The sequence below is a fragment of the Paenibacillus macerans genome, from assembly GCF_050565405.1.
GTDB lineage: Bacteria > Bacillota > Bacilli > Paenibacillales > Paenibacillaceae > Fontibacillus > Fontibacillus macerans_B.
Map to the genome: position 1 here is coordinate 1 of NZ_JBNYYG010000005.1, position 114,848 is coordinate 114,848.

Below are 114,848 nucleotides of genomic sequence, written 5' to 3' on the forward strand. Positions count from 1 at the left end.
CAGAACGGTCCGAGATCATGAGACGAGCTTAGCCAAAGAAGCAGGTTGGGGGTTAGCATGACGATGCAGGCGTTACCGCAGGCGGCGGAAGGGGTTGCCAAATCACGGTCTTTTCGTTTCCACCGCGCCTTGTCTTTGATCTCCCGTCCGGTCTGCTTGCTTCACTTCTCCTAGCCCCGACCCTGGCTCCCTTAACGAAAGGGATAATGGTGCAAAGCGGCAATGCAGAGACTACAAGACACGAACCCTGCTCTGATATCGGTTTTGACTCGCCTTTTCTTTAGCTAAAACGCGACGAATTTGCCGCTGCCGAGCAACGCGTCCAGCGCGATCAGGCGGATGGCGGTATCGGACCCGGTGAGGACGTACACGGGTGCCGGCGTTCGTTGATCGTTCGGCTCGCCGCGATCCGTCCAGGTTTGGAAGCCGTAGACCGGCAATGGAAAGGAATAAGTGCGTTCGGGCCCGGAGGCCGCGTAGACGAGCTGCTTGCTCGCTTTGAGCTTGTCGATAAAAGTATCGGGCTGGATGGTCAGCGGATTGCCGGTCATCCATAACAAATTGTCGTACGGATCGAAGCGGTCCGACGTGTACACGATCCGGCCGGGGGTGAGCGGGTCGCGGCTGCCCGCCGCGAGCCGGGGCGCGGCGTACCCGGCCGCCTGCTTGTCCCAGCTGCCCGCGGTTTCGGGCAGCCATTCGCCGTCGGCGGCATGGACGAATCGCGGTTCGCCGCCCTCCGGCAGGCGAACCATCCACTCGGCCAATGCCGGGCCGGCGTAAAGCGGGACGGCGGTCACCCCGCCCGCCGTCTCCGCCGCGCCGAGGCCGCTGCTTCGCAGCGCGGCCTCGAGCAAGGCCCGATCGAATACGGAATAGGCGCCCATTCCGTATTCGACCAGCTTGTAATCTCCGCTCTCCGTCGCGGAGATGATCAGGTAGCCGCGCTGCGCCGAGGCTGGCAGCGGCGAGGCCCCGTCGCGGCCGGTTGCGCTGGCGGCGGCGACGGTCACGAGCCAGCTGTGCGTGCCCGGCCCCAGCGGCTCGATGGCGGTGGCGGCGCCGGCCCAGGCGGTGAACGGCTCGGCCTGCGCCAGCTGGCCGATAGCGTCCGCGGCGAACCGGCGCACCGCCTCGGGAGTGGGCTCGCCCGCTTGCAGGCCGGCGAGCCCGGCGGCCGTCGCCGTCGCCGTCGCCGCCGCGGCTTCGGCGGCCGAGGCACCCGGCCAGCCGGCCGGTCCCGGCAGCGGCAGGCCTGCCGTATATACAGTGCATGCGCACAAGAGAATCTTGAAAGCTAAGGACAGCTTCGTTCCGGATTTTTTCATTAGTGGCGTCATCGTTGGCATCATCGTCTCCCCTTTGCGAATGGTTTTCAGCATTTCGTCCGGTTTAGCGGATGCTTGTCCATTGTACCGAAGCCGGCTCGAAAAGGATGTTGCAACCTGTCGCGCGGCTAGTTTGCGAACGGCTTCTATTTTTGCGGTCTTTTAGCGAGATCGGTCTATTCCTGGTCAACGCGGCGAACGCAGATGAAAGATGCCGCAGCCCAAGGCCGATACGACAATTCTCGGCTCGTACTGCCAGCGGATTTCTCCCCGCCTCGCTTCGTATTGCTCCCGGGCCCCCTGAGCCCGCTCTTGGTCGGGATCCTTCAGCAGGTCCTTGTAATAGGCATCGATCAAGGCCAGCTCGTCGTTCAGCCGTTCGCGGGCGCCCGCCGACCAGCTGTTATCGTAAGCTTCGATCCGGTCGGCGAGTTTGGCTTCCAGAGCTGCGCGGCCATCGTCCAGCGAAAGCCGGGTCGGCTCGATATGGATGTTCTCCGGCAGGCGGGGCGCGAGGTTCGTCGCCGCGAGCCGCGTCCGGAACGATTCGTCGATGTTTCCCGTGAGCAAGGAAACGCCGTAAAAATGCAGTTCCTCGCGCTTCATATCGCAGCAGAACTCCACTTTAAAGCAGGCGCCGAGCCACGGCTCGTAGGCGGCGGGCAGCAGGGCCATGCGCTGGCGCGGCCCTGGCTCCTCAAACAGATACATGTAGCGGCCGCCCCGTTTGGCCGCTTCGAAAATCTGTTTGAGTCTGGGGTGCCCGAACGCCAGCTCCTCGCGTTGGATCCGCCCCGGTCCGAGGATCGGGAGCGGGCGAACCGCGCCGAAATAGCGGCCGAGGAGGGCATCCTCCTGCGGCGGCTGGCCCCCCGGCGCCCTAGGCGCTCCCGCCCCGGGGGCATCGCTCTGCTTGGCCGCCCGCGCGTCCTCGGCGGCCTGGTGCTTCTCGGAGTCGAAGATGAACGAAAACGACATCGTTTCCGGTTCGGTCCCGGTCCGTTCGATGAATCCCCAATAATACGGACGGTTCGTTAAGTCCTTGTCGGCCCGCGGAGATAATTTCACCGTCACGTGGTGGGGCGATTTTTCGAGGATTTGGCAATCGGTCGTCTCCAAATACGTCATGACGAAATCGCGAATCTGCTCGCTGGTCATGGACACGGCTTGATCAACCTCCTAACAGCTGCTGCAGGTCGCCGCCGCCGTCCGCTTCGGTCGACTCCGCATCCAGCTCGGTTTTGATGGTATGGAACGTGCGTCCCAACGTCTCGACGCGGCTGGCGATTTCTTCGTCACTGCCGGATTCGAGCAAAATTTTGTAGATGCTTTTCTCCAGCGAATGCTGCTTCTCGAAACGCTCCAAAATAACGTCGAGCTGGCCGATGACCATTTCGAACATATTGATCTTCTCGTGCAGCAGGTTCAGAATATGCTCCTCGATCGTCCCTTTGGTAGACAGGTTGTAGATTTTGACGTCGTTCGTTTGCCCCAGCCGATGCACCCGGCCGATCCGCTGCTCTACCCGCATCGGGTTCCAGGGCAGGTCGAAGTTGATCATCTGGTGGCAGAACTGCAGATTGATGCCTTCGCCGCCCGCTTCGGTCGCGATCATGACCTGGGCTTTGCCGCGGAACAGGTCCATCATCCAGTCCTTTTTGCCGCGGTTCATCCCGCCCCGGTAAGGGACGGCCGTCATGCCGCGGTCGCGGAAATATTTCAGCAAGTATTCCTGCGTGGCCCGGTATTCGGTAAACAGGATCACCTTGTCGTTCATGTCATGGATCAGTTCCATCGCTTTCTCCGCTTTGCTGTTGGCCTGAATCGCCTTGATCAAGTGGACGAGCTCCCAGATTTTGTCCCGGATGGGGGAATCGGGGGCCAGCTTCTTCGATAAATTGACGAGCGTCACGAACACGGCGTCGCGGCTGCTGCATACCTCGCGCTGCAGCGTGACGAGCGACAGCATGCTGTTCAGGTCGCCGCCGGCAGCCTGGTACTGATCCTTCACGAAGGAGGTCACGCCGCCGTACAGATTTTTCTCCTCCTCCGAAAGCTCCACGTGGATATTCCGGACGATCCGTTTGGTGAACTCCAGTTCGCCGTCCCCGCGGCGGTTGCGGATCATCACCTTGGCCAGCTCGCCCTTGAGCTGCCCTTCGTTCTTCGGCTGGCGTTTGTCGACGACGAAATTGGCCGCAAACTCGCTTTGACCGCCGAGTTGCCCGGGCTTCAGCAGCGTGATCAGGTTGAACAGCTCGCCCAGGTCGTTTTGCACCGGGGTGGCGGTGAGGAGCAGGCAATATTTTTTCCGCAGCTGCACCATGAACTGGTAGTTGGTCGTTTTCTTGTTCTTGAGCTTGTGGGCTTCGTCCACGATGACCATATCGTATTCATTGTCGAGCAATATTTGTTTGTGCGGATCGCGTTTGGCGGTATCCATGGAGGCGACGACGACGTCGTTTTGCCAGGAGTACTCTTTCTTCTGGGCCACGGCGGGAATCGCGAATTTCTGGTTCAGCTCCCGCACCCATTGGAGCACCAGAGAAGCGGGCACCAGGATCAGCACCTTCCGGACGAGCCCGCGCACGATGTATTCTTTTAAAATCAAGCCGGCTTCGATCGTTTTGCCAAGTCCCACTTCGTCCGCGAGTATGGCGCGTCCCCGCATTTCGAACAGCACCTTGCGCGCGGTTTCGGTCTGGTGCGGCAGCGGCGTGACGCCTTGCAGATGCTTCAGGCATTGCATTTCCTCAAAGCTCGTGACCAGCGAAGCGGTTTCGGCCTTAAGGGCAAGGTTAAACAGCTTCCAATCGTCCCAGGGGCCGCCTTTCTCCTGCCGGGCGTGAAGTTCGCTGAACCAGCTCCGGTCGAACTCGACGGGAACCCGGTCGTGCAGGGCCGGCTCCGCCAACATGCTTGGGGAATGGCTGAGGGGCTGAGGATTCATGATGTAAAACCTCCCTTATCTTGCGTGTTCGCCTATACGAAAGATGATTTTCAGTGAAAAACGAAGTTTCCGGACATGCCGGATGGCTGCTTCTTGCAGACGTAGGTGTAGTATGGACGAAAAAGAAGAAGTTCATAACTTCGCGGGTTCGGCGTCCGTGAGGAGCAAGGTTTGTACTTCACGGGAGGGTCCGGCGAATAGGGGGAATGGAAACGGATGCAGAGCATTTTCATAGGGGCCGTCTGAAAAATAGAGAGAATCGGAGCAAACGGGTGCTTGGACGAGCCGAATTCGGATAAAAGCCTATAATTTCATCCTGGCCTGCTGTGACAACGAGATATTGTATAGTATAATGGTATTCGCACACAATATGTTGTGATACATACATATGATGATAACGTTCGTAGGGTGTGCGCAGCGGTTTGCGGCAGGCGATTGCCGGCCTAAAACGGCTATTTTTTCGATTTTTTCGCGTTATTTCGACTTTAGGGACCGACGCGGATGACCGATATAATGTAGGATGCTTTTCGAAGGAAGCGGGTGCTTTCGTAGTCGGCTTTGAGCGTGCGGACTGTACGTGAAAGCAGCGCTTTTACAAAACTTTTGGGAGGGTGTTTTCTTTGAAAACCGTGCAAAAACAGCGCCTTGAGGGGCTTAGCGAAAAAATCTTCTTGGATCGGTACGCCTGGAAAAATCCTGACCCCAGCCATGCCCAAGTCGGCGATGTGGTCCTCGTATTGACCAAAGACGATCCGAAATTTCCGACCAAGGAAGTCGGGGAAATCGTCGCCCGCGAAGGACGTACGGTTACGGTCAAAACACGGCGGGGTGAGCTGGTGGAATCCGATGTGGAGAAACTGACCCTCAATATCGAGAAAACTCCGGAAGAAATGTGGGATCGGCTTGCCGGGGCGATGGCTTCCGTGGAAGAAACGCCGGAACTGCAGGAAGAGTGGGCCGAGAAGTTCAGATCTATCCTTGACGACTGGAAGCTGGTACCGGGCGGGCGAATCGCGGCCGGCGCCGGCGCCAGCGACGAGTTGACTTTGTTTAACTGCTACGTCATTCCTTCGCCGAAAGACAGCCGCGGCGGCATCATGGAAACTCTGTCGGAGATGACCGAGATCATGGCTCGCGGCGGCGGCGTGGGCATTAACCTCAGCTCTTTGCGTCCGCGCCGCGCGGTCGTCAAAGGCGTCAACGGCTCTTCGAGCGGTGCCGTCTCCTGGGGCGGGCTGTTCAGCTACACGACCGGCCTGATCGAGCAAGGCGGCAGCCGCCGCGGCGCGCTGATGCTCATGATCAACGACTGGCATCCGGACGTGCTCGACTTCATCACCGTCAAGCAAACGATGGGTCAAGTCACGAATGCGAACCTGTCGGTTTGCGTGAGCAACGCTTTTATGAAAGCCGTGAAGGAAGACCTCGATTGGGAATTGGTGTTCCCGGATACGACATATGAAGATTACAACGAAGTGTGGGACGGCGACCTCGATAAATGGAAAGCCGACGGACGCAACGTGATCCACTACCGTACCGTCAAAGCGCGCGACATCTGGCATACGATCATCGAATCGGCCTGGAAATCCGCCGAGCCGGGCGTGGTATTTATGGAATACTACAATCAAATGTCCAACAGCTGGTATTTCAACCCGATCATCTGCACGAATCCGTGCGGCGAGCAAGGTCTGCCGGGGTGGGGCGTTTGCAACCTGTCGGCGATGAACCTGTCCAAGTTCTACGATGAAGCGAACCACGACGTGGCTTGGGACGAACTGGCGACGACGACGCGTTATTCGGTCCGTTTCCTGGACAACGTCATCAACAAAACGCCTTATCATTTTGAAGAAAACGAGCAAAACCAGAAGAACGAGCGCCGCGTCGGCCTCGGTACGATGGGTCTGGCCGAACTGATGATCAAGCTGAACATCCGTTACGGCAGCCCGGAATCGCTGGAATTCCTCGATAAATTGTACGGCTTCATCGCCAAGGAAGCTTACCTGGCCTCCGCGGACATCGCGGAAGAGAAAGGTTCGTTCCCGGCCTTCGAAGCGGACAAATATTTGCAAAGCGGATTTATGAAGGTCATGACCGAGGTTTATCCGGAAGTCGGGGAAGCGGTTCGCGAAAAAGGCGTCCGCAACGTCACGATCATTACCCAGGCGCCGACCGGCAGTACGGGGACGATGGTGGGCACATCCACCGGGATCGAGCCGTACTTTGCCTTCAAATATTATCGTCAAAGCCGTCTGGGCTTCGACGAGCAGTTCGTGCCGATCGCGCAGGAATGGATGGATGCGCATCCGGGCGAAGAACTGCCGGATTACTTCGTGACCGCCATGAACCTGTCGGCCGAAGATCATATCCGCGTGCAGGCCGCCATTCAGCGCTGGGTGGACAGCTCGATTTCCAAAACGGCGAACTGCCCGTCCGACTTCACGGTCGAAGAGACGAAGCGCCTGTATGAATTGGCCTTCGATCTGGGCTGCAAAGGCGTAACGATTTACCGCGACGGCAGCCGCGACGTGCAGGTCCTGCAAACGGAGAAAAAAGAAGACAAGAAGGAAGAGGTTGCGACACCGGCTGCGGTGGAATCCGCGGCACAGGACAGTGCGGCTTCCGCAACCGACAACAAATACAAGAGACGTCCGCAAGTGCTGCACGGGGCGACTTATAAAATCAACACGCCGTTCGGCATGGCTTATATCACGATCAACGATTTGAACGGCATTCCGGGGGAAATCTTCCTGAACGTCGGCAAGGCCGGCTCCGACGTATTCGCCATGGCTGAAGCGCTCGGCCGCGTGTGCTCGTTGTTCCTGCGTTACGGCGACCACGGCGAGAAGGTCGAGCTGCTGATCAAGCACCTCAAAGGCATCGGCGGCACCGGCGCCATCGGCTTCGGACCCAACCGCGTCGAATCGATCGCGGACGCCGTCGCCAAAGCGCTGGAAACCCATGTGCAAAACGGTCCTTATGGCGACCACGACCCGGCACCGGTAGCGGCGACGATCGCGCATCATGACGATCACGGTATTTCCGTCGGTTCGCATGGCGACCATGGCCACGGCAGTGCGCCGGCCACGTCCCGCGACCTGTGCCCATCCTGCGGCTCGGCCTCGCTGATCAACGTCGAGGGCTGCAAAACGTGCAGCAATTGCGGGTATAGCAAGTGCTCGTAAGAGAGTACTCAATGGGGTAAAAGAAAAAAAATCGCCTTATCTTGCCCTCTTGGCCAGGATATTGGCGATCTTTTTTTATGTTCTGGCATATCACGGCCAGGTGCACCTGTTGCATCATCCGTTTCCATTGACTCTGCGGTACTCGAGGTTGTTTTCCATGACGAGGGCTGCGGTGCCGATAAAAAACGCGTTTCCAGGGAACTTTGAGCGTGAGATTTGTACCTTACGGCGGTTGCCCGCGGCGATCATGCGGGTGTTGACCTCCTGCTCAAAATGCTGAAACAGTTCGTCTTTTGCAAACCACAGGTCGCCTCCGATAAAAATACACTCCGGGTCATATAGATTCACAATGTTGATCAGGCCGCTCACAAGATATCGGTTCATCCGTTCCAACGCAGAGGAGCAGACTGCATCACCGGCTTCTGCCTTTATCAGCAGTTGCATCCAGTCCATATCGTGCGGCGCGCCGTTCTTATGAGCCCAATTGAGGGTAGCGCGTACACTGCTCATTGCCTCCAAGCAACCGCGCTGTCCACATGCGCATAGCTCACCATCGGTCAGCACAATCATATGGCCGATAATCGAAGCCAGCCCATTCGTGCCGGTGTACAAGCGTTGATTGATGATGACTCCCCCGCCGATCCCGGCTGTTACGCCCACATACACAAAATTGTTATACGGCTTCCCGCCTCCGTAATACATCTCTGCCAGAGCAGATACGGCCATGTCATTCTCGATATAAACGGGAAGGTTCCAACGCTCCTTAAGCCGGGGAACAATATGGATCATGTCGATGTTAAAATCAGGAGGATCAATGATCACGCCTTCCGCCATATTGATCGGGCCAATACTGGCAATACCGATGCCCCAGACCTTCTGGATGGGGACATTTTGGAGAATGATTTCGCACATGGCCAGCAAGCCGCTTATAAAGCTGTCCTCGGTAGTAAATTGCCCGATCGGAACCTGGTTATGAAGAACAATGGCACCGGTCAGGTTGATGATTCCAACCTGCAAATAGTCCCGCCCTACGCTAATGCCCAGGGTCAGCAAACTGTCGGGGACCACTTCCAATAAGGTCGGGCGCCGTCCGGCGATTGATGCGGTAGTGCCGCATTCGCGTACGATACCGTCCTGCAAAAAATCAGCAATCAGCGAAGTGATGGTCATTTTGCTCAGCTGTGTTTGTTTGCTCAGCTCGATTCTGGATATTGGGCCGCATGTTGCGATGGTCTTTAAGATGAGAAACTTATTGGTTTCGATCATATTCTGATGATTAACGCCCCGCATTGATGCCATCTCCATATGTATTCATAATATTTACCCACTCACATCTTGAAAGTATATGATTCGTATTATATCACACATTAACGCGCAATTGGTAAAAATGCGTTTCTATCAACAGTATAATAGCATTTATTGTATCCGGAATCATTAATAGTAAATGTTAATTATTAATTATAATTTTATCCATGAAAAGCAGTAGATGAAGAGAAAAATATTATGTTTAAAACAATTGGGATTATATTGACATATGGATGTAAGCGGTTTTATAATCCCAATAGTAAGAGATAATTACTATTTGCTATTCCCGTATGGAATCGCAGCCTCCTTACGGTTTCGGATCAAAAAATAGGTCAAGCGATCTGAGATGAACTTACGGGGATTCGAAGGGAGTGATGGATTTTGCTATGCGGATAGGAGTAGATGTTGGCGGCACTAAGGTATCGTGTGCGCTGATCGGAGAGGATAAGACCATTCTTTCAAAAGTAAGCTTTGATACAGGGGGGGGACGGCCATATACGGATGTGCTGCGTGATGTCGCGGATTCGGTTTATTCCGTTCTGGACAAAGCCGGATGCCGGCTCGATGATGTGGAAGCGGTTGGCCTTGGCTGCCCGGGAATATTGGATCAGCAAAAGGGTGAAGTGATTTACTCCAACAATATTGCCTGGGAGAATGTACCGCTTGTAAAAACGCTGCAGAAATATGTGCCAAAGGAAATCTATGTGGACAACGACGCCAATTGCGCGGCATTGGGAGAATATCTCTGCGGAGCGTCCCAAAGGACAAGTTCATCGGTTACAGTTACGCTGGGCACCGGCGTTGGCGGGGGGGTTATACTCGGGGGACGTATTCATAGCGGATTTAACTCGGCGGCAAATGCAATCGGACATATGGTCATTGTGTCCGGGGGGGTGCGATGCACCTGTGGGCGAGAAGGATGCTGGGAGTCCTACGCCTCCATCACTGCGCTGGTTCGTATGGCTGAGGAGATGGCTGAGCAATTTCCGGATTCCCTTCTGGCCGAGGTGAAGAGGCACTCCGGCCAATTCAACGGAAAGAACATTTTTGATACCGCCAGGCAAAATGATGCGACTGCCTTAAAGCTGCTGGACAAATACTACTATTTTGTGTCGGAGGGGATCATCGACATCATTAATGTTTTTCAGCCCCAGATGATTGTGATTGGCGGTGGAATCAGCAGCGAAGGCGACTATCTGTTATTGCCCATCATTGCCAATGTAAAAAAGGGGGTGTACTGCAAGCAGGTTCCGCTGCCGCAAATTACGATCGCCAAACTGAACAATGATGCCGGAATCATTGGCGCAGCTTACCTGAAAGGATATCAGGCAACTGCTGTGAAGCAAGGAATATAACGCTGATCGAATATGTGTTTCACGAGGAGGATAATTCTATGTCTGGCAAAAAAATTCTGTCCCTAATTCTTGCCGTTTTCCTTATGACGGGTATCCTTGCAGCATGCGGTGGAGGGAACACCTCCGGAAACACCGAAAATTCTGCTAAAACGGAGAATACACCTACCCAGACCAGCGGAAAAGTGGAGTTTTGGCTGGATAAAATGGGCGATGCGGAAAAGGCGGCTCGCTTGTCCGAAGCCTGGCAGAAGGATTCGGGGGTCGAGGTCGTGTTCACCAATTACCCTGATGTAGCGGCCTATCAGACCTCCATCCAGCAAACGATTGACGACCCCGGCGCTCCGGGCCTGTTTACCTGGTGGAGCGGCCCCCAATTGGAAACTCTGGCCCAAAACGGCAAGCTGGCTGATCTGTCTGCGGAATGGGATAACTACATCGCCGACGGTGTTTCCGCTGATGTCAAGGAAGCTTTCACGGTGGACGGAAAGGTCTACGCCGCTCCTTACAGTCTCCGATATGCGTCCGTGCTTTATAATGTGAAAGTGTTTGAGGCTGCTGGCGTGGCTGTTCCCACCACATTCGACGAGTTTCTGGAGGCTTGCGAGAAGATCAAGGCCAGCGGCGTCACCCCCATCGGCTTGAAAAACGATTCATGGGCCAGTTTCATCTGGTTCCAGCAGTTGATTGCAGCCTATGATCCCCAACTGTATTTGGATCTCTGCGATGGCACCAAACCCTACACCGACGATGCGGTGAAGGAAGTTATGTCGATCTGGAGAGAGATGTTTGATAAAGGTTATTTTGGGGAACCCATTATCTACAGCGACCTCCATAAAGAGTTTGCTACCGGCGTCGTCGCCATGATGTTGGAGGACAGCCCTACCGTAACCGGATTACAGAGCGATTACGGCATGGAGCCCGGAACCCATATCGACGCCTTTATCCTGCCCAGCATGAATGGCGGGAAGGGCACCATCTTCTTTGAAGCCTCGCCGATTGTCGTCACCGAGGCTAGCGCCTCCAAGGAGCAGGCTCTCGCCGCTCTGCGCAGCTTCTACAAACCCGAAACCCAAACCGTGATGGTCAACGACCACGGCATTGCCAACATAAGTGCGATATCCGTGGAAAACCAGACCATTCAGCATATTTTGGATATGACTGGAGATTCTGCCCATTACCAGCTCATGCTTCGCTTTTATGAAAATACTCCCGAGGATTTACGCAATACTGCCCTCGATGAGCTCTCTCGCTTTATGTACAGCGGCGCGGATATTGACGGTGTGCTGAATAACATCCAGGCCAAGGCGGACGAAGTATTCGGCTGAATGGGGGGGTTCCTTTGAAGAAGAGCAACTTCGTTTGGACTAATTATCTTTATCTGCTGCCGGCGGTTCTGTTGGTTGCCGTCTTCTTTGTCACATCCATTGTGTATACCGTACGTCTCAGCTTCTATGAATACGACGGATTTTCAGCCATGCGGTTTGTGGGAGTGGAGAACTACCGTTATCTGTTTCAGGATGCAAACTTCAAAATATCATTAATGAACACCGTCATCTGGGTCGTGTTTTCCCTTTTGTTCACACTGGCGCTACCGCTGCTGTTGGCCATTTTGATTACTAACAGCTCCTGGGTCGGTGGGTTTAAGAACATTTTTTACTATCCCACGGCTCTGTCTGGCACTATAGGAGGCATTATCATGGTGGCTATTCTCTCTAAATACGGCATTCCCCAGTTGTTTGGCCTGCTGGGATTTGAGAGTATGGTTCGGGATTGGCTGGCCATCCCTTATGTAAATACATTTATCATGATTTTGATGGGAACATGGCAAGGCGTAGGCTTGAACACCATTCTATTCATCACCGGGCTGGCCACCATTCCCGATTCCCCTATTGAGGCTGCCAAGATTGAAGGTGCGCGGACGATTCAGCTTTACAACAAGGTCATTCTGCCGCTTCTCAAGCCGACCACGGTGGTTGTGTTGCTGATGTCGCTTGTGAACAGTTTTAAGGTGTTCGACTCGATCTGGGTAATGACGAAGGGCGGCCCTTACCGAACCTCCGAAACCTTGGCGTTGACGATGTACCAGGAGTCCTTTATCCACGGCAAGTTTGGTGTGGGTGCGGCAGTGGCTGTGGTACTCACCATGATCATCCTGCTCGTCTCCTATTTCAATATCCGCAACACCTTCGGAGACACCGACCGGACTGCCTGAGCGAAGCGCGAAAGGAGAGCCCTCAATATGAAAAAAGTAAGCAATGGAAGAATAGTCGTGAATGCAGTGCTGATTATTCTGTCTATTCTATGGATATTCCCGGCGATATTCGCCCTCTTCGGGATGCTAAAGAAAAAACAGGAATATAACCTGGGAAACTTCTGGGATCTGCCACAGGGAATAAGCCTTGTTGAAAATTTAAAGGGACTCGCCGGCCCCTTCGGCATCGTCAAGGGAATGTTCAACAGCTTGCTGTATGCCACTGCCTCGGCCGGGGCGGCAGTCATCATCGCTACCCTGGCAGCCTATGCCATCGCCCATCTCAAGATCAAACGGCCGATGCTCTGGTTCCTATTTATCTACAGCGGGACCATCTTCCCGTTCCAGGTCTATTTGATTCCGGTTTACAAAGGATTGACGGCCACGAACCTCTACGATACCCACTTGGGGATGATTTTGTTCTATACCGCCATCTGCGTGCCCTTCTGCATGTTTGTACTGCGAAATTATTATCTCGGCATATCCAAGGAAATCTGCGAATCGGCAAGGATCGACGGCTGCAACAGCTTGCAAATTTTGGGGCACATCTTTGTCCCTATGTCGATCGCCCCGCTGTCCGTTGTGTTCCTTACCCAGTTCAACTGGGTGTGGAACGAGCTCATGTTTGGACTGACCTTCACAAAATCCCGGGAAATCCGTCCGGTAATGGCTGCGATTACGCTTATGGACAAAGCGAATGTGCCGGTTATTCTTCTGGCCTGCGTGGCAGCATCTATCCCGACACTGCTGCTGTTTTTCCTGCTGAACAAACACTTTGAAGCCGGGTATGCTTACCAGAGCAAGTAATTTTTAAGGAACGGAGTCGATTGTTATGAAGCTGTCGAAAAAATGGAAGGTATTCCTCATCCACCACTCCCACACCGATATTGGCTACACCGAGCGGCAGGACAAAATTATCCATTATCATTGCGATTTTATAAAGCAGGCGGTGGATATTCTGCGGGAGATTGATCGCACCGGCAATGAGGATCGCAAAGGCTTTGTTTGGCAGTGTGAAAATCACTGGCAGGTCAAAAACTTTTATGACCATGCGCCTTCGGATTATATTACGGACTTTGAAAAATATGTACGGGCAGGACGGATTGGACTTTCAGGAAATTATTTGAATTTAACCGAACTTGTCAGCCGAAATGTCCTATACGATTGTACGATTCAAGCCAAGGTGTACGGCGAGCAGATTGGTTTTCCAGTCCGCAGCGGCATGAGCGCCGATATCAACGGGTTTGCCTGGGGATATGCCGATGTACTGCGGGAGTGCGGCGTGGAGCGCCTGTTTTCCTGCCTGCATCCCCATCACGGAATGTTCCCCCTAAATAAAAAGCAGACTCCTTTTTACTGGGAGGGGCCATCCGGAAGGAAGGTGCTGGTATGGAACGGTGAGCACTACCACTTTGGCAACGAGCTTTGTTTTTCGCCCCATGCGGCTTCTACTTATATGATTCACGATGAAGTAGGCAAGAAGCTCAGAGGAAACCAGATCTTGACCACCAGCCCCGAGGATACGGATCAAGTCGAGTTGGCCATCCTCGATGAACGGCTGGAGCGCTATCTGCAGAATCTGGAGGAGGAGGGGTACCCTGGCGATATTGTGCCCTTCATGATTTCGGGCGCGATTACCGACAACGCCCCGCCAAGCGTAGGGATCGCCGATCGGGTCGCCTTGCTGAACCGGAAGTACGCCGGAACGCTGGAAGTACAAATGGCCACGCTGGACCAGTTTTTCGATCATCTGGAAGCGACGTGGAAGGACATTCCGGTTTACCAGGGGGATTGGAACGACTGGTGGGCAGACGGAGTTGGCTCCACACCGGCGGTGGTCAAGGTATTTCGGGACGGCCAGCGAAAGTACAACCTCTGCAAAAAGCTGGATCCGGATTCCGCCCTTGGGGATGCCGGCTTAATGCAGAAAGCGGCGGAAAATCTGATCCTCTACAGCGAGCACACCTGGGGTTATTCCTCCTCCGTATCGGAACCTTGGGAAACCTTGGTTGGGGAGCTGGAGCAAAAAAAATCAGCATACGCTATCAATGGCAACACCGAGGCAGCGGACAACCTGGACAGGATTTTAGCGAATAAAGGTGAGGTGGCCATCCGGCAAGACCGGCCGCAGCACTTTCGGATCATGAATCCACACGACATTCCGGTGGAGACTACCGCCAAAATCTATATTGAGTTTTGGGAGTATGTCGGTGGGTTGGACTATAGCCTTGATGTTCCAATCGAAGTGTTTGATTTGGCCACCGATGAGGTAATGAAGCACCAGGTAAAAAGAATCGCCCGAGCCTATGAAATCGAAATCCCGCTCAACATGGGGCCGAAAGAGGAACGTTGCGTCGGGGTGCGCGCGACTGGCCGGTATAATAATCAAACCTCCCAGAGCCATGCGCATATTGGCGCGGAGGGGATTGCCGATGTACTGCAGCCCGGGGTGCTGCGGGAAGATGTTGCCTGCGTGGAGACTGCGCACTACCGGGTGGAGTTTGATCAAAAGCGGGGGATTACCTCGATCATAGACCGTACGAGCGGGAAGAATCTAGTCCGGCAGGATGCCGTTTACGCCCCCTTTACCGGAATCTACGAGGTTACCGATATCCGCACCACCCCGACGGAGGAACGTCGGCGAATGGGACGCAACCGCAAGTCCCCGGCAACCAGACGGTATGAAGCTCGCCTGACCGATATCCAGATTGTCGAGAGCGGGCCTTTGTTTGTCTCTTTGCAGCTCGACTACAGCCTGGAGGGCACGCGGTTCTACATGGTGTTCCTCAAGCTGTACCGGGAAATCAATAAAATCGAGGCCATGGTGCGCGTCCACAAGGATAGTGTGTGGGAGCCGGAAAACCTTTATGTGTCGCTGCCGTTCACTGCGGGCGACGATGAGGTGAAGTATGTGGACAAAACCGGTTGCCTCATTCGCCCGGGAATTGATCAACTGCCGGGAAGCAATATGGAATTCTACCTGATCCAAAACGGACTGGTGATGCAAGCTGGTGAACGGCAGGTAGTGGTATCCGTCAAAGACACGCCTTTGCTTACGTTTGGCCCCCTTGAAGCAAAACCGATCCGGCTATGTGACGGCAACAATTGGGAACTGAACCGAGGGGAAACCTTTGCCTGGGCCATGAACAACTATTGGGAGACAAACTTCAAGGTGGACCTGGGCGGCTTCTATGAATTTGCTTTTACGCTTTCCACCGGGGAAAAGCAGACAACCGAAGCTGCTATGGGCATTTGCGAGGCTTATAACGAGGGCTTGCTCGCATTCTATATTTAACCGATGAGGAGCACTTTAGATATGAAACACGGGAAATACCATAACTATGACTTGGAGCCGGTACTGGACATCGAAGGCTGGGACAACCATGCTTTTTCGGGGTGGGAAGCAGTCCGGAAAGAGTTGGGGCGGCATATGGATCAATGTCGGGTATTTGTTTTTGATTTTTATCCAGGAACAGACAAGGAGGAAGTAGCTAAGGAGTTGGCGCTTTTGTCTCCGGCGCTGATGTTGGACTGTGAAACCTGCCTGTTCCCGCCGCAGCAGCTGGAACAGAGGCTTGCCCCCAGCCTTCCGCAAGACCCGGTTTTCGGTGTCATGTTTTATGGCAGGTTGGAAAGCTGCTTTGACCCCGCCTCCCTGGATGCTTTGCGGACAGAAATTGAACGATCCGATGGCCCGATATTTCTCTATGGAACAGGCGCGTCACTCGTAACCAAAGGTGATATGCTGGTATACCTCGATTTGCCCCGTTGGGAAATCCAGTTGCGCTATCGCCGGGGAATGACGAACTGGCTGGCCGACAATCCCGATGCGCCAATCCTGGAAAAATACAAACGCGGTTTCTTTGTAGAGTGGCGCATTGCGGACCGGCATAAAACCGAGTTGCTGGGGAGCTTGGATTATCTGATCGAAACCACCTCGCCGGGCCGTCCAAACATGGTTTCCGGGAACGCCTTTCGCTCCGCTCTCAAAGCGGCGGCTTCACGGCCATTCCGTCTGAAGCCTTATTTTGATCCGGGTGTATGGGGCGGGCAGTGGATGAAGGAGAATTTCGGGTTGCCCGAGGGACCGCCGAACTATGCCTGGAGTTTTGACGGTTTACCGGAAGAGAACAGCCTCCAGTTGCGTTTCGGACAGGTTACCTTGGAGATTCCAGCGATTGACCTGGTACTTTTCTGCCCCCGCCATTTGCTAGGCGAGCGGGTTCACGCCCGGTTCGGGGCGGAATTCCCGATTCGGTTTGATTTGCTGGACACGATGGGGGGCGGGAATTTGTCCCTCCAGGTGCATCCGCTGACCGAATACATCCAACAGACCTTTGGTATGCACTATACCCAGGATGAGAGCTACTATATCTTGGACGCAGCTGAAAACGGAGATGCTTACGTTTATCTGGGACTAAAAGAAAATGTGGACAGCAAACGCATGGCGAGCGACCTGTACCGCGCGAAAAGCGGTGAGGCACCCTTCCCGGCAGAGGAGTACGTAAACAAAATCCCGGTCAAAAAGCATGATCATGTGCTTATTCCTGCAGGCACCATCCACTGCTCAGGCAAGGATACCATGGTGCTGGAGATTAGCGCGACCCCTTATATATTTACTTTTAAACTTTGGGATTGGGGCCGCATGGGCTTGGATGGTCTACCTCGCCCCACCCATCTGGAGCACGGGCTAAAGAATATACAATGGGATCGGGACACATCTTGGATAAAGGAGAATCTCATTCATCAGAGGGAGGTGCTGGAAGAATCAGAACACCGTAAGGTGGAGCGAACCGGCCTGCATCCCCGGCAATTCATCGAGACTTTCCGCTACACCTTTTCGGCGCCGGTAGAGATGGCCTGCAAGGACAGCGTACAGATGCTGAACCTTGTGGAAGGCGGGCAGATTACGATTTACAGCAAAAGCGGCGCATTTCCTCCTTTTGACGTACACTATGCCGAAACCGCCGTTATCCCGGCGGCGGTGGATGCTTACTCGGTCCGGCCCTCGGGAATTTCAGAAGGGAAGACGGTCATGATCATCGTTGCGTCGGTCCGCTAAGTTCGCTATAACGAGCGAGTAAAGAACAAAAAGAGGGTGTTCAAAAGTTTGCTTTTGAGACGCCCTCTTTTTGTTCTTTGGATTTAGAAAAATATGTATATATTGAATATACTCATTATGGATTGTGGTTGATCATTTGCTAACTGCGTCGATTTAGGAATTTTTCTTATAGCATATTGAATATATTCATTTATATAGAATATTTATAAGCATATAAATGAAACCGCTTGCAAGAGAGGGGGGAGCCGCGATGCTGCCGGTTTATAGATGGACTATTCTATAGAAGCGATCCGATGAAGATCCAGGAGGTGATCGGAGAATGGGACCCAATAGATGGAGTAAAATATGGCATTTCAGGCATATCTATTTATTTTTGCTTCCCGCTATCCTTTGGTTTCTGGTTTTTGCTTACTATCCGATGTATGGCATTTTGATAGCATTCAAAGATTTCAAATACAATCTGGGCATCTTGGGGAGTCCTTGGGCAGGGTTTAAATATTTCGAACAGTTCTTAAACGATTCCAGTTTCTACGATGTACTCCGCAATACGTTGTCCATTAGCGCGCTAAAACTGATATTCGGATTTCCCGCTCCATTGATCCTTGCCTTAATGCTGAATGCCGTCATGCACAAAAAAATCAAAAGAGTGTTTCAAACGATTTCCTATCTGCCGCACTTCGTTTCGTGGGTCGTTGTCGTGACCTTACTTCAAAAAATACTGTCTCCGAACGTGGGGCTGATCAACGACATTCGCTTTCAAATGGGTTTGGATCCGATCTTTTTTATGGGGAAGCCGGAGTTATTCTATCCTTTGGTCATCATTTCCGACGTCTGGAAAGGGGTAGGCTGGGGTTCGATCATTTATTTGGCCGCGTTAACGAATATCGATCCGCACTTGTATGAAGCTGCGGAAATCGACGGGGCTGGAAGGTGGAGCAAACTATTTAAAATTACGCTGCCGTGCCTAACGCCGACGATTGCCATCCTGCTGATCTTTTCCCTCAGCGGAATCCTGAACGCGGGTTTTGACCAAATTTGGCTGATGCAAACCCCGGCGACCTTAGGCGTTTCGGAGATATTGGACACGTATGTGTTAAAAACAGGACTCCAACAAGGGCAATTAGCTTATTCCACGGCCATCGGTTTGTTCAAATCCGCAATCTCTTTGCTTCTCATTGTTGTAGTCAATCATATTTCAAGGCGTGTGAGCGACGTATCGCTATGGTAATAGGCCAACGTCGAGCATGAGGAGGTGTGTGCATGGGTGCGAAAAGGCTGACGCCGGCGGATCGAATCTATATGGCGCTTAACTACTCGGTGTTATTGATCTTTTGCGCCACGGCGCTATATCCATTTATTTATTTCTTAGCCCTTTCTTTCAATGACGGCTACGATGCGATGAAGGGCGGAATCTATTTTTTTCCTAGAGTGTTTACATTAGAAAACTATGCCAAGGCGTTTACCAACCCGTTGATCTTAAATTCGTTTTATGTTTCGGTTGCTCGAACCGTTGTGGTCACGGTGGGATCCGTATTTCTGACGGCTTTGTTGGCCTATGCTCTTTCGCGGAAAGGCTTGCCCGGAAGAAAGTACATCGTTTTTTTCTTTTTCTTTACCACTTTGTTCAGCGGGGGACTTATTCCGACCTTTATCCTTTTCCGGCAGTTACACATTCTCGATACGTTTTGGGTATTGGTTTTGCCCTCCCTTTATAGCTTTTTCAATGCGATTATTATGAAAACCTTCTTCGACGGGATTCCCGAAGCTCTATCGGAGTCGGCCCGAATCGACGGCGCCAGAGAGCTATCAGTATTCGCAAGAATCATATTGCCTCTTTCGATGCCGGTGCTGGCTACCATTGCCCTGTTTGTCGGGGTAGGCGTGTGGAATGACTGGTTCACCGGGCAGTTTTTCATCCAGAATGAGAAGCTGCAGCCTGCAGCAACATTCCTGAACAAAATGATCAGTGAAGCGTCTTTCCAATCGATGACGTCGTCGTCGGGTAATAGCGGATCTGCGATTCAAAACATGACCGAATCCCAGAGGGAGCTGCGAGGGGTCACCCCGGAAGCCCTGAGGATGACTTTCGTCATTATCATCACGACACCGATCATTTGTGTGTATCCGTTTCTGCAGAAGTATTTCGTGAAAGGCGTATTGGTAGGTTCCCTGAAGGAGTAGTTGGTATAAGAGGCCAAGCCTTTTATATAAAAAAATGTCCAAATGAGAGGGGAGTGTGCAGTATGAGAAAGAACAGGTCAAGGGGGATCCTTGGCATCCCGCTGATCGCTTTACTGCTATTCGTAACCATGACGGCATGTACGGGAACAGGGGGGAAAGAGGAAGCGGGCACGGGTAACACGGGTTCGAATGAGGCGGGTACCGTGAAGGAGTCGGGTACGGAAGAAATGAAGCAGGTAACCTTGACTTTCCTCAGTGCTTGGAACGGAGGAGGAGCCGGTTTCCCGCAGGATCAGGAGAATAATCCCGTAGCTAGGCAAATCCGGGAAAAAACGGGAGTGACCTTAAAACTGGAATCCATCACGACAAGCGAAGTCGAAAAACTGAACACCATCTTTGCTTCCGGGACGGTTCCGGATATCGTGAACGCCCCTTTCTGGTCGACCACAGGAGGGGAAGGGCAAGTCATCAAGAAGGCGGCGATGGAAGGACAGCTTCTGGATTTAACCCCTTATCTCGATAAATACCCGAATGTGAAAAGACTTGTGACGACCGGGATTGCGAAGGATTTTAACGAGTTCGATCTCAATGGCCCGGATTTCGAAGGGATAACCTATCTCATTCCTACGGAAACCCCGGACGGAACTCCGGAGAGCATTCATAATTGGAATTACGGCCTTTTTGCCCGGGGAGATATTCTCAAGGCGTTAAATGTGAAAGCAGAAGATATCGATACACAAGAGGAACTGTATGACTTATTGGTCAAGATCAGAGACGGCGGGTTCAAGGATATTGCCGGCAAGCCGGTGATCCCGGCCGGAACGATGTGGAATGGATGGGACTATGGTCAATTCCTTGCCGGTTGGACGGACTACAATATTTCGGACTACCGCGAGGTAGACGGAAAGCTGATTCACTGGACGCAATCCAAGGATCATGAAGATCGACTGTTGTATATGAGGAAGTTATTAACGGAAGGTTTGTTTGATCTCGAAGCTTTCAGCAATACGAGCACAACCGCGAACGAAAAGCTTACTACAGGCAAGCTTGCCGTATTCGGAGCTCAACCCATGTTGCCTGAATTATCCAAAACGCTGTATAAGACGAATCCGGAAATGCAATACGAGCTGCTTGGACCGATGAAGAATAAGAGCGGAGAAATTCGGACGCAAGTGGAAAAACCCGGCCGATCCGGTTTCCCGGTCCTTTTCTTAAGCGCGAAAATCAAAGATCCCGATGCGGCCTTACGGTACATTGATTATGTCAACAGTGAGGAAGGCCGGTTGCTTTCGTACTTCGGGATTGAAGGAACGCACTACACCCTGGAGAACGGGATCCCTCAATGGATTTCGGATGTGAAGAAACAATTCGATGAGAATCCGGATTTGAAACGAGATGCAGGGCTCAATTATCTTCCGGGAAGGTTCATTGGCGCATTCTCCGATACCGTCACTTGGCCTACGCCAGAAGATCAGAAAACGCAGTGGCAAAAGCTGGAGGAGAGCTTCTCGGCCAAATTGCCGATCAAAATCATCGATAAAGTCAGCGCCAGCTACCTGGCGAGAGAATGGCCCCAATATCAGGAATTTATCGATAAAACCAGCAGTTTGAATTTCGATGAGGAATTTAAAAAGACACTGTTTGCCGCGTCAGACGAAGAAGCTTTAACGATGCTCCATAAAGTTCAAGACAAATTTAGAGCTGCCGGCGTGGAAGAAATGGCGGAGTTTGTGGCTCAGAAAGCGGCGGAACGAGATGATGTAGGGTTCTAACCTTGCTCATCCTCAAGACGAAGGAGGGAACATGATATGTTGAACGTTGCAATGTTAAGTAAATGGCATGTGCATGCGGAGGATTACGCAAGAAGGTTGCAATCCCATGGGAAGGTGAAGATCACGGCGGTTTGGGACGAAGAACCCGAACGCGGGAGGGAATGGGCTGCCCAATTGGGCGCGGATTTTGAGGCGGATTTGGATACTCTTCTGGGGCGCGAAGACATCGATGGCGTCGTGGTGGATGCCCCTACAAGCATGCACGCGGACGTTATGGTAGCGGCCGCTCAGGCCGGTAAACATATTTTCACCGAGAAAGCGATGGCCCTTACCACGGAGGAATGCGATCGAATATCTGCGGCGGTACGCCAAGCGGGTGTCAAGTTTGGCATTTCATTTCCTGCCCGCACGAGACCCCACGAATTGTTCGCGAAGCAACTGATCGATGACCGGATCTTAGGAGATGTTACGCTTCTACGCATTCGTAATGGTCACGATGGGGCTTTGAATCATTGGCTCCCGGAGTACTGGTATGATGAGAAGCAAGCCGGGGGCGGAGCCATGATGGACTTAGGCTGTCACCCGATGTACCTTGCCAGCTGGTATTTGGGTAAGCCGAAGCGAATCACCTCCATGTTTCATTACTTCACGCATCGTGCCGTGGAAGATAATGCGCAGTGCTCCATTGAGTTCGCCAACAACGCGATCGCCCTGGTCGAAACCAGCCTGGTTACGTACAGAACTCCTTCTGCTCTTGAGATTTACGGCACCGAGGGGACTTTGATCGTCTCGGATCATACCGTTAAAGTCACTTCAAAAAATCTTGATTTACCCTTTGGCGGATGGATTTCGCCTCATCAACTCCCAGCAGAGCAGCCGCTTCCGATCCTCCAATGGGTGGATGCCGTGCTTGATGATAAGCCAATGCCCTTCGGGTTGGAGGAGGGGACGAAATTAACGGAGCTCTTGGAAGCGGCATACATTGCACATAGGGAAAACCGAACGGTGGAGTTCAAATAACGCGGGGGAGGGTGAGTCTATGAGAACGGTAAAAGTAGGGATCATCGGTTGCGGATTGATTGCGAATGACAAACATATGCCGAGTTTAGCGAAGTTGGACAATGTACAGATGGTGGGCTTCTGCGACTTGATCCCGGAAAGAGCCGAGGAAGCCGCGAAAAAATACGGCACGCCGGAAGCCAAGGTGTTCACGAATTACAAAGATCTGCTAGCGATCGAAGAGATCGAAGTCGTCCATGTGTTAACCCCGAACAGTTCTCACGCCTCGATATCCATCGATGCGCTCGAAAGCGGCAAGCATGTCATGTGCGAGAAGCCCATGGCCGTCACCGGTGCGGAGGCGAAAGCGATGTACGAAGCCCACTTGCGAACAGGCAAGAAGCTAACCGTCGGGTACCAGAGCCGTTCCAGCGCCAAAAGCCAACTGCTAAAAAAGATGATCACTGATGGGGAGCTTGGAGACATCTATTTCGCCAAAGCAGTCGCGACCCGAAGAAGAGGCGTACCTACCTGGGGCGTGTTTTTGGATAAAGAGAAGCAGGGGGGCGGTCCTATGATCGATATTGGAACCCATTCCCTTGATCTCATCCTATGGTTGATGGATAACTATGAACCGGAAAGCGTCGTCGGCAGCGTCTTCCATAAACTGAAACATACCGAGAATGCCGCGAACGAATGGGGATCCTGGGATCCAAATGAATTCGAGGTCGAGGATTCCGCGTTCGGATACGTGAAATTCAAAAATGGAGCAACGGTCATCATTGAAACCAGTTGGGCCCTAAACATTGCGGACGGTGGCGGCAACCTGCTGTGCGGAACGAAGGGGGGCGCGGATTTCAATCACAATAAGCTCCGGATTAATGGGGAGAGGGACGGAAGTTTGTTTTTGAACCAGATCGATGTGGACCCGAATGCAAGAGAACTTTTCCGGGGGGAAGTACTAACCGATTTCGAGTATGAAGCCAAACAATGGATTCACAGCATCGTGAACGATACCGAACCTTTGGTTAAACCGAGGGAAGCGATGATCGTTTCTCAAATCTTGGAAGCGGTATATCAATCCGCCGAAACGGGGAAAATCGTTTATTTTGATCAGGAATAAAAACGTGAAATAAGCAATATCACATTCAGTCCGTGAAGCGACAGCTTCGCGGACTTTTTTTGATGTGCCGGTTATGCTGATTCAATGAATAGGCGTGCATTTTTTGAGGCTCCTTCCATCCGAAAGAAAGGACAATACCAATTACTTGATCTATTCCTCGAGTCATGCATGAGCTGTGTTACGCGACCAGTCCTTTTCCGACGAAAGGCTTCGTTTACCAGGGGGTGATCGTCAGTAACAACGATCTTCATATCGATGCCTATAAACCGGCAGACAAGCCGATGTATTACGATGGCAATAACCATGACAGCATCGAAGACAAATCATTACATATATATTATAATACAATTATATAAATATACGTTTTGAAAACTCGTGATCCTTTTGGAGGAGAAAACGGATGGATACCTTGGATACGATGGCCGAGACCTTTAAATTGTTAGGAGATAAATCAAGACTTACCATCCTTGGACTGCTGAAAGAACGGGAATTATGCGTTTGTAACATCGTGGATATGCTCCAAATGTCGCAGCCAAGCATAAGCCAGCATTTACGCAAAATGAAGGCAGGCGGTTTAGTCAGCGAAATCCGCAGAGGGAAGTGGACTTATTACTCTTTGACGATTGAAGATAAGCCTTACGTCAAAGAAGTTTTGAAGCATCTCCCTTCTCAAGCGGCAAGAATCGATTGGCTGGACCGGCAAACAACGGCTACGGCTTGTGATTAATCCCGGGTTGGTATGAACGTCTGGAGCTACCGATGCTCCGGACGTTTATTCTTATGGAAATCGCAAATTACATAAACATATTATTATTTACTTATATAATGATAAGTGTATAATTAGATTGTAGTAAGGGTTTCTTAAAGGAGAGATACTTGAAATGAGTCAAGGCGCAACAAAAAGATTGTCCTTTCTCGACCGGTACTTGACGTTCTGGATATTCGGCGCGATGGGTGCGGGATTGATCCTCGGAACCTTGATTCCTAGTTTTGCGGACGTGTTGTCGCGGATGCAAGTGGGAACCACCTCGATTCCGATTGCGGTCGGTCTGATCGTCATGATGTATCCGCCGCTCGCCAAAGTCAAATACGAGAAGCTGGGACGGGTATTCAAAGATTGGAAGGTATTGCTGCTCTCGTTGGTGCAAAACTGGATTATCGGCCCGATCTTAATGTTCTTCCTGGCGATCCTGTTTCTGAGCGATTTGCCGGAATACATGATTGGGCTCATTATGATCGGCTTGGCCCGCTGCATCGCCATGGTTCTGGTCTGGAGCGATTTGGCTAAGGGAGATCCGGAATACACCGCGGGGCTGGTGGCCTTTAACTCCATCTTTCAAATTCTGTTTTATTCCGTGTTCAGTTATGTGTTTATCACGGTTTTGCCCGGCTGGTTTGGTGTCCAAGGCGCGGAAGTGAATATTTCCATGGGGCAAATTGCCGAAAGCGTCCTGATTTATTTGGGCATTCCGTTTCTGGCCGGATTATTGACGCGCGTGATCGGGATCCGGTTAAAAGGCTCGGAGTGGTATGAACAAGTGTTGCTTCCCAAAATCGGCCCGCTCGCCTTGATCGCTTTATTATTCACGATTATTCTTATGTTCTCATTAAAAGCCGACCTGATCGTAACGCTGCCTCTGGATGTCGTACGCATTGCGATTCCGATGATCATTTATTTTGTGGTGATGTTCGTAGTGTCCTTTTTCTTTTCCAAAAAATCAGGGACATCTTATCCCGTTGCTACGTCGTTGTCATTTACGGCAGCCAGCAACAATTTCGAGCTTGCCATAGCGGTGGCGATCGGCGTGTTTGGCCTTGATTCGGGCGTAGCCTTCGCGGCCGTGATCGGGCCGCTGGTGGAAGTCCCCGTGTTGATCGCATTAGTGAATGTGGCTTTACGCTTCAAACGCAAGTATTTTGATGCCGAACTAACTCAGACCCTAAAGGAGAAATGAATCATGGCTAAGAAAACAATCTATTTCTTGTGCACAGGGAACTCTTGCCGCAGTCAAATGGCTGAAGGATGGGCCAAAACATATTTGGGCGATCCATGGAACGTATACAGCGCCGGCATTGAAGCGCATGGACTCAACCCTAATGCGGTCAAAGCGATGCAGGAGGTTGGCATCGACATCTCCGCACAAACGTCGGATATCATAGATATGGAATTGCTTAACCATGCCGATATGGTCGTCACTTTGTGCGGCGACGCTGCCGATCGCTGCCCCATGACTCCACCGCACGTAAAACGCGAGCATTGGGGATTTGACGACCCGGCAAAAGCGCATGGCACGGATGAAGAGAAATGGGCCGTATTCCAAAGAGTACGCGATGAAATTGGCGCTCGTATCAAGCAATTTGCCGAAACGGGCGAGTAAAGAACAAAAATAGCCGAGAGGAATCTCGGCTTTCTTGACAGCATGAAGACAGCATGAACTCATCTTCATGCTGTCTTTTTATGCTGTCCGATTTAATTACGTCATGCCCTTTAAGAAGCCTGCTCGAATTGGCTGTTGTACAGCTCGGCGTAGAAGCCGTTTTTGGCAAGCAGCTCGCTGTGGCTTCCGCTCTCCAGGATGTCGCCGTCCTTCAGCACCAGAATGACATCGGCATTCTTTTGCTTGTCCGTCAGAATCGTCTGGGTCTCAATCTTCGACAGCTCCAGCACGTTCGTGGCCAGCGAGGCGAGCCGGGCGGATTCTTCAATAACGATATCGAGGTACTCGTCCCGTTCTTCTTTGGAGAAATCATCATATTTCAGCATTTCGGCAAAACCTCTGATCGAGACAATGGGTGTTTTGAACTCGTGTGAGAAATTGTTCACGAAGTCGGTGCGCAAAATTTCGATGCCGCCGAGCTCCTCGGCCATCCGGTTAAAGTTCTCGGACAAAATCCGGTATTCGGGAGGACTCTTCAAGTGCAGTCGCGTGGAAAAGTCGCCGGCCGCCAGCCGCCTGATCGCGTCGATGAACTCTCGGACGGACTTGACCATTCGGCGGCTGACAAAACCGGATATCGTGGTTCCGATAAGAATGCAGGAGATCAGAATAATAATGGACAGGGCGGTTCCGCCTTGGGTGATATTCTCATTTAATAATCCCAGAAAATTCGCCAGAAAGAACAGGATGCCGGTAATCACGACGGGAATCAGGAAAATAATGAAGACAATAAGTGAAAATACGAACGACAGGGTAATTTTTTCTTTAACCCATTTCCCCAATCTGTTCATGGATGCCGCACCGCCTTATAGCCGAGACCGCGGACGGACACAAGCTCGAACTCGGGATACCCTTCGAATCGCTTCCGCAGGCGATTAATATGCACGTTGACCGTAGTATCCGTGCTTTCGCTTTGCATCCCTCAGATTTCGTCCATCAGCTGGATACGGGTAAAGATGCGGTCCGGGTAAGACAGCAGCTTGTACAGCAGGTAAAATTCTTTTTGCGGAAGAGTCTGCTTCTCCTCGCCGCGCGAAACCGTCAAAGCATCGTAATCCAGTACTACCTGGCCAACAACCAGCTTGCGGGCGCTGGCGATCTGGGAACGGCGGAGCAGGGCCTGAATCCGGAGCAGCATCTCTTCGGTATCAATCGGCTTGGTCATATAATCGTCGGTCCCAAGCCGGAAACCCTTCTTCTTATCCTCGGGCAGATGCTTGGCGGTAACCATCAGAATGGGAATCTGGATGCCGGCATCCCGGAGTTCCTTGGCGAACTCGTACCCGTCCATGTTCGGCATCATAATATCAAGGAGGATAAGATCGATATGCTGCTCTTCGAACACGCCCATGGCCAGAACTCCGTCTTCGGCGGTAGACACCAGGTAACCTTCGCGTTTCAGTACGGCTTCAAGCAGTCTTCTGGCATGGCGGTCATCTTCCACAACTAGAATATGGATCAGATGAAGAATTTGGTCATTGGTCTTGCACCAATACTTTGAATGCAGGGTAGTTGTGGATGGCGATTCCGCCAAACCCGGAATGGTCCGCATAATACTGGATGACCGTACTCAATTGCTGATTCATATAATCTTTGCCTTTGTTATAGTAGGTAATTTCATAAGGAATGGTGTAACCGTTGGGAGGGTTGGTTTCTGCGCCGACGTAAATTTTCTTGCCTAAACTCGCCGCGTAATCGGCTTCCGCCAGCGATGCGCGAATCTGCCGTTCGCCCGTGTCGCGATACGCCATGATGGATACGGTGTCCACGATGTCCAACACAAAATAACTAAGCGGTTTTCGCTCCCCGCCGGTTTCAACGATAACCGCATTTTCCCCCGTGGCATACCAGCACGGAATGGCTGCATTAAACTCCAGATGATCGCCGCTGGCGGCAATCTCATTCGCTATTCTCTTCAGAACCTGGATATATTGATAGCTGACAGAGCCCCTTTGGCTTACATATTCGGGCAACGTGTGCGGTTCAATGTCATATTGGATCCCGTCAAATTTACTGGCAGGGCGGGCTGCATTAAAAGCAAGTACTTCGCGAAGCTCCGTAAGCGCTTCGCGATGATGGCCTTCCAGAGCCCAGTTGGCCCTTCCGGCAAGAGCAAACACGCGTATCCCGTCTTCATGCGCTCTACGGATCAATTCCTCATAAGTTGTGGGTTGATCCGGCAATGTCTTCCTTGTTCCGATGAACAACAAGTTAACGTCCTGCTCATTCAAAAACTGCAGCAACTGCGTTATCTTGTTCGAATCGGAAGCGGCTTCGTAAAAATCCCAAACCCATAGTGCTTTCGCGAGCCCGTTCTCCGCATGGGCCGGGGAGGGGACGATGTTCATGAACATCAAACAAACCGCCAGTCCTAAAGTGGTTAACCTCTTCTTCACTCGTTTCTCTACTCCCATCTTTTAAAATTCCTTAAGAAGCCAAGCACACTCAAGAACGAGATTATCATAAAAAGGGAACCCGCCGAATGATCTGTTTGAACTAATATGCAGAAATTCAAATCAGGATTTACTAATCTCACCGGTGTTAACCGCTCCGGATGCTTTGCACGATTATCCCGTTTGATCAGATGGCAGAGAAACAGACAATCTCGGGAGAAGAAAATATGTTGTGGCGAAGCAGATAGGTTCGAGATCATTAGACGGGCATAGGAGAAGAAAGCACGTTTAAAAGAAGGAAACAGGTTTAGGAGAAAGTGAAGCAGGCCGGACGGGAGCTGAAGGGCAGGACGCGGGGAACGAAAAGATCGTGAATTGCTGCATCCTGAACCCTCCCGTATGCGGCACCGCTCGCACCGTTCATGCTAACCCACACCCCTCAAGTTGAACCAGTTGATCCGAATCAAGCTAATAATCCTCACCGTTCAAGCGCCTCGATCAGGCGGCAGCCGCAAGCGGCTGATTCGGTTGGCGCGCGATCAATTGGCGATAGGTAATCGCCGGAATTGCCACACACATGCGCAGCAACGTCTGCCGCATCGTTTCTTCCGCTCCGGGCAGGCGCAGCCGGCGGCGTACGGTGTATTCGTTCAGGTATGCCTGCAGATGCTTCAGTCCCAAGGCTACATACGTACTCTTCAGCGATTCCCACGCCTCTCTCACCACTTTTCGCAGGGGCAAATACAGCCGAAAGGCTAGAGGGAACGACTGCACCACTGATGTACGGACATCCACATACCCGTTGATGAACGCGGCGAGTTCGTGACGACTTACCCTTTTTCCGTCTCCCCTCTTATGCGGCAACAGGTGGATTTTAACTTGCTCCGGCTCGCCCGACTCCTCTACCGTGCAGCCGGCTACGAGCGCCGAGGCATACGGATGGAGTAACTGACACCGGGATGGATCCTGCCCATACAGATCGCTGTTCACCTTCACATCTCCGCAGAGCAGCTCCCGGGCATCAAACTCCCCGACGGCATGGCGTATTTTGTGCAGCATTAACCAGGCGGTCTTGTAGGTAACCCGGATCACCTGGCTCAGCCGCATCGCCGAGATGCCATCGGGAAGCAAGAACAACTCTAGCGCCCGGAACCACTTCAACAGGGGCAGATGCGTCCGTTCAAAAATCGTACCGGCCAAAGCCGACGTTTGATGCCCGCACCTTGCGCACTCGAACAAGGGGATGCGCCGGGAGGTGAGGCGGCTGCACCGGGTGTGAGCGCAGCGCGGGCAGACAAAGCCGTTAGGCCACTTCATCGCGATCAGCGCCTCCAAGCAGGCCTGCTCGCTGTGATAACGACTGCTGAAGGGTTGAAGATCCGTACCCGCATTGACTTCCATGTCCGCTCACCCCGAATCAAGAATCCACGTACGTATGTTCGTTTTATTTCATTATACCAAACATACGTTCTCTTGACAAGTCGAAAATCCCACCTGAATCGCCTCGTTTTTTTTATGACTCACCCTCACCTATCAACTCCCTAACTCTTGTCACTGAATGAAAGGGATAATCGTGCAAAGGAGCATGCAGGGACATCAAGACACGAACCCTAAGGACAACTACCTCATCCTCGCCAAGCGATCTTGCCAGCGGAGAGGGGATTTCTTATCTTTTTAGCCGCATACCCGAAAAAGAAGACACCGATACGAAATCTGGAGCATTACTCCGGGAACGGAACGCAAGTACAATAAGAGCAAGAGATGAAAATGCTTACAATCTCAGACTAGAACAGCTTGGAGGTCAGAGGGGATGGAGATGCAACCGTCAACACAGCCCACAGCCATGCTACAAACAGAAACGCCGCCACCGGGAAGGCGGAAATGGCTGAAGAAACTTTACTCGCAAAGACATATTCAAATTATGGCTTTGCTCGGCATTGCGTGGATGATTATTTTCAACTATATTCCAATGTACGGCGTCATCATCGCGTTCAAAGACTATGACATTATCCGGACGATAGCCGAAGCCCCATGGGCGGGACTTACGCACTTCAAGGAATTTTTGGCGGATGAAAATTTCGGCTACGTCATGAAGAATACGCTCGGCATCAGTTTGCTCAAGCTGCTAACCTTTCCGCTGCCGATCATCTTTGCACTCTTCCTGAACGAAGTGCGGTCGCTGCGGTATAAGAAAGCGATCCAAACGATTTCATACTTGCCTCACTTCCTTTCCTGGGTAGTGCTTGGCGGCATTCTTGCTACCTGGTTGGCGGATGTGGGCATCATCAACGATATTTTTATGGCTTTGCATATTATCGACCAGCCGATTTCCTTTCTAGCCGAGCCGAAATATTTCTGGACCATCGTCATCGCTTCGGATGTTTGGAAGGAGCTGGGCTGGTCCGCGATCATTTATTTGGCGGCCATTACCAGCATTTCGCCCGAAATGTATGAAGCGGCGACCATTGACGGCGCCGGACGATTCCAGCAAATGTGGTATGTCACGCTTCCGGCTATCAAGGCCACGATCAGCATTTTGTTCATCCTGGCCGTCAGCGGCGTGCTGAACTCCAACTTTGACCAGATCCTGGTATTGCGCAACTCGCTGAATGACAGCGCAAGTAACGTTATCGATTACTACGTCTACTATACGGGGATTTCCTCGGGCCGTTACTCGTATTCTGCGGCGATCGGATTGTTCAAGTCCGTGATTGCGCTCATTCTGCTGCTGATTGCGAACCAAGTATCCAAAAAACTCAACGACACTTCGTTGTTTTAGGCCAAGGAGGAACTGCACATGTTTTCATTAAGCCGCAGAACGAAAGGCGAAGTCGTCTTCGATTGGGTTAATAATCTGGGCATGGTTCTGATCTGCTTCGTCACGCTGTACCCGATCTGGTACGTACTGATCAATGCCTTCAACGACGGGAAGGACGCGATGCTTGGCGGCATTTACTGGTGGCCGCGGATGTTCAGCCTTGAGAACTTTAAGGCGGTATTCGACAATCCCGGCATTATGACCGCGATGGGGCTTACCGTCGCCAAAACCGTTATTGGCGTAGTAGCGCACGTCTTCTTCACCGCGATGGTCGCCTATGCTTTTTCCCGCAGAGACCTGATTGCCGGAAGGTTCTACATTTTCATGGGAACCATCACGATGATTTTCTCAGGGGGGCTCATTCCGACTTTCCTGCTCATCCGTGATTTGCATATGCTCGATAAATTCATTGTTTATATTATTCCGGTACTGTTCAGCTTTTTTGATCTTATCATCTTTATGACCTTCTTCCGGGAAATCCCCGATGGACTGGAGGAGGCGGCCCGGATTGATGGCGCCAACGACTGGACGGTCTTTCTGAGGGTCGTGCTTCCGGTATCCATGCCTGTTATCGCAACCATCGCTTTGTTCCACGGGGTATATCAATGGAATGATTATTTTACGGGGATTATTTACGTCAATAACGAGAACCTGCAGCCGGTCCAGACCTTTCTATACCGGGTTGTGGCTCAGTCCAGTTCCAATATCATGACCACAGCCGTGCAGGGCAGCGCAGTGACCAAAACGGTGACCTCGCAATCGATCAAGCTGGCGACGATGGTCGTCACCACACTTCCGATCGTGTTTGCGTATCCGTTCCTGCAGCGCTATTTCGTCAAAGGGATGATGATCGGCTCCATCAAGGGCTGAGCGGGCAGCGCGAAGCCGGCATTACTTGATTGCAGTAACTCCTCCAAGCCGCTTTACGGCGGCTTTGGAGTTGCACATAAAAGGATTCATACAAATTCGGAAAAGGGGTAAAAAGCATGGGCATGAAAAGCAAGACCAAAAAAATGTGGATGCTTCTGATGGCAGTCATCATGGTTCTGTCCCTGGCTGCTTGCGGCGGCAACGGAAATGGCAACGCCAATAAAGAAAGCGCTAACAACACCGCGGCCAACACGACTACGGAGGAAGCTACCGAGCCGGCAGCGACTCCATCGGCGGACGAACCGGGATGGAAATCCGACACGTCTCCAATCACGTTTGACTGGTATCTGAACTTTGCTTGGTTCCCTAATAAATGGGGCGTAGACCCGACTTCCCAATATGTAACCAAGAAGACGGGCGTTGATATCAACTTCATCGTACCTGCCGGTAACGAGAACGAGAAGCTGAACACGCTGATCGCTTCCGGCAAACTGCCGGATTTCATTACGCTCGGCTGGTGGGAAGACGGCGTGAAGAAAATGATCGAAGGAGACCTGGTTCTGCCGCTGAACAAACTGGCGGAAGAATACGACCCGTACTTCTTCAAAGTATCCGACCCGGACAAAATGGGATGGTATACGCAACCTGACGGCAATGTGTACGGCTATCCGAACTCTTCTTCGTCTCCGAAAGACTATGAAAAATACGGCGATACTTATGTATCCAACCAAACGTTCGTTGTACGCAAGGATATTTATGAAGCGATCGGTAGCCCTGACATGCGCACGCCGGAAGGCTTCCTGGCCGCTCTGAAGGCTGCCAAAGAGAAATTCCCCGAAATCGACGGCCAGCCGCTGATTCCGCTCGGTCTGCATGAATTCACGGCAACCGGCAACGATTCCCTGGAAGGTTACATTCAAAACTTCCTGGCCATCCCGAGAGAAAAAGACGGCAAGCTGTACAACCGCGAAACGGATCCGGAATATGTAGCCTGGTTGAAGACGCTGCGCCAAGCGAACCAAGACGGCTTGCTGGCGAAGGATATCTTTATCGATAAGCGCGCTCAAATGGAAGAAAAAATCGCGCAAGGACGTTACTTCGCAATGCTGTATCAACGCACCGACTTTGCAGCACAACTTGGAACACTGTACCAGCAAGATCCGAACAAAATCTACATCGCGGTTGACGGTCCGGCCAACTCCAAACTGGATGCGCCTAATCTGAACGGTCCTTCCATCTCCGGCTGGACGGTAACCCTGATCTCCAAGGACGTCAAGGACAAGGCGCGCGCGATTAAATTCTTGAGCTACCTGAATAGTGAAGAAGGACAAAAAGACCTGTACCTTGGTGAAGAAGGTGTGAGCTATGATACAATTGACGGTAAGGATCAATTCCTGCCTGAAGCATTCGATCTCATGAATAAAGACCGCTCCGCTTTTGACAAACAATATGGTTCTTCCTTCACCTTCTGGATGATGCAAAATACCAACATCAGCCAGCAGTGGGCGCCGGAATCGGTTGAACCTTACAAGCAATTGGAAGACTGGACTCGCGGAAAAACAGTCAGTGTCTCCGAATTTGACCTGATTGATCCGCTAGCTAACTCCGATGAAGGCATCATTCTTAGCAAAATCAAAGATTTGCGCGGTAAAACGCTGCCTAAGCTGCTGATGGCTCCATCCGAAGCCGAATTCGATAAGGTTTGGGCGGATTACATCAAGAAGCAAGAAGATCTGGGGCTCGCCAAAGTGCAAGCATTCCAACAAACTAAATATGAAGAGAACAAGAAAAAACTAGGCATGTAATCATTGCTTTGCCCAAAACGCCCGCTGACCGCGGGCTTTTGGGTTTATAAAAAGGAGTCATTGTTTTATGAATAGTGGGAAGCGCTGGACAGCGTTAAGGGATTCGTTTATGTATTGGTTCGGGCGCCGTTCGTTGCAAAGCCGCCTGATCGCTTCCTATATTTTTATCATTTTGGGACCCAGTTTGATGGTGTCCTTTTATTCATATGAAGCGATTAATAACATGTATGTGCGCGATGCCGAGGACAAGAATGTCTCATTGCTTGAAATGGAACAGCAGCATATCCATACCCAGATTGAATCGATGGTTCGGGCGGTGCAAGTCGCCTATGACGATATTGATGTGAGGGATTACCTGGCCAATACCGCCGAGCCCGGCCCCGAGGAACTGGTGGAGTTCAGCAACAACAGTTTCAAAAATCTGACGCGTATTCAATATTACAACCCGAATGTGGAGCACCTTCGCCTGTTCTCCAGCAGCAATGTCACGGAAATCTGGCCGATCTTCTTCCGCGAAAGCCGTGTGGCCAATGAGGCGTGGTATAAAAAGGCGGAGCGGATGAAGGGCATGGAGTCCTGGTCTTTCCTGTACAATGACCCGGACGTGATCGAACGGTTTAAGGGGCAAACCCCTGCGCCAACCCCCAAGGTGTCCCTGCTGCGCGAAATGAGTATCCCGGCCGACCATCACGTCGGCATGGTTCAGGTGGATATGCTTCTGGATAAATTCAGCCCGAGAACCTACTCGGCCGGCCAGGACAGCGAATCGCAAATGCTGCTTGTGGACAGCGAAGCACAGATTTTTACCCGTCAGGAGAACTCGTTTTTTAGGGCAAACCCGGATTTGGGAAAGGTGATCCGGGAGCGCCTTCAGCGCTACAAAGAAACGGGAGACTGGGGTATTCATTACACGGAGAACGGAAAATCATTTCTGCTGCTGCACAAGCCGATTGAGCGGATCAACGCGGATCTGCTGAATATCGTGTCCATGGACGGTGTGCTTAAGGAAATTTCACATACTCGCAATCTTCTGATTGGAGCCAATATCGGATTTATTACGCTGGTCGCGGTTATTGCCTATATACTCAATGCATTCATCCTGAAAAATCTCCGCTTGCTGACGGAAGAGATGAAGAAGGTGCGGCGGGGAGAGGCTTACAGTGGGATTGCGATCCGCGGCGGAGGCGAGGTCGGAGAGCTGGCGCATCACTTCTCCAAACTGATGAACACGATCAATACGCTGGTAGCTCAGGCCGTATACAAAGAAGCACTCAAGAAAGAAGCGGAATTGCGTACGCTTCACAATCAAATCGATGCCCACTTTTTGTATAATACACTGGAAAATATCAAAATGCTGGCCGAAATCGAGAATCAAAGACAGATTTCCGATGCGCTGACTTCCCTCGGGGGAATGATGAGATACAACTTCAAATGGTCCGGGGAATATGTGAAGCTGCGCGATGAAATTCGGCATATCGAAAATTACGTAGAGGTCATGAATATCCGTTTTGATGAGCCTATTGAGCTACGGCTTGATATTCTCGGCGATGATCTCGATATGGAGATGCTCAAGATGTCGCTTCAGCCGGTTGTCGAGAACGCGGTCAAGCATGCCTGGATCGGGGAGGAGGAGGGGCCGAGGAATATCTCGATTCAAGTTGACGAATTGCGGCAGAATGATGTGCGGATTATGGTGACGGACAATGGGAGAGGGATTGACGAAGAATCTCTGCTCGCACTGAACCAAGGACTGGAGAAGGTGGGCCTGACAAATAAGGTTCCTAGCGGTTTCGGACCGGAGTCGAACCCATACGGCATTGGCCTTCGCAATGTTCAAGAGCGCATTCGGCTTTACTATGGAAAGGAATACGGCCTGAAAGTATTCAGCGAGCAAGGACGGTTTACCCGGGTTGTCATGATATTGCCGAAGGTGCTATTAACAGGGAGAGGTGGCTCGGATGACAAAACTATTGATCGTCGATGATGAGAAGAATATCCGTTTCGGTCTGAAGACCATGATTCAACGCGAATTCCCGGGCCAGTATGAATTGTTCACGGCAGCTCAAGGAGCCGAGGCGCTCGATTTGTACCGGTCAGCAGGCGCGGAAATCATCCTTACGGATATCCGTATGCCCGTGATGGACGGCATTTCCTTGATTGAGAAGATCTCGGAGGAACCGCCTCCGACCTTGCAGAGCGGGCGGCCGCTGATCATTATTTTAAGCGGATACGAGGACTTTCAATATGCCAAGGCTGCGATCCGGTACCAGGCCGTCGACTATCTGCTTAAACCGATCCGCAGGGATGAGCTGTTTGCCGCGCTGCGCAAATGCCTGGACAATTTGGCGAAGCGCTCTCAAATGGCCGAGCAGTTGGCCGTGACGGAGAGCTACCGGCAGCAAGTCCAATCGGTGCGTCTGCAGGAGCTCCTGATGCAGCAGGATTTGACGGAGGATGAGGCCAGGGGATGGAGCGCCGAAATAGGTTTCGACCAATATGTACGGCCCTTTTCCGTCGCTGTACTGACTTACAAATACGAGGACGGCACCCGCATGAAGAAGGAGGACTTGAAGTCGCTCGCTCAGCATATGTTCGAAAGCGTGGACGGCGTACTTAGCGCTTCCTTGCTGGACCGGGAGGGGCGAGTGATTCTTGTCGGGGGGCCGCAACGAAAGTTTGCGGAAATGTCGCTCTTGGCGGCGGAACGAGAGCTTGACGGGATGTTGATCGGCGTCAGTGAAGAGGGAAGCCGGCTGGAGGATCTGGTGGAAGGCTACCGCCAGGCCAGCGAAGCGCTGAAGTATACCTTTATTTATCCGAAGACCCGGCTGATCTGGTATAAAGAAATGCCTTTGAAGCTGCTGTCTTGCCCCGTACCGAAGGAAGGAATCCGCAAGCTCGGCAATATCTTGGGCACGAATCGGGTGAAGGAGATTGGGCCGCTGCTGCAAGAAATTTTCCGGATTGAACATTTGCCCGAGATCGATATCGCGTATCTGGAGGCGGTCAGCCGGCATATGAATGAACAGGTGCTGGATGAAGTATTCCGGGTTTACGGAGAAGCCTCCGTGGAAGTGCTTAAGCTTTTCCGCAAAGTAGGGGATATGTCGAACTTTCGCCATTTTCACGATTATTTCAGATCGCTGGAACAGTTGCTGTCGGATCTGGATGAGTATATCAAAGAAATCCGGTCCGCTCACAGTGAACACGGAGATATGAAAGAAGCGGTGGCGTATATCGAGAAACAGTACCATCGTCCGCTTAATATGGCAATGGTGAGCAACCATGTATCGCTCAATTATTCCTATTTCAGCGAGGCGTTCAAGGCTTATACCGGCGAAAGCTTTGTAACCTACCTGAAAAAAGTGAGAATCCGCAAGGCGAAGGAGCTGATCGTAAAGGGCTCGCTCAAATTGTCGGAAATCAGCGCCGCGGTCGGATTTGAGAATACCCGCCATTTTTCTCGGGTATTCAAAGAGCTCGAAGGCGTGTCTCCACTGGAGTATCGAGACAAACAGGCTGCAAAACAAAGATCATAATATAGAATCCGGTTAAAGAGTCTACCGCTCGGCGGCAGACTCTTGTTTGTTTTCATAGGCTTCCTTCGGTAAACGTCATTTTTTCGTCTTGACTTCCAGTTTCGTGCCAGGATTTTGGTGCAAAATTCTCACCAACTGCTCCTGCATGTACGAGGGGGAATGGGCAAAACCGCTTTCGATCCAGTGAAAGATCAGTCCGAGCAGCGCATGGAGCGAATAGATGACCAGAAGCTCTTGGTCGACGTCGTTGACCTCGAAGATCAGATCATCCATGATGATCCGTTTGAGCGAGACGAAGATGTTCTCGCGAAGTACGGGAAGCACTTCGCTTTTTGTGAGCACGGTATAGAAATCGGCGTTCCGGGCAATATGATCGAAGATCATGACCGAATGGGCATGGAGTTCAAGCGGGTAGAACACGTTGACTTTCTCATATGGAGCTCTGAAACATTGAAGCAGATCCTGGATCTTATCGGCGATCATATCGTCAAGGAGATCCTCTTTCGTGCCGTAATTGGCATAGAACGTGCCCCGGTTATATTTGGCTTGTTTGACGATATCCGTGATCGTGATGGCGTTAAACGGTTTCTGTGCCATCAGCTTCAGCAAAGCGTCGCGCAGCGCCGATTTGCTGCGCAGGATTCTCGGATCCGTTTTTGACTCGGTCTGGTGCATAACGTTTCCTCTTTCGTGAAGTAGTAGACAGAATCGTCCAGATTTGTCGGTTAGTCAACATTTCATTGTTTTTTGCTGATTGCGGGCGTCTATTGTGACTTTTATACTTGAAATACAGATGTTGATTAACCAACATACGTACATTTTATCATATAAACGGAGGTTTGAGCGCATGAAGTTGAACGGAAAAGTAGCGGTTGTGACCGGTGCAGCGTCGGGAATGGGGAAAGCGATTGCAGAGTTGTTCGCGGCGGAGGGAGCCAAGGTTATCGTTTCGGACTTAAACCTGGAGCAAGCCCGGCAAGTTGCTGCCGGCATTGAAGCCAAAGGCGGAGAAGCGGTCGCTCTCGGAACCAACGTGGCGGCGGAGGAAGACGTTCAGCGGCTCATCGACGATACGGTGAACCGTTTCGGAACGGTAGACATTTTGGTCAACAACGCTGGCATCATGGACAATTTCGTCCCGGCCGGCGACCTTACGGATGCGTTATGGGAAAAAGTGTTCGCCGTGAACACGACGGGTCCCATGCGGACGATCCGCAAGGTGCTGCCGATCTTTACGGAGAAAAAAGCGGGGGTCATCGTGAACATCGCTTCGGCCGGCGGTTTGTTCGGTTCCCGTGCCGGAGCTGCGTATACCGCCTCCAAACATGCGGTGGTCGGCCTCACGAAAAACGTCGGTTTCCAATACGCCACGCTTGGCATCCGCTGCAATGCCATCGCGCCGGGGGCGGTGGAAACGAACATCGGCACTACCCTCACGGCGGTGAATCCGTTCGGAATGGAACGCGCGCAAGTCGGGATGGGAATCAATCCGGGTTTGGGCAAGCCCGAAGATATCGCGAAGGTGGCCTTGTTTCTGGCCTCCGATGATTCGAGCTTCGTCAACGGCACTACGGTTACGGCGGACGCCGGCTGGACGGCTTACTAATCAAAAGGGCTTGCGCGATCCGTCGAACGGTAAGGACGTTATCGCTATTGCGTACACCATTGCTGCATAAAAACGGTCCAGGGACCGTATCCTAATGCTTATACATCCCGTAAAGCAAAGGAGTGTGCGACCGTCCATGGCCAAGGATTCGAAGCACCCGGAGGAAAAACCGGCGCAAACCCCGAAATCGAAGCATGCCGTCAAGCGGGCCAAGGATACGGAGTTTGCCGATGAACTCACGAAAAGCGATATCCAATCGGCTTTTAAAAATCCGGTGACCGGCGAGGAGCGTTTGTATTAATCCGAACGGGTGCCGAACTCAATTAGGAAAGACAGGTCTCGGATGCAGAGGCCTGTTTTTTTGCTATAAGAAAGAATAAGTAACGGAGCTTCAGCTTCCCAAGGTCGCAAGAAAAACCTGCTACTAAACGCGTCGGCTTTGGCCTTGACAATTTCTTCCGAAATGCATACATTTGTATACATGTTGCGGGAATTCCCCGCCGAAGCGCCCGGCAAGGCTGAACATGACCACGACCGTGAAGGGGAGAATGAGAGTGATGACCATGCTTGAAGCGATGACCACCCGAAGAAACATCAAAGCGTTTAAGCCTGACCCGATCAGTGAGCAGGTTTTGTTGGCCTGGCTCGAAGCCGCCAGTTACGCGCCGAATCACCGCTGCAACGAACCTTGGGAGATTCGGCGGATCGGTCCGGTAACGAGAGCGAAGCTGAAGCACAAAACGGACTTCGGCGGCGCTCCCGTCGTGATCGCGCTGTTGTCCAAACCCGGCGCTACGCCGGTGGAACGCGACGAGAACGTGATGGCCGCGGCTTGCTTCGCGCAAAATTTCCTGCTCGCCGCCCATGAAGCGGGCGTAGGCACGTTCTGGTCGTCGCTCGGCGGTTTGCCCCATAACCGGGAGATTCTCGGCGTTCCCGAAAACTACGATGTAATCGGGGTGTTCGGGATCGGTTATCCGGCGGAGGTTCCTCCGGTCAAACCCAGAACACCGATCTCTGCCAAAATCACCGATTTGCCTTAGGCGGTTTCACCGCGCTAAGCAGAAATTTTCCCCGTCTTCGGCAGACGGGGATTTTTTCGGTTATAATGAAGCCATAATCATAGCGATCATAGTTAGAGGTGCTTGTCCATTGGCAGAAGAAATATTATCCAAAGAACTGATTCTCGATACGGCCGAAGCCGTGCTGCGCAAGTTCGGCCCGGCCAAAACGAATATGTCCGATATCGCCCGGGCGCTTGGCGTGACGCACGCCGCGTTGTACCGGCTGTATGACAATAAGGCCGCGTTGAAGGAGGCCGTCGTCGAACGTTGGTTGGAGCGCTCACTTCCTCCGTTGCAGGCGGTAGTCGAGGAAGCGGCGCCCGCCGGCGAAAGGCTGTATCGCTGGCTCGATACGCTCCGCAAATTTAAACGGAACCGCGCCAGCCAGGATCCGGAGTTGTTCGAAATGTACTCGGCGCTCGTCAAGGAAGCGCCCGGAGCGATCCAAGTACACCGCGATCATTTGCTGGACCAATTAGCAGCCATGATCGAAGACGGCATGAAGGAAGGGATGATCGCGGTACAGGATGCGAGGACGGCCGCGGTAGCCGTGTTTATCGCCACGACATCCTTTCACCATGTCGCCCATGCCGCGGAATGGGAACTGTCCGATTGGGACAACAGGTTCGAAACCGTCTGGCACTTGATTTCCGTTGGATTGTTTACCGCGCCTCCGACCGTTGAACCGGTCTAAGATGCTTGCAATACAACGTAATGAAACTCCTTTTGGCTCGACCGAAGGAGTTATTTTTTTATCTTCAAGTTACAAAATAATTATTTTGTATATTGAAATATGTAAATTAATGTGATGGGATAAACACATTAAAGCGAGGAGGCGATACGCATGTACGTTATCATGGGAGCGACGGGTCAAGTAGGGGGATCGATTTCGAGCGTGAAGGTACTGAGCTTATTTCCGGGAATATTACGTTGAAAGATACGTTAAGTAAATGGGTGTGAGGCAATAGAGGAGGATATCAACGGGAGGAAGCGACCCCTGTGGTTCGCATCTCCCGTTTTGCTATTGAAAAGCCGCCGCAGCAGGATAACCTAAGAAAGCCCCGCCAACTTGGCCGCGGATTGCGGAGTTGGCGAGGCTTTCTTGGGTTACGCGCTATTGATAAACAAAAAGAAGCGTGCTATATTGAAATAGCATGCGTTTGTGTAGTTCGCGTGAATTTATAATTACCCTAATTTTATTCTACACCACTTATTTGATTCAGTCAACCCCCATTTTCGAAAAGGAGCGCTGAGCATGGACAACGAGCTTCGTCAGGAACAGGAGCGATTGGACCGCGTTATGGAGATCCTCGCCGAGCAAATCGGCAAGCTGGAGGAGGATGCCTCGCGTCAGAGGAAAGAAGTCGTCGATATCCGCAAGCATTTTTGGGAAGACGTTACGGTTAACCAGGATAACTTCGACGATTTTCTCGAGACCATTATCAGTTTGCGGCAGCAGGCGGAAGTGCTGTCATTGAGTCAAAGCAGCCACCGGCAGAGCTCTAAGCGCTTGTCTTCATTGCGCCGTATGCAGGAGACGCCTTATTTCGGGCGAATCGATTTCGCCGAGGACGGGGAGCCGGAGACGGAGCGGATATACATCGGCGTCTCCTCCCTCATGGATCCTAGCGGAGAGAGGTTTCTGATCTACGATTGGCGGGCCCCGGTTTCAAGCATATATTACGATTGCACGCCGGGACCGGCCGAATACGCTACGCCTGGTGGGACGATTCAGGGGCTATTGGAGCGAAAATGGCAGTACTTTATACGCGAAGGCAAGATCGAATCGATGTTCGATACGGCGCTTACGATCGGAGACGAGGTATTGCAGCAGGTCTTGGGCCAATCCGCGAGCAAGCAAATGCGCAGTATCGTAGCAACCATCCAGCAGGAGCAAAACCGGATTATCCGGCATGACCGCAGCCGGCTGCTTCTCGTTCATGGCGCTGCGGGCAGCGGTAAAACTTCGGCGGCTTTGCAGCGCATCGCCTACTTGCTGTACAAATACCGGGATAGGCTGAAGGCGGACCAAATTATTTTTTTTTCCCCTAACGCGATGTTTAAGAGCTATGTCTCCAATGTGCTGCCCGAGCTGGGCGAGGAAAATATGCAGCAGGTGACTTTTCAGGAGTATCTGAACCACCGGCTGAGCAGCGCCTTTGAGGTGGAGGATGCTTACGAGCAGCTGGAATATGCGCTGACGGCAGCGGATGACGCGGACTATCTGGCGCGGGTGACGGGCATTCGGTTTAAGGCCTCGACGGCTTTTTTCGATACGTTAATGGCTTACCGGCTGTCGCTGGAAAGCGGCGGCATGCTGTTCAAGAGCTTGCAGTTTCGGGGGGACACGCTTGTCTCCGCAGAGGAGATGGCGGCACGGTTCTATGACGGAGGCGATTCGCTTCGTTTCCAGGGCAGGCTCGACCGGCTTACGGAGTGGCTGAACGAGCGAATAAACGAGGCTGAGCGTCGGGAGCGAAGCAAGCCCTGGGTTCAGGATGAAATCGAACTGCTCAGCAATGAGGAATATGAACAAGCCTATGCCCGTTTGCGGAAAAAACATGGTCTCACGGAGGAGTCGGAAGATGATCTCGAGGGAGATCTCATCGAGGCGGAGCTGGCCCGGATGATCGTACGCCGAAGGCTGAAGCCTTTGCGGGAGCGGATCAGGACGCTGCATTACGTCGATTATGCCGGCATCTACAAACAACTATTCGCCGATCCGCTGCACATTCGCGAATGGCTGAACGGAGAAGTCCTTGAGGCGTGGGCCGATATCTGCCGCTTGACGGTAACGATGCTGGATGAAGGCAAGCTGTTCTATGAGGATGCGACGCCGTTCCTGCTGCTGAACGAGTTCATCCAGGGCTTCCAAACGAACGTCTCGATCCGGCATGTGCTCATCGATGAAGCCCAGGACTACTCGCCGTTTCAATTCGAGTTCATCAAACGATTATTCCCTGCGGCGAAGCTGACGGTTCTCGGCGACTTCAACCAGGCGATTTTTGCCCAGGCCGGCGAGGCGGTCGACTTCGGCATGCTTACCGGACTGTACGGACCGGAGCAAACAGAGACGATTACCTTGAACCGCAGCTATCGATCCACTAGACCCATCGTTGAATTTACGCGAAGCATCGTCCCCGGCGGCACAAAGATCGAGCCTTTCAATCGGGACGGTGAGAAGCCAATGCTCACGGTGCTGCCCGATCATGGGGAGCTTCATGGCCGCATTACGGATCAAGTTGCGAAGCTGCGGCATAACGGGTATTCCACGATCGCGATCATATGCCAATCGGCGGCGGAAAGCGCCGCCGCTTACGAGGCTTTGGGCGGGAACGAAGACATCAAGCTTGTAACCCGAGGCTCACTCGAATACAAGCAAGGCGTCGTGGTCATCCCGGCTTATTTGGCCAAAGGCATCGAGTTCGACGCGGTCCTCGTTTATGATGCTTCGGCACGGGTTTATGGAGAGGAAAGCTTGCGGCGGTTGTTTTACACGGCTTGCACCCGGGCCATGCATCATTTGGAGCTGTATAGCGTCGGGACGGCCAGCCCGTTTCTGGAAAAAGCTTTATCGGAGCGTCTCATCCTGGAGTGCTAACAGGCGCACTGGACAAAGAGCAGAGCCCCTTTGCTTCTTCATGAAGCCGAAGGGGCTTTTTTTGGTTTCGGCGTTTGTTCGGGCCGATAGGGAAGGAGAGGGCAAGAGGCATATGACGGTTGACAAATGCAGGGAAAAGGAATATAAAGTAAGTAGTAAGTAGTAAGTGATAAGTAGTAAGTGCTGAATGGCAAGTAGCAAGCGTCGAATAACGGGTGGCCCAACTTTCATCGAGATTCACGCGCTCCCTCTTCCCCTGGAAGGTCAGGTCACTCCATTTTTTGCAGATGGGGGATATTAACGATGGCAGAGCTTACCTTGGCGCAAACTTTCTCAATGATCGCGTTAAATGCGCAGCGAAGCAACCATATGACGGCGGTGAAAAAGGTGGCCCTCCGCGCGATGGCCGCGGCGGTGATTTTGGAGGTCTACCTGGACGGCGGGTTTACCGCCAGAAATGGGACGGAGGAACTCGCGATCGGCCAGGATACGCAGGATTCGGGCGGATTAACGGCTTACCGGGGACTGATTCTAAAGCCGTTACGTTCGAGGGCTCATGGGCGCCACGCTCAACTGCAGTGGTGGCTGAAGCGGGCATCCTCGCTGTCCAAGCGGAGATTGGTCCGATTGGAACGCGCCATAGCGAGGTCGCTTATGGACTTGGGCATGTTGGAGGAGATACCCAATTTGCTCGGGTGCGATATGTTTTATGAATCGGCTGGGGTTTCGATCAAGGAGTATCGGTGCGACATGCACGAATACACGAGGATCACGGAAGAAATCCGCGCGGAAATCCTCGAGGACGGTCCGGTAAACGACGAAACGATTTGTTTATTGTGGCTGCTGCGGGAAAGCGGCTGTTTGCCCGATTTTTTCTCGCGGCATGAATTGGATAAGGTGGCGGCAAGAATGAACGATCTGGATCAGGCGAACCGGTTGGCCCATAAGATGTTCTTGATTCGGATTCGCCGGGGATGGGGAATTGCGGTGAAGCATTTCTTGCATCTGAAAACCGCGTTCGTGCGCACCACGGTCGGTACCGGCATACTCTTCCTATTTCCGTTGCTGGAGCGGTCGCAGGCGGTTTTTATCGAGACGGAGGCCTGGTTCTCCAACTCACGGAAACGGCTGGATGCAGTCCAACAGCGGCTCGAGTCGCAAGGCCACGCATTTACGGTATTGAAAGACGGAGAGATCCCCGCGATCAAAATTGATAATCTGGTTTACGAAGCGGTCCCACATTTCGTCGGTATGCGCGTGCCGATCCAAGGGGTGCGGTTGCTTCCAAAACGCCCGATCTAAAGGAGTCCTGCCCTCATGTCCAGACAACGTTCCATGGAAGCGATCCTGGGTTCGGATTTCGTGACGATCGGCGAGCTGGTACGGCTGACGGCGACCCGCTACAGCACCCTGAAGTTTTACACGGAGGAAGGCATGCTGCCGTTCGAGCAAGCCGAAGAGAACCTGACGCGCCGATACCGGCGGGAAGCGACGGTTGAGCGGATTTCGCAGATCAAACAGCTGCGGTCCGACGGCTTGTCGGTCCCGGAGATTAAAGCGGCGCTACGGATGGAAAAATAAACCGTTCCCGTATATAATGATAGCATTAATCGATTTCCAAAAGCATTGGAGATCTCCGCTTGGGCGGGGATCTCCTTTTTTGCGCGGTATTAGGTAAAGGAGAGGGATTCCTGCACGTCCCGATCAAGCTTATGGACCGAGCGATGGTGGGGCGGTTCCCCGGACTGGCCAAACTGTGCACTCCCGAGGATTTTGCTGCTCTGCAAAAGCTCGATGACCAACTGCGGCGTAAGGGATATAGCGCGAAGACGCGTAATCCTATCTTGGGCATGCCGAGCGCTTCATCCGGCAAACCGCGTTATCGGTGGAAGAAATCACTCCCGCTGACCTCGACCGTTATTTTCTCGGATTGATCAAAGACGATCGGTCGTATAGTTACGTAAACCAAGCCATCAGCGCCCTGCGCTTCTGGATGCGACTTCCAACGTAAAGCACCGGCTGCTGCTGACGTTGGTTTATTCTTCGGGACTTCGCGTCAGCGAGGTCGTACGCCTGGAACGAAAGGATGTGGATGAATCTCGCCGGCTGATCCACATCCGGCAAGCCAAAGGAGGCAAGGATCGGTACAGCCTGCTGTCCGAATCCGTGATCGAGCTGCTGCGCATCTATATGAAAAATTATGCGGTGATGAGGTATCTTTTTCGTGGGGGTGGAGAGCTTGGAGGGCATCTCACCGAACGTGCGGCACAATCCGTTTTTGAACGGACTAAACGCAAAGCGGGGATCTTAAAAAGTGCGTCCATCCATACACTGCGCCATTCATTCGCTACCCATCTGCTAGAAAACGGCACGGATTTGCGGCACATCCAGCAACTTCTCGGACACGCCAGCCTAAAGACCACCCAGATCTATACTCACGTCGGGTTGGGGGACCTTACCCGCATCCAAAGCCCCATAGACCGGCTACTGAAAAGTACACCCCCGACAGAAAGGGATTAACAGCCCCTGCGTCTAATATACATTTATGGAAGATTATACGAACGCACTAATCCCCCCTATTCGGCGGGATGTGGGAAGTCGGAGAAACAACGTTAGATGAAATTCCTCATAAACAAAACAATAAAAATCTTCAAAGAAGAGGAGAAAGGCTTTATATATGAAAGACTATTTTATTAGGATCATATCTGGCTTATTGACTTTCGGTGTTATCTTAGGCATAGCCTATATTTTTAACATTAATTTGCTTCAGGAAGGACATCCTCGGCGCCACCCTCTTATTCTATTGATTGTATTTGTTGGAGGCTGGTTCGGTTGGTATCTTTACAAAAAATTTAAAAGAGATAAGAATCCATGAATATCTATTGTAGAAATCAACAAGCAAAAATAACAGCACCCAAATTTAAACTGAATCATAACATCATAACCCACTAACCTGAAAATCTAAAGAGAAAATCATGTTTGTTATTCGAAGAAGTGAGGACCTTCATCTAACAATGCATTCACGCATCGTAGCCTGACGGCTGCTCGGTCGCCGAGAAGCATTTCGAGGAAGTGATTTCAGGCGACAACCCTGCGAACCTAACCACGTCGCGGCCGGCTCCTCCGGAGCCTTAAGGTTCTCGGGTTCGTGAATACGGGAACGTTAAGTGAAATCTCCCTAGATAAAGACATTAAGATCAAAAAAATAACTCTTTAGGTTATAATGAAAGCATAATCATGATTCAGAGGAGGGAACTTCAATGAAGCGGGAAGAAATTGAAAATAAATTAAAAACCGAAAAACATTTTTTGAAAGAACATTTTTATGTTGAAAAGATCGGTTTATTTGGTTCCTTTGCTCGTGATGAACAGACCGAAGCCAGTGATATTGATTTATTAGTTGAATTTTCCAAACCTGTGGGATTTGAATTCTTGGACCTGAAAGATTATTTGGAATCGGTATTTAAACGTCCCATTGATCTTGTTACACCGAGTGCCATCAAACCTTATATGAGAGATGAAATACTAAGTGAGGTACAATATCAGTGAAGCGGCCTCTAAATTCCTTGATGGATATTCTAGAATCAATAAATCGATATAGAGACTTACCTCTTGAATGTTGAATATGAGGGCTTTTTGACTAATCAAATGCTATTGGATGCAGTAATTCGAAATTTAGAAATCATCGGAGAAGCGGCAAGAAACCTTAGCGACGATGTAAGGATGAAATATAAAGAAATTCCTTGGAGGAACATGATTGGGCTAAGGAATATTTTAATTCATGAATACTTTGGCATTGATGAAAGCATAGTCTGGGAAGTAGCAACAAGAAATTTAAAAGAGATAAAACCGGGGATTATAAAAGCTATTCAGGAAGAGGGAGACTTCACTTAACACTGTATTCACGCTGCGAGACCTAACGGTCTCTTGGTTGTCAGAAGAATTATCGAAGAAGTAAGTTCAGACAACAAACGCCCCAGCCTAAGATAAGAGCTATCTAAGGCTGGGGCGTTTCGTGAATACAAGAACGTTATAAGAAATCCCCGATAATACTCAAAGAAAAAAACTGAAAGGAGCGATAAGCAATAAAAGCATACAAAAGAAGTGGAATTGTACTCGTGATAATTGTAGTATTATTCATGTTTTGGAATTCATATAGTATTTCAACTATTGAAGCAGTTACTATACAGAATGTAAGCAAAAGACAAGTAAATTAGTCAATGCTTCGTGGTCGGGGACATCTTATAACACCGTATTCACGCATCAGGGCTTTCGCCCCAAGTTGAATCAGGGGCACTTAAGCAAGCTCAGGGAATGACTGCCAGTGCTAATGCTATGGAAGATATTTCAGAAAACATTCAGCATATCGCCGAAACTACATCCATTGTCGCACTAACTTCAAGTGAAATGTTGGAACATGCTGATCGGGGAAATCAGTCAATCCAAACGGCGGTTGAGGAGATCCATCAGCTTAATGAAACGACCCGTATAATGGCAGAAAGTATTAATGAGTTGTATCAGATGTCTGACAATGTAAGCAGTATAGCAGGAATGATAACAGAGATTTCCTCGCAAACCCATCTACTGGCATTGAGTGCAGCCATAGAGGCAGCTCGAGCGGGAGAGAATGGTCGAGGGTTTACGGTGGTCGCCGATGAAGTAAAAAAATTGGCTGAACAATCTGAACGTCTTCACATGAAAAACGATCTTTAATTGATGCTGTTCAAACGAAAACAAGTGACGCTGCAGAAATGGTAAAGCTGGGACTCAAGCAGCTTGATCGAGGGATAAAAGAGTCCTACAAGAAGCAGGACAAGCATTCAGCAAAATTGTCAACTCTGCTGGAGTTGTAGCTAAGCAAAATCAGGAAATATCTACGGCAACTCAGGAAATATCTGCAGGAACCGAAGAAATTTCCGCTTCATTTCAGAAGGTATCTTCAATCTCCAACGACACTGTAAAAAATGTCCAACACATCATGGAAGCGAACCATTCACAAGTGAAAAGAACAGAGGAAAATCCGAAACTTCAGCCAAAATGTTGGAAACGATCGAAAAAATGAGAAAGGAGGTTAATCAATTTCAGGTATAATTTGGAGAAAGGACGAGCCAATGAGTTATTTCTCACTGGCTCGTTATGCTATTTCAACACACTTCCTCCAAAAAGAAAGCGCTTTTCCCATTGAGTGCCCTCAATATTATCGATACGAACGCCGCCCGATTCTTTGGAATAAGTTTGCAGGATTTTCCCGTCTCCAAGATAAATCCCGTTATGGGTGATACGGGCAGTGCTTTTATTAATTCCTCGGTAGTCAGAAGTTTTGCTGCCTTTGTAAGACATGAAGAACATAATGTCTCCACGCTTGAGGTTTTTCCAGTTTGTTGTATAGGTGCCGTTTTTCTTGATATAAGCTCCTTGAGTCCTCGAGTTAGAAGGCAACTTGATTCCTGCTCCTTCCAAATAGGCTTGTCTTACAAAGTCGGAACAGTCGAACGTTTTAGTGTTGCTTCTGCTGGACCCGAACTCGTAAGGGGTTCCTAAATATTTCATCCCTTTTGCGATAACATTTTCCCGCACACTGCTTACAGTTGCTTTAGCTTGTGTAGGAATATCGCTTGATGCATGAGTCGTTGGAGCTCCAAACGGACTCATTACCAGAGAAGCAGATACCATTAAAATTGCTAAAGATTTCTTCATGCTGAATTTCCTCCTGATGTTTTTTTGTGAAACTGACGTCATCCTAACACAGGATTTCAGGATTTGTTTAGGCTTAATATTTGGAAGCTTAAAAGGTAATAATTAAACGGAATCTCCACGAAAACCACATACTTTCCACAAATTTTTTGTTTAAAATGGTTATCACCTAATAACTGTATTTAGAAAATAATGAGAATTTACAGGAGGCGCTTATGAAGAAACCAGTGCAACTCGGAGTAGCTTTTTTAGCTACGGTGTTCATTTTATCGGCCTGCACCAATTCTGGAAACAACAATGCTGCCAAGGCTGAGAATACGGTTCAACCATCAAGCAATACAACAGTTTCCGAGGTGAAAGTCGTGTCTCCATGGATTTCTTCAAAGAACACGACGCGGATAAACACGGATAATCCTGTGGAGGCGGCGGTTACGGTATCACAAACACTATGGATGGCAACCAGTGAGGATAACCGTCCAGGCAGTATTATTCTTACATCTGCAGATGATTGGCAGGATGCAGTTGTTAGTGCCGACTTGATCCATCATCCAAGCAACGGCCCCATTTTGTTCGTCAATAAAGATGGTATTCCTGAAGCTACCGCAAATGAGATGAAAAGATTAAAGCCGAAAGGCGTGAAGAGTAACGGGGGGATTCAAGCAATCTTGGTTGGCGACCTCGATCAAAAGGTTGAGGATCAGGCAAAGGAACTTGGATTTAAAACGGACAAAATTAAAGCCGACAATCCTGCAGCTTTGGCTAAAACCATTGATGCGTATTACGCTAAAGTAGCGGGAGAAAATCCTGCATCCGTCATTATTGGATCGATGGAAAGTCAAGAATATACGATGCCGGCCATCAACTGGATCGCTCATATGCCTGAACCCTTGTTGTATGTCATGAAAGATAAGATTCCCCAAGAAACCAAAGAAGCGTTGCAAACTCGGGGAGGTAAGGCCAATATATATATTCTAGGGCCTGAATCTGTCATTTCAGCGGATGTAGCCGCCGGGCTTAAGCAATACGGTAAAGTTGTACGTATCGCTGGCGATGATCCATATGCAAACGCTGTTGCCTTTGCTCAATATAAGGACAAGGCAACCGGATTTGGTTGGGGAATTACAACACCTGGGCATAACTTTTCGTTTGTAAATCTAGAAAATCCGGGACTGGCCATTGCGGGTGCGCCTTTTTCTCACTTAGGCAAGCATGCGCCGCTTCTATGGACAACAAAGGACAGTATGCCGGATTCGGTAATGTCTTACGTGATGTCTGCCCAACCCAAATATGAGAAATCTCCAACAGAGGGACCGTATAACCATGCCTGGCTAACCGGCTCTCAGGGATCCATTTCTGCCAAGGCTCAGGGACAAATTGACACCATGCTGGAGATTGTATCGGCATCAGGGATGGATCATGGAAGTATGGGTGGAATGAACGGCAATACGGGTGATATGCCCGGAATGAACCACTAACTCGAATTAAACGTAAAAGGCTGTATAGGATTGTTTAATATGATCCATACAGCCTTTTTACTCAATTGGAATAATGATGTTAGTATAGGAAGCGAATTTGGTAATGTTACAGGCAGAAGATGTTGCAGAATGGTTGGCAAGGGGGATAGGAGCGTACGTCCTTAGCATCGTTCTCAATGTGGTCATCAGCATCTTAGGGGTAATTCCTTCCGCTTTTCTCACGATGACCAACGTCTTAGTTTTTGGGGGGATCACAGGTTTTTTCGTATCCTGGATCGGTGAAATGGCCGGTGCGTTTGTTTCCTATATGTTATACCGAAAAGAGGCACTCAAACTAGAGAAGAAGTATCTTTCAAAGAACAGAAGGTTGTGGTTCCATCGTATACAACGGATGAGTACTCTCAGGCAGTTTCTCACGGTTTTGATCGCCAGAACGTTACAGTTATGAGTGTAATGTCACAATACGTATTCCGATCTATCTCTTTGCTACTGGCATCGGAAAAGCCCCGTCCATTCTTCTAGAGTCTATGGCTGGCTATGAATTTAAGATGATTGAAGATCAACGCGTCAAAACAGGTCTTACAATATTGCTTCTATTTTCTTTCTTCTTCATTCTCTTGATACCAAGAACGTTTAGATCTAGGAAGTCGGATATTTAAACATCCGCCACACGACCATAATATCGGGTCGTGTTTTTTATAAGTCCATAGAAATCGCACGCTTTCCACACGGTTTCTACACAATCACTCTTTACAATGAACTTATCAAGTTATTGAAATGATGAAGGAGGAATACAAATGGATTGGTCTTGGCTGCTATTGTTGGCTTGTCCGTTAATGATGGTATTTATGATGTTTGGAATGAAGGGGCATGGTCACGGTCATGGCTCTCATTCGGACCATTCACCAAATAACCAAGCGATGCAAACACAGCTTGATGAATTAAAAGCGCAAAATGAACAAATGAAGCAAGAAATTCAAAAACTATCCCGGTAAACCAATCCAGAATTCAAATTTATCAAAGGAGGAATTAACATGAGTTGCTGCGGTAATCACAACCATGACGGAAATAATCACGGAGGGGAACATTCCGGCCATTCCAAAAAACTTCATTGGATGATGATTCTGTGCTGCGTCCTGCCGATCGTTCTATTCGCCGCACTGCTTATTTTTAATGGATTATCAAGTTCGACGGGAAGTATTATTCCATTCTTGCTTCTGCTCATTTGCCCATTGTCACACCTGCTTTTGATGACGATGATAAGTAAGAAACGACACTAACAAACCCAATACCGAGAACATGGAGTGGATGAGTTCATGAAGAATATATATCGATGGGGGGGAGTTTTGCTTTTCCTTTTACTTGTTGCCGGTACTTGGCTTTTCGGTAAACAGCCGGAAGGGAAAGCAGCTCCTGCTTCCGTTTTTTATGTGCCAAACGCTGGAGAGGGAACCATCTCTGTTGTTGATTACGAACAAGGAAAAACAATAGACACGATTAAACTGGGAACAGACCAAGCATCTCACGGTATTGCACTAAGCTTAGACCAAAAAGTTCTTTACGCCGGCACCGGATTTGACGGCAAAACGCTGATCGCTATCGATACGAAAACCAAAAAGAAAATCAAGGAACTTGCTTTTGACGAAGGCGTGCATGGCATCGATATAAGCCCGGACGGTCAGAACTTATACGTATCCCTTAATCCGGGACTTGGTAAAACGGGCGGGAAATTGGCCATCGTGGATGCGGCGAATCTCGAACGAAAATCGCTAGTTGAGACGGGAGAAGGCCCTGCACATGTTGCAGTTACTGCGGACGGTTCCCTAGTTTGGACAGCGAATGTGAATGATGACACGATTTCGATCGTAGACTCCGTAACGGCAAAAGTCATTAAAACCATTGCTGTCGGGAATGTGCCTAACGAGGTGGCGGTTATGCCGGATTCGCGATATGCTTTTGCTGCCAATGTAGAGTCGAATACGGTGTCTGTTATTGATATGAAATCCATGCAAGTGATCAAGAACATCGAAGCGGGCGATGCTCCTCATGGGGTAACGGTCTCACCAGACGGGAAGGAGTTATGGGTTAGCAATAACAAGTCAAATGACGTCACGGTGATCAGTACGGACACCTTTCGCGTATTAGCGACGATTTCAACAGGTTCTTATGCAAATCACGTAGGCTTTACACCCGATGGGGTATGGGCTTTTGTCTCAAATCGGCAATCGAACGATATTGTAAAGATCAACCGTGAGGAAAGAAAGGTTGTAGCGAAGATTCCGGTGGGCTCCGAACCGCATGAAATATCACTGGAAGATATCATCGTTCCTGTCCAACCCTCGGACGTAACCGCCTCTGACGCTAGTTCAGATCCATCCGTTCAGGAAGGAACACTGGGCCCGGCTCAAATCACGGTACAAAGGTTACAAGCAAATGACCTTGGGAGTGATCCGAATTTATCGGAGATCAAAGCGGAGGATTTTCAAACAAATGATATTTATGGTATTTCGTTAACCGCTCATACTGGAGATATTTCTAATTTGTTAAATGAGAAGAGGATTAGCCTGCAAGACTTAACGGGTAAAAAAGTATCTCCTTCCCGGTTGGTTTCCGTAAGCAACGACTCGCACCATCCTTTTTATTTGGCCTGGTTTCCCAAAACAGAGCAAACCTCTCAGGTCGAAATGAAAATTGACGGACCCAATGGAGAAACCGTGTCTTTATCCTGGAGTAAGCAACTGGATCAAGAAATATAGTGAGCGTGCTCACTATATTTTTTGAGGATAAATATAAAAATGAGAATAATCAAATTCAGGAGGATAAAACAACATGAATAAAAACTGGATAATAGCATTCACTGTGGCGATTTTAGCCATTAGTATTACTGCCTGTGGTACATCACAACAGAATAACAATGCAAAACCAAATCAAACCACGAATAACTCTGAAAACAAAGCATAAGCCCCAATTTCACAAAATATTTCGCCGGCAGTCTATTACACTGCTGATGAAGGGGGACATTACTAAGATAGATGCAGCTACAAATCAAGTCCTCCAGACCATTAAGGTTGAAGGGGCCGTTCATAATGTCCAGGTCTCTCCCGACGTAAAATTGGTAGGAGCTACGGTTGTTCCATCGATGTCGGACATGGAAGGAATGACGGAGGCGGAAGATCAAGAGGGCAGTCATGGTGAAGATGGGGATCATGAAATGAATGGTTATGCCTATTTTTATGACACGGCTTCAGACGAACTCGTCATAAAACCCTGGTCGTTCCTTTAAACGCAGAGAATGCAGCCGCAATCGTGGACTTAGATTCCGAGAAAATGATCAAAGTGCCTGCAAAATTTATGTGACAAACATGTTCGATAACACCGTAACCGTAATCGATAATGAAACCAATAAAGTGATTACAACGATTAATGTAGGCACAACGCCAAATGGAATTAGTGTTACTCCATAAAAATAAGGGGGTAAAGACTTGAGAGTCATATTATTTGAAATCGGGGGATTCTCCCTTAGATCCTATGGCGTCGTAGTGGGTTTGGCTGTATTGCTTGCCGTGGGTGTAGCGTACTTTTTAGCCCGTGGGACGCAATATCAAAAACACATTTATAATCTGGTATTCTATGTACTCATCGGTGCGATTTTGGGGGCCAGAATATGGCATGTATTCTTTTTTCAATGGGGGTATTATTCGCAAAACCTATCCGAAATCTTTGCCATTTGGAATGGGGGAATCTCTATCCTCGGAGCGATAGTCGGCGGTTTCGCGGCCTTGGCTATTTATACTCGGAGAAATCAACTTTCGTTCTGGGAACTCGCCGATATTTTGGCCCCGGCAGTCATATTGGGGCAGGCCGTGGGCAGGATTGCCTGCTTCCTAAATGGTGATGCATTTGGAGCACCGACAGGCACAGGCTTCGGCATCGTGTATCCAGAAGGGACAATGGCCTTTGATCGGTATGGCGCCGTACCGTTATGGCCGGCCGAAATTTGGGAGGGGCAGCTCGATTTGATTGTATTTGGAGTTCTCATGGCCATGAAGAATCTCAAGCTTCCCGTAGGGGGACTGTTCTTAAGTTATAATATGATGTATGCACTGGTCCGGTTTTCTCTTGAATTTTTGCGTGGGGATTCGCCACGGTACGCCTTGAATTGGACTGCGGGACAGTGGACCAGTGCGAGTATCTTCCTGATCTCTGCAGCCTTGATGGTGTATTTCTTCTTTAAGCGCAACCAAGAGACAAAGGCAATCACCTTGTAAAAAATTGAGTCAATCGGTAAAGGCGGGTGGCAGCGTGCCAAAACTACAGGTTCTTGTTGTAGACGATGAATGGAATATGCGTAATCTCTTGCGGATTTATTTAACACGTGAAGGGTTTGAGGTCAAGGAAGCTACAAACGGAAATGAAGCCTTGGAAATGGCGGCTAACCATCATTTCGACATTATTCTACTGGACCTGATGCTGCCGGATATGGACGGGTGGCAAGTATGCAAAAAGATCCGGGAGAAGGATGGTGTAGCTATTTTGATGCTCACTGCGCGTTCGGAGACGAAAGATAAAGTGTACGGGCTTGGTATCGGAGCGGATGATTACTTGACCAAGCCATTTGAACCGGAGGAGTTGTTGGCCAGAGTCTATTCCTTGATCCGCCGTTCGGCGATTACACAATCCATCAGGCGGCAAGAGGCTGCGCTAGAGTTTCCCCATCTGAGAATATTACCGGAGGGCAGAGAAGTTATTATCCATGACACTGCCGTTGAATTCACGCAGAAAGAGTTTGATTTATTCATCGCGCTCGCGAAAAGCGAACAACGTGCTTTCGACCGAGAAGAGTTGGTGAATCTAATCTGGGGGAACGAATACGAGGGAGAAATTCGCGTCGTAGACACGCATATCAAGAATATCCGGGAAAAGGCCCAAAAGGCAGGGCTCGGCTATAATCCGATTCAAACGGTGTGGGGAGTAGGGTATAAGTTCAACGGAGCAGGGACTTCCAATGAGAAGGAATAAAATTGGCTTCAAGCTTGGTTTGATGATTCTCGTCGCTTTTGTTGTCGTGATTCTCTCTTTAGGGTTGACGGTTGATCGAATGTTTACGAATTTCTATAACTCGGAAATGAGAACAGAGGTAAATGAACTTACGACTCACTTCACAGCGATGAGCCAATCGCCTGAGATGCTGTCCGAAGAAACGCTGCTTAAGTTTGCTGATTTTTCAAACGTCAGTATTTTGTTTGTTTCTGAACAAGGAGACATATTGGCTCACTCCGGAACCTATGAAATATCGGACGGGACCTTCATTAAGCCCAAGGACTTGAAGCTTCTTTTTACTGGAAAAGCTATAGAACTTGAACATACCGATGTAAATGGAGAGCGTTACTTCGTGGCGGCCAGACCCGTATTGGATACCACGGGAGTAAATATTAAAGCCGCGGTGTATGTCCTTTCTTCGACCCGGCATATGGATGAATCCATTACGGCCGTTCGTAGCGTATTGGTGCTGTCGGGACTAGGGGCCTTTCTACTGGCACTTGGAATCACCTGGATCATCGCCAAAATCCTATCCCGACCCATGCTGCAGATGCAAGCGGCAACACGGAAAATTGCCGCAGGCGAGTTGGAAACTCGATTAACGATTCAGCGGGATGATGAAATTGGTGTTTTGGCGGATTCCATCAATCATCTGGCCATCGAGCTTCAGCGATACAGGGATACGCGGCAGGAGTTTTTTGCCAATATATCTCATGAGCTTCGAACTCCAATCACGTACTTGGAAGGATATGCACAAGTCCTCAAGAAGCGTCTTTATGAAACAGAGGAGGAGAAGGATAAATATTTAGATATTATTCATGAAGAGGCTATTCGTTTACAGCACCTTGTTGAGGATCTATTCGATTTGGCAAAGATGGAAGAAGGGAAAGTCAGCTTGTCGCTAGAGTGGATTGATTTAGTGGAAATTACGGACAACGTGGTTCAAAAAATTAAGCTTAAAGCAAATGAGAAGAACTTATCTCTCCAAACGAAGATCAACAGCAACATTCCACTGATTTACGGTGACGGCTTGAGGATGGAGCAGGTTCTTCTGAACTTGTTGGAAAATGCTGTACGCTATACGGAGAAGGGCAGCATAGGCGTTGAGCTGGAACAAAACCACTCCTATGTTTATATAGCGGTGGAAGATACCGGCATTGGTATCCCAGAGGATGAGATTCCGTACATTTTTGACCGTTTTTATCGTGTGGAGAAGTCCCGGTCACGACAGTATGGTGGCACAGGGCTCGGTTTGCCGATCGCTAAAAAATTAGTGGAGCTGCAAGGCGGGGAACTCCAGGTCTTCAGTAAGTTAGGCCGCGGGACCAGATTTGAGATCCGCTTTGTACCTGAACACCAGGAGGAACGAATATGAAGAAGGCGGATTGGGTGTTCGTCATTGTTCTCATATCTATGGGGCTGGCATGTTTAATCGTATCGGCTTCATCATTCCGTGGCATGTCATTTCCTCAAATGGGACTTTCCATCGCGCAGGCTTGTTTATCGATGATTGTGATAGCTACGATCATTGGTACCGTATATTGGTTCACGCAAAGAAACAAACCTTAACTCCTATCGGTTCCCTAAGTTCAAATCCGAGGTGAAAAAATTGAATAAGATCCAAACCGAAAGAATAAAAAGACGATACAATCGCGTAGCCCCTCTGTTTCACAAAATGGACAGTAAGATGATGAAAACTTGGAGAAGCAACTTATTATCAGGATTAAGCGGTAATATTCTAGAGGTTGGTATTGGTACGGGAGCTAATCTTCCTTACTATTCTTCTTCCGTTTCATTAACAGGAATAGATTTTAGTCCCAGTATGCTGAATTACGCCAAGATACGCGCAGAAGAACTTGGCATGAAAGTAAATTTGATTGAAATGGATGCAGAGCACATGGATTTTGCGGACCATACCTTTGATTATGTAATAGCTACCTGCGTGTTTTGCTCTGTTCCGGACCCTATACAAGGGATGAAAGAAATGGCTCGTGTATGTAAGCCGGAAGGACAAATTCGTTTACTGGAGCATATGCGTAGCGATAACCCGGTTGTGGGAAAAATCATGGATCTGCTTAATCCAATCACTGTAAAGATGTCTGGGGCGAATATCAATCGAAGAACGATAGAAAATGTGGAAAAAGCGGGGCTCGATATTGAACAAAACGAGCGGTTGTTTTCGACAATCGTCAGAAGTCTAACCCTGAATACAATAGTTTGATCTTTATAACTTCTTCACAATCTATAAATTAGTTCTTCATATTTACTGTTTATATTATATTTAAAAGGAGGAGATACTAATGAAAAAACTATGGATTGGAATCGCAACGATGGCTTTGGTTATGGGAATTGGAACGGCAGGTGTTTATGCAGCTACATCCGAAAACGGTACCGGCGATAGTGGTAAAGCAAATAGTCAAGGCACCTTCGAACAAATGTTGCCGTATGCCAAGCAAATGCACCCTGATCTCTCCGAAGAGCAAATTCGGGAGATGTATAATAGCTGCCATGGTGGCAATGGCTCGGGTGCTAAAGGTATGATGAACAATACTCAGATGGGCAGCAATATGATGAACTTCTAATCACGAATTTAGACAGGCCTCGCGAGTTACGTGGGGTCTTGTCTTATTTAATGAAAGGATTTGTATGGAACGGACAAAAATTTTAATTGTCGATGATGAGCCAAGCCTTCTCCGCGTCATTAAAGCCTATCTGGAGAAACAGGATTACCTCGTTTATGAAACAGATTCAGGGCAGGGGGCGCTTCGGCTTTTTGAAAATCTCCAACCTGACTTAATCATCTTGGACTTAATGCTTCCGGACCTTTCGGGTGAGGATGTCTGCAAAACGATCCGAAAGAAATCGGATACACCTATCCTCATGTTGACCGCCAAAAGCGGTGAAGATGACCTTGTTCACGGTCTATTAATCGGAGCTGATGACTATCTTGTCAAGCCGTTCAGCCCTCGGGAACTGATGGCGAGGGTTATGAGCTTGCTAAGAAGATCGAAGTCTGCCGGATATATGTTGAAGGAAAAAAAGATTTCTTTCGGCGGGAACCGCCTATCCATCGATCCGGAACGTCATGAAGTAACAGTCAGGGGCGAAATCGTCCAGCTTACCCCCATTGAATTCAAATTACTTGAAACTTTAGCCAAACATCCTAAAAGAGCATTTAGCCGTTTCGAACTGGTTAATCTGATACAAGGGGATGATTTTGAAGGTATGGAACGAACGATCGATGTCCATATCAAGAACATCCGCCAAAAAATCGGTGATGACCCGAAAAATCCATCGTTTATTATTACGGTCTATGGGGTGGGTTATAAATTTCAGGGGGGCCCTGATGAATAGCGGAGGACTGCGTAAAAGACTGTTAATTTCGCATCTAGGCGTAAGCCTCGGTTCACTGTTACTTATCATGTTCATTGTTTATCTCGTTATGTCTTTCTCATTTGGAAGGTATACGCAGAGCCAGCAGCAAGCAGAAGCGGATATGATTGTTGAAGATTTGGCCGGATCCTATCATGCAAATTCAGGCGGATGGTCGATGGATTCTTTAATGTCCGTATCCCACCAAGCCATGCTTCGGAACTATAACGTAAGCATTTATGATGCCGGAGGCCGTTTGATCTGGGATACGAAATCAATGGGGAGAATGATGAATGCCTCTGCACTGACGGGAGGAGGCACTGATTTTAATACAAAAGTCATAGCGCGAGACATTACGAAAAATAGTGTAAAGATCGGCAGGATCGAAATTGAGGGACTTGCAAGCAATTTTGAAACGCAAAACCGCCAGTTTTTGAACCTGTTTAACACGTTACTTTGGGTGGCCTTTGTCTTGGCTATTGTCGGAGTGACGCTATTTAGCGTAATCATGGCAAATAGTCTAAGCAGACCTTTATTGCGCATCAAACAAATAGCTACTCAAATGAAGGAAGGGAATTTGTCTTCACGTGTTGCATTGACCCATCATCAAACGGAAATCGAGGAGGTGGGGCTCGCTTTAAATCATTTAGCGGATGCACTGGAGCAACAAGATCAGTTACGCAAAAATTTAACAGCCGATATCGCTCATGAATTACGCACTCCGCTTGCCACGATCCAAAGCCATATTGAAGCTTTTCAAGATGGCGTATGGGAAGCGACGCCCGATAAATTGGAGGTATGCCATGGGCAAGTTATCCGATTAGTAAAGCTTATTCATGATTTGGAGAACTTGTCAGCGGTCGAAAATCCGATGCTCAAGCTAAAACAAGAACCGGTTAGACTGGTTGAGGTGATCAGAGAATCTGAAAAAACGGTCAAGGCTCAGTTTAAGGAGAAACCGATCGATCTCATCATTCAGGAAGAAACTCCTGTGGTTATCACCGGCGACGCTGGACGACTGGTTCAAGTTTTTGTGAACCTGTTGAATAACGCCTATAAATATACCGGCGAAGGTTCAATTCATGTTAGTATTTCTGAAGTCGCAGATCATGTGAACGTAACGGTTTCAGATACGGGTACAGGCATAGCGTCCGATGAGCTACCGTATATCTTTGAGCGTTTCTATCGTGGAGATAAATCGCGAGATCGTAGAACAGGCGGTGCCGGAATCGGATTGGCCATCGTAAAAGCCATCGTAGAAGCACACGGCGGCAGTATTCATGTTGAGAGTAAAATCAATCAAGGCACCCGGTTTACATTACACTTTCCAAAAAAGTTAATATAAAAGATGAGCTGTCTTAAAAGATAAGCTCATCTTTTTAATTCATTTTAATTTGTCGAATCATGAACACTGGCACCTTTTGTTTTGAGGGTTGTTACCCATCCTTCGGTTAATGGCTGAAAATTCAACCTCATCACCTGGGGAGAAGCAGGCGAAGTTTTGCATATTATGGATGTTAGTAACCGTTACTATTTTTTTATTCTCCAATTCGATTTGATTTTGGCATCTACTTATTCCTGTTTCGTCTGCATCGCAATCCGTATCCGTTTTAACGACGCCTTTCACTAAAGTATCCACATAGCCCTCGATTAATTGAGTAATGTACCGTTTTTCTTTACCGTTATTTTGCCAATCATAAGTCTCCTCATTAAAGGGGAAGGAACTTGAACTACCGATAAATTTATAAGTAAAAATGCTTCCAACCCCCAAGACAACAATAATTAAAAACGCTCCTACTGCCCACGCCGACTTTTTTTCATCATTGAGCACTCCTTATTTATGCACCGGCTTATTTTACATAAGCATCGATCTCGTTTTCGGCATTATTTTTTTCTGATCCATTGACCTCTATATACATTCGCAATGGCAAACAAATGATGGCTTCTTTGGGTTTGGAGATTAGTCCGAAAGTGAAGCAAATCTTCTGCGGACAATCGGATTCGATGACTTCAATACCTTTGTCATGGACCTTCAGGATATCATAGCCTCTTTCTGTTTTTACTTCGATCATTTGGGGTTCATCGGTAAGCTTCACCGTCTTGAAGATCTTATTATCTACTCTAATCGTTGCATAATAATCCTCGTTCGTGTTCGTCTCAGTATCCTTTGTGAGCCATCTGGCTCCCAATAAAAATGTAGCCAGTAAAGTAATGCAAACAACTAAGATTAAGTCACCCTTTTTAAGCTTATGTTCCATCTGTTGGTCATCCCCGGAATAATATCTCTTTAAATTGTATCCGAAAAATATGTGTTTTCTTTGTAGAAATGATGTGATATCCGGAACAATTTAAGTCGTCTGAAATTATTACTGCCAGAAGACTGCCCATTCCTAAACCAACAGACATTCCCACTGCCATCGCTGTCATCATGCCGGCCATACTACTTAACTGTGTACGAAAAGAAATGATAAACAAATAAACCCATGCGGCTAGAAGAAAAAACAATGCAATTATTGGGAAGAAGATCAATGCTTATACCCCCTAGGCCTATATTATACTTCATGAATATGGCTTGTTCCGTTAGAATATGCGCTTCACTTATGTAATTGCAATGAATGATCCTAACTTTATTTTCATGTCAAAAAGAGTGTTAAACCCATTAACAATGGCAGTATTAAATGGAGGGAAGAGAGCGGGGTGCAAGAAATAAAGGATATTAGCTACTTTTGAAGTTGATCAAGTTTCACAATCTCCTGAAGAATTTGTCTTTCATTGGTGGCTGAAATGCAAGCTTTCAAAAACGCCCGAATGCTAATTGATTATTTTCATTTTCATAAATGTCGGGTATACGAAGTTTGGGTTTCCAATAAAAAGCATGGGCTGCTCCAGTAAATATTTGTTTTTGCTCAGAAATTGCTGTAATAACTGTTTCTAAAAGCGAGCCTTTAAAATCATTTCCGAAAGTTCTATTTTCTATGGCGTTAATCACTTCGAATAACCCATTTCTAATCGTGCGAAATGCTTTTAATCTTTCCTCATTCTTCAGAAACCATATTTGGTAAACGGATTCTTTATCTTGCTTATATTCATTAGCTAATTTTGTAATCAATTCGTTCATAACACCCTCCGATGGTAATACAAACTTCTCCCATTATACTTCTCCTCTTCAAAAGTGGGCAATACTAAGGAATGTCGATAAAAGGAACACCAACAAAATAAAAATAGTGCATTGACATAGGATACCCGGGTAGGGTATATTTTGATTGAGCAATTTACTTGAAAAAACGAGGTGGATCGGACATGGCAAGCAAACAGGTTTCTTTGCAGATCTCAGGTATGACATGTGCTGCTTGTGCTACAAGGATTGAAAAAGGATTAAACAAAGTGGACGGAGTAGAATCGGCTAATGTCAATTTAGCTTTAGAAAAAGCAACGGTTCACTTTGATTCGGATAAAACCGACATTGAGGCTTTTGAAAAGAAAATTTCTGATCTTGGATATGGAACTGTAAAGTCTGCGGCTGATTTCCAAATTGGGGGAATGACATGCGCCGCATGTGCTACACGAATCGAAAAGGGGCTCAATAAGCTACCGGGAGTGACGAAGGCTAACGTAAATCTGGCCATAGAATCGGCTCACGTGGAATACACGCCCTCCGTGGTTACTGTGGAGGATATGATTCAACGGGTACAGAAACTGGGCTACCAGGCCACGCCGAAAAGCGAGTCAAAGCAAGAGGACCATAGGGCCAAGGCGATCCGGAAACAAAAAGTGAAACTAATTATCTCCGCAGCACTTTCCCTGCCTTTGCTATGGGCAATGATCGCGCATTTCCAGTGGACTTCCTCTATGTGGATTCCAGGGTTTCTGTTAAACCCTTGGGTTCAACTGGTATTAGCCGCTCCGGTGCAATTTTGGATCGGGAAAGAGTTTTATACGGGAGCGTATAAAGCGCTTAGAAATAAAAGTGCTAACATGGATGTTCTGATTGCCCTCGGCACTTCAGCGGCTTACTTCTATAGCGTATATAAGACTTTTGAATGGCAGTTTATGGGGGGACATCATGGAACGGCTGAGCTTTATTTTGAAACAAGTTCCGTCCTCATCACTTTGGTCATCTTGGGTAAATTGTTTGAAATGCTTGCCAAGGGACGCACTTCCGAAGCGATTAAAACCTTAATGGGATTACAGGCCAAGACGGCTTTGGTCATACGTGATGGACAAGAAGTGTCTCTTCCCGTAGAGCAGGTAATTGTAGGCGACTTGATCGTGGTCAAACCAGGGGAGAAGATTCCGGTTGATGGAGTAGTTGTTGAAGGCACTTCGTCGGTTGACGAGTCCATGATCACAGGGGAAAGCATTCCGGTTGAGAAAAATCCCGGTGAAGGCGTCATTGGAGCCACAATCAATAAAAATGGTTCTTTGAAGATTGAAGCCACCAAGGTTGGCAAAGAAACTGCCCTGGCTCAAATTATTAAGGTGGTTGAAGAAGCCCAAGGCTCGAAGGCGCCTATTCAAAGAGTGGCCGACCGGATTTCAGGCGTGTTCGTGCCAATCGTCGTAGCTATTGCTGTAGTAACGTTTCTAGTATGGTATTTCTTTGTAGCGCCAGGCAATTTTGCGGAGGCGCTGGAAAAATTGATTGCCGTTCTTGTAATCGCCTGCCCTTGCGCCCTCGGGTTGGCGACGCCAACCTCGATTATGGCCGGCTCCGGACGCGCCGCAGAGGCGGGGATATTATTCAAAGGGGGCGAACATTTAGAATCGACGCATAAAATTAATGCCATTATTCTGGATAAAACAGGAACGGTTACAAAAGGGAAACCTGAGCTTACGGATGTTATAACAAACGCATTAAACGAAGATGAGTTCTTGCGTTTGGTTGCGGCCGCCGAGAAAAAGTCGGAGCATCCGCTTGCCGAAGCTATCGTAAACGGTGCAGTTTCCAAAGGAATCAACATTCCGGAAACAGAGCAATTTGAAGCGATACCCGGACATGGAATTCGTGCCGTTGTAGATGGCCGCGAGCTGCTGGTTGGAACCCGAAAACTTCTAACTTCTCGGAATATCGCTTATGCTGAGGCGGTTTCCAATATGGAGGACCTGGAGACGGGAGGAAAGACGGCAATGCTGGTAGCCATTGATGGCGCCTATGCTGGGCTGGTTGCGGTTGCCGATACAATTAAAGAAACCTCAAAAGCAGCTGTCTCGAGATTAAAACAACTGGGTATTGAAGTTGTCATGATTACAGGGGATAACCAAAGAACGGCTAACGCCATCGCCAAAGAAGTAGGTATTGAACACGTATTAGCAGAGGTTTTGCCTGAAGGTAAGGCAGAAGAAGTCAAGAAGCTTCAAGCTCAAGGAAAAAAAGTGGCGATGGTCGGTGACGGCATTAATGATGCTCCCGCTCTTGCTACTGCGGACATAGGTATGGCTATTGGTACAGGTACCGACGTGGCCATGGAAGCAGCGGATGTTACCTTAATGCGGGGAGATCTAAACAGCATTCCGGATGCGATCTATATGAGTCGCAAAACCATGAGCAATATTAGACAAAATTTCTTTTGGGCCTTGGCTTATAACTCTTTGGGAATTCCGATCGCGGCTCTAGGTTTCTTAGCCCCGTGGCTTGCGGGGGCAGCGATGGCCTTTAGTTCTGTATCCGTCGTGCTTAATTCGCTTCGTCTGCAAAGAGTAAAATTATAAAAAGTGAATTCAAAAACGAAATCAAAATATGGAGGTAACAATCATGAAAGCAAATTTGATCGTTGAAGGCATGCACTGTGGAGGCTGCGCTAAAAAGGTAGAAACATCAGTAGAGAATGTTGGTGCATCGTGTGAAGTTGATTTAGCTTCCAAATCCGTTGCAGTTGAGTTCGACGATAATAAAGTTTCTTTGGATGAGATTAAAGAAGCCATTAACAAGACAGGCTATAAAGTAAATTAAATGATTAGTTCAATATTTCTTTGAATGCCAGTTGCTAGAGGGCCGTCCCTCTATTTTCATTTAGGTAAACAAAAAGAAACCAATCCTTGGTAAAATGGAAGTGACGAGCAACCATTCAAAAAGGAGAGGTTTCTTTTGTACATTCAATATACCATGGATCAACTTGTCGTTCGTGTGGTTAATGCCGCTGTAAACACATGGCAGGCGCCTTTCACACCAGTAATGCCGGCTCGATGAAAATACTCCTTCACCATTTTAATGAAGGAATTTCTCGCCATGGGTGTATTGAAAACCGTGACCCAAAGGTCGTTGAAGGGCTGATCTCCCCGTTCTGCGATATATCGTTTGAGAATCTCCGCACATGTGGCCTGAAATGGCACCAATCGGAATTTACGGCTTTTCCCCATTTGAATGTGTACCGCATTTTCCTCGAAATTCACATCTGAGATTTTCAAATGGCTCATTTCGATGACGCGTATGCCAGTTTCAAGGAAAAGAAGCATAATGGCATAGTCCCGTAAGCCGGTAAATGTAGTTTGATCGGGGGAGGCTAGGATGATGCGTTGGATCTGTTCTTCGGAAAAAGTATGAACGACTTGCCGTTTGTTCTTGAGGGGCTTTAACCCTTCGGCAAGGTTGGTCGTCAGCAATCCATCCTCGAATAAAAACTTGAAAAACTGCTGAAGTGTGCGAATCTTTTCGTTTATAGTATTGGGCTTATATTGCTGTTCGCGCATCTTGTTAATCATGCGAACGGAGAGGTCTTTAGGGGTCAGAGTATCCAGGGAAAGGCACCAATCTTCAAGATCGCGTTGCAATGACTTGAGGTAAACGTGATAACCTTCGATGGTGAACTTTGAGAGATTACGGAACTGGCAGTCCATTAGGAACAGCCGTACGGCTTCGGTGTATTGGTTTTTTGCCGAAACAGCATCGTATGCTACAGTGGATTCAGAGTTAATTTGCATGTGAAACCTCCCGGAATTTGGATCGGGAGTTTGGTGCGGTAAAAAGATTGGCGCGCCTGACGGCCCTTAGCCGCTTCAATCTGTGGGTTTAGCGAGTGCACACAACCCTGTCGTGGGGCGGTGGAAAAATAATCCATGTCCGACTTACCTTGTCCCATGCGGAATCTCGGCGATTGGCGAACGAGTGTTTCCCTCCTTCCATAGCTCCAATCTCAAAATCGAGTGAGGAGACCCGTGGAGGTTCGAGTCCTCTCACCGGTATCGATATTGCCTTGTCCAGCAAGCTGTGAAGCTTGTATGAAATGGTCTGTTCTTTGATTTCGGGGTCCAGTTCGTGCATCCACGTCGCTGCTTTGGACATGATCGAATCATCGTTATGTATTTGATGATTTTTCCGGACCATTTATGGATCGTATCTTCTCTGATTTTTGTGTCTGTAGCAATACCAAAGGTGGATGCGAACCGCATCAACTGCGGGATAATGTGCCCATTTAGATGCTCGAATTTTTCCAGACGTGTTTTTTGTAACGTCCATAACATTCGTATTCAATTAAGTTAACTTGGATGGGCATCGTTTTATCGTCAGGAATGAAGCGGATGAACACTGCATCTGGGTACCCGCTGATCCCAGCGATCATTTTGTTATTAGCATCTTTTTTAGGGTCAGTCATAAACATTCTGTTTTGCGGGATAAGCACGGACCGGTGCTCGGAAAAATCATCGAATAAATGAAAAAAGTTGGCGTTGACCAGCGGCCCCAGTCCTTTGATTTTGTCTGTTTCATTCTCGAATTTGACCGTGACATAGGTGCTCGTGATGTTGATTTTAACATCGGGAACAGTGTTCAAGACTTCTTGATAATTTTCTTCAGTCACCTCATCCGTGAACCAAAGTGGGGCCTTCACCGTTTATGCCTGTCTATTCAGGCCGGATCAAGGTTCCTTCAAAGGGGATTTTGTAAAGAGTTAAATTCATATAAAAGCAGCTTTACGGCGACTTCTGTTTTAGCCGGGGCTCAATTTATGGAAGGTAAATTTTTTCATGTTTATTTCCCCTTAAGAGAAAGCAAAAACCGAATTAAAGCGTCTTGTTGCTCTTTTGTAAAACCTGCGGATTCATCAACCCAAAATTCGTGTCCGCTTCCTGCGACATGAACATCTTTCAGGGACTTTTGGCTTTTGTTGGCTTCGATCACTTGTTGTCTTAGTTGGCGGTCGATCAATGCACGCAAGCTGTTGGCCGCGTCGGGGGCAATTCCTTTCTCCACGGTTCCGGGGATCCCTAATTGCGATAAAACCGGTCCCACGGCAACCCCTCCGTCGTGAAGATATGGCGCCGTCCATCTCAGACCGATCAACCCTTTGACTTTATAACCCCCCGGCGAGTTGCCCCAAGCATAGGCTAATTCCAACTGGTCTGGTTCCAAATAATCCGAAGGGACTTTCATAACCTTGGCATTTGGCGGAACAGGAACCGGAGTATCTGGGGTAAACATCGTTGCGTATCCGAACATTTTTTCCGTTTTCTTCAATGCACGGGCTCGGGAGGGCTCGGTGCCGATGATGGTGGACGGGACAATTCGGTGGTTGGTATAGGCCTCCCCTGCATGGCAAGAGATGCATTGGGCCTTTTTAAATACGGCTTGTCCCACACCCAGTACGTTCCGATCCGTTTCGCCGTGGTTCCCGGGAGGGAGGATCGTGTTTTGGTATGCTGCCATCGCATTGACTTGTTCACCTACCTTATACCCGCTTGAACTGATAAACAATCCATCAGGGGCCATTAACGTCAGCTTGGGAAATGAGGGTGGCTTGATCATTTCATTGACGCCAGGTACGCCCGGAGTAGGGTCCACCTTGGCGAAAAATTCCGATGGATTCAGGCCGCTTTTGGGGTCATAGCGGTATTTGGGATTCGCCGCATTTTGCAATATCGTCCCCAGGTACACCTCTTTATCCAATCCGAATAAAGCCGGGCTTGCTTCCGCTTGCGCCAGGGAATCCGAGTTTTGCGCATGAACGTTATTGCTGAAAGCACTAAGCCCGTGAAAGGGGCCGGCTGCCGCAAATCCGCTCCAACCGTAGGGATGTCCTCCTTTGGTAAAAGAGTCTGGAATTTGCGCCGGATTGCTCTTCATATCGATGGTGGAATCAAAATTCCCTTTCGGCCACTTGACGAGGTTGGCGTCCACGGCTTTTTCCAAGGCGGCCGGATCAGGTAATGGAGTGGATTTTTTAATATACTTGGCTACATTCTCCACATCGGTATGCGTAAAATAGGCGGTTGAATTGGTTGCGAGCGCCATGAGCAAACCGGCATTGAGGTCCGTATTTGGGGCACCTTCGATCACTCTTTTCGTTTGGGGGTCGACCGTGGCGTGGCAGGCCATGCAGCTTATTCCCACCTTCACTTTCCCCTCCGTATATTTAACCGGCATGCCTAGCGGGGCATAGGCCCCTTTAGGCACATCAATACCGGTGTTGATTTTCTCCCCCTTTTTGTAGGTGCGGTCTCCCAGCGTGATATCTTCAGCAAGTTCAACCCGTAAATTTGTCGTACCTTTCCCTTGAAGTAGAACGATTGCTTTAGCCATGTTCGGTATCGTTAACGGCCCGTTGACAATACCCATGATATCAGTCATAAATACTTCATTGCCGAAGGTTTCTTTATATAAGGTGGCCCGGCCTAACTTTAATAAACTGTCGTCGACTTGAACCACACCGTTCTCGGGAGAAAGCATGGAAGGATGATCATACCAGAGTACCTCCGATTGGGCCACTCCTTGGCTGTTTTCATGCTGATTAAGGGTTTGTTCCCTGGATGGCATATAGGCGTATTCAGGTTCCCAATAATACAGTGTAATCCATCCTCCCGCCAAAATGATGGGGATCAGGAACAAGATGATCTTTCCTCTTTTTGCCAAAACTAAGCTCCCTCCTTATTGATGATTTTAAGTAAATTACAACCACTTTGTGCTTAGGTTGCCCCTTAATAGCAAAAAAATAACTTTTTTGAATCGATCAAGCTCATTTGACATAAATCTGTTTTTAAATGAAAAAAGAAGGTGATCTAATGATTATTAAAAGAGTCAATAATGGGGAGATTACAATAACCGGGGATGAGCTAATTGTTAGGCGCGCAAATTTGGTTGACCATAGTTCAAATTCCACAATTATTAATGAGAATGGTACCGTTCACGACCTTGTATTTCTGCATCCGACCATTTCAGTGCTATTTCATTTATACAAAAGGGCAATGGAATCGGGTAACCCCATTGATGCTGCCATATATGTAAAGCATAAGCATAAGGTACTTTACTATGAAAATCGGAGGATAAGCAAAAAATAATAAAAAATAATGTATAAAAAATCAGCCTCGCGATTTAGGCTGATTTTTTTCTAGTGATCAAATAGGAATGATGTCTACCGATATGAAACCGGCAATCCCTCAAAGTAAACAATCTGGGCAATCCTAACATGGATAGCCTTATGGTCCATGCTCAATTGAACGTGATCAATCGCAATGCCCGAGAGAATTCCTTCTAGTTTCCCGGCTGTTGTCATTAAGGAAATGGGGCGCCCCTTATGCCTGCTCAGATGGTCGACAAAAACAGGATCGAGTCGAGTAACATATTGGTTTGGTTGAGGTACCATTGGGACCGGAAATATTGTGGAGAAGGGGCTAGCGAATGAATTACATCCTAAAGTGCTATTCGTAAATTTAAAAAGGGGGGTAGAATTCATTGAGTTGTCCGTTTTGCACAGCCTGAAATGTTTTCGTGTACTATTCTCCTTCGAGCATTGCATAGATAAGAAGTAGTACAGAAGATAGGTGGTGAAAATTTGTGAATCACCCGGAACAACAACGCCCATTATCCGTTTTTCAAGCACTTATGCTTGATCAGCTGATTACAACCCCGTTTCGTGCGGAAACAGGGATGCCGAGGCAATTGATCCCAATTTACTCTACAATGAGCCCGCCGATCCCCCCGTTTTTGCCTTATCGAAAAGTCTCCTATTCCCCTTCGTTTCCTTCCTATCAACAGATGCAGCAAATCATCAGTCCTCAACATCTCGTTTGGCAAAAGGAGTGATTGGTCATGTCTTGGAAAACGGTGCGGGAAGACATGAACGTATATACCCAAGGCCAGATCGACCGTTGGGTCTATTCGACCTGCAATATATGCTCGAACGGATGTGGGTGTTTTATTGCGGTAAAGGACAATAAAATTGTGGGTATTAAAGGAAATCTACAATATCCGGTTAATCGCGGACGATTAGGGCCAAAAGGTGAAAACCAGTGGTATGCGAACAACAGTATGGATCGTTTATCCACGCCTTTAATCCGGAATTCCAGCGGAACACTAGTTCAGGCAACCTGGGAAGATGCTATGGGATTCATTGTTGAGAAGATGAATTCCGTCTTGCATAAACAGGGGCCCAAAGGCGTCGGGTTTTACCATACCGGCCAAGCCTATCTTGAGGAGTATTACACCATTTCGAAAATAACGCGAGCCGGAATCCGTACGCATAACGTTGATGCCAATACCCGGCTTTGCACAGCTACTGCGGAATGGTCGCTCATCGAATCGTTTGGTTCCGATGGCCCCCCGAGCTGTATGGAAGACGTGGACATCACTGAAGTCGTTGTTTTTATTGGACGGAATTCCAATGAAACGAATACGGTACTTTGGGAAAGAACCCTGGAGGCAAGAAAGAGAAATGGAACCAAAATCATTGAAATCGACCCGCGGAATGATCTCAGCGATCGGATGGCGGATCTGGCTCTGATGCCCAGAAGCGGGACGAACGTCGCCGTCTTGAACGGACTGATCCATCTCATCATCCAGAACAACTGGATTGATCGGGAATTTATTGATAATCATACAGTTGGTTTTAAGGAACTTTATCAAACGGTCATCCATTATACCCCTGATGTCGTGGAGAGAATCACGGGTATACCTAGCGAAGATCTTGTTACCGCAGCCGCATGGATCGGACAATCCCGATCAACTTTATCTATACTGTTGCAGGGTGTGTACCAAAGTATGGATGCAACTGCCACCGGTACGCTGGTGAATTCGATGCATCTCATTATGGGTAAAATCGGAAAGCCTGGGTCCGGTCCTTTTCAGCATGCCGGCCAGCCAAGCGCAATGTCCAACCGTGAAGTAGGGGGGGCCGGTTTTTACCCCGGATACCGGAATAGCGATAACCCCGAACATATTCGCCAAATCGCGGAATTATGGAACGTTCCGGCGGAGAGCCTCCCCGTTGGTCCACAGACCCATGTTATGAATATGATGGATTTGATTGATCAGGGTGTTATCCAATTGTTCTGGGTTATGTTTACGAACCCGGCGGTTTCTTTACCGAATCGAAGACGTATAATTGAACTATTGAAAAAGGTTTTTCTGGTTGTTCAAGATCCGTTTTTAAGCGAAACGGCAGAGTTGGCGGACATTGTGCTGCCGGTGGCATTGTGGGGCGAAAAAGAAGGGACGATGACAAATTTAGAGCGCAGGGTGAATGTACTGCGAAAAGCGGTTGACCCACCATTCGGACTCCCGACCGATTTTGAGATACTGCTTGAATTTTCAAGAAGAATGGGATTTAAAGATAAGGATGGGAATCCGCTCATTAAGTATTCGACACCGGTAGAGGCGTTTGAGGAGTGGAAGGCCGTTTCTAAGGGACGGCCTTGCGATATGTCCGGGATGACCTACGAAAAGATGGAACGTCTGGGCGGAATTCAATGGCCATGTAATGAACAATATCCGAACGGTAAGGAAAGGCTGTATACCGACGGAATTTTCAACACTTTTGTTGATTACGCCGAATCTTACGGCAGGAACATCTTAACAGGCAGATCACGGACGAAGAAGGAATTCCAAGAGTTAGGTGCAAACGGCCGGGCTATTCTTTATGGCATTCATTGGTCTTTGCCTCTCGAGACCCCGGACCAAGAGTACCCTTTTTATTTGAATACAGGCAGACAAGTATTTCATTGGCACACACGGACCAAAACCGGCAGAGCCCCGAATTTGCAAATGGCTGCACCGGAAGGATATGCGGAAATTCATCCGACCGATGCGGGCCACCTTCTCGTTAAAACGGGGGACCCGCTAAAAGTATCGACGCGACGCGGGTTTATTATCGTTCCCGCCAGAGTCACGGATTCAGCGCCAGTCGGTATGATTTTTGTACCTTTTCATTATGGGGCTCTTCATGATACACAAGCCGCAAATGAATTAACGCTTGATGCATGGGATATGGTTTCCAAGCAACCGATGTTTAAAAACGCCGCGTGCAAAGTGGAGAAACTGATGATGGGAGGGAGGTGCTGAGCATGATGATGAATTTGCTTAACACGTTAATTCAGATCAGCATTGAGGCAGTTGTGACAATCCAAAAATTCCAACATACCCCTAATCCACTTTCCTACAGAATGCTATTACTACTGGAAGAATTGCAGCTTCATGCCTGTTCCGCCTTGAGCCATGGGGATATCACCAACGAAGGTTTGCAAGAAGACTTAACGATTATTTACCGGGATGCCGTGGAATTGGATGAAATGAATAGAATGATGAATAAAATAAGCCCTATCGGGGTGGAGACCGAAATAGACGGAATCATCACTGCCTTGGTTAGGCTAGTACCATGCGTTGTTATCCACTTTGGATGGGAAAAATCTATATATCTGATCCCGCCATCCTTTCAACAACAATCTAAATTATGGACATGATCATAATTTACCTGGGGGCCATAAAGATAAAAGTCCAAACCAGCATCCCAATGAAATCATAGTCTAGACATAGACAGGACGAAGGGAGGAATATGACTATGACTTATGGTGCAGGAGCCGGAGTTGGTGGTGGCGGTGGTTTGTTTACCAGTGCTGGTGTAATTCTGGTACTTTTCATACTCTTGGTAATTATTGGTCGTTCTATATAATTAAAAGGTCGAGACAGACACCCCTTTAATTTACATTTAAAAAACCTCTAAGATGCGAACTGACGTCGGTATAATACCAGCGTCAGTTCAATTTGTGTTTCATTGACTACTCACCTGGGCTAAAGGGGGCATATTAAATGAGAAGAATAGCCACACTATCCTTGATTGCTTAATCGCCAAACCTTTTGTTTGTGAAAGTGGGGAGCCTCTTGTCGAATAACCTAAGCGATAAATCGGGGAGACCTCGGAGTGGATCGCGCTTACGACATCAAATTTCCCCAAGCGGTAACCAAATCAACCCGAAGCCGAAACTACAAGTCGCGGTTCACAAATTGGGTTTGTTGAAAGTCTGGAGGATAATATCGCTTTAATTCGTGGCCGATTACGTATCCAAGATATAAGCAGAGGGAAACAGAAGGTAACACAGCAACAGCTGGAGGAAAACGAAAAAATGGCTGGAGAACAAATTGAGAAGGAGTGTCTGGATACATTTAAGCAACTTCAAAAGTGGAAAGCTGATCCTTACGGTCTAGGCAGACGTATTTTGATTAATAACCCTCGAGAATTACATCTTCATCATCTCGAGAAAAATTGGAAAGGTATTGGATGGATACAAGGGGTGTTAAACGAAAGGTTTCCCAATATGTTTGGTATCGATTGGTTAACGACTTTAGGTATTTTGTTTACTTGTGTGGCTGCCTTTTTCCAAATTCGATGGTTCGGTTTGACGTAAAGGTTGATCAATTCATACATATTGGGGAGGGGATGTATTATTTGATGCCCTTGTTTTTTGGGAGTAACTTTTTCCTTATGTTAAGCCCTTATTATCGACATACAAGACGGTCCCAATGGTTGCCTTTGATATCAGTTGGTATCAATGGCCTGGTTGTTATTGTCAGCTTTATTGCGACTATAGCATTAATGGGATGGGAATTGACAGAACGTACGATGTGGAGTATTCCGTATTTGTTTCGGATTGTTCACTTGGAGGGAATATTCATAGAAAAGGTGGGTTTATCCATGATTATCTTTTCTATTTTTTTAATTTAACCTTTGCGGCCAACCATCTATGGGTCGTAGCTGTTGCAATGACCCGTTTGATGAATCAGTCTGACGGCCTTTACAAAAGGTATCTGATCCCCGTGGCAATTTCCGTAGGAATCATAGCAATTTTAATCGAAGATGGACAACAGGGATTGGACTTTATTTTGAACTGGCTCACTCCATCTTATGGTGGCTTGTATTGCGGCTCTTCTTCCTCCATTTGTTTTACTCTATGCTCCAAATTTGTGATAATCAACCGAGTTTCTTCCGCGCCCTTTTTAAAGGACTCTTTTGCCTGAGGGTCCTGGGATTGGATGGCAAATGTTTGCAAACTGGCCTGGACACCAGTCAAACTTGATATGGCTTGTCTTACTTTTTGAATGACCGTCACTTATATCCCCCTAAAAGGTGTAGATTTCCTCAATAACAGATACAATTTCGGCAATGAGGACTTTTGATTCGCTTGAATCTTGTTCTTTGACAGCTGCTCGAAGTTTGTCTATATTCCGTTTTACTCCCTCGTATTCTGCCTCATCTCCAATAAATTGATATTTCCATTGATTACTGAGAAAAGTATTTTTCAATTTCTTCGCGTGCTCAAGCGCAGGTTCCCAATGCTGCTGCTCAATATAGCCAAGGACGACTTCTGCTTGCTTGATCGTAGGATCGGTGATTGCCGCATTTGCTGTATCGAAAGGTACAGATAATAAAGCACCTGCCAGTACGAAGGAATGGAGCACATGAATTAATTTCATCACAAATAAGCACCTCCTAATGAATTGAATATTTCCCCTATTATTACCAATAATGACTGATAATATGTATGGACAGGGGGCAATCAGGTGCCGGAGTATCTTATTATTCTTATACGGTCCTTGTTTTCGTTTATTGTGCTAATGGTGATGACAAGATTAATGGGGAAGATCCAATTATCTCAGCTAACCTTTTTCGACTATGTGGTAGGGATCACGATTGGTTCCATTGCTGCCATGTTGGCGGTTGATCAGAATTTAAAGATACTTAACGGTTTAATGGGGATCATCGTATGGGGGGGGCTCCCCATATTAATTTCTATAATCAATTTGAAATCCTACCGGTTTCGACGATTAACGGATGGACGTCCAACGCCGTTAGTTGAGAATGGAAATATACTGGAGGAAAACCTAAAGAAATCAAGGCTGACGATGAATGAATTATTATTTATGTTAAGGCAAAATAATTCGTTCAAGCTGTCAGATGTTGAATTTGCTGTACTGGAGACGAATGGGAAATTAAGTGTAATGAAGAAGTCGGAGACACAGCCGGTGACTCCAAAGCTCCTGAATATGCCAGTTGAAGAAGAACATCAACCACATACGGTCATCATTGACGGAGTCGTTTTGGAGACTAACTTGAGGGAAACAGGATATACGAAGGAATGGCTTTACGGTGAAGTACTGAAACAGGGTGCAAGTGATTTTTCTGATGTGTTTTTTGCCCAGATAACCTCGAATGGTTCAATTTATGTAGATTTAAGAAGGGATCGAGCTAAAGTAGTTCCTGTTTATCAAAAGTTGCTAATCAAGGCCACTATGGAAAAAGTTTATGCAGACCTGCAAACTTTTTCATTAGAGACAAACAACTCTGATGCTAAACAAATGTACAAAGAACAAGCTGATAAATTACAAGAGGTATTGGAAAACCTGCAGCCTTATTTGAAAGAATGATGAATACAAAATCCCGGAGTTCTGAAAAACTATATTAACTATAAATTGCTCAATTTAAGACTACATTATTCTTTCAGGATGAGGAGGCTAAATGAATAAAATTCTTGCAGTTAGTTATTCTAAATAACGGCGGCTCTTTAGCCAAACCACAAAAAAAGGATGGTATTCTTTATGCTAAACTGGGCAACTCATGAATTTTTAGAAACGACAGAATTGTTGCGGAAATTAACGGCAGATATTGAATTGCATGCATTCTTTGCGGAGATGACTTCGGATCAGGAGATAAAGAATATGTTACAACGTCATATTCAAATTATGGATTCGACATATCATCAGGCCATGAACCTGCTTCAACATAAAGGAGTAAGAATTGATAATTCAATTAGATTCCAGCACAATGTTGAACATAAGCCTCACTTAGGTTTTCAAAACCCACAGACTATACCAGTCCCTAACATGAATGGAAACCGTTTAAGTGATATTACAATTTGTACAGTTATCCTTAACTCTCATAAGGCTGGTTCTGCTATAGGGATGCTTTGGGCCAGTGAATGTGTAGATCCTGATGTACGTTCGTTCCATATTATGTGTGCAAATAACTGTCAACAAATGGCCTACGATGTTTTTCAACTGATGAATCAACGGGGTTACTATGAAGTACCAACTATGCCTCAAAGCGATGTTAGGAAAATGTCGTCTACATTTCAATACATGTCCAATCCTAACATTATGAACGGAAATACAACAACGAATCAATTTTCATAAAGACATAAAAGTCAGCCTGCAGTTGAAGTGCCCCTGTCAAGTAGACAGTGGAATAAATTAAGGAGCCTTAGCTCGAACTTCCATCGGGCTAAGGCTGTTTAATTTTTCCGTAACCGCTCGTAGTTGTAAAAGTGGATGTATTTATCAATATCCTTTTTTAGCGCTTCAAAAGTCTGGCATTTGTGGAGGTAGTATTTCTAATCTTGAGAGTACCCCAATATGATTCTATGGGGCCGTTGTCTATGCACTTGCCTACCCTCGACATACTCTGTTTTATCTCATATGCTCTAAGCGCCGTTTATCATAGTTCTGGATGTTTTTTACATGAGTATTTTGGTGAGGCAAAAGCATAATAAGCATAAAATTATTAATGGGAGGTAAAAAATGTTTTTTCACATAAAGGAATTACAGTATAACGCAAAACCGGATAAACCGGATCCTATTTATGCAAAAAAATTACATGAAGTGCTGGGTGGCCAATTCGGTGAAATAACCGTTATGGTGCAATACCTTTTTCAAGGATGGAATTGTAGGGGAGAGCAAAAATACCGGGATATGCTCCTTGATATTGGAACAGAAGAAATGGCACACGTTGAAATGCTCGCAACAATGATTGCCCAATTACTGGATAATGCTCCTGTTCGGGAACAGGAAGAAGCGGCTGAACATCCAATTCTTAATGCTGTATTAGCTGGTACGAATGTTGAAGATTCAATCATTAAAACGGTATTAAGTGGCATGAGCCCGCAGCACGTCATTGTTTCTGGGTTAGGTGCAACCCCCACAGACAGTGTAGGGTATCCTTGGAATTCACGTTACACTATAGCGAGCGGAAATCTCCTTGCTGATTTTAGGGCCAATTTAAATGCGGAATCGCAAGGTCGAATGCAGGTCTGTCGTTTATACGAAATGACAACAGATAAAGGTGTTCGTGATATGTTATCGTTCCTGATAGCACGTGATACGATGCACCAAAATCAATGGATGGCAGCTATTGAGGAACTGGAAATGAGGGAAAAAGCCATTGTGCCGAGCACCTTCCCTCAAGACTTGGAAAAGCAGGAAGTCTCATATTCATTTATGAACTTTTCTGCCGGTGAGGAAAGTAAGGCAGGTCGTTGGGCAAGTGGAAAGAGTATGGATGGGCAAGCTAAGTTTGAGTATATTTCCAAACCGGAAGCGATGGGACAGATCCCTCAGCTCTTACCATCTCCGCCATACATCCACGGAACCCCACCTGCCCCAGGGCAACCTAATGAAAAAGGCGTAAACGAGGCTAGTTATGTGGAACAGTAAATAAATAATACCGTAAATGAAAACGTGTTTTTTCTTAAGGAAGGCACGTTTTCAAGTAACCCCTAGAACATTCGTCCAACAATTTAATAATCGTGAAATTGCAACAGCGTACTTGCTGACTTTGAAACGTTCAGGCAGAGAATATGCATGGGCTGCAACGGAGATGAGCAATCCGGGAATAGATGCTTTTTGGAAGAGATGTATGTGTTCACATCATGCATACGATGTTTGGCAATGGATGGTTAAAGGATACTATCCATTGGAACCGGTGGCGAAAACGACGCTTACTATTCTAGGTAAAATGTATCAACTGGTGCAGGAGCCAGTAGCTGTTCAATAGTATGATTTAATTTGCCCTCTCGGTAGGGAGGGCAAATTATTTACAACCTTTGGAGGTGTCCAGTGAATAGCCTGTTGATCAAATTAGTTGTTTGTCCTTTGGGAGTGATTGTGTCTGATTGGTTATTCCCCAATGTCGATTTTGCCGCGTATTATCAAGCGATTATCGTCGGGCTTTTACTGGCCGCAGCAGGGACGGTAATGGAATACATGTTTTTGAAGAAAGGCACATTATGGATAAGCACACTCATGGATATCGCAGCTTCAACCTTGATAGTTTATTTTATTTCAAATTTGTTTACCGGAACAATAGTTACATTTATTGGTGCAATTCTCACTGCAATTCTTTTGGGAGCTACTGAGCAGGTTACCCATTTATGGTTAATTAGATCAGGAAAAACGAAAAAATCGTAAACTTTTTATGCTGCTGTTTGATATCGCTGCTAAAAAGCTCGACGTAGTAGTCAACCATATCAAGCGTAGCGTGTCCTAAAATTCGGCGCAAAGTAAATGGGTCACCCCCGTTCAAAATATAGAATTTGGCCATGGTATGTCGGAATGTGTGTGGGGATACCCTCACTCCTTTTATACACGCAGCAATACCATATACCTGCATTTTCTCCTGTAATGCTCTCGTGCTGATTGGCTTATTGTTTATATTAACGAATAAGGAATCCGTCTCCAGCTCCCCGCGGATATCCAAATAACGGCCAACAACCTTGGTGGAAGTTTGTTGAAATGGTACACGGCGGGCTTTACCTCCTTTCCCCCTTGTAATTCGAATCTCCTGCTCTTTGAAGAACAGATCCCCGATTTTCAGATTGCATAATTCGCTAATTCGCATCCCCGTTTCGAAAAGGAGCACCATCATGGTAAAGTCTCGGTAACCGTTAAACGTTTTTCGATCGGGCTGTTCCAATAGGGTGGCTACTTGCTCTTTGGTAAAGGTTTGTATCATCAACTTTGCTGCTTTGACCACATGTAGTTCTTCTGCGACATTCTGAGTTAACCAGCCTTCCTCGAACAAATACTTCAAGAACTGTTTCAGTGCTTTTATACGCCGTTTACGGTATTGTCTGATTTGCCTTGTTCAATGAGGTAGGCAATAAAATGGTTTTTAATCTGGCGGGAAGTTATCGTGTAAATATCAATTGGAACCTGCTGCTCTTGAAAAGCATCTTTCATTTGCTGAATGCTATCTTGATAAAACCGAAGTGTGAGCGGCGAAAGGTTTTTGGACTTGCAATCGAGAATTGTTTCTATACGTTCATGCCCAAGAATGCTTTTTAGTGTAAAAACATCCCCGCCGTTCATTAAGTATTTTTTCGCAAAGGTATGACGAAACGTATGGCAGGAACATTGGACTCCTTGAATATTCGCAGCGTTACAGTACCGGGAGGTCATTACCCGGATACCAGCCTAGTAAAAGGGTTTATTATCCAGGGTGACCCAGAGCCGGTCGGTTTCCAGTGTTCCTCGCTCCAGCATATATTGTCTCAATTCGAGGGCGGCGACGTGTTGAATTGGTACACGCCTTGCTTTTCTTCCTTTGCCTTGAAGTATACGAAGGATTCCTTCTTCCAAAAACATCCGTCACTCGAAGGTTAGCCAGTTCTTTCAGGCGGATTCCGGTTTCTAGCAGAACCAATATGATGACGTAATTGCGGTAGCCAGTAAAGGTCGACCGTTCGGGTTGGGCAAACAAACTTTGAAGATGGCTATCCGTAAAAGTATGTGTCAAAGATGGTTTAACCTTGAAGGGCCGTAGTTTAACTGCAATATTGGCTTCAGCAATTCCTTCTTCACAAAGAAATTTGAAAAACTCTTTTAGAATGCAAAGGTTACAATTTACGGTTCTAAGCGCAAGTCCTTCGTCAATCATGCTAGGTATGATGCGGTGACTAAGGAGGAGATCGGTTAGTCATTCAATTTCAAGTTTTGGGACCCAAGATGTTGTTGGAACTTTTTCAACCCATTGCGATAACGGCGAATCGTTTCATTTGTTAAATTTCTGGATCTGCAGTCTTGAAGAAACAGAGAGACGAGCTCACTCCAATTGACATTAGGATGTAGTAATAAGTTAATTTTGGGGTAATCATGATTTGGCACTTCGCATTTCCTCCCTTAGGAGTTATGCGAGCTAAAGCGGATAAGCGAGTTAGGGGAGGGAAGATTCGTATAACATTTTGGTATACGATCTCGTATAACTTTCATGGAGAACCGGGTTATTTACAGCTTTCTGGAACAGTTTTACAATCGGCTGTAACCCTTGGCACATAAGGATTTCAGGCATTCTGGAGGGATTTGTTCACCTCCTTCCGGCTCGTCTAACACCGCATTCACGCATCGGGGCTGACGCCCCTCGGTCCTCAAGGAGTATTATCGATGCAGCATATTCAGCGGACACCCCTGCACCGGCTAAGATAGGAGCTATCTAAGCCGGTGAGGGTTCGTGAATGCAAGAACGTTATGTGAAACCAGTGCAAGATGTAAAAAGGAGCGAAAATTATGCTAGCGCTTAGATTCACTCAAAAACTTTTAAAAGATATGAAAACAGCTCCAGTTGAAATTGAGGAGATCGACCCGTTATTTAGTTGGCATGTAAATATTCTGCAACTAAGAAAAAAACATATCATTTTTGTCAATGATTCCAGTCGATTAGGTCTAATCATTGATGGTATAAGGAGTTCTCAAGTCGGAAAGCTTCAGGAAAGCTTCATGACTGGACTCAAAGAGTACTTACAGTTAGAAGGATTAAGAAAAAGTTTATTTGATCAATATTTTTTGGAAGCAGGCGACGTTAGAATTGGAAAGACAAACAACAAGAGTGTTCTTGGGACCATGAATGAAATGACCTTTTATTGTGATAATGTGGCGTTTGAGCACACATATGATCTTAGCGCCTGGCTAAACAAGATGATTTTTAAACCAATTGATTATGAAGAACCTATTAATGTATTCAAGAAAGAAATAGAACGAAGGTATTCATAACATAGGGTGGGTATCTCAAGGAGGCACTGGCATCACATAACAAGTGTCGGCGGACAACCCTGCGAACCTAACTGCGTAGCGGCCGGCACTTCGTGCCTTAAGCCACTCGGGTTCGTGAATGCATGAACGTTATAAGAAATTAGGGCAGGACAATACATAAGCTATAACAGGAAGTTGTATTTTCTTTTCCCGTGTAAGATTCTACGAAATTCTACCGTATCTTCAATGATGGTATAAAAAACTAAGTAATTCTCAACAATTAGCATGCGATAATTTAGTGATTGCAGTCTTAAATCGTTAGGGACTGATCCGCTGTTTGGAAAGAACTCTAATACAGAAATAGCCTCATCGAATCGATTTAACATATTATGAGCTGCTGAAGGATCATCAAGCATGATATATTGAATAATTTCGGTAAGGTCTTGTTCTGCTACTGGAAGATAATTAATTGTGTATTTCTTTTCCATCAATTTGACCTCTCAGTTTTTTCACTAAATCCACATGAGAAGTTCTTGGTGCATTGGATTGACTTTGTTTCTCTGCAACAGCTAATTTTTGGTATAATTCGATTAATGCCTGTTGTTGTTCATAAAATGCATGACTCATTACGACAAGGTCACTCTGTCCGTTCTTAGTAATAAAGACAGGTTCCCCATCTTTATGGCAAGTTTCAGATATGAAATTGAAGTTATTTCTAAGATCCGATATTGGTCTAATGATAGGCATTTTAGCTACCTCCATAAAATTCATGTTATACAATACATTTTATCATAATTATGATATTTAATACAGTGTTTTTGAAGTGATTCGAAGATAATATAAAAGTAAATTGAATCTTTATTCTAGCCATAGAGCCGGTGACGATTACATTCGATGAGAAGGAATTTTATAAAGTCCATGTCTATAGATATTATAAGTCGTGAGTAGCACCTTTAACCATACAGGGGAGGTGCTATTCTTTGTGTTTGGCATCTATTTGGGGGTACAGCCCATTTGAGAATGTCTTCTTTTTGCGAATCAATATTGACAATGATTCGTACTATTTTGTAATATACCCATAGGGGTATATGTATAAAACAACTACAAAACACTTAGGAGGTTGTAATGGTACCGGAGATGAAAACCAATTTAAAGCTGGATTGCAGAGGTCTGGCATGCCCGATGCCTATCGTAAAAACGAAGAAGGCCATGGATCAGCTTCAGGCAGGCCAGGTGATTGAGGTTCAAGCAACAGATCGGGGCTCGCTCGCAGACATTCAAGGCTGGGCCAGAAATACAGGGCACCAATATTTGGGGACGATCGAAGAGAACGAAGTCCTCAGGCATTACCTGCGCAAATCTTCACCGGAGGAAGCAAAAAACGAAAAAAAGCATCCCCACACAGTTACCAATAAAAAGCTTCAGACAAAACTGGCGGGCGATGAAAAAGTGATAGTACTCGATGTTCGCGAGCCTGCAGAATACGTGTTCCGCCGAATTCCTGGCGCAATTTCGATTCCGCTTGGCGAACTGGAAAGCCGGCTTCATGAATTGAATCCGAAAGACGAAATCCACGTCATTTGCCAGACGGGTTCCCGAAGTGATCTGGCCTGCCAGCTGCTAGAGGAGGAAGGCTTCCGTTCCGTTTGGAATGTGCAGCCAGGGATGTCCGAATGGGACGGTCCTATTGAAAATACATTACAAAAATGAACTGGAGGTACGAAAATGACTGCAAAAGTGGCTATTATCGCCAGCAACGGTGGGTTGTTTGATGCTTACAAAGTGTTTAATGTCGCTGCGGCTTCAGCAGCCACGGACGCCGAAGTGGGGATTTTCTTCACCTTTGAAGGATTGAATTTGATTCATAAGCAAGCTTATCTCCATCTTCCGTTGCCGGAAGGAAAAGAACACTTTGCCGAAGGATTTAAGAATGCCAATCTTCCGTCCATTCCCGGGCTGGTTGCCATGGCACAGGATTTGGGCGTCAAAATGATCGCCTGCCAGATGACGATGGATGTAATGAACCTGATGAAAGAGGATTTCATTGAAGGAATCGAAGTCGGCGGCGCCGTCACTTTTCTGGATTTTGCGAAAGACGCCAATGTCACTTTATCTTTTTAATTTGAAGGAGGAGACCGTATGAAGGCAACTGCAAAATTGAAAATGATGTCCGCGGGCGAGCTCGCGCGAATCCTTTTGTCCAAGGAAGAGCTGTTTATTCTGGATGTTCGCAACGAAAGCGATTTTAACGCTTGGAAAATCGAGGGCGAGAATGTCGATGTCGTCAACATTCCGTATTTTGAGCTGCTGGACGGAATCGGACCGGCGCTCGGCAAAATTCCCGAGGACAAAAAGGTCCTTGTCGTATGCGCGAAAGAAGGTTCGTCTCAATTTGTGGCTGAGCAAATCGTGAAAACGGGCAGAAGCGATGTACATTATCTGGAAGGCGGCATGAAATCTTGGAGTGAACATTTGGAACCGGTCAAAATCGGGGAATTAAAAAACGGGGGTTCGCTGTATCAGTTCGTGCGACTCGGTAAAGGTTGTCTTTCTTACATGATTATTTCGGATGGAGAAGCTGCCGTAGTAGACTCGCTCCGAATGACTGATCATTTTGAACGTTTTGCGAGTGAGCAGGGCGCAACCATAAAACATACCCTTGATACACACCTGCATGCTGACCATATCTCGGGCGGCCGGAAATTGGCGGAACAAACGGGGGGGACTTATTGGCTGCCGCCGAAGGATGCGGAAGAAGTAACTTTTCCGTATGAGAAACTGGAGGAGAACAGAAATATCAAAGTTGGAAATGCAACCATCCAAATCGAACCGGTGTATTCGCCGGGTCACACGATAGGGAGCACATCTCTCATTGTAGATGATGAGTACTTGCTCTCGGGAGATATATTGTTCATCGAATCGATTGGTCGCCCCGATCTTGCAGGTAAGGCGGGGGAATGGGTTGGAGATCTTCGCAACACACTGTATCATCGCTACAAAGGACTTTCGCAAGGTTTAATCGTCCTTCCGGCTCACTTTGGAAAAGTTTCTGAACTCGGGGAAGACGGAAAAGTAATGGCGCGTTTATCGGATTTGTACCAGAACAATCCCGGACTCAATATTCAGGATGAGGAAGATTTCAAGCATGTTGTAACTGAAAAACTGCCGCCTCAGCCTCATGCTTATCAAGAAATCCGCCAAACGAATATGGGGAAAATGACACCAAGCGAAGACGAACAGCGAGAGATGGAAATCGGTCCAAATCGCTGTGCAGTCCACGACAAATAAGAGAATAAAGAAAAATGGATTTTTTACTTTGGGTCGTCCTAATCGTATTGGGAATGGTAGGTGCCTTCTTTTCCGGTTTGCTTGGAATCGGCGGAGCCATTATCAACTACCCATTACTCTTATATATTCCTGCTCTACTCGGAGTGGCCCATTTTTCTGCGCACGAGGTTTCATCGATCAGCATGTTTCAAGTGTTCTTTGCCTCACTCGCAGGGGGAATTACATTTCTGAGAAAAAACAAAGGAAACCGTGTTGTACACAAGGGATTAGTCTTGTTTATGGGGAGCAGTATTCTTGCAGGCAGTCTGATCGGAGGGGTTGTTTCCGGTGTGATTGACGGAGAAATAATCAACTTGATTTATGGCGTTCTGGCTATCCTGGCTGTTGTTCTGATGATCATTCCCAGAAAAGGTACTGAAGAGCAAACAGGAAGTCTGCAATTCAATAAAAGCATTGCGATGACAGCGGCCTTTTTAATTGGTATCGTTTCAGGCATCGTAGGGGCCGGGGGCGCTTTTATACTCATTCCAATAATGCTTACTGTGCTAAAAATTCCAACTCGAACGGCCATCGCCTCCTCCCTGGCCATCGTATTTATTTCAGCGGTTGGAGGAGTTATAGGTAAATTGTCAAGTGGTGTTATTCCCTTATGGCCAATCATTTTTACTGTGATTGGCAGTCTTATTGGTGCGCCGCTCGGTTCCAAAGTCAGCTCAAAGATCCATGTTAGGATTTTGAGGTACGGACTCATCGTCCTGATTGGCCTGACAGCCGTTAAGGTATGGTCGTCCATTTTAAATTAGTTTACACACACGCCTCATGCCAATGTTGTCTGATCACTTTGCGTCTTGTATAATACTTATAGGGGTATTAGTATATTGCGTGTAATTATAAGTGTTAATCGCAAATTTCATTATAGGGAAGGCGTGGATGTTTGATGGAATACAATTATTCGGATGAGTTGAAAGCTCGTTTACGCAGAATAGAAGGACAGGTGAGAGGGGTTCTGCGTTTGATGGAGGAAGGGAAGTCATGTAAAGAGGTTGTAGCCCAATTATCCGCCGTACGCAATGCTTCCGATAAAGCCATTGCGCAAATTGTGGCTGAAAACTTGCAAAAATGCATTCTGGCTGAACAAGCGGCGGGCCATCAGGATACAGGAAAAATAGTCAATGAGGCCGTTGAGCTTCTGGTCAAAAGCCGCTGATTTATTGCTATAGAGTTATTTTTCAAAGGAGAGAATAAAATGTCATTCAAAAATATAAAACAGATTACAGCTCGCGAGGTGGCTGAACGATTAAAAAAAAGAGAATCCCTTATGCTGCTTGATGTGCGGGAACCTGGGGAATGGTTTGAAGGCCATATTGAAGGCGCAAAACATATTCCGCTCAGTCAACTTTCCGTAAGACAGAAGGAATTGGACCCTAAACGCGAAACCATCGTTATTTGCAGAAGCGGGAGTCGAAGCGGTCTAGCCTGCGAGCTCTTGAGCGAGAACGGCTTCCATGTGATTAATATGACAGGCGGACTTAACGCTTGGACGGATAAATTAGTTCAAGATTAAAGAATACTCGAACACGAGTTTCGAAGATTGCTTTGGAAGGAGAATCCAATGAACCCAAGCACGATCATTAACGTTGTAGTCATTCTATTGTTAGTCTGGTTCGTTTATACTCGCTTTAAACCAACCAAAGGATTAAGAACTTTGAAATCAGACGATTTTAGCAGGGAGATTGGGAATACTGGTAATCCGATCATTATCGATGTGCGTGAACCGGTTGAATATAAGAGTGGTTTCATAGCTGGAGCCCGTAATATCCCTTTATCTCAGTTACCTCGACGATTAGGGGACATACCTAAGGATAAGCTGATTCTTCTCTATTGCCGAAGCGGTATGCGCAGTAAGAATGCGGCAAAGATATTGCTAAAGAACGGCTATACTGAACTAGCTCATCTGCAAGGTGGACTTAGCGCCTGGAATGGCAAATTAAAGCGATGAAGGGGCGTCGGTTATGCACGATCGCAGATTTAATCCCGAGCATATGGCCAAACTGGAGAGTCCGGAACGTAAAGCCGCCGTACCACCAGAGCTTTTGCTTGATAAACTTGCATTGAGCAATTCCTCAACCGTTCTTGACTTGGGCGCAGGCACAGGCTATTTTGCCATTCCTGCCGCTGCACGGACGAATGGAACGGTTTATGCTTTGGATATTGAACCTCAGATGCTTGAAGTTATACGCAAGAGGGCAGATGAACGACAACTGCCTAACGTTAGGACCATAAAAGGTGAGTTTGAGCAAATTCCATTAGAGAACGAAAGTGTCGACCGGGTAATCGCATCTCTTGTTCTTCATGAGGCCGAGCCGCTTCATCAGGTATTGACAGAAATTAACCGAGTATTGCATGAAGGGGGACTCTGTCTATGCGTGGAGTGGGAAAAGAAAGTGACAGATCAGGGACCTCCACTTCATCATCGCATTGATTCTGAAGAGATGAAGCGATTGTTTGAAGAGTTAGGATTTGCTATCCTGGAGATTGATCATAGAGCCAACGCTCAATATGTTTTGATTGTACAAAAGCGATAATCTTTAGAGAAAAATGTAATATATAAGCCGTGAGCCATATGCAATGTGGTTTTGCGGCTTTTTTCTTGCTCAAAGTTAGGAATAGTAATTGACATATGTCGAAAAAAGAGTATGATAAAAAATCAAAAGGGCATATGTCAATAACTCCTAAAAGGGAAGAGCCATAACTTGAGCAGATCTTGATTAGTATGATGCTTACTAGATTGGAAATTAGATTTTTAAATAGGGAAGGAGTTACTTAGTTATTTATGCCAAGACCTCGAAAATGGAGAAAAGTTTGCTGTTTGCCTGAGAGCGACTTATTTGGACCACTAAATGGAAAAAATTCGGATAGTGAGATCATTGTTATGTCAGTTGATGAATATGAAACCATCCGTCTCATCGATTTAGAAGGAATGGTGCAAGAAGAATGCGCTGAGCGTATGAATGTTGCTCGCACCACAGTTCAGAGGATTTATAACGATGCCCGTAAAAAGCTTGCGGAGTCTTTAGTTAACGGAAACAGGCTGAAGATCGAAGGTGGAGATTATCAGCTGTACGATGAAAGCGAACGAACTTGCGGCTGCGGAAGATGTTGCAGGCGGAATTTTGGGCAACATCTCGATAAGGAGAATTTCAAATGCTGATTCTATCGCTAAAGGGGGAGAAAAAGTGTGAGTGAAAACAGCGGAGAATTTAAGGGAACACTCATAGACTTCTTAGAACAACCCCATCAACTAAGCGATATCAAAAAGGTGATTGGCATTTTAAGCGATAAAGGAGGGGTAGGGAAATCGCTAGTCACTTCTTTGCTTGCCGTAATCATGAATCGAAGAGGATATCATACGGCGATTTTGGATGCTGATGTTACCGGACCGTCCATCCCTAAAGCGTTCGGTATTCATTCAAAAGCCACAGTAACCGAGATGGGAGTATGGCCCATCAAATCTAAAACCGGCATTGATATCATGTCCATGAATCTGCTTTTGGCTGATGAGACGGCCCCCGTGATCTGGAGAGGACCGGTGATTGCTGGCACGGTTAAGCAATTTTGGACGGAAGTGATTTGGAGTAACATTGACTTCATGTTTATCGATATGCCGCCGGGAACAGGTGACATCCCGCTCACGGTATTTCAGTCCATCAGAATGGATGGAATTATTATTGTAACTTCGCCTCAAGAACTTATGTCCATGATCGTAGGAAAACCGATTAAGATGGCCAAAACAATGAACATCCCGGTTATCGGGCTGATTGAAAATATGGCCTATTTCAAGTGCCCGGAAAGCGGTAAGGAGTATAAAATATTTGATATTTTTGGGGAAAGCCACATCGAGGAAATTGCAAAAACGCATGAATTAGAAATGTTGGCCCAATTGCCGATTGATCCCCAAATCACAGCTGCTTGCGACAAAGGAACAATTGAGTATTTTGAAGGGAATTGGCTTGATGACGTTGCGAAAAAGCTTGCAGAATATTTGAAAAAAGGAGAGAAGTACATATGAAAATTGCCGTTGCTAGTGAAGGAAAGATGGTTACGGAACATTTCGGACATTGTGAAAATTTCAACATTTTTGAGGTGGAAAATAACAAAATATCAAAGGTGACTTCATTCTCCAATCCAGGACATAAGCCTGGATTCCTGCCCAATTTCCTGAATGATTTAGGAGTGACCACGATTATTACCGGTGGGATCGGCGGCGGAGCGGTTAAGGTTTTTAACGAAAAAGGAATCGAAGTCATCAGCGGTGTTTCGGGTCATGCCGATGCGGCAGTAGACAGCTACTTGCAAGGGAATTTGAAAACCGGCAATACCGTGTGTCACGATCATCAGTACCATGGTCAATGTGGTCATTAAATAGTTCATGAAAAGTGATCTTACCGTTAAGGCTATATCAGTGGTTTTTTAATCTCATTCACCGAAGCGACTCTTCCCAGTACTTTTACTTGTTCGTTTACAACTAGAGCCAGCGTTTTCATAACACCATAAGATGCGATATTTTTAAATCCTGAACCTTCTCGAAGCTTGCATCGATTCCGAGCTGTTTAGCCGCTTCACGAGCATGTTCTTCTAGTTTTTAACAGTTGACACACCCCGAACCCAAAATCTTAATCATCATCATTCATCCTCCAATTGTTTTGTTTTAGTATTGCTAAACGAAAAACTAAACGAAAATATTAAACAAATAGCCGACAACGATAATCGCTATGCCAGTAATTAAAGTGATAATAGATTGTCGTTAAGGCGGAAGCCAAACAGATGGTGTTTCAGAAGATCAAGTTCAAATAGAAGATAAACTAGACAATGTGCCGAAAGAATGGTTAAGAATAAATGAGAATTAAATGGGTTCGCCAGGAAGGCATGAACAGCACATAACACGCATTCACGCTATGGGGCTATTGCCCCTAGATTGTCAGATGCGAAAGCAAAGAAGAATATTCAGACAACACACGACCCGACCTAAGATAAGAGCTATCTAAGGTCGGGTCGCGTCGTAGATGCAGAACGTTAGAAAAAATCGGCGAAACAACAAAAAGAAACCATTCAATGGAAGTGAGGGACGTGGTAAATGGGGCTAGACGAAAAAAACAGGGAGATTCTATCCTACCTTGAAGGAGTAGTTCCGGGTAATATCTATCCGGAAATTGAAGGATATATGTGGTCAGACGAGGTTTTATCCGAACTGGCTAAGCTCTTAAGAAGATACCATGACGCGACTGTTGGATTTAAACCAGCCATAAATTCTAGAAATGAATATCCAGTGAGTTCTTTACATGAAGTTATTTGTCATAATGATGCTGCGTTATATAACGTTGTATTTAAAGATGAACTTCCCGTAGGGATCATCGATTTTGACATGGCAGGTCCAGGTCCACGTTTATGGGACATTGTCTACACCTTATATACATCTGTTCCACTTGCAGAGTTTGAACCGAGTCCAATTAACCATGTAGTTGATAAATACAATAGAGAGAAACATGCATTGGTGAGGAGGAGGCGTATAGAAATTTACTTTAATTCCTACGGAATAGATGTTCCAACGGACCTTAAGTGGTGGGTGATTTCCCGTATAGAATTTATGTGTACTACATTATCAGAACGTGCCGCATCCGGAGATCCCGCATTTATAAAATTAATTGAAGAAGGTCATCTTTCTCATTATGAAAAAGAAATAAAATTTCTTGAAGAACACTTCGATGACTGGGTGTAATCAATAGTCAATTATTTTGTAACTCAAGGAAGGCGCTGATTTCGTCCAACACAGCATGCACGCGGTCGGGCCATCGGCCCTCGGTTCGCAAGAGGTTTTTCAGGGAAGTGGACTCTGATGGGTTGGTCATGAGTCTCTCTTACTCATTAGGTGGAGAAGATTTAGAAACTACTGAGGTTACTTATTCATTGAATTTATGGAATCGAACAAATAAAGCAAAAAATATAGTATCCATAGAACCAGTACTTGACAAGTCAGTGCTTTCTTTAATAGTTGACTCCCAGATACAAAACAATGTAAATGAAGTACTATTACCACTGACTAATAAGGATTTTCAAGGTCAATTTAAAGTTGATACAAGAGGACTTGATAAAGAACAAATAGCTAACCTGATTAATTTGAAAGAGTTTAAAGTAAGATCTGAGCAACTTATTGGTGGAGACAGTTATTAGCTTTTCAATGTGGGCCTATAACATAACACTGCATCGACACACTGGTATCATTGCCTCTTGGTTGTCCGGATGAATAATCATGGAAGAAGCTTAGACAACAAACGCCCCAGCCGTTTCTTAAATACGATAAAGTTATCAGAAAAAGTTGAATACGTGCACAAACCGAAATTTCCTTAAAGGGAGCACAATTAATGAAGAATATCTATCTTGTGAGACATTGCAAGGCTACAGGACAAGAGCCGGAAGCATCTTTAACAAGTCAAGGAGTTAAGGAATCCATACAATTAGTTGATTTCTTTAAAGATAAACATATTGATGTGATTTACTCTAGTCCTTTATTAAGGGCAATTGAGACAATAAGACCTTTTGCCAATGAAGTAGGCCAGGAAGTGATTATTGAAGAACGATTGAAAGAACGGGTATTAAGTACAATTGATTTAGATAACTGGATGATGAAACTGGAGGCTACCTATGAAGATTTGGATTTGAGTTTTGAAGGCGGGGAATCTTCAAGAGAGGCAATGGCAAGGGGGATTAGTTTTATTGAAGAATTATTGAACAGACAAGAAGTTAGAAATTTTATAGTAGTGAGCCACGGAGCTTTGTTGTCTTTGATGATAAAGCATTTTGTTAATGGATTTGGATATGAAGAATGGAAGCGGATGAGGAATCCGGATATCTATCATTTGAAGGTATGGAAGGGGGAAGTAATAGTACAGAACGTCATAATATGAGGGAGTTACAGCGCACCCAATGTATCTGCAGATGAGTGGTATTTGTTTTGTGATTCCGCAGAACAATCGATTAATCGGTTAATTGATACAGCAGCAAAGAACGGTTTTCTCACGATTATAAGTAATACAGTTGTATAGTCGAAATTAGAACAAAAAAGAATATTGTGAGGGCTATCCATGAGAAGAATATTATCCATTTTTTTAATGCCAATTTTGTGCATGGTCATAATCCTTGGATGTCAATCAAACGAATCCTTAGATCCTGAAATAAGCTCAGAGGAACAAAGCGATGTAGGAAATCAGATAATGAAAAACCTGGATATCATAATTAATAACAAGGAGATCCAAGCTTCAAGTAATCCTAATGATTATATAAAGGCTAATCAAAAGCTATATGAAAACATAGTAATTACGGGAGATAAGGGCTTGGAATTTTTAGTTCATGAACTTAGGAATAGCAAAGATGATGGATTGAAGGAATGGATCATGGCGAAAACATGTGAAGATATAATCAACCAGAAAATGAATGGTTGGAGTACGGGAAAGGAATGGCTTGCGAAATATGAAGAACTAAAGAAATGATACAAAAAGTTATTCGAAATTGCCAACCAATCGAAGGCGGTATGCTCATTGAAGAAGATCAATGTGAATATCTATGACTATAATAGAATTGACGTAGCTGATACACCTAAGTTTTTCTAACTGATTTAGGAAATGGGGGATTGGGATTGAAACGACTTGTCATCATGACAGTAGGGAAGACCCACAGCGGAAAAACGACCTTTGCTAAAGAATTAGAGCAACAATTGAAGAATTCAATGGTGATTGATCAGGATAACCATGCTGAATTTGTCAATACCTATTATCTATCTCTACGACCTCTACATGGTCCAAATACGCTGAAGTATAATATTACGAATACCATTGTTGATTATGCTGTACGGATGACGGATTTGCACCTCGTTCTATGCAACTCGAACCGTTATACTAAAGGTCGTTTGGAGGTGCTCGCTTATTTTCATGAGCATGGTTTTGAAAGTGTGCTTGTCCATTTCGATCTCCCCGATCATATTTTGGAGGAACGGGTACGTTCCAGTAAACGCAACAAATCCATATTTAGAACGGCCTCGAGTTTTATCGAAGTGCTTGATAGACAGATTGCGGAATCCGGCCTGGAAAACGTTTCTGCTCCAGTACAGGGAGAAGCCAATCACTTCTTTGAAATTAAAGATTCTATGGAAATTCAGTCAGTTATACGAAGCATTGTGGCTATAAGTCGATAAGAAGACACTGCGAATCACATTTTAGGAAAGCCAGGTGATGGAAAATGAAAACAAAGTACGCCATGATTGCATTCCTATTTTTTGCATCCATGATTTTCTTATCGGGTTGTGTTCCTGGTGACGGTACCAATCATGCTCAAAATCCGGCGGGATTTTTCTGGGGGATATGGCATGGATGGATTGCTCCGATCTCTTTAATGATTAGCTTTTTTAAAGACAATATCAGATTATATGAAATACATAACATCGGCTGGTGGTACGATTTGGGCTTCTATATTGCAGTAATCAGTGGTTTTGGAGGGATTTCGCTTTTTCGCCGCAAGAAAGAAAGCGGGGACTAGAATCAGGAAGATAGGTCAGTAGTGGCTTTTGGTCTAATGGAAATTAACAAGCAGGAGGAACTTTAAATGGGTATATCATGGAGCTCCGTAAACTGGTTGGCCCAAGACCTATCATTATGGTTGGCGTGACTGTAATCGTAATGAATGCAGAGGGAAGGCGTGAGCTTTTTGAAGAGGCAGGCTTAACCGTGGAAGAATTGAAATTCGTTACTAATTTATCGGGACAAGATTTCTATTATTAGTACCCTCATGGGAATGAAGTTTATAATGTCATAGCGATATATGAGGCAACCAAGGTTCACGGAATCCCTACAATCAACGATGATGAAGGCCTTGAATTAAGATATTTTCCGCTGGATGAACCGATAGAAAACCTGAACTCCACCAGTTATATGATTATAAAACAATCCGGATATATTAAGAATTGGTGAGGATCCCGGGAAGGGGGAGGTTCATATGAAGTATATAGATAACCCAAAAGAGAAGTACCACGTCTTAGCAAGGGGGGTTATTTTATCAGGAAATAAACTTCTGGTTGCCCATTGCATAGGGGAGGATAATACCTTTTTGCCCGGTGGGCATGTTGAGTTTCACGAAGGCACGAGGAGCTCATTAAGAAGAGAAATCGATGAGGAACTAGGTTTGCGATGTGAGGTTCATGGTTATTTAGGGGCTGTGGAAGCCGCCTATCAAACGTACGACATCTATCATCAGGAAATTAACCACCTATTTTTGGTTGTTTTATCCGATATCGATCCTAGTATAAATCCTGAATCCAAGGAGAAACACTTAGAGTTTTATTGGATCCCTGTAGCCGATATGGACAAACATCATTTATTGCCGCATCCAGTCAGAACCATAATTATCAACTATGTGGAGCATCAAGAGCAAGGTCCCCATTGGTTAAGCACTTTGGATGAAGCTTAATAACCAAGGATATCCCTGAGGCGGCGTTAGGATGCTGAATGAAGGAAAAAGGAGGGTTGAGGTGCAGTCGCAATGATGAAGGGAGGATTTACGGAAATGGGAAAAAAAACGATACTTCTGCTTTTGACTATTTTATGTCTACTAACTACGGTAAGCTGCAGTAACCGAAGCATGGTTACTATTACTATGGAAGACATTGACAATATTGGGTTAGAGCTAATAGAACGTAAGGAAGAAACTGCAGGGATGAGATATACACTAAGATTACATAATGGATCCAAACATACCATTGTCCAGAATAACGTTTTTTTAAGTTATCCGCTGAAAATGAAGAACGGAACTAAAGAAAATCCTTTTAAAATGGAAGCTAGAAACAATAAGTTAAATATAAAACCTGAAGAAGAGGTTCTGCTTACTGTTCTTGCGCCGAAAGAAATGGTGGAAGGCCATCCAGGCATGGATATAACAAAGCCTTTTATCGAAATTAAGGGGTATCTAAAGCAGGTGTCCGAAGAAAATCAATTCCATATAGGTGGCGAGGATTAAAAAGTTACTACGCCGATTCACCAAGAAACATAACCGATCCCACGGTGTCTTGTTTTGCCATTGATCAGAGAATAGAATACATCTTAAGATTTATCGCGCTGAAAAAAATACCATACCACGAGGTAACCCATGAGAAATGAAATTCGCACAAAACGTTTGCTGCTTAAAGTAGTGGATCCTTCCGAAACGGATCAAGTATTGGATTATGTGGTGAGGAACAAGATATTTCTTCGGGAATGGGAGCCACAGAGAACGGAGGAGTACTATACCTACCCCTTCCAAAAGAAATCGCTGGAAGAAGACTTCGAAAAAAATCAGAAAGGTTCGCTTCGCAAATTTTGGTTGTTCTTGGGTAACCGTATTATCGGTTCGGCGGCTTTAAGCAATATAATAAGGGGCGCGTTTCAATCCTGCTATTTAGGGTACGGGATCGATGAACAGGAACAAGGCAAAGGCTTGATGACCGAGGTCATTGAGGCGGTGGTTGCGCACGCTTTTCAGGAACTGAAACTACACCGGATTGAAGCCAATATCATGCCAAGAAACCAGGCTTCGCTGCGCGTGGTTGAAAAACTCGGTTTCGTGAATGAAGGGATATCCCGGGATTATTTAAAGATTAACGGGAAGTGGGAAGATCATATCCATATGGTGCTTATTAACGAGGACATGGAGTAATGGCTAGGAAGATGAAATCTCTAACCCCCCTCGTCGCCGAATCCTGATTCGGGCCGCGTGTTGCCTAAATGATATGGAATAAGGAAAGGGAGGTGACTCCATGACCCTCTGCTGCCAACCGTTCCCGGATCTGGAGGCAGCCGCTCATGACTTGGCCCGCCTCCAGTTCGAGATTCGCGGGTTTGGGGTACGTCCTCGTCCCGATTGGCATCAGTGCTGGCTTGGCTGTGACTGCAGGTAATTCAGCGCTTTGGCCATCTTTGCGAGATAGGCGGGATTCCCATCCGAACACAAAAATTCGATGTTCGCTTCTCCGCTGTTCGTGTTTGCCGAGTCCCCGAGCAAACAGCATAAGCGTTCCACCGTGCCCTGGCTGCCGTCGATCAGCTCGATACGGGGCGGCAGGATCTGCCGCAGGATCCCTTTGTAGTAAGGGAAATGCGTACATCCGAGCACGATTGTACTGTATTGCCCTAGATCGATGCCGGCGAGTTTGCGGCTGAAATAGCGTTCGATTTCCAGCGGCTCAAATTGAAGCTGCTCGCAATATTGCACGAGCTCCGGCAAGGGCATGGAATCTACGACGTTGTGATCGTCGATTCTGGCCACCAGGTCGGTATATTTCGATAGGCTGAGCGTAAGGGAGGTGGCTAGGACCAGAACCCTTTTGCCGGCGGTTTGGCTTCTTTTCACGGCCGGTTTTACCGCCGGTTCCATGCCGATAATCGGGAGGCTGTACGTATGCCGAAGTTCTTCGATCGCAGCGCTCGTTCCCGTATTGCAGGCGACCACCAGCGCTTTGACCGGCTCCTTCATAATCCGTTCCGCCGATTCTTGGACGTACTGTTTGACCTCGGCTAATGTTTTGGTCCCATAGGGTACGTGCAGCGTATCGGCGAAATAAAGAAAATCTTCCCCCGGGAGCTTCTTCATAGCCTCTTGTAAAACGGTCAAGCCGCCGATTCCCGAATCAAAAAATGCGATTTTCACTTGTATCACCTAAATTTGTTATGGTTTATGTTCATCTTGGCTGTTCGTCGTCGGCTGCGTCCCATTCCCGGTAAAACTGGTCCAAAAAACGCAGCATAAACGCGTGTCTGGATTCGGCCAACGCTTTTGCATGCCGGGTATTCATCAATTCTTTCAGCTTCAGCAGCTTCTCATAAAAATGATGAATGGACGTGTTCTCCGGGCTGCGATAATCGACATCCGAGAAATCCCGCCCCGGCTCGTGCATGGATCTGCCCCTGGAACCCCCATAGGCGAACGTTCTGGCTATCCCGATCGCGCCGATGGCGTCAAGCCTGTCGGCATCTTGAACGATTTGTCCGGCGAGCGTAGACATGGGAGGGTTCTTTCCGCCATTATAAGACATCGTTGAGATAATCTCCATAACCTCGACGATGACAGACGGATCATCGACATGGTTATCCAACCAGCCGCGGACCCGACTCAGTCCGTCTTCCTTGGAAGGATTCAGCTTCTCGTCCGCCACGTCATGCAGCAAGGCCGCAAGCTCGCAAACGAACCAATCCGCTTGTTCCTTACGGGCCAACGCAAGCGCCGTATTCCTTACTCTATGTATATGCCACCAGTCATGTCCGCTCCCATCGCTGCCGTGCGCTTCTTGAACAAATCGTTCCGCCTGCTCGATGATCTTTTTATGCCTTTCCATGTCCACACTACCCTTCCGCCGCAGTTTACTCAAAGAAACATCGATTATCATCTTACCGTAAATCAACGGATCAAGAAACTTTTTTGTTATCGGGACATGGGCAAGAAGAAAGGGAACGGGCTATCCCGGTCCCCCAAACGGTTGTATAATCGTGGAAGTAGAGGTAGAAGCGGAAGCTATTAGTAAAAATAAGATAAAGGGGCGCGAGCATGGAACCGTAAGCAGTACGAAGTCGGAAATCAAAAGCATGGATTTCGACAGTACTCTTCTCCAGTCCATCCAAACTACGTCCGTCACATTGAATGAAACCATCGATTTAGGCATGTTGGTTAGAAACAAGGATAAAAACGGGATCACCACAAGCGAAGACGTCGAGAAAATGATTCGAGAGAATCAGGAAGTTTATGTACTGAGATGCAAGATTAGTTGAGGGGGATAGTTTGCCGCTTGGCAAAAACATAGATACTCCTACTGGAGTCCCGTTCTGATTCCCGAGGATTGAACATAAAATCTGAACTATATGATATCAGTTGCTAGTAGTTGGAGCTATGAAACTTAGGAGTTCCCCGGCGCGGGGAGGTCCTATTTTATTACGCCTCAAAACCGATACCGCCTATATTCTGAACATGGCAGCAATCGTGACCTGGATGGAGGGAGTGGTAGGACATGCCGATGAATAAGGAAGGTAGTCGTCAACGTATTCCGCGGGTAGCGAGGAAGGAATTGAAGCTTCAGCAGAAACGTACCGTTATTTGGCTCCCCTTATCGGTTTTCCTGTTGGTCAGCGTTACCGGTTGCCTCGATTTCGGTCAAGCCGGGGAAGAGACTCCGTCTGGAGCTAACCAGGCTCCCCCTTCAATCAGCATTGTGATCTCCAATCTCGGCATGACCTTCCCGGAAGGGATGGACGAGAACGACAACCGCTACTTGAACTATATTGAAGCAAAGACCGGGCTTGATATTCAGGTAAACACGCCCCCTCCCGAGGTTTATAATGAGAAGCTTGACGTCATTATGTCCTCCGGCAATCTCCCCGATATGCTGCACGCCTATGAACCCGTTTGGTTCGATAATTACGTCAAACAGGGGGCGCTCATGCCCCTGGACGAACTGATCGATCGGTATGGTCCCCATCTGAAGGAGAAGATTCCCGCCCAAGTGTGGGAAAGAGTCAAATACGGCGGCAAAATCTATGCCGTGCCAAGCTTGAATGAAGTAACCGGCGTAGAGCTGATGTACGCGAGAAAGGATTGGCTCGATCGATTGGGATTGGATCCTCCGGAAACCCTGGACGAATACTACGAGGTCATTCGGGCGTTCACTCGGGACGACCCGGACGGCAATGGCAAACAGGACACGGTGGGTTTAACTTTCACGACGAATCTCGGCCGGTCGTCACCGTTCTTCGGCGCCTACGGCACGCAGCTGAACACCTGGTTTGAACGGGACGGGCGTTTGGTGAACGGGAACATCTTGCCGGAGACCAAGGAAGCTCTCGGATTTCTGGCCCGAATATATCAGGAGGGGCTGCTGGAACGGGAATTCCCCTTGAACCTGCAAACGAATTTGTTCGAGAAGATCGAACAGGGAAAGGTCGGCCTCTTCTCGGCTGCCTGGTATGACACGCGCGGACCGATTGCGGCCAATATGAATCGGGATCCGAAAGCCAGGTGGATCCCCTTGGAATATCCGACCGGCCCCGAAGGCGCTAAAGGCGTATACGGGATGGACATCATCCGTGGCTACAATGTCGTTCCCGCCGCTTCCGCGAACGCCGCCGAAGTAATCAAGCTGTTGGATTTTATTGCCAGCGATTATAAGACGCTGAAGCTGGGCTTTGAACATGAAATTTGGTGGCGCGAAGACGGCGCGATCGTGACGGATTTTGCCTTGCACGACGAGAGTTTATACCGAGGCATTTATCAATCCTTGGTGGATGTCCCCGATGAAAAGTTGTTTAAGGAGCGGCTCGACTCCCTTGGGAATTTCAATCTCTACAACAATCTAGAAACGATTAACCGGAATATCCTCCCCAATGCGTTTTATGGAGTTCCTACGCCGGCGATGGGGAAATACAGCAAGAAGCTGGACGCTTTAGACGACGTATTCGTCAAAATCATTATGGGCGTCGAACCGCTGGGTGCATTCGATCAATACGCAGCCTTGTGGAAACAGGAGGGAGGAGATGAAATGACCAAGGAGGTTAACCAATGGTATGCCAAGCATAGATGATGGGCGGCTTGCGGGGATGGGAGGAGGGATACGGTGATTCGATGGATGATCGACCGGTTTTCGCATCACATTCAATTCCGGCTGACCGGTTATTTCTTGCTGATCTTGCTCCCGCTGGTTCTGATCAGTCTGTTTGCGGTGGAGAAATCGCGGGAAATTCTGTACGAGCAGGCGGTGGAACGCACCGAAACCGCCCTATCGTCGGCCATGAACCATTTTGATCTTGTTTTTCAAAATGTAGAGGAGATATCAACGCTGATCGCCGGCGATCCGGAAATGAATGAACTGCTCAACAAGAACGGCAGCGATTTCTCCCCGCAGTCGATTCTGGCCTTTTCTTATATTTTGGAGCAGTTATCGAACTCGGTTTCGGTCAATCGATATATCTCTCAAATCTCGGTATACCATCAGGCGTCCAACCTGTTTCTCTCCACGTATTACGGCGGCAAGCGATTAACGGGAGATTCGCAAAAAGAGTGGTTCGTCGAAACGGCGCGCAATAACGGGACGGGGATTTCCTACGTGAAGTCGGATTACTTGGTCACCGATGGGGTGACTTTCGGACGATTGACGAATGCCGATAGCCTCTCGCTTCTGCGGTCGATGGATTTATACAATAGCGACCGGGAAGCCAATTTGCTGGTCGTCTCCTTCAGCAAGAACAAATTAATGAACATCATCAAGACCTTGTTGCCTTCCGAAAATAGCCGGGTGGCCTTATCGAACGAGCGGGGGGAGGTGCTGCTGGAAGCCGGCAGAACCCCGGATCAACCGATCTCGCGTCAGGACATGAGCGTTACGATCAATTCCGGTTATTCGAATTGGCAACTGACGCTGATTCAACCGAAAAATGAACTGTACAAGGAGACCGATCAACTGCAGCTTTTTACATTTAGCATTATCGGACTCAGCATACTGCTCGCCTTCATTATTTCCTGGGTCGTATACAGCGGAATCGCATCCCCCGTGCTGAAATTGTCCAAGGGGATGAAACGGTTGAGCGGCGGAGAACTCAACATCCACGTGAATACCAACCGGCAAGACGAATTCGGATTCCTGATTCAGTCGTTCAACAGGATGGCTATGGTGCAAAAGCATTTGATCGAGGACCATTACGAACAGCAGTTGCGCTTAAAGACGACCGAGCTCCGGTTTCTGCAATCCCAGATTAACCCGCATTTTCTCTACAACACGCTCGATTCGATCTACTGGATGGCCAAAAATTATGATGCGGAAGAAATCAGCGAGATGGTGATGAATCTTTCGAGCTTTTTCCGTTTGAGCCTGAACAAGGGCCGCCAGGCATTTACGATTGAGGAGAGCATCGTTCATTTGAATTACTATTTACGCATTCAGCAGCTTCGCTTTTTGGATAATTTTCGCGTGGAATATCGGGTCGCGGAGGAGAGCAAGCGCATTCCGCTTCTGAAGCTGCTTCTTCAGCCCTTGGTGGAAAATGCCATCATACACGGCATGGAAGGAAAGTCTTCGGGCGGCTTGCTGATCATCTCCAGTTGGATCGATCAAGGGCAAACGGTGACGATCCGCGTGGAAGACAACGGGCCGGGAATCGAGCCAAAGCGGCTGCGCTATGTCCAGCAAGAACTGGAAACGACGGACCTCCGCAAAGTGTCCGGTTACTCCCCGGATGAAGAACAGGCGAAGGACCTGTTCGGCTTGCGCAATGTGCTCAGCAGGATGAGGCTCTATTACGGCCGGGAGGCCCAGTTGACCGTTCAAAGTGCGCCGGAGGAAGGAACGGCCGTGACGTTATCCATTCCTTTGGAGCGTTGCAAGGAAGCCGGCGTCCAATCGTAAAACTCCCATTAGGGTGGAAGGGGGATCGTGATGAATCTGTTGATTGTGGAGGACGAGCCCAGGCTGCGCCATGCGCTCGGTTTTAATATTCCCTGGGATCAACACGGGATTGAAATGGTGGGGACGGCGTCGAACGGCCTTGAAGCGTTGAGGTTCATTGACCTGAAGAAGCCGGATATCATGCTGGTGGATATCCAGATGCCCGGCATGGACGGTCTTACGCTGCTGCAGGAACTCAAGGCTCGGCTGGAATTAAGCCGATCGATGAAGATCATCATTTTGAGCGGGCATGATAATTTCGAGTTTGCTCAGCGAGCGCTGAAGCACGGGGTTTCCCGATATCTGTTGAAGCCCGGAGGAGAGGAAGAAATTTTGGAGGCGGTGCTCGATGCCAAACAACAGCTCCAGAGCGATTTAGAGCAGTGGCGGCGTCATGCCGCCTTGGAGAAGCAATGGCAGAATAACCTGCCGCATCTGCAGAACCTATTCTTTCTCCAATGGGTAAGCGGGAAGTATACGAGTCAGGAAATACTGGGCAAAAGCAAAGAATTGCAAATTCCACTGCACGCGGAAGACCGTTTTGCGGTTGCGGTCGTGGATCTGGATCCTTTATCCGAGCAGGAGCTCCGCGTCGAGCGGGAGAAGCTCGAGATGCAGAAATTTACGATGCAGTGTTTGGCGAAAGAGCTGTTGCCGGCTTCCTCCTGCCGGATCGCCTTCGATTCCGACGGCAAGCTGTTGCTGATATTCGTCGTGAGTGCGGACCAGGAGCCGAAGGCTGCCTTGCTGGGGGTGAATGCAGACCTGTCCAAGCTCCTCTCCCGGACCAAAGAAGTGTTAAAGACCACGGCCAGCGCAGGCATTTGCGCTTCGGTTGGATTGCCGGAAGATCTGGACGTGTTATACCGGCAAGCTAGCCGGGCACTTCAGGAGCGCATCGTGTATGGGCACAACATCGTTATCTCCTATCGGGAGTTGCCGCAGGATGTTCGATGTATCGCCGTAAAGCAAAACATGGAAAAGGCGCTCGAGATCGCCCTCGATACCGCGGATGAGGTCGAAGCGATAGAGGCGCTGAAGGGATTTTGGGAAGAGACGTTGACGAAGACCGAATCCTCGGATGAATTTCATGAGGCCGTCCTGTTTATGAACGGCTTTTTTACCCGGATGATCCAAAAACGGGGATGGACGCTCAAGCAGGTTCTCGGCGAGGATACGCGGTTCTTCCAAAATGTGAATCTGCTCGGCACGAAAACGCAAACCTGGTCGTTGATGGAGAGGACCGTGAAGCAAATCGTAGCCTTTATGAAGGAGCAGCGAAAGACGACCAGCCATCAGGTGGTGCGGGATATGCTGAATTTGCTGAATGAGGAGATGGATCAGGAAATGACCCTGCATACGGCGGCGGATCGTTTATACATCAATTCCTCTTATTTGAGCCGGCTGTTCAAGCAAGAGATGGGTGTGGCTTTTTCCGATTATGTGCTGGAACGCAAGATGGACCGGGCCAAGTCCTTGCTGCTGGAAGGACATAAGGTGTACGATGCCGCCCGCCTGGTCGGTTACCGGGATGTCAGCTATTTTACCAAGGTATTCCGCAAATATTGGGGGGCCAACCCTGGGGAGTTTAAGGGTTAAACCAGAAAGTACAAAAATGTAACTCTAAATGAAATGAGGTCTGTAATTGTCCAAGATTAACAGACGCTTCGCGGACGCTTTGCACGATTATCCCCTTGAATCAGATAGCCGAGAAATGGACAAAAGCTCGCTCACTCCGGGCCCATGGCCTCCCTGAACAAAAGGGATAATCGTGCAAAGGCGGCAAGAGGGACACCAATGCACAAACTCTCTAAGGGGTTGCACGGATCGTACAGGGATTTTCCGGGACCTCTTACCTTGCTCAAATTATTGCAAATGTGCAGCTATCCGGTTTGGATGAAAGGTTTGGAGTGAAATAACTGCAGAATTCGCAGGCTTTACGATCGAGATCGGCTTACCGCAATTAAACATCATATTACCAGAAGTAGTAATTACCCTCGCCTACTCAGCTACTCCATCCGTCATTACAATTTGAAATAACAAGGAGACGAATGAATAGGAAGGGGGCGAGCCGATGAATCCCATGATAGAACCCACGCCGGCACCGCGCGAAGCCATCAAGCGGAAACGAGGCTTCTGGAGCCGCTTGGGGTTGGACATCAGGAAGGAATGGGATCTTTATCTGCTGCTCGTGCCGGGCATTCTGGTTATTTTGCTATTCAAATATACGCCGATGTACGGGATCAGCATTGCCTTTAAAGATTTCAACATATTCACCGGATTTGCGGACAGCCCATGGGTCGGATGGAAGCATTTCGAGAAGCTGTTTACGTCGCCGGATTTTGCGCAAGTATTCAGGAATACGGTGATTATCAGCTTTTTGAAGATCGTGATCTTGTTTCCGCTCCCCATTCTGATCGCTTTGTTGCTCAATGAGATGCGGAATATGATCTTTAAGCGGACTGTGCAAACCGTCATCTATCTTCCGCATTTCCTGTCTTGGGTCATCGTGGGCGGGTTGTTCATGGATCTTCTGTCGACGAACGGCGGGATCGTTAACAAGGCATTAACGGCTATGGGCATGGAACCTATCGCCTTCTTTCTGGATAACGGCGTGTTTCGTAGCGTACTGATCACCTCCGCAGGCTGGAAGGAGACCGGCTGGAGCACGATCGTATATCTGGCGGCATTCACGATGATCGATCCGATGCTGTATGAAGCGGCGAAAATGGACGGGGCCGGCAGGTGGAAGCAGCTGTGGCATATTACGCTGCCGGGAATCGCGCCGATTATCGTCCTCATGTTTATTTTGCGGCTTGGAAACGTGCTTGAGGCCGGGACCGAGCAAATTCTGGTGATGTACAATCCGGTCGTCTACCAAGTATCGGATGTCATTGGTACATATGTGTACCGGATGGGCCTTGGCAGTCAAGACTATAGTTTCTCGACGGCGGTCGGACTGTTCGAAGCGGTGATCTCTTTCACGTTAGTGATCGTCGGCAATGCCATGAGCCGCAAATATTTGCAGCGCGGGATTTGGTAAAGAAGGGGTGGAACGATGAATCATAAGCAAGCCTTGGAAGGTTTAAATACCGCTCGCGGCGTGATGAAAACCTCTTTTTCGGAGAAGTGCTTTTCGGTAGTCAATTATATCTTCTTCCTGCTTCTGGGGTTAACGACGCTGCTGCCTTTCGTCAATTTGCTCGCCAAATCCTTAAGCAGCGAAAGCGCCGTGATCTCCGGCAAGGTGGGGTTGCTGCCGGTCGGCATCCAATTTGAGACGTTTCAATATGTGCTCCAGGACTCCATGTTTCTCAACTCCCTTAAGGTATCGATCGGACTGACCGTGATCGGGACGGTCTGCAGCTTGTTCCTGACCACATTGACAGCCTACCCGTTATCCAAACACCGGCTTCGCGGGAGAAAGGGACTCCTGCTGGTCTTTGTATTCACCATGCTGTTCAGCGGCGGCTTAATCCCGACCTACCTGCTGATGCAGAACCTGAACCTGGTGAATTCCTTCCCCGTGCTCTTCCTGCCGGCGATGGTCAACGTCTATAACATGCTGATCATCAAAAACTACTTTGAAGGCCTGCCCGAGGAGTTGGAGGAATCGGCCAAATTGGACGGCGCGGGCAACATCCGGGTATTGTTTTCGGTCATGCTTCCCTTATCCTTGCCGGTTATGGCCACTATTGGATTGTTTTTTGCGGTAGCGTTTTGGAACGATTATTTCTCGGCGATGATTTACATTAGCGATCCGGCCATTAAACCGATGCAGCTCTATTTGAAGGAATTGCTGGTCTCTTCCAGCGGAGATTTTCTAAAGGACAACGTCGATGCCGCCATTAACACGACGCCGCAATCCATTCAAGCCTCCTCGATTTTGCTGGCGACCCTTCCGATCTTGCTGGTTTATCCTTTCCTGCAGAAGTATTTCGTGAAAGGCGTGCTGGTCGGTTCGATCAAAGGATGATGCGAAAACGCTTCTTAAAGTGGTTGCACTTAAAGGTGGTGATGCACGCGCTACATGGCTTGAGTGACGAATAGAGAAAACGCGATCTTAAGGAGGTTATTCATGATTAAGCTTCCAAAATCTGCGGTATTGGCCGCCATTCTTGGATTTGCCTTGGCTTTATCCGGTTGCGGCGGCGGAGGAAACATGGCGGATACGCCGGCGGCGCAGCCTTCGGACGGTATATCCACGACGCCTTCAGAAGAGACGAAGGGAGAGGGAACCGCGGGCAAACCGGATCTGCGCATGATCATGCAATATGGATTGTTTGATCCGAAAACCGAATACGTGGCCAAATACATCCAGGAAAGAACCGGATTTCATGTGGAGTATGAGCTGCTGCCTGCGGAGAATGCGGATGAGAAGCTGAACCTGATGGTATCCAGCAAGGAAAATTACGACATCGTAAAGCTGAATGCGGCCCAATTTTACAACCTGGCCTCGGCGGGAGCGCTCGAGCCGATGGATGAGCTGTTGGAGTCCCATGGGAATTACATTCAACAGTCGATCAAACCCGAGTCCTTCGCCAGTGCAACCATCGACGGGAAAATTTACGGAATCCCCGAGACCGGAGCGGGCGTCAGCATCGGTGAAGAGCTCGTGGTCAGAAAGGATTGGCTGGATGAGCTGGGCCTGTCGATACCGACGAACAGGGATGAGCTCTACACGGTGCTCAAAACGATCAAAGAGAAGAAAAACGTGATTCCGCTGACCATGAGCAAGGACTCCATTTACGGAGATATCGCCGCGACGTTTGGCGTTTACACGGATTGGAAGGAAGTGGACGGTCAGCTCATGCACCGGGCCGAGCAGCCCGAAATGAAAGAATACATCGCCTACATGAACAAATTGTACAAGGAAGGACTGCTGGATACCGAAACGCCGATCAATACCGCCCAGAAATCGATCGAGAAATTCTCCGGCGGCAGCGTGGCCATGTATAAGCTGGCTTGGTGGAACGCAGGTACGACGATCGCCGCATTGGAGAAAAACTTCCCGGAAGCCAAAACGACGATCATTCCTTATTTAAAAGGTCCGGACGGCAAAGCGGCCGTCGGAGCCAAAGCGAACACGACCTGGTACGTCGGCATTCTAAAATCCTCCAAAAATAAAGTAGCAGCCATGGAATTCCTGAATGCAAAGCTGGAGCCGGAGACTTTTAAAGGAATCGCTCTTGGCAAGGAAGGCGTTCACTATGAAGTGAAGGACGACAAGTATTACCCCATTCTGCCGATTTTCAACGATGAATTGAACAATGCCAGCAATTTCCTGACAGGCGTGGATGAAGAGAAATATCCGATTTATTGGCAGGCTCGCGTTCGCAAGGATCCCGTGCTTCAGGCTCATTTCGAAGCCTTTCAGAAGAACGCCGAAGGCCTCATCGTCGTGGACCCGATGTCGACGGCGCCGCCGATCGAAGCCGTTTCCAAAAACCTGCTGAAATTAACGACGCTGCTCGATGATAACGTCCTGCAGTTCATTTCCGGAGCAAAGCCGATTGAAGAGTATGACCAGTTCTTGGCGCAATGGAGAGCGGAGGGCGGGGCCGACATGGTCGCCGCGGCGAACGAATGGTTTCGATCCGCCAAATGAATCATGAATTCGATGGAAAAAGCAGTTGCCCTGGCAGCTGCTTTTTCAAAAGAGGGGGGATCTTGATGAATGGGGTGTTTCTGAGGCGGTTATCCTTGCTGCTCAGCATCTCCTTGCTGATGGCGCTGATCGTGCCTGTTGCCACGTCCGTATCGGCCGATGCCGGGCTGGCGCCGGAAGAGGGCGGGGGAATGCCTGACATAACGCCGGTCGAGTTCATTTCGGCGGACGGCGGGACGTCCCTCGGGTTCACGGACATCAATGTGACCGGTGCGCCGCTGGAAGCGAAAGATCATTTTCTGGCTTTATACACCAGCGGCGCTACCGTTACAAACTCCGTCTATGACCATGAGGTTTGGGTCCCGGAACGTCAGGTCGCCGTCGCGGTAGATGCGGGCGGGAGCGTGCAAAGCGTGGTGGGACCGAAAGACGATCCGCCGACCGCCTGGGATTCGGGCATGCTGCTGGCGATTCCGGAAGGAGGTTACGTGGTTCTGGCCGGCGGCCACGGTACGTGGGAGGAATCGCCCTATCAGCAAAACCTCTTCCGCCAATATAAGCCGGGAGACCGGGTGAAGCTGATGCGGGCCAGCGTGGAGGTCGCGGCGGCGGATTTTCTCCCGGAACAGCCCGATCCGGAGCCTGAACCTGAACCCGGACCTGTTCCCCCGGCCCCTGAACAACCCGATCCGGAACCCGAGCCCGATCCGGAGCCAGTTCTGCCGGAGTTGTACCTGATTACGGAAAATGAGACCGTCGTCGACATTCCGCTCGTCGAGGTTGCCGGTTTCGTCGCCAATTATTCCGAGGAATTGAACCTGAGCGTCTTGGTCAATGAAGAAGCGGTCGAACTTTCGGCAGAAGGGGTTTTTCGCATGAACGTCTATTTGAATCCCGGAGCGAACGCGATCACGGTGAAGCTGCTTCAAGCCGGGGAAGAGCTGCAGGCGCAGACGATCCATATTACGTATGAAGCCAATGCAAACCAGGATTACATCGAAGTGGAGGCGGCACCCAAAGATATCTCGATCGATATTGAAGGGCCGCGCAAAAAGATAGACTACGTGGATAAGGACGTGACGGGCGTGCCCAACATCGTCGCGATATTTACGAGAGATTATGGTTTATCCCTGGTGATTCCCCAGACGAACGTCGCCGTGCAGGTTGACGCCAGCAATCGGGTGCTGCAGGTGATCAATCCATCCATCGACGGCAAGCCCCCCGTATGGACCGGACCGACCAACCTTGAAATACCGGAAGACGGTTATGTGCTGATGGCCCAGGATAACAGTTACGCCGGCAATGACATCAAGCGCTTTCTGGCCGTAAACTTCAAGCCGGGAGACATGATCAAGCTGCGGAAGAACGGGGAGGTCGTCTCGGTTCGGGATCTGATGAGCGGTAACGGCCTGATTGCCCGGCTTCTGCTGGATAACCAACAGATGTATACGGTGACCGAGGGCAGCACGGTCATCGCGGGAAAGATCGAAAACATGGACGATACGTCCGCCATCCAGCTGTTGATGAACGGGAACGAAGTTCCCTTTAATCCCGACGGTTCATTCAGTTATGCCTACGCGCTGAACCAGGGGACGAATTATATCGAAGTCAAAGTCGTGAAAAACGGGATCGAACAGGATGGTCGTCAGCTGGCGGTGTTTGCCCGAGAAGGTTTTTCCCCGGAGAAAGAAGTCATTCTTTGGGTGGACCAGGCGTCCAATGCGAAAAAATTCAAGACCGGCGAGCAAGTTCTGGCCTTCCTGCAAAAGGCCAAGGATAGCGGCGTTACTTCCGTGGCGTTTGATGTGAAGGGCGTCGAGGGTTACGTGTCGTATAAGAAGAACGACTTAACCGGCAGGCCGTATGTCAGCGAAATTCAAGCTCCCGAGAAGGCGGGAGCCAGTCCGGACCTCGATTTGCTGCAGTTGTTTATTGACCACGGCCATGCCCTGGGCTTGAAGGTTCACGCGGCCGTAAACGTGTTTGCCGAAGGATCGATCGCCCATAACGAGTTTGCCGTGCTTAACGATCATCCGGACTGGGAGGAGCGCGTATATTTCGCGGAGAACAACGGCGAGATCAAGCGCCTGCGCGAAAGCGCGAAGCAGGGCTTGGTCGCTTTCGTCAACCCGGCTAACGAGGAGGTTCGCGATTACCAGCTCAAAACCTTTGAAGAGATCATCAAAAATTATGAGGTGGACGGCGTCGTGCACGACCGCGGACGATACGACAACGAAGGAGCCGACTTCAGCGAGGAGACGAGAGTCAAGTTCGAGCAGTTTTTGCAAAGCCGGGGCAAGCGGCTGGTCCAATGGCCGAACGACGTTTTTTATTATGAAAACAACGTGAGGGTGGACGGCCCGCTGATTCAGGATTGGTGGGAGTTCCGTTCGGGCACCATCCAGAGCTTCTTCGCCGAAGTGAAGTCACTGGTGGATTCTTATGAGGCTCGGTCCGGAAGAAAGATCGAAGTATCCTCCTATGTCGGATCCTGGTATGAAACGTATTATTTGAACGGGGTGAACTGGGGAAGCAAGAACTTCCGGTTCCATCCTGCGCTGAACATGCCGGACGAATCCGTGTATACGCCGGAATATTACGATACCGGCTATATCGAGTATTTGGATTTTCTGATGATCGGCGCCTATCAAACGACTAGCCAGGAGATCCAGAAGTACATTACGCTCGGCAACATCGTCACCAACGGGGAAATACCGTTGTATGCGGGAATCGCGCTGAACAATGTCCAGGCGCCGGCGATGCAGCGCGAGGTATTCCAGGCGGGCTTGAAATCGACGAACGGGTTGATGCTGTTCGACGCCTCCCAAATCAACTGGGCGATCGCCAAGGCGGCGCTGCAGGACCGCGAATGGGTGAAAGACTATCAGCTCGGCATGAGTTTGCCGGGAAGCCCGGAATCGTTCCTGGAAGGCCATTATTACAACGTGAACCGGGTGGAGGGCAACATTAACGTCATGACGGAGGCCTTCGGTTATTCCACCGGCACGAATCGTTTCGGCGTCGAGGTGGTTGTGGATAACACGGGGGAAGTGACCCGCGTCGTGAACCGGAAACAAGCCATCAACTGGAGCTGGGGGGCCACGGAAGAGAACAATAGCGTCATTCCGTCCGGCGGTTTCGTGATATCGGCGATGGATCCTTCGGGCACGAGAACCAACCGCCAACTCGTGGCGAATGCTTACGATGCGGGGAATCAGGTTCGGGCAGCGGTGTTAAGCGGCCTCATGGATGACGAAGCGCGGGAGACCCGGGAGAGCCGGTTCCCGTTGGAAGGTTTGGTGGAAGTGCTCGGACCGGGCACGGCTGCCGTGAAGGTAAACGGCGAACCTGCGGCAGTATCTCCATCAGGAACCTTTACTGCCCTTATCCCGTTAGCTACGGGCGTCAATACCATCACGGTCGATGTTTACGTGGATGACCTCAAGACGAATAGCAAAACGGTGCAGATCATTCGGACTTCGACCGGCGACGGCGGCTCGCAGCCCGCCCATTCGGGTTCGCCCGACGGGGGCCAGGGATCGACGCTGCCGCCGGTGAAGCCGGAGCGGTTAAGCATGAAGAAGGAAACGGACGTGAACGGGCAGACCCTTTTTACCGCAACGGCCCATGAAGCGCGGATGCTGGAGGAGGTGGAAAGCCTTCGCAAGCTGCCGGCAGCCTCGCAGAAGTTGAAATACGGCTTAAGCGAGAAGGCCGATATTGCCGTGCTTCGTCTCCCCGTCCAGGGGTTGCTGGCTGCCGTGAAAGACTTGCCCGGAGGCGACATTGTGGTAGAAACTGCGTTAGGGCGATTGGAATTGCCTTTGCCGACGCTGATCGAACCTTTGGAACAGCGGGGATCGGCCCAAAGCCTGCAGATTCGCATCGGCATCGCTTCGAAGGACCGGGAAGACCGGGCCGGCAGCTTGCTGCCGGGTCAGGCTTCCAAGCTTGGAGTCTCGCTGGATATCGCCTTTGATTGGGAGCCTGGCGGAGGCGCTTCCTCCTTACCGGCGTTTGAAGGAAGGGAGGCGATCTTTACCCGGTCGCTGACGGGCGTCGTCGACGCGGCGACGACAACGGTTCTGCGAACGGCTCGGCTTTCGGATCGGGCCGCTTTCGTGCCTGCGCTGATCGAGCGTTCCAACGGCAAATCCCTGGCCGTATTCAGGGTTCAAGAGAGCGGTGTCTATTCCGTAATCTCCCATAAGAAGAACTTTACGGATATGAACGGCCATTGGGCGGGCCAAGACGTTTCGCTGCTGGCCTCCAAAACGGTCATTGAGGGAGTCGGCGATACCCGATTTGGTCCGAATGACCCGGTTACAAGAGCGCAATTTACGGCCATGCTCGTCCGTGCGCTCGGCTTGAAGCAGCAAGGAGCCGAAACGGGGTTCGGGGATATCCGGCCGGGCGAATGGTATGCGGCTGCCGTAGCGGCAGCGGTGGAGCATGGGCTGATCGAGGGATATGGCGATGGAGGCTTCCGCCCGAACGATCAAATCACTCGCGAACAGATGAGCGTCCTGCTCGTGCGAGCTTTGAAGCTTGCCGGGGGCGACGCCGGAACAGGGAACCCGAGCACCGCGCTTGCGGGTTTCATGGACCGCGGCCAAATCGCGGCATGGTCTGAAGCCGCCGTGGCCGATGTGCTGCAATCGGGGCTCATGCAAGGCCGCTCGGCTGACGCGTTCGCTCCAGACGCGCCAGCCACGCGCGCCGAAGGAGCGGTCGTCATCGCAAGAATGCTGCGGATGGCGGGATATATCAATTAGCAAAATGCCAGCCTTTGGACGGTGATGCCGTCCTTAGGCTGGCATTATCATTTTTTTGCGGATTACACCGGACGCAGCTTCGGCCATTGCAGCTCAAGCCCCTGATTGACGAGCCGCTGCTGAAAACCGGAAAGGGCCTCTTCATCATTACGGACATCCGTAGGCAGCATGCGGTGGTCGAGACAATAGCTGACGCAATGCCCGGCGGCCTCGCCGATGTTCCATTCCACGGGATGAAGCCGGTAGCAGCCGTTGGTGATATGGGTCACCCCGATGTTTTTGCCGGCGGCCAGCACATTTTGCACCCGCTGCGGGATCAGGCTGCCGAGCGGAATTTGAAAGGGCAGGGACGAAATATCGATATAGGGTCGGTTGCCCGTGCTCGGATGCAGGTCGATCCGGTAACAACCGATGCCCACGGAATCGTGGAATGCTTCAGCGGTGCCGTCAGGGCGGGACGCTGTAGCGACATGCTGTTCCAACACCGTGAATTCGGCCCGGATTCTTCGGGACTCCCGGATATAGGGGGACATCGCCAGACCGTCCCCGGTTCCGACGACGTCGGGACGAAGACGCAGCCCCGGGTACCCCTGTCCGCCGTCCGGACGCGGAGCTTCGGTTTGCAGCCAATACAACAAGGACAGGCTCAGTTGTTTGGCCCGATGAATATGCCTGGCGGCTTCTTCCTCCGGTACATCGATGATGGAGCCCAGCCAGTAATCATTTTGCGGCCAGTTGACCAGAGAAAGGGGACGAAGGGCCAAGCTGTTCTCAAAGTGCTTGGGATCCATGATTTGGCGGTATTGAAAAAGCGGAAATTTATCGTACCCCGGAAATATTTCGTAGTCGACCGGCTCATTCGTGGAGGGCCGCAGAGCGGATAAGCTCAGTAGTCTATCCGGCCAGAAATCGGGTTGATACTGCCGCCAAAAATCATACATTTCGGGTTTATCGATGAGATGCTCTTCATTCTCCAGATAGTCTGCGGCAAAGCATAACGTAAAGCCTTGCATATCCTGCGGCAGCGCATCGCCATCCACGGCGTGGGGCTCGCCGGTTTGGGACTTGGATTCCGCGCCGGTGACATACTCGATGCCCGCCAGCGGCAGCAGATCGCCGAGCTCGGTGGCGTCGATAAAGAACGGAGCCCGGAGCACGATTTGATCCCGGCTTTCGAGATGCCTTACCGTTACGCTAGTCACGGAGTCCCCGTTCATTTCTGCTCGCTCGGCCCGGAATTTGTGCAAAATGATCAACCTTCCGCTGTGGATATACGGGGCGAGCATCTGATGCAATACGGCTAAGGCGGCCCGGGGTTCATGGCATAGCCGGCTGACGATGCCGCTGCCGGGATTGAGATGGGGGATGTCCCTTGCTTGGGATGTCATCGGAAAGTGCTTCCGATAATATCTCCGGACGCCTTCGCGGAATTTCCGGTAGCTGCCCGTACAGCCAAAATACTCGATCCAGGGGTGTTCGTCCGGCGGTACCGCTTGACTGGTCAGCTGTCCGCCGATCCAGGCGGTTTCTTCCGTCATGATGACGGTTATGCCCGATGCCGCAGCCGCGAGCGCGGCGGCGGTTCCGCCCGTACCGCCCCCGAGGATGACGAGATCGGCCTGCATTTCACGCCTCAATTCATCCATCTCCTTTAGTTTTATTTCGAGTAAGTTCCTGATCGGAATGACTGCATTCATTGTAGAGGGTATAGGAAGGGAAATGTACGGGAGGCAGGTGACCTTTTTTGGTAAAATGATGCGTTTTATCCCTCTGCCGACATCGTTTGCGATCTATATCGGTTATGCTAAAGTCATAGATACGTTCACCGGGAGGTAGGGAGAATGGCCAGTTATTGGGCGAAGCCGAATATTGCGGAATACAACCGCCAAGGAATCGTATATTTCTCTTCGGAACTGGAAATGAGGAGGGGACTTCCCTGCAAAATGTACCGGATCACCGAAGAAATCGGGAGCCTGTCGGATCATATGCATGACTATCTGCAAATCTGGTACGTCAGCAAAGGGGAATTCGTCCATTCCCTGTACGGGCAACGATATCGGATGGTTCAAGGAAATATATTCGTGATCCCTCCTTACGGCATACACCGGGTTGACATCGTGCCGGGCAAGGAGCTGGAAGTTCTGGGCTGCGAATTCATGCCCGCCTTCATTAATGAACGGCTTGAAGAAACGACGGCTGAGGAAGGCTTGTTTGATTTCGCCTATCTCGAGCGTTTCCTCGCCCCCGAAGAGTGGGTACCGCTAAAAATTGCATTAACCGGGCACGGCGGCTTGGCCGCAAAGGATCTGTTATCCGAAATGCTGGAGGAGTATACGAAACAAGAGCCCTTCTTCGTGCTTCTGCTCAAAGCGAATCTGCTAAAACTGCTGGCCCTTCTGAATCGGGAGCATGCCCGCTTGGAACATGCCAAACCGGCAAGCGCAACCGGGCATCCATACCGCGAACCCATTCTGGAATCGGTGCAATATATCCACGACCATTACGACCAGCCTCTGGGGTTGGCTGAGGTATGCGCCCGTTCGATCATGTCCCGGACGAATTTCTGCCGCCGGTTTAAGCAGGTCACGGGCCGTACCTTCAGCCAATACGTATCCAATTACCGGGTCCGCATAGCCATGCGGCTGCTTGCCGAGCCGGGGACGAGCGTCACCGAGGTCTGCTACAAGGTCGGATTTAACGAGCTTTCCTATTTCTGCCGCACGTTCAAGAAATATACCGGTACCACGCCGGCTTATTATCGAGAGAATGCTTTTAAGACCAAAGCGTAAAGCCCGGCCGTTTCCTGTGTACGATAATCCAACAATCCGGCACGATAGTGAAATCGAAATAGGCTTTCCCATGCTATACTTGATCGCAAGCGACGATAAGAAAAACGTCTATCGACGTACATACAAAGTAGACAGACCGCGTTTAGAGGTAGTTTTTCTTGCGATATCAGGAAGCCAAAGCTCCGAAGTTTATACTTTCAGACATCTAAAAAAAGGCTTGGATGCCGTGCACGATCATTCTGCGATTTTGGAGGAGAAGCGATGAACAAAATTACCACTGCCGTCATCGGTTGCGGCACGATTGCGAACAACGCCCATATCCCCGGTTACATAGCTAATCCGGATGCCGAAATCAAATATTTCTGCGATATCCTGAAGGACAGGGCGGAGGCGGCCGTAGCCAAATACGAATGCGGCCGGGCCATCGAGGATTACCGGGAGATTCTTGACGATCCGGAGGTCGACGCGGTTTCCATCTGTACGCCGAATGCCGATCATGCTTCCATCGCCATCGATTTCCTGCGGGCGGGCAAGCATGTCCTGTGCGAGAAACCGGCGGCCCGTACCTATTCGGAAGCCCTGGAAATGCAGAAGGTCCAGCATGAAACGGGCAAGACGCTGAATATCGGCGTCGTCAACCGGTACAGCGAAAGCGTCAACCGGATTCGAACCATGAT

114 protein-coding genes and 6 pseudogenes (1 of these 120 running past the window's edge) are annotated in these 114,848 nt (G+C 48.4%); 92 read left to right on the forward strand and 28 right to left on the reverse strand.

What is annotated here, in order from left to right:
- Window positions 1-284: 284 nt before the first annotated feature.
- The 3 genes from ACQ4N8_RS05600 to ACQ4N8_RS05610 all read right to left on the reverse strand — a co-directional run bounded on the left by ACQ4N8_RS05600 (window position 285) and on the right by ACQ4N8_RS05610 (window position 4,278).
- Window positions 285-1,349 (reverse strand): hypothetical protein, encoded by a 1,065-nt coding sequence (locus tag ACQ4N8_RS05600; RefSeq protein WP_430703352.1) that lies wholly within the window; start codon window positions 1,347-1,349, stop codon window positions 285-287.
- A 165-nt stretch (window positions 1,350-1,514) separates the two neighbouring features.
- Complete coding sequence (locus tag ACQ4N8_RS05605; RefSeq protein WP_430703353.1) at window positions 1,515-2,492, reverse strand: YqhG family protein; 978 nt, start codon at window positions 2,490-2,492, stop codon at window positions 1,515-1,517.
- 7 nt (window positions 2,493-2,499) lie between these two features.
- Complete coding sequence (locus ACQ4N8_RS05610) at window positions 2,500-4,278, reverse strand: DEAD/DEAH box helicase (RefSeq protein ID WP_430703354.1); 1,779 nt, start codon at window positions 4,276-4,278, stop codon at window positions 2,500-2,502.
- A 620-nt stretch (window positions 4,279-4,898) separates the two neighbouring features.
- Here ACQ4N8_RS05610 and ACQ4N8_RS05615 point away from each other — a divergent pair.
- Window positions 4,899-7,460, forward strand: coding sequence for an adenosylcobalamin-dependent ribonucleoside-diphosphate reductase (locus ACQ4N8_RS05615; RefSeq protein ID WP_430703355.1), 2,562 nt, complete (start codon window positions 4,899-4,901; stop codon window positions 7,458-7,460).
- A gap of 114 nt (window positions 7,461-7,574) precedes the next feature.
- On the opposite strand, the gene ACQ4N8_RS05620 is transcribed toward ACQ4N8_RS05615, so the two are convergent.
- A complete protein-coding gene (locus ACQ4N8_RS05620) occupies window positions 7,575-8,750 on the reverse strand; it encodes an ROK family protein (protein WP_430703356.1) in 1,176 nt (391 codons plus the stop codon).
- Between the two features lie 389 nt (window positions 8,751-9,139).
- On the opposite strand from ACQ4N8_RS05620, the gene ACQ4N8_RS05625 reads away from it, so the two are divergent.
- The 15 genes and pseudogenes from ACQ4N8_RS05625 to arsC all read left to right on the forward strand — a co-directional run bounded on the left by ACQ4N8_RS05625 (window position 9,140) and on the right by arsC (window position 25,886).
- A complete protein-coding gene (locus ACQ4N8_RS05625; protein ID WP_430703515.1) occupies window positions 9,140-10,120 on the forward strand; it encodes an ROK family protein in 981 nt (326 codons plus the stop codon).
- Between the two features lie 38 nt (window positions 10,121-10,158).
- Window positions 10,159-11,445: an ABC transporter substrate-binding protein gene (locus tag ACQ4N8_RS05630; RefSeq protein WP_430703357.1), complete on the forward strand. Its 1,287-nt coding sequence runs from the start codon at window positions 10,159-10,161 to the stop codon at window positions 11,443-11,445.
- Between the two features lie 14 nt (window positions 11,446-11,459).
- Window positions 11,460-12,332, forward strand: coding sequence for a carbohydrate ABC transporter permease (locus ACQ4N8_RS05635; RefSeq protein WP_430703358.1), 873 nt, complete (start codon window positions 11,460-11,462; stop codon window positions 12,330-12,332).
- Between the two features lie 27 nt (window positions 12,333-12,359).
- Window positions 12,360-13,178 (forward strand): carbohydrate ABC transporter permease, encoded by an 819-nt coding sequence (locus tag ACQ4N8_RS05640; RefSeq protein WP_430703359.1) that lies wholly within the window; start codon window positions 12,360-12,362, stop codon window positions 13,176-13,178.
- A 25-nt stretch (window positions 13,179-13,203) separates the two neighbouring features.
- Window positions 13,204-15,666 (forward strand): glycoside hydrolase family 38 C-terminal domain-containing protein, encoded by a 2,463-nt coding sequence (locus ACQ4N8_RS05645; RefSeq protein ID WP_430703360.1) that lies wholly within the window; start codon window positions 13,204-13,206, stop codon window positions 15,664-15,666.
- Window positions 15,667-15,687: 21 nt separating this feature from the next.
- Complete coding sequence (locus ACQ4N8_RS05650) at window positions 15,688-17,433, forward strand: class I mannose-6-phosphate isomerase (RefSeq protein WP_430703361.1); 1,746 nt, start codon at window positions 15,688-15,690, stop codon at window positions 17,431-17,433.
- 319 nt (window positions 17,434-17,752) lie between these two features.
- Window positions 17,753-18,661 (forward strand): ABC transporter permease, encoded by a 909-nt coding sequence (locus ACQ4N8_RS05655; protein WP_430703362.1) that lies wholly within the window; start codon window positions 17,753-17,755, stop codon window positions 18,659-18,661.
- 32 nt (window positions 18,662-18,693) lie between these two features.
- Window positions 18,694-19,614: a carbohydrate ABC transporter permease gene (locus tag ACQ4N8_RS05660; protein ID WP_430703363.1), complete on the forward strand. Its 921-nt coding sequence runs from the start codon at window positions 18,694-18,696 to the stop codon at window positions 19,612-19,614.
- On the forward strand, window positions 19,548-21,386 hold the full coding sequence (locus tag ACQ4N8_RS05665; protein ID WP_430703364.1) for an extracellular solute-binding protein: 1,839 nt from the start codon (window positions 19,548-19,550) through the stop codon (window positions 21,384-21,386). The genes ACQ4N8_RS05660 and ACQ4N8_RS05665 overlap by 67 nt, the downstream gene beginning before the upstream one ends.
- 36 nt (window positions 21,387-21,422) lie before the next feature.
- Window positions 21,423-22,406 (forward strand): Gfo/Idh/MocA family protein, encoded by a 984-nt coding sequence (locus ACQ4N8_RS05670; RefSeq protein WP_430703365.1) that lies wholly within the window; start codon window positions 21,423-21,425, stop codon window positions 22,404-22,406.
- 19 nt (window positions 22,407-22,425) lie between these two features.
- Window positions 22,426-23,508, forward strand: coding sequence for a Gfo/Idh/MocA family protein (locus ACQ4N8_RS05675; RefSeq protein WP_430703366.1), 1,083 nt, complete (start codon window positions 22,426-22,428; stop codon window positions 23,506-23,508).
- Between the two features lie 99 nt (window positions 23,509-23,607).
- Window positions 23,608-23,822: pseudogene (locus tag ACQ4N8_RS05680) on the forward strand (family 43 glycosylhydrolase); the annotation flags it as partial.
- Between the two features lie 86 nt (window positions 23,823-23,908).
- Window positions 23,909-24,235 carry an ArsR/SmtB family transcription factor gene (locus tag ACQ4N8_RS05685; RefSeq protein WP_430703367.1) on the forward strand — a complete coding sequence of 109 codons (327 nt, stop codon included), beginning with the start codon at window positions 23,909-23,911 and terminating at the stop codon, window positions 24,233-24,235.
- A gap of 154 nt (window positions 24,236-24,389) precedes the next feature.
- Window positions 24,390-25,463: an ACR3 family arsenite efflux transporter gene (gene arsB, locus ACQ4N8_RS05690; RefSeq protein ID WP_430703368.1), complete on the forward strand. Its 1,074-nt coding sequence runs from the start codon at window positions 24,390-24,392 to the stop codon at window positions 25,461-25,463.
- Between the two features lie 3 nt (window positions 25,464-25,466).
- A complete protein-coding gene (gene arsC, locus ACQ4N8_RS05695; protein WP_430703369.1) occupies window positions 25,467-25,886 on the forward strand; it encodes an arsenate reductase (thioredoxin) in 420 nt (139 codons plus the stop codon).
- Between the two features lie 110 nt (window positions 25,887-25,996).
- Here the strand turns inward: arsC and ACQ4N8_RS05700 are convergent, their stop codons facing one another.
- From ACQ4N8_RS05700 to ACQ4N8_RS05715, 4 genes and pseudogenes are all read right to left on the reverse strand, one after another.
- Entirely contained in the window at window positions 25,997-26,737 is a 741-nt protein-coding gene (locus ACQ4N8_RS05700) for a histidine kinase dimerization/phospho-acceptor domain-containing protein (RefSeq protein WP_430703370.1), read from the reverse strand.
- Window positions 26,734-27,408: pseudogene (locus tag ACQ4N8_RS05705) on the reverse strand (response regulator transcription factor). The gene ACQ4N8_RS05700 and the pseudogene ACQ4N8_RS05705 overlap by 4 nt, the downstream one beginning before the upstream one ends.
- Before the next feature lie 13 nt (window positions 27,409-27,421).
- On the reverse strand, window positions 27,422-28,342 hold the full coding sequence (locus tag ACQ4N8_RS05710; protein WP_430703371.1) for a hypothetical protein: 921 nt from the start codon (window positions 28,340-28,342) through the stop codon (window positions 27,422-27,424).
- A gap of 495 nt (window positions 28,343-28,837) precedes the next feature.
- Window positions 28,838-29,740, reverse strand: a complete 903-nt coding sequence (locus ACQ4N8_RS05715; protein ID WP_430703372.1) for a transposase — start codon at window positions 29,738-29,740, stop codon at window positions 28,838-28,840.
- Window positions 29,741-30,149: 409 nt separating this feature from the next.
- Here ACQ4N8_RS05715 and ACQ4N8_RS05720 point away from each other — a divergent pair, with 409 nt between their 5' ends.
- The 5 genes from ACQ4N8_RS05720 to ACQ4N8_RS05740 all read left to right on the forward strand — a co-directional run bounded on the left by ACQ4N8_RS05720 (window position 30,150) and on the right by ACQ4N8_RS05740 (window position 37,371).
- Window positions 30,150-31,118, forward strand: a complete 969-nt coding sequence (locus ACQ4N8_RS05720) for an ABC transporter permease (protein WP_430703373.1) — start codon at window positions 30,150-30,152, stop codon at window positions 31,116-31,118.
- A gap of 18 nt (window positions 31,119-31,136) precedes the next feature.
- Window positions 31,137-32,027: a carbohydrate ABC transporter permease gene (locus ACQ4N8_RS05725; protein ID WP_430703374.1), complete on the forward strand. Its 891-nt coding sequence runs from the start codon at window positions 31,137-31,139 to the stop codon at window positions 32,025-32,027.
- 116 nt (window positions 32,028-32,143) lie between these two features.
- Complete coding sequence (locus ACQ4N8_RS05730) at window positions 32,144-33,832, forward strand: extracellular solute-binding protein (RefSeq protein ID WP_430703375.1); 1,689 nt, start codon at window positions 32,144-32,146, stop codon at window positions 33,830-33,832.
- 67 nt (window positions 33,833-33,899) lie between these two features.
- Entirely contained in the window at window positions 33,900-35,816 is a 1,917-nt protein-coding gene (locus ACQ4N8_RS05735) for a cache domain-containing sensor histidine kinase (protein WP_430703376.1), read from the forward strand.
- The gene (locus ACQ4N8_RS05740; protein ID WP_430703377.1) at window positions 35,791-37,371 is read left to right on the forward strand and encodes a response regulator; all 1,581 of its coding nucleotides are present in this window, start codon (window positions 35,791-35,793) and stop codon (window positions 37,369-37,371) included. Before ACQ4N8_RS05735 ends, ACQ4N8_RS05740 begins: the two co-directional genes overlap by 26 nt.
- A gap of 75 nt (window positions 37,372-37,446) precedes the next feature.
- On the opposite strand, the gene ACQ4N8_RS05745 is transcribed toward ACQ4N8_RS05740, so the two are convergent.
- Entirely contained in the window at window positions 37,447-38,046 is a 600-nt protein-coding gene (locus ACQ4N8_RS05745) for a TetR/AcrR family transcriptional regulator (protein WP_430703378.1), read from the reverse strand.
- Between the two features lie 172 nt (window positions 38,047-38,218).
- On the opposite strand from ACQ4N8_RS05745, the gene ACQ4N8_RS05750 reads away from it, so the two are divergent.
- From ACQ4N8_RS05750 to ACQ4N8_RS05810, 13 genes and pseudogenes are all read left to right on the forward strand, one after another.
- Window positions 38,219-38,977, forward strand: coding sequence for an SDR family oxidoreductase (locus ACQ4N8_RS05750; protein WP_430703379.1), 759 nt, complete (start codon window positions 38,219-38,221; stop codon window positions 38,975-38,977).
- A 136-nt stretch (window positions 38,978-39,113) separates the two neighbouring features.
- Complete coding sequence (locus ACQ4N8_RS05755; protein WP_430703380.1) at window positions 39,114-39,278, forward strand: hypothetical protein; 165 nt, start codon at window positions 39,114-39,116, stop codon at window positions 39,276-39,278.
- Between the two features lie 256 nt (window positions 39,279-39,534).
- Entirely contained in the window at window positions 39,535-40,020 is a 486-nt protein-coding gene (locus tag ACQ4N8_RS05760) for a nitroreductase family protein (protein ID WP_430703381.1), read from the forward strand.
- Between the two features lie 109 nt (window positions 40,021-40,129).
- On the forward strand, window positions 40,130-40,735 hold the full coding sequence (locus ACQ4N8_RS05765; RefSeq protein ID WP_430703382.1) for a TetR family transcriptional regulator: 606 nt from the start codon (window positions 40,130-40,132) through the stop codon (window positions 40,733-40,735).
- A gap of 561 nt (window positions 40,736-41,296) precedes the next feature.
- Window positions 41,297-43,642 carry an RNA polymerase recycling motor HelD gene (gene helD / locus ACQ4N8_RS05770; protein ID WP_430703383.1) on the forward strand — a complete coding sequence of 782 codons (2,346 nt, stop codon included), beginning with the start codon at window positions 41,297-41,299 and terminating at the stop codon, window positions 43,640-43,642.
- Window positions 43,643-43,945: 303 nt separating this feature from the next.
- Window positions 43,946-44,944 (forward strand): GPP34 family phosphoprotein, encoded by a 999-nt coding sequence (locus tag ACQ4N8_RS05775; RefSeq protein WP_430703384.1) that lies wholly within the window; start codon window positions 43,946-43,948, stop codon window positions 44,942-44,944.
- Window positions 44,945-44,959: 15 nt separating this feature from the next.
- The gene (locus ACQ4N8_RS05780) at window positions 44,960-45,223 is read left to right on the forward strand and encodes a helix-turn-helix domain-containing protein (protein WP_430703385.1); all 264 of its coding nucleotides are present in this window, start codon (window positions 44,960-44,962) and stop codon (window positions 45,221-45,223) included.
- Between the two features lie 59 nt (window positions 45,224-45,282).
- Window positions 45,283-45,576 carry a hypothetical protein gene (locus ACQ4N8_RS05785; protein WP_430703521.1) on the forward strand — a complete coding sequence of 98 codons (294 nt, stop codon included), beginning with the start codon at window positions 45,283-45,285 and terminating at the stop codon, window positions 45,574-45,576.
- Window positions 45,528-45,653: a hypothetical protein gene (locus tag ACQ4N8_RS05790; protein ID WP_430703386.1), complete on the forward strand. Its 126-nt coding sequence runs from the start codon at window positions 45,528-45,530 to the stop codon at window positions 45,651-45,653. The genes ACQ4N8_RS05785 and ACQ4N8_RS05790 overlap by 49 nt, the downstream gene beginning before the upstream one ends.
- Window positions 45,629-46,162 (forward strand): annotated as a pseudogene (locus tag ACQ4N8_RS05795) (tyrosine-type recombinase/integrase); the annotation flags it as partial. The gene ACQ4N8_RS05790 and the pseudogene ACQ4N8_RS05795, both read left to right, overlap by 25 nt.
- A 740-nt stretch (window positions 46,163-46,902) precedes the next feature.
- Window positions 46,903-47,190, forward strand: a complete 288-nt coding sequence (locus ACQ4N8_RS05800; RefSeq protein WP_430703387.1) for a nucleotidyltransferase family protein — start codon at window positions 46,903-46,905, stop codon at window positions 47,188-47,190.
- Between the two features lie 63 nt (window positions 47,191-47,253).
- Entirely contained in the window at window positions 47,254-47,535 is a 282-nt protein-coding gene (locus ACQ4N8_RS05805) for a HepT-like ribonuclease domain-containing protein (protein ID WP_430703388.1), read from the forward strand.
- A 360-nt stretch (window positions 47,536-47,895) separates the two neighbouring features.
- Window positions 47,896-48,354 (forward strand): methyl-accepting chemotaxis protein, encoded by a 459-nt coding sequence (locus ACQ4N8_RS05810; RefSeq protein WP_430703516.1) that lies wholly within the window; start codon window positions 47,896-47,898, stop codon window positions 48,352-48,354.
- Window positions 48,355-48,780: 426 nt separating this feature from the next.
- Here ACQ4N8_RS05810 and ACQ4N8_RS05815 read toward each other — a convergent pair whose 3' ends face one another.
- Window positions 48,781-49,338 carry a C40 family peptidase gene (locus tag ACQ4N8_RS05815; protein WP_430703389.1) on the reverse strand — a complete coding sequence of 186 codons (558 nt, stop codon included), beginning with the start codon at window positions 49,336-49,338 and terminating at the stop codon, window positions 48,781-48,783.
- A 212-nt stretch (window positions 49,339-49,550) separates the two neighbouring features.
- Here ACQ4N8_RS05815 and ACQ4N8_RS05820 point away from each other — a divergent pair, with 212 nt between their 5' ends.
- From ACQ4N8_RS05820 to ACQ4N8_RS05890, 15 genes are all read left to right on the forward strand, one after another.
- Complete coding sequence (locus tag ACQ4N8_RS05820) at window positions 49,551-50,810, forward strand: cell wall-binding repeat-containing protein (RefSeq protein ID WP_430703390.1); 1,260 nt, start codon at window positions 49,551-49,553, stop codon at window positions 50,808-50,810.
- Window positions 50,811-50,913: 103 nt separating this feature from the next.
- Window positions 50,914-51,258 carry a VTT domain-containing protein gene (locus ACQ4N8_RS05825; protein ID WP_430703391.1) on the forward strand — a complete coding sequence of 115 codons (345 nt, stop codon included), beginning with the start codon at window positions 50,914-50,916 and terminating at the stop codon, window positions 51,256-51,258.
- 349 nt (window positions 51,259-51,607) lie between these two features.
- Window positions 51,608-51,805, forward strand: coding sequence for a DUF2933 domain-containing protein (locus ACQ4N8_RS05830; RefSeq protein WP_430703392.1), 198 nt, complete (start codon window positions 51,608-51,610; stop codon window positions 51,803-51,805).
- 321 nt (window positions 51,806-52,126) lie between these two features.
- Entirely contained in the window at window positions 52,127-53,566 is a 1,440-nt protein-coding gene (locus tag ACQ4N8_RS05835; protein WP_430703393.1) for a cytochrome D1 domain-containing protein, read from the forward strand.
- Window positions 53,567-53,639: 73 nt separating this feature from the next.
- Entirely contained in the window at window positions 53,640-53,771 is a 132-nt protein-coding gene (locus ACQ4N8_RS05840) for a hypothetical protein (protein ID WP_430703394.1), read from the forward strand.
- A gap of 46 nt (window positions 53,772-53,817) precedes the next feature.
- The gene (locus ACQ4N8_RS05845) at window positions 53,818-54,093 is read left to right on the forward strand and encodes a hypothetical protein (RefSeq protein ID WP_430703395.1); all 276 of its coding nucleotides are present in this window, start codon (window positions 53,818-53,820) and stop codon (window positions 54,091-54,093) included.
- 79 nt (window positions 54,094-54,172) lie between these two features.
- Window positions 54,173-54,274: a hypothetical protein gene (locus tag ACQ4N8_RS05850; RefSeq protein WP_430703396.1), complete on the forward strand. Its 102-nt coding sequence runs from the start codon at window positions 54,173-54,175 to the stop codon at window positions 54,272-54,274.
- An 18-nt stretch (window positions 54,275-54,292) separates the two neighbouring features.
- Window positions 54,293-55,078, forward strand: coding sequence for a prolipoprotein diacylglyceryl transferase (lgt, locus tag ACQ4N8_RS05855; protein ID WP_430703397.1), 786 nt, complete (start codon window positions 54,293-54,295; stop codon window positions 55,076-55,078).
- 34 nt (window positions 55,079-55,112) lie between these two features.
- Window positions 55,113-55,829: a response regulator transcription factor gene (locus ACQ4N8_RS05860; RefSeq protein ID WP_430703398.1), complete on the forward strand. Its 717-nt coding sequence runs from the start codon at window positions 55,113-55,115 to the stop codon at window positions 55,827-55,829.
- Window positions 55,816-57,225, forward strand: coding sequence for an ATP-binding protein (locus tag ACQ4N8_RS05865; RefSeq protein WP_430703399.1), 1,410 nt, complete (start codon window positions 55,816-55,818; stop codon window positions 57,223-57,225). Before ACQ4N8_RS05860 ends, ACQ4N8_RS05865 begins: the two co-directional genes overlap by 14 nt.
- Window positions 57,222-57,419: a hypothetical protein gene (locus ACQ4N8_RS05870; RefSeq protein WP_430703400.1), complete on the forward strand. Its 198-nt coding sequence runs from the start codon at window positions 57,222-57,224 to the stop codon at window positions 57,417-57,419. Before ACQ4N8_RS05865 ends, ACQ4N8_RS05870 begins: the two co-directional genes overlap by 4 nt.
- Before the next feature lie 31 nt (window positions 57,420-57,450).
- Window positions 57,451-58,071 carry a class I SAM-dependent methyltransferase gene (locus ACQ4N8_RS05875; protein WP_430703401.1) on the forward strand — a complete coding sequence of 207 codons (621 nt, stop codon included), beginning with the start codon at window positions 57,451-57,453 and terminating at the stop codon, window positions 58,069-58,071.
- 79 nt (window positions 58,072-58,150) lie between these two features.
- Window positions 58,151-58,432: an FAD/FMN-containing dehydrogenase gene (locus ACQ4N8_RS05880; protein WP_430703402.1), complete on the forward strand. Its 282-nt coding sequence runs from the start codon at window positions 58,151-58,153 to the stop codon at window positions 58,430-58,432.
- Window positions 58,433-58,496: 64 nt separating this feature from the next.
- A complete protein-coding gene (locus ACQ4N8_RS05885) occupies window positions 58,497-59,204 on the forward strand; it encodes a response regulator transcription factor (RefSeq protein ID WP_430703403.1) in 708 nt (235 codons plus the stop codon).
- The gene (locus ACQ4N8_RS05890; RefSeq protein WP_430703404.1) at window positions 59,197-60,567 is read left to right on the forward strand and encodes a sensor histidine kinase; all 1,371 of its coding nucleotides are present in this window, start codon (window positions 59,197-59,199) and stop codon (window positions 60,565-60,567) included. Before ACQ4N8_RS05885 ends, ACQ4N8_RS05890 begins: the two co-directional genes overlap by 8 nt.
- A 57-nt stretch (window positions 60,568-60,624) precedes the next feature.
- Here the strand turns inward: ACQ4N8_RS05890 and ACQ4N8_RS05895 are convergent, their stop codons facing one another.
- From ACQ4N8_RS05895 to ACQ4N8_RS05905, 3 genes are all read right to left on the reverse strand, one after another.
- Entirely contained in the window at window positions 60,625-61,053 is a 429-nt protein-coding gene (locus tag ACQ4N8_RS05895) for a hypothetical protein (RefSeq protein WP_430703405.1), read from the reverse strand.
- A 19-nt stretch (window positions 61,054-61,072) separates the two neighbouring features.
- A complete protein-coding gene (locus ACQ4N8_RS05900; protein WP_430703406.1) occupies window positions 61,073-61,480 on the reverse strand; it encodes a NusG domain II-containing protein in 408 nt (135 codons plus the stop codon).
- Between the two features lie 536 nt (window positions 61,481-62,016).
- Complete coding sequence (locus ACQ4N8_RS05905) at window positions 62,017-62,340, reverse strand: hypothetical protein (RefSeq protein ID WP_430703407.1); 324 nt, start codon at window positions 62,338-62,340, stop codon at window positions 62,017-62,019.
- 182 nt (window positions 62,341-62,522) lie between these two features.
- On the opposite strand from ACQ4N8_RS05905, the gene ACQ4N8_RS05910 reads away from it, so the two are divergent.
- Entirely contained in the window at window positions 62,523-64,931 is a 2,409-nt protein-coding gene (locus ACQ4N8_RS05910) for a heavy metal translocating P-type ATPase (protein WP_430703408.1), read from the forward strand.
- A 43-nt stretch (window positions 64,932-64,974) separates the two neighbouring features.
- The gene (locus ACQ4N8_RS05915; protein ID WP_036644998.1) at window positions 64,975-65,172 is read left to right on the forward strand and encodes a heavy-metal-associated domain-containing protein; all 198 of its coding nucleotides are present in this window, start codon (window positions 64,975-64,977) and stop codon (window positions 65,170-65,172) included.
- Window positions 65,173-65,330: 158 nt separating this feature from the next.
- Here ACQ4N8_RS05915 and ACQ4N8_RS05920 read toward each other — a convergent pair whose 3' ends face one another.
- The 4 genes from ACQ4N8_RS05920 to ACQ4N8_RS05935 form a co-directional block, all read right to left on the reverse strand.
- Window positions 65,331-66,140 carry a tyrosine-type recombinase/integrase gene (locus tag ACQ4N8_RS05920; RefSeq protein ID WP_430703409.1) on the reverse strand — a complete coding sequence of 270 codons (810 nt, stop codon included), beginning with the start codon at window positions 66,138-66,140 and terminating at the stop codon, window positions 65,331-65,333.
- A 491-nt stretch (window positions 66,141-66,631) separates the two neighbouring features.
- Window positions 66,632-67,045 (reverse strand): hypothetical protein, encoded by a 414-nt coding sequence (locus ACQ4N8_RS05925; RefSeq protein ID WP_430703410.1) that lies wholly within the window; start codon window positions 67,043-67,045, stop codon window positions 66,632-66,634.
- Between the two features lie 140 nt (window positions 67,046-67,185).
- A complete protein-coding gene (locus ACQ4N8_RS05930; RefSeq protein WP_430703411.1) occupies window positions 67,186-69,063 on the reverse strand; it encodes an electron transport protein in 1,878 nt (625 codons plus the stop codon).
- 499 nt (window positions 69,064-69,562) lie between these two features.
- Window positions 69,563-70,012 (reverse strand): DUF2642 domain-containing protein, encoded by a 450-nt coding sequence (locus tag ACQ4N8_RS05935; RefSeq protein WP_430703517.1) that lies wholly within the window; start codon window positions 70,010-70,012, stop codon window positions 69,563-69,565.
- A 227-nt stretch (window positions 70,013-70,239) separates the two neighbouring features.
- On the opposite strand from ACQ4N8_RS05935, the gene ACQ4N8_RS05940 reads away from it, so the two are divergent.
- The 5 genes and pseudogenes from ACQ4N8_RS05940 to ACQ4N8_RS05960 all read left to right on the forward strand — a co-directional run bounded on the left by ACQ4N8_RS05940 (window position 70,240) and on the right by ACQ4N8_RS05960 (window position 74,143).
- On the forward strand, window positions 70,240-72,486 hold the full coding sequence (locus ACQ4N8_RS05940; RefSeq protein ID WP_430703412.1) for a molybdopterin oxidoreductase family protein: 2,247 nt from the start codon (window positions 70,240-70,242) through the stop codon (window positions 72,484-72,486).
- Between the two features lie 2 nt (window positions 72,487-72,488).
- On the forward strand, window positions 72,489-72,884 hold the full coding sequence (locus tag ACQ4N8_RS05945; RefSeq protein ID WP_430703413.1) for a hypothetical protein: 396 nt from the start codon (window positions 72,489-72,491) through the stop codon (window positions 72,882-72,884).
- 98 nt (window positions 72,885-72,982) lie between these two features.
- Window positions 72,983-73,093 (forward strand): sporulation protein YjcZ, encoded by a 111-nt coding sequence (locus tag ACQ4N8_RS05950; RefSeq protein ID WP_430703414.1) that lies wholly within the window; start codon window positions 72,983-72,985, stop codon window positions 73,091-73,093.
- Window positions 73,094-73,397: 304 nt separating this feature from the next.
- Window positions 73,398-73,826: pseudogene (locus tag ACQ4N8_RS05955) on the forward strand (Ger(x)C family spore germination C-terminal domain-containing protein); the annotation flags it as partial.
- A gap of 44 nt (window positions 73,827-73,870) precedes the next feature.
- Window positions 73,871-74,143 (forward strand): GerAB/ArcD/ProY family transporter, encoded by a 273-nt coding sequence (locus ACQ4N8_RS05960; RefSeq protein ID WP_430703518.1) that lies wholly within the window; start codon window positions 73,871-73,873, stop codon window positions 74,141-74,143.
- 178 nt (window positions 74,144-74,321) lie between these two features.
- Here ACQ4N8_RS05960 and ACQ4N8_RS05965 read toward each other — a convergent pair whose 3' ends face one another.
- Window positions 74,322-74,528, reverse strand: coding sequence for a DUF1657 domain-containing protein (locus ACQ4N8_RS05965; protein WP_430703415.1), 207 nt, complete (start codon window positions 74,526-74,528; stop codon window positions 74,322-74,324).
- A 10-nt stretch (window positions 74,529-74,538) separates the two neighbouring features.
- Window positions 74,539-74,892: a DUF4363 family protein gene (locus tag ACQ4N8_RS05970; RefSeq protein ID WP_430703519.1), complete on the reverse strand. Its 354-nt coding sequence runs from the start codon at window positions 74,890-74,892 to the stop codon at window positions 74,539-74,541.
- Between the two features lie 87 nt (window positions 74,893-74,979).
- On the opposite strand from ACQ4N8_RS05970, the gene ACQ4N8_RS05975 reads away from it, so the two are divergent.
- Together ACQ4N8_RS05975 and ACQ4N8_RS05980 are read left to right on the forward strand one after the other, a co-directional pair.
- The gene (locus ACQ4N8_RS05975) at window positions 74,980-75,843 is read left to right on the forward strand and encodes a DUF421 domain-containing protein (protein WP_430703416.1); all 864 of its coding nucleotides are present in this window, start codon (window positions 74,980-74,982) and stop codon (window positions 75,841-75,843) included.
- 171 nt (window positions 75,844-76,014) lie between these two features.
- On the forward strand, window positions 76,015-76,608 hold the full coding sequence (locus tag ACQ4N8_RS05980; protein WP_430703417.1) for a spore coat protein: 594 nt from the start codon (window positions 76,015-76,017) through the stop codon (window positions 76,606-76,608).
- A gap of 98 nt (window positions 76,609-76,706) precedes the next feature.
- Here ACQ4N8_RS05980 and ACQ4N8_RS05985 read toward each other — a convergent pair.
- A pseudogene (locus ACQ4N8_RS05985) lies at window positions 76,707-76,763 on the reverse strand (hypothetical protein); the annotation flags it as partial.
- Window positions 76,764-76,992: 229 nt separating this feature from the next.
- Here ACQ4N8_RS05985 and ACQ4N8_RS05990 point away from each other — a divergent pair.
- The 3 genes from ACQ4N8_RS05990 (at window position 76,993) to ACQ4N8_RS06000 (ending at window position 78,657) form a co-directional block, all read left to right on the forward strand.
- Window positions 76,993-77,904: a manganese catalase family protein gene (locus ACQ4N8_RS05990; RefSeq protein ID WP_430703418.1), complete on the forward strand. Its 912-nt coding sequence runs from the start codon at window positions 76,993-76,995 to the stop codon at window positions 77,902-77,904.
- Window positions 77,905-77,920: 16 nt separating this feature from the next.
- The gene (locus ACQ4N8_RS05995) at window positions 77,921-78,244 is read left to right on the forward strand and encodes a spore coat protein (RefSeq protein ID WP_430703419.1); all 324 of its coding nucleotides are present in this window, start codon (window positions 77,921-77,923) and stop codon (window positions 78,242-78,244) included.
- A 62-nt stretch (window positions 78,245-78,306) separates the two neighbouring features.
- Window positions 78,307-78,657 (forward strand): DUF2512 family protein, encoded by a 351-nt coding sequence (locus ACQ4N8_RS06000; RefSeq protein WP_430703420.1) that lies wholly within the window; start codon window positions 78,307-78,309, stop codon window positions 78,655-78,657.
- On the opposite strand, the gene ACQ4N8_RS06005 is transcribed toward ACQ4N8_RS06000, so the two are convergent.
- On the reverse strand, window positions 78,629-79,222 hold the full coding sequence (locus ACQ4N8_RS06005; RefSeq protein ID WP_430703421.1) for a tyrosine-type recombinase/integrase: 594 nt from the start codon (window positions 79,220-79,222) through the stop codon (window positions 78,629-78,631). The genes ACQ4N8_RS06000 and ACQ4N8_RS06005 overlap by 29 nt on opposite strands.
- A 74-nt stretch (window positions 79,223-79,296) precedes the next feature.
- On the reverse strand, window positions 79,297-79,647 hold the full coding sequence (locus ACQ4N8_RS06010; protein WP_430703422.1) for a tyrosine-type recombinase/integrase: 351 nt from the start codon (window positions 79,645-79,647) through the stop codon (window positions 79,297-79,299).
- A gap of 1,104 nt (window positions 79,648-80,751) precedes the next feature.
- Here ACQ4N8_RS06010 and ACQ4N8_RS06015 point away from each other — a divergent pair.
- Complete coding sequence (locus tag ACQ4N8_RS06015) at window positions 80,752-81,234, forward strand: DUF6933 domain-containing protein (protein WP_430703423.1); 483 nt, start codon at window positions 80,752-80,754, stop codon at window positions 81,232-81,234.
- 161 nt (window positions 81,235-81,395) lie between these two features.
- Here the strand turns inward: ACQ4N8_RS06015 and ACQ4N8_RS06020 are convergent, their stop codons facing one another.
- Window positions 81,396-81,701 carry a type II toxin-antitoxin system RelE/ParE family toxin gene (locus ACQ4N8_RS06020; protein WP_430703424.1) on the reverse strand — a complete coding sequence of 102 codons (306 nt, stop codon included), beginning with the start codon at window positions 81,699-81,701 and terminating at the stop codon, window positions 81,396-81,398.
- Entirely contained in the window at window positions 81,679-81,960 is a 282-nt protein-coding gene (locus ACQ4N8_RS06025; protein ID WP_430703425.1) for a type II toxin-antitoxin system Phd/YefM family antitoxin, read from the reverse strand. The genes ACQ4N8_RS06020 and ACQ4N8_RS06025 overlap by 23 nt, the downstream gene beginning before the upstream one ends.
- A 378-nt stretch (window positions 81,961-82,338) precedes the next feature.
- Here ACQ4N8_RS06025 and ACQ4N8_RS06030 point away from each other — a divergent pair, with 378 nt between their 5' ends.
- From ACQ4N8_RS06030 to ACQ4N8_RS06080, 11 genes are all read left to right on the forward strand, one after another.
- Window positions 82,339-82,923, forward strand: a complete 585-nt coding sequence (locus ACQ4N8_RS06030) for a sulfurtransferase TusA family protein (protein WP_430703426.1) — start codon at window positions 82,339-82,341, stop codon at window positions 82,921-82,923.
- 15 nt (window positions 82,924-82,938) lie between these two features.
- The gene (locus ACQ4N8_RS06035; RefSeq protein WP_430703427.1) at window positions 82,939-83,334 is read left to right on the forward strand and encodes a DsrE/DsrF/DrsH-like family protein; all 396 of its coding nucleotides are present in this window, start codon (window positions 82,939-82,941) and stop codon (window positions 83,332-83,334) included.
- 18 nt (window positions 83,335-83,352) lie between these two features.
- Window positions 83,353-84,501, forward strand: a complete 1,149-nt coding sequence (locus ACQ4N8_RS06040) for an MBL fold metallo-hydrolase (protein WP_430703428.1) — start codon at window positions 83,353-83,355, stop codon at window positions 84,499-84,501.
- 14 nt (window positions 84,502-84,515) lie between these two features.
- Window positions 84,516-85,304, forward strand: coding sequence for a sulfite exporter TauE/SafE family protein (locus ACQ4N8_RS06045; protein WP_430703429.1), 789 nt, complete (start codon window positions 84,516-84,518; stop codon window positions 85,302-85,304).
- A gap of 134 nt (window positions 85,305-85,438) precedes the next feature.
- Window positions 85,439-85,708: a metal-sensitive transcriptional regulator gene (locus ACQ4N8_RS06050; RefSeq protein WP_430703430.1), complete on the forward strand. Its 270-nt coding sequence runs from the start codon at window positions 85,439-85,441 to the stop codon at window positions 85,706-85,708.
- A gap of 39 nt (window positions 85,709-85,747) precedes the next feature.
- Window positions 85,748-86,065: a rhodanese-like domain-containing protein gene (locus ACQ4N8_RS06055; protein WP_430703431.1), complete on the forward strand. Its 318-nt coding sequence runs from the start codon at window positions 85,748-85,750 to the stop codon at window positions 86,063-86,065.
- Window positions 86,066-86,113: 48 nt separating this feature from the next.
- A complete protein-coding gene (locus tag ACQ4N8_RS06060) occupies window positions 86,114-86,500 on the forward strand; it encodes a rhodanese-like domain-containing protein (RefSeq protein ID WP_430703432.1) in 387 nt (128 codons plus the stop codon).
- A 13-nt stretch (window positions 86,501-86,513) separates the two neighbouring features.
- Window positions 86,514-87,086 carry a class I SAM-dependent methyltransferase gene (locus ACQ4N8_RS06065; protein WP_430703433.1) on the forward strand — a complete coding sequence of 191 codons (573 nt, stop codon included), beginning with the start codon at window positions 86,514-86,516 and terminating at the stop codon, window positions 87,084-87,086.
- 248 nt (window positions 87,087-87,334) lie between these two features.
- Window positions 87,335-87,712: a DUF134 domain-containing protein gene (locus ACQ4N8_RS06070; protein WP_430703434.1), complete on the forward strand. Its 378-nt coding sequence runs from the start codon at window positions 87,335-87,337 to the stop codon at window positions 87,710-87,712.
- A 27-nt stretch (window positions 87,713-87,739) separates the two neighbouring features.
- The gene (locus ACQ4N8_RS06075; protein ID WP_430703435.1) at window positions 87,740-88,570 is read left to right on the forward strand and encodes a P-loop NTPase; all 831 of its coding nucleotides are present in this window, start codon (window positions 87,740-87,742) and stop codon (window positions 88,568-88,570) included.
- The gene (locus ACQ4N8_RS06080; protein WP_430703436.1) at window positions 88,567-88,923 is read left to right on the forward strand and encodes a NifB/NifX family molybdenum-iron cluster-binding protein; all 357 of its coding nucleotides are present in this window, start codon (window positions 88,567-88,569) and stop codon (window positions 88,921-88,923) included. The genes ACQ4N8_RS06075 and ACQ4N8_RS06080 overlap by 4 nt, the downstream gene beginning before the upstream one ends.
- A 32-nt stretch (window positions 88,924-88,955) precedes the next feature.
- Here ACQ4N8_RS06080 and ACQ4N8_RS06085 read toward each other — a convergent pair.
- Window positions 88,956-89,072, reverse strand: a pseudogene (locus ACQ4N8_RS06085) (thioredoxin family protein); the annotation flags it as partial.
- A 563-nt stretch (window positions 89,073-89,635) separates the two neighbouring features.
- Between ACQ4N8_RS06085 and ACQ4N8_RS06090 the strand changes: the two are divergent.
- From ACQ4N8_RS06090 to ACQ4N8_RS06130, 9 genes are all read left to right on the forward strand, one after another.
- Complete coding sequence (locus tag ACQ4N8_RS06090) at window positions 89,636-90,277, forward strand: phosphotransferase (protein WP_430703437.1); 642 nt, start codon at window positions 89,636-89,638, stop codon at window positions 90,275-90,277.
- A gap of 107 nt (window positions 90,278-90,384) precedes the next feature.
- Window positions 90,385-90,729, forward strand: a complete 345-nt coding sequence (locus ACQ4N8_RS06095) for a hypothetical protein (RefSeq protein WP_430703438.1) — start codon at window positions 90,385-90,387, stop codon at window positions 90,727-90,729.
- Window positions 90,730-90,920: 191 nt separating this feature from the next.
- Window positions 90,921-91,463: a histidine phosphatase family protein gene (locus ACQ4N8_RS06100; protein WP_430703439.1), complete on the forward strand. Its 543-nt coding sequence runs from the start codon at window positions 90,921-90,923 to the stop codon at window positions 91,461-91,463.
- Window positions 91,464-91,640: 177 nt separating this feature from the next.
- On the forward strand, window positions 91,641-92,045 hold the full coding sequence (locus tag ACQ4N8_RS06105; protein WP_430703440.1) for a hypothetical protein: 405 nt from the start codon (window positions 91,641-91,643) through the stop codon (window positions 92,043-92,045).
- A 146-nt stretch (window positions 92,046-92,191) separates the two neighbouring features.
- A complete protein-coding gene (locus ACQ4N8_RS06110; protein ID WP_430703441.1) occupies window positions 92,192-92,746 on the forward strand; it encodes an ATP-binding protein in 555 nt (184 codons plus the stop codon).
- Window positions 92,747-92,790: 44 nt separating this feature from the next.
- The gene (locus tag ACQ4N8_RS06115; RefSeq protein ID WP_430703442.1) at window positions 92,791-93,087 is read left to right on the forward strand and encodes a hypothetical protein; all 297 of its coding nucleotides are present in this window, start codon (window positions 92,791-92,793) and stop codon (window positions 93,085-93,087) included.
- A 456-nt stretch (window positions 93,088-93,543) separates the two neighbouring features.
- Entirely contained in the window at window positions 93,544-94,014 is a 471-nt protein-coding gene (locus ACQ4N8_RS06120) for an NUDIX domain-containing protein (RefSeq protein WP_430703443.1), read from the forward strand.
- Window positions 94,015-94,110: 96 nt separating this feature from the next.
- Window positions 94,111-94,560 (forward strand): hypothetical protein, encoded by a 450-nt coding sequence (locus tag ACQ4N8_RS06125; RefSeq protein ID WP_430703444.1) that lies wholly within the window; start codon window positions 94,111-94,113, stop codon window positions 94,558-94,560.
- Window positions 94,561-94,689: 129 nt separating this feature from the next.
- A complete protein-coding gene (locus ACQ4N8_RS06130; RefSeq protein ID WP_430703445.1) occupies window positions 94,690-95,235 on the forward strand; it encodes a GNAT family N-acetyltransferase in 546 nt (181 codons plus the stop codon).
- Window positions 95,236-95,445: 210 nt separating this feature from the next.
- Here the strand turns inward: ACQ4N8_RS06130 and murI are convergent, their stop codons facing one another.
- Together murI and ACQ4N8_RS06140 are read right to left on the reverse strand one after the other, a co-directional pair.
- Window positions 95,446-96,225, reverse strand: a complete 780-nt coding sequence (murI, locus tag ACQ4N8_RS06135) for a glutamate racemase (RefSeq protein ID WP_430703446.1) — start codon at window positions 96,223-96,225, stop codon at window positions 95,446-95,448.
- 31 nt (window positions 96,226-96,256) lie between these two features.
- Window positions 96,257-96,910 carry an HD domain-containing protein gene (locus ACQ4N8_RS06140; RefSeq protein ID WP_430703447.1) on the reverse strand — a complete coding sequence of 218 codons (654 nt, stop codon included), beginning with the start codon at window positions 96,908-96,910 and terminating at the stop codon, window positions 96,257-96,259.
- Window positions 96,911-97,061: 151 nt separating this feature from the next.
- Here ACQ4N8_RS06140 and ACQ4N8_RS06145 point away from each other — a divergent pair, with 151 nt between their 5' ends.
- The 8 genes from ACQ4N8_RS06145 to ACQ4N8_RS06180 all read left to right on the forward strand — a co-directional run bounded on the left by ACQ4N8_RS06145 (window position 97,062) and on the right by ACQ4N8_RS06180 (window position 111,382).
- The gene (locus ACQ4N8_RS06145) at window positions 97,062-97,340 is read left to right on the forward strand and encodes a hypothetical protein (protein ID WP_430703448.1); all 279 of its coding nucleotides are present in this window, start codon (window positions 97,062-97,064) and stop codon (window positions 97,338-97,340) included.
- A gap of 236 nt (window positions 97,341-97,576) precedes the next feature.
- Window positions 97,577-99,142, forward strand: coding sequence for an extracellular solute-binding protein (locus ACQ4N8_RS06150; RefSeq protein WP_430703449.1), 1,566 nt, complete (start codon window positions 97,577-97,579; stop codon window positions 99,140-99,142).
- Window positions 99,143-99,187: 45 nt separating this feature from the next.
- The gene (locus tag ACQ4N8_RS06155; protein ID WP_430703520.1) at window positions 99,188-100,960 is read left to right on the forward strand and encodes a sensor histidine kinase; all 1,773 of its coding nucleotides are present in this window, start codon (window positions 99,188-99,190) and stop codon (window positions 100,958-100,960) included.
- 30 nt (window positions 100,961-100,990) lie between these two features.
- On the forward strand, window positions 100,991-102,598 hold the full coding sequence (locus ACQ4N8_RS06160) for a response regulator (protein WP_430703450.1): 1,608 nt from the start codon (window positions 100,991-100,993) through the stop codon (window positions 102,596-102,598).
- A 475-nt stretch (window positions 102,599-103,073) separates the two neighbouring features.
- Window positions 103,074-104,042, forward strand: coding sequence for an ABC transporter permease (locus ACQ4N8_RS06165; protein WP_430703451.1), 969 nt, complete (start codon window positions 103,074-103,076; stop codon window positions 104,040-104,042).
- Window positions 104,043-104,057: 15 nt separating this feature from the next.
- Entirely contained in the window at window positions 104,058-104,975 is a 918-nt protein-coding gene (locus ACQ4N8_RS06170) for a carbohydrate ABC transporter permease (RefSeq protein ID WP_430703452.1), read from the forward strand.
- Window positions 104,976-105,077: 102 nt separating this feature from the next.
- Window positions 105,078-106,607: an extracellular solute-binding protein gene (locus ACQ4N8_RS06175; protein ID WP_430703453.1), complete on the forward strand. Its 1,530-nt coding sequence runs from the start codon at window positions 105,078-105,080 to the stop codon at window positions 106,605-106,607.
- Between the two features lie 65 nt (window positions 106,608-106,672).
- On the forward strand, window positions 106,673-111,382 hold the full coding sequence (locus tag ACQ4N8_RS06180; RefSeq protein WP_430703454.1) for an S-layer homology domain-containing protein: 4,710 nt from the start codon (window positions 106,673-106,675) through the stop codon (window positions 111,380-111,382).
- A 62-nt stretch (window positions 111,383-111,444) separates the two neighbouring features.
- On the opposite strand, the gene ACQ4N8_RS06185 is transcribed toward ACQ4N8_RS06180, so the two are convergent.
- Window positions 111,445-113,019, reverse strand: a complete 1,575-nt coding sequence (locus ACQ4N8_RS06185; protein WP_430703455.1) for an FAD-dependent oxidoreductase — start codon at window positions 113,017-113,019, stop codon at window positions 111,445-111,447.
- A 204-nt stretch (window positions 113,020-113,223) separates the two neighbouring features.
- Between ACQ4N8_RS06185 and ACQ4N8_RS06190 the strand changes: the two genes are divergently transcribed.
- Window positions 113,224-114,171 carry an AraC family transcriptional regulator gene (locus tag ACQ4N8_RS06190; protein WP_430703456.1) on the forward strand — a complete coding sequence of 316 codons (948 nt, stop codon included), beginning with the start codon at window positions 113,224-113,226 and terminating at the stop codon, window positions 114,169-114,171.
- Between the two features lie 261 nt (window positions 114,172-114,432).
- Window positions 114,433-114,848, forward strand: partial view of a Gfo/Idh/MocA family protein gene (locus ACQ4N8_RS06195; protein WP_430703457.1) — the beginning only. 646 nt of this gene lie beyond the right edge of the window; 416 of the gene's 1,062 nt are visible here — the first part of the coding sequence; it begins with the start codon at window positions 114,433-114,435; the stop codon falls past the right edge of the window.

Excerpts from the sequence above, each read along its gene's own strand:
- ACQ4N8_RS06175 (WP_430703453.1), top strand. The coding sequence starts at position 105,078 with ATGATTAAGCTTCCAAAATCTGCGGTATTGGCCGCCATTCTTGGATTT.
- ACQ4N8_RS05620 (WP_430703356.1), bottom strand. The coding sequence starts at position 8,750 with ATGCGGGGCGTTAATCATCAGAATATGATCGAAACCAATAAGTTTCTC.
- ACQ4N8_RS05640 (WP_430703359.1), top strand. The coding sequence starts at position 12,360 with ATGAAAAAAGTAAGCAATGGAAGAATAGTCGTGAATGCAGTGCTGATT.
- ACQ4N8_RS06065 (WP_430703433.1), top strand. The coding sequence starts at position 86,514 with ATGCACGATCGCAGATTTAATCCCGAGCATATGGCCAAACTGGAGAGT.
- ACQ4N8_RS05915 (WP_036644998.1), top strand. The coding sequence starts at position 64,975 with ATGAAAGCAAATTTGATCGTTGAAGGCATGCACTGTGGAGGCTGCGCT.
- ACQ4N8_RS05775 (WP_430703384.1), top strand. The coding sequence starts at position 43,946 with ATGGCAGAGCTTACCTTGGCGCAAACTTTCTCAATGATCGCGTTAAAT.
- ACQ4N8_RS06165 (WP_430703451.1), top strand. The coding sequence starts at position 103,074 with ATGAATCCCATGATAGAACCCACGCCGGCACCGCGCGAAGCCATCAAG.
- ACQ4N8_RS05630 (WP_430703357.1), top strand. The coding sequence starts at position 10,159 with ATGTCTGGCAAAAAAATTCTGTCCCTAATTCTTGCCGTTTTCCTTATG.
- ACQ4N8_RS05935 (WP_430703517.1), bottom strand. The coding sequence starts at position 70,012 with ATGGGCGTTGTTGTTCCGGGTGATTCACAAATTTTCACCACCTATCTT.
- ACQ4N8_RS06030 (WP_430703426.1), top strand. The coding sequence starts at position 82,339 with ATGGTACCGGAGATGAAAACCAATTTAAAGCTGGATTGCAGAGGTCTG.
- ACQ4N8_RS06115 (WP_430703442.1), top strand. The coding sequence starts at position 92,791 with ATGAAAACAAAGTACGCCATGATTGCATTCCTATTTTTTGCATCCATG.
- ACQ4N8_RS05735 (WP_430703376.1), top strand. The coding sequence starts at position 33,900 with ATGAATAGTGGGAAGCGCTGGACAGCGTTAAGGGATTCGTTTATGTAT.
- ACQ4N8_RS05825 (WP_430703391.1), top strand. The coding sequence starts at position 50,914 with ATGTTACAGGCAGAAGATGTTGCAGAATGGTTGGCAAGGGGGATAGGA.
- ACQ4N8_RS05945 (WP_430703413.1), top strand. The coding sequence starts at position 72,489 with ATGATGATGAATTTGCTTAACACGTTAATTCAGATCAGCATTGAGGCA.
- ACQ4N8_RS06150 (WP_430703449.1), top strand. The coding sequence starts at position 97,577 with ATGCCGATGAATAAGGAAGGTAGTCGTCAACGTATTCCGCGGGTAGCG.
- ACQ4N8_RS06080 (WP_430703436.1), top strand. The coding sequence starts at position 88,567 with ATGAAAATTGCCGTTGCTAGTGAAGGAAAGATGGTTACGGAACATTTC.
- ACQ4N8_RS06055 (WP_430703431.1), top strand. The coding sequence starts at position 85,748 with ATGTCATTCAAAAATATAAAACAGATTACAGCTCGCGAGGTGGCTGAA.
- ACQ4N8_RS05920 (WP_430703409.1), bottom strand. The coding sequence starts at position 66,140 with ATGCAAATTAACTCTGAATCCACTGTAGCATACGATGCTGTTTCGGCA.
- ACQ4N8_RS05980 (WP_430703417.1), top strand. The coding sequence starts at position 76,015 with ATGCTAAACTGGGCAACTCATGAATTTTTAGAAACGACAGAATTGTTG.
- ACQ4N8_RS05725 (WP_430703374.1), top strand. The coding sequence starts at position 31,137 with ATGTTTTCATTAAGCCGCAGAACGAAAGGCGAAGTCGTCTTCGATTGG.
- ACQ4N8_RS05750 (WP_430703379.1), top strand. The coding sequence starts at position 38,219 with ATGAAGTTGAACGGAAAAGTAGCGGTTGTGACCGGTGCAGCGTCGGGA.
- ACQ4N8_RS05660 (WP_430703363.1), top strand. The coding sequence starts at position 18,694 with ATGGGTGCGAAAAGGCTGACGCCGGCGGATCGAATCTATATGGCGCTT.
- ACQ4N8_RS05625 (WP_430703515.1), top strand. The coding sequence starts at position 9,140 with ATGGATTTTGCTATGCGGATAGGAGTAGATGTTGGCGGCACTAAGGTA.
- ACQ4N8_RS06190 (WP_430703456.1), top strand. The coding sequence starts at position 113,224 with ATGGCCAGTTATTGGGCGAAGCCGAATATTGCGGAATACAACCGCCAA.
- ACQ4N8_RS05730 (WP_430703375.1), top strand. The coding sequence starts at position 32,144 with ATGGGCATGAAAAGCAAGACCAAAAAAATGTGGATGCTTCTGATGGCA.
- ACQ4N8_RS05890 (WP_430703404.1), top strand. The coding sequence starts at position 59,197 with ATGAATAGCGGAGGACTGCGTAAAAGACTGTTAATTTCGCATCTAGGC.
- ACQ4N8_RS05960 (WP_430703518.1), top strand. The coding sequence starts at position 73,871 with ATGCCCTTGTTTTTTGGGAGTAACTTTTTCCTTATGTTAAGCCCTTAT.
- ACQ4N8_RS05720 (WP_430703373.1), top strand. The coding sequence starts at position 30,150 with ATGGAGATGCAACCGTCAACACAGCCCACAGCCATGCTACAAACAGAA.
- ACQ4N8_RS05940 (WP_430703412.1), top strand. The coding sequence starts at position 70,240 with ATGTCTTGGAAAACGGTGCGGGAAGACATGAACGTATATACCCAAGGC.
- ACQ4N8_RS06100 (WP_430703439.1), top strand. The coding sequence starts at position 90,921 with ATGAAGAATATCTATCTTGTGAGACATTGCAAGGCTACAGGACAAGAG.
- ACQ4N8_RS05885 (WP_430703403.1), top strand. The coding sequence starts at position 58,497 with ATGGAACGGACAAAAATTTTAATTGTCGATGATGAGCCAAGCCTTCTC.
- ACQ4N8_RS05910 (WP_430703408.1), top strand. The coding sequence starts at position 62,523 with ATGGCAAGCAAACAGGTTTCTTTGCAGATCTCAGGTATGACATGTGCT.
- ACQ4N8_RS05900 (WP_430703406.1), bottom strand. The coding sequence starts at position 61,480 with ATGGAACATAAGCTTAAAAAGGGTGACTTAATCTTAGTTGTTTGCATT.
- ACQ4N8_RS05820 (WP_430703390.1), top strand. The coding sequence starts at position 49,551 with ATGAAGAAACCAGTGCAACTCGGAGTAGCTTTTTTAGCTACGGTGTTC.
- arsC (WP_430703369.1), top strand. The coding sequence starts at position 25,467 with ATGGCTAAGAAAACAATCTATTTCTTGTGCACAGGGAACTCTTGCCGC.
- ACQ4N8_RS05600 (WP_430703352.1), bottom strand. The coding sequence starts at position 1,349 with ATGCCAACGATGACGCCACTAATGAAAAAATCCGGAACGAAGCTGTCC.
- ACQ4N8_RS05745 (WP_430703378.1), bottom strand. The coding sequence starts at position 38,046 with ATGCACCAGACCGAGTCAAAAACGGATCCGAGAATCCTGCGCAGCAAA.
- ACQ4N8_RS06160 (WP_430703450.1), top strand. The coding sequence starts at position 100,991 with ATGAATCTGTTGATTGTGGAGGACGAGCCCAGGCTGCGCCATGCGCTC.
- ACQ4N8_RS06155 (WP_430703520.1), top strand. The coding sequence starts at position 99,188 with ATGATCGACCGGTTTTCGCATCACATTCAATTCCGGCTGACCGGTTAT.
- ACQ4N8_RS05950 (WP_430703414.1), top strand. The coding sequence starts at position 72,983 with ATGACTTATGGTGCAGGAGCCGGAGTTGGTGGTGGCGGTGGTTTGTTT.
- ACQ4N8_RS05650 (WP_430703361.1), top strand. The coding sequence starts at position 15,688 with ATGAAACACGGGAAATACCATAACTATGACTTGGAGCCGGTACTGGAC.
- ACQ4N8_RS06040 (WP_430703428.1), top strand. The coding sequence starts at position 83,353 with ATGAAGGCAACTGCAAAATTGAAAATGATGTCCGCGGGCGAGCTCGCG.
- ACQ4N8_RS05835 (WP_430703393.1), top strand. The coding sequence starts at position 52,127 with ATGAAGAATATATATCGATGGGGGGGAGTTTTGCTTTTCCTTTTACTT.
- ACQ4N8_RS05800 (WP_430703387.1), top strand. The coding sequence starts at position 46,903 with ATGAAGCGGGAAGAAATTGAAAATAAATTAAAAACCGAAAAACATTTT.
- ACQ4N8_RS06180 (WP_430703454.1), top strand. The coding sequence starts at position 106,673 with ATGAATGGGGTGTTTCTGAGGCGGTTATCCTTGCTGCTCAGCATCTCC.
- ACQ4N8_RS06170 (WP_430703452.1), top strand. The coding sequence starts at position 104,058 with ATGAATCATAAGCAAGCCTTGGAAGGTTTAAATACCGCTCGCGGCGTG.
- ACQ4N8_RS05715 (WP_430703372.1), bottom strand. The coding sequence starts at position 29,740 with ATGGAAGTCAATGCGGGTACGGATCTTCAACCCTTCAGCAGTCGTTAT.
- ACQ4N8_RS06060 (WP_430703432.1), top strand. The coding sequence starts at position 86,114 with ATGAACCCAAGCACGATCATTAACGTTGTAGTCATTCTATTGTTAGTC.
- ACQ4N8_RS05655 (WP_430703362.1), top strand. The coding sequence starts at position 17,753 with ATGGGACCCAATAGATGGAGTAAAATATGGCATTTCAGGCATATCTAT.
- helD (WP_430703383.1), top strand. The coding sequence starts at position 41,297 with ATGGACAACGAGCTTCGTCAGGAACAGGAGCGATTGGACCGCGTTATG.
- ACQ4N8_RS05995 (WP_430703419.1), top strand. The coding sequence starts at position 77,921 with ATGAAAACGTGTTTTTTCTTAAGGAAGGCACGTTTTCAAGTAACCCCT.
- ACQ4N8_RS06140 (WP_430703447.1), bottom strand. The coding sequence starts at position 96,910 with ATGGAAAGGCATAAAAAGATCATCGAGCAGGCGGAACGATTTGTTCAA.
- ACQ4N8_RS06125 (WP_430703444.1), top strand. The coding sequence starts at position 94,111 with ATGGGAAAAAAAACGATACTTCTGCTTTTGACTATTTTATGTCTACTA.
- ACQ4N8_RS06090 (WP_430703437.1), top strand. The coding sequence starts at position 89,636 with ATGGGGCTAGACGAAAAAAACAGGGAGATTCTATCCTACCTTGAAGGA.
- ACQ4N8_RS05990 (WP_430703418.1), top strand. The coding sequence starts at position 76,993 with ATGTTTTTTCACATAAAGGAATTACAGTATAACGCAAAACCGGATAAA.
- ACQ4N8_RS06120 (WP_430703443.1), top strand. The coding sequence starts at position 93,544 with ATGAAGTATATAGATAACCCAAAAGAGAAGTACCACGTCTTAGCAAGG.
- arsB (WP_430703368.1), top strand. The coding sequence starts at position 24,390 with ATGAGTCAAGGCGCAACAAAAAGATTGTCCTTTCTCGACCGGTACTTG.
- ACQ4N8_RS05645 (WP_430703360.1), top strand. The coding sequence starts at position 13,204 with ATGAAGCTGTCGAAAAAATGGAAGGTATTCCTCATCCACCACTCCCAC.
- ACQ4N8_RS06025 (WP_430703425.1), bottom strand. The coding sequence starts at position 81,960 with ATGCCTATCATTAGACCAATATCGGATCTTAGAAATAACTTCAATTTC.
- ACQ4N8_RS06045 (WP_430703429.1), top strand. The coding sequence starts at position 84,516 with ATGGATTTTTTACTTTGGGTCGTCCTAATCGTATTGGGAATGGTAGGT.
- ACQ4N8_RS05970 (WP_430703519.1), bottom strand. The coding sequence starts at position 74,892 with ATGAAATTAATTCATGTGCTCCATTCCTTCGTACTGGCAGGTGCTTTA.
- ACQ4N8_RS05905 (WP_430703407.1), bottom strand. The coding sequence starts at position 62,340 with ATGAACGAATTGATTACAAAATTAGCTAATGAATATAAGCAAGATAAA.
- ACQ4N8_RS05755 (WP_430703380.1), top strand. The coding sequence starts at position 39,114 with ATGGCCAAGGATTCGAAGCACCCGGAGGAAAAACCGGCGCAAACCCCG.
- ACQ4N8_RS06020 (WP_430703424.1), bottom strand. The coding sequence starts at position 81,701 with ATGGAAAAGAAATACACAATTAATTATCTTCCAGTAGCAGAACAAGAC.
- ACQ4N8_RS05700 (WP_430703370.1), bottom strand. The coding sequence starts at position 26,737 with ATGAACAGATTGGGGAAATGGGTTAAAGAAAAAATTACCCTGTCGTTC.
- ACQ4N8_RS05760 (WP_430703381.1), top strand. The coding sequence starts at position 39,535 with ATGACCATGCTTGAAGCGATGACCACCCGAAGAAACATCAAAGCGTTT.
- ACQ4N8_RS06010 (WP_430703422.1), bottom strand. The coding sequence starts at position 79,647 with ATGACCTCCCGGTACTGTAACGCTGCGAATATTCAAGGAGTCCAATGT.
- ACQ4N8_RS05850 (WP_430703396.1), top strand. The coding sequence starts at position 54,173 with ATGTTCGATAACACCGTAACCGTAATCGATAATGAAACCAATAAAGTG.
- ACQ4N8_RS06035 (WP_430703427.1), top strand. The coding sequence starts at position 82,939 with ATGACTGCAAAAGTGGCTATTATCGCCAGCAACGGTGGGTTGTTTGAT.
- ACQ4N8_RS05870 (WP_430703400.1), top strand. The coding sequence starts at position 57,222 with ATGAAGAAGGCGGATTGGGTGTTCGTCATTGTTCTCATATCTATGGGG.
- ACQ4N8_RS06130 (WP_430703445.1), top strand. The coding sequence starts at position 94,690 with ATGAGAAATGAAATTCGCACAAAACGTTTGCTGCTTAAAGTAGTGGAT.
- ACQ4N8_RS06105 (WP_430703440.1), top strand. The coding sequence starts at position 91,641 with ATGAGAAGAATATTATCCATTTTTTTAATGCCAATTTTGTGCATGGTC.
- ACQ4N8_RS05610 (WP_430703354.1), bottom strand. The coding sequence starts at position 4,278 with ATGAATCCTCAGCCCCTCAGCCATTCCCCAAGCATGTTGGCGGAGCCG.
- ACQ4N8_RS05780 (WP_430703385.1), top strand. The coding sequence starts at position 44,960 with ATGTCCAGACAACGTTCCATGGAAGCGATCCTGGGTTCGGATTTCGTG.
- ACQ4N8_RS05685 (WP_430703367.1), top strand. The coding sequence starts at position 23,909 with ATGGATACCTTGGATACGATGGCCGAGACCTTTAAATTGTTAGGAGAT.
- ACQ4N8_RS05865 (WP_430703399.1), top strand. The coding sequence starts at position 55,816 with ATGAGAAGGAATAAAATTGGCTTCAAGCTTGGTTTGATGATTCTCGTC.
- ACQ4N8_RS05830 (WP_430703392.1), top strand. The coding sequence starts at position 51,608 with ATGGATTGGTCTTGGCTGCTATTGTTGGCTTGTCCGTTAATGATGGTA.
- ACQ4N8_RS05880 (WP_430703402.1), top strand. The coding sequence starts at position 58,151 with ATGAAAAAACTATGGATTGGAATCGCAACGATGGCTTTGGTTATGGGA.
- ACQ4N8_RS05740 (WP_430703377.1), top strand. The coding sequence starts at position 35,791 with ATGACAAAACTATTGATCGTCGATGATGAGAAGAATATCCGTTTCGGT.
- ACQ4N8_RS05840 (WP_430703394.1), top strand. The coding sequence starts at position 53,640 with ATGAATAAAAACTGGATAATAGCATTCACTGTGGCGATTTTAGCCATT.
- ACQ4N8_RS06050 (WP_430703430.1), top strand. The coding sequence starts at position 85,439 with ATGGAATACAATTATTCGGATGAGTTGAAAGCTCGTTTACGCAGAATA.
- ACQ4N8_RS05675 (WP_430703366.1), top strand. The coding sequence starts at position 22,426 with ATGAGAACGGTAAAAGTAGGGATCATCGGTTGCGGATTGATTGCGAAT.
- ACQ4N8_RS05845 (WP_430703395.1), top strand. The coding sequence starts at position 53,818 with ATGAAGGGGGACATTACTAAGATAGATGCAGCTACAAATCAAGTCCTC.
- ACQ4N8_RS06070 (WP_430703434.1), top strand. The coding sequence starts at position 87,335 with ATGCCAAGACCTCGAAAATGGAGAAAAGTTTGCTGTTTGCCTGAGAGC.
- ACQ4N8_RS05815 (WP_430703389.1), bottom strand. The coding sequence starts at position 49,338 with ATGAAGAAATCTTTAGCAATTTTAATGGTATCTGCTTCTCTGGTAATG.
- ACQ4N8_RS05670 (WP_430703365.1), top strand. The coding sequence starts at position 21,423 with ATGTTGAACGTTGCAATGTTAAGTAAATGGCATGTGCATGCGGAGGAT.
- ACQ4N8_RS06015 (WP_430703423.1), top strand. The coding sequence starts at position 80,752 with ATGCTAGCGCTTAGATTCACTCAAAAACTTTTAAAAGATATGAAAACA.